Annotated in this window: 92 protein-coding genes, 1 tRNA gene and 4 pseudogenes; 35 read left to right on the forward strand and 62 right to left on the reverse strand. The window is 66.3% G+C overall.

All coding sequences use genetic code 11. The features are described 5' to 3' along the window. Window positions 1–860: 860 nt before the first annotated feature. Window positions 861–1,211, reverse strand: coding sequence for a hypothetical protein (locus ABZ004_RS29535; protein ID WP_355684346.1), 351 nt, complete (start codon window positions 1,209–1,211; stop codon window positions 861–863). A gap of 2 nt (window positions 1,212–1,213) precedes the next feature. Then, window positions 1,214–2,434: a cysteine--1-D-myo-inosityl 2-amino-2-deoxy-alpha-D-glucopyranoside ligase gene (gene mshC / locus ABZ004_RS29540; RefSeq protein ID WP_355684347.1), complete on the reverse strand. Its 1,221-nt coding sequence runs from the start codon at window positions 2,432–2,434 to the stop codon at window positions 1,214–1,216. Window positions 2,435–2,535: 101 nt separating this feature from the next. On the opposite strand from mshC, the gene ABZ004_RS29545 reads away from it, so the two are divergent. Next, the gene (locus ABZ004_RS29545; protein WP_355684348.1) at window positions 2,536–3,234 is read left to right on the forward strand and encodes a DUF6882 domain-containing protein; all 699 of its coding nucleotides are present in this window, start codon (window positions 2,536–2,538) and stop codon (window positions 3,232–3,234) included. Here ABZ004_RS29545 and ABZ004_RS29550 read toward each other — a convergent pair. The 3 genes from ABZ004_RS29550 to ABZ004_RS29560 are packed head-to-tail and all read right to left on the reverse strand — an operon-like array spanning window position 3,231 to window position 5,310. Next, window positions 3,231–4,022, reverse strand: coding sequence for an SCO1664 family protein (locus ABZ004_RS29550; protein ID WP_355684349.1), 792 nt, complete (start codon window positions 4,020–4,022; stop codon window positions 3,231–3,233). The genes ABZ004_RS29545 and ABZ004_RS29550 overlap by 4 nt on opposite strands. Then, a complete protein-coding gene (locus ABZ004_RS29555) occupies window positions 4,019–4,591 on the reverse strand; it encodes a DUF3090 domain-containing protein (RefSeq protein WP_355684350.1) in 573 nt (190 codons plus the stop codon). The genes ABZ004_RS29550 and ABZ004_RS29555 overlap by 4 nt, the downstream gene beginning before the upstream one ends. A 14-nt stretch (window positions 4,592–4,605) precedes the next feature. After that, window positions 4,606–5,310: a histidine phosphatase family protein gene (locus tag ABZ004_RS29560; RefSeq protein WP_355684351.1), complete on the reverse strand. Its 705-nt coding sequence runs from the start codon at window positions 5,308–5,310 to the stop codon at window positions 4,606–4,608. Between the two features lie 48 nt (window positions 5,311–5,358). Here ABZ004_RS29560 and corA point away from each other — a divergent pair, with 48 nt between their 5' ends. Then, window positions 5,359–6,333 (forward strand): magnesium/cobalt transporter CorA, encoded by a 975-nt coding sequence (corA, locus tag ABZ004_RS29565; protein WP_355684352.1) that lies wholly within the window; start codon window positions 5,359–5,361, stop codon window positions 6,331–6,333. On the opposite strand, the gene ABZ004_RS29570 is transcribed toward corA, so the two are convergent. Further along, the gene (locus tag ABZ004_RS29570) at window positions 6,330–7,157 is read right to left on the reverse strand and encodes an undecaprenyl-diphosphate phosphatase (protein WP_355684353.1); all 828 of its coding nucleotides are present in this window, start codon (window positions 7,155–7,157) and stop codon (window positions 6,330–6,332) included. The genes corA and ABZ004_RS29570 overlap by 4 nt on opposite strands. A gap of 6 nt (window positions 7,158–7,163) precedes the next feature. Beyond that, window positions 7,164–8,216 (reverse strand): LLM class F420-dependent oxidoreductase, encoded by a 1,053-nt coding sequence (locus ABZ004_RS29575; RefSeq protein WP_355684354.1) that lies wholly within the window; start codon window positions 8,214–8,216, stop codon window positions 7,164–7,166. A gap of 51 nt (window positions 8,217–8,267) precedes the next feature. Between ABZ004_RS29575 and ABZ004_RS29580 the strand changes: the two genes are divergently transcribed. Both ABZ004_RS29580 and ABZ004_RS29585 read left to right on the forward strand, forming a co-directional pair. Beyond that, complete coding sequence (locus tag ABZ004_RS29580; protein ID WP_355684355.1) at window positions 8,268–9,209, forward strand: aldo/keto reductase; 942 nt, start codon at window positions 8,268–8,270, stop codon at window positions 9,207–9,209. A gap of 19 nt (window positions 9,210–9,228) precedes the next feature. Continuing rightward, a complete protein-coding gene (locus ABZ004_RS29585; protein ID WP_077014804.1) occupies window positions 9,229–9,414 on the forward strand; it encodes a DUF5703 family protein in 186 nt (61 codons plus the stop codon). Window positions 9,415–9,444: 30 nt separating this feature from the next. On the opposite strand, the gene ABZ004_RS29590 is transcribed toward ABZ004_RS29585, so the two are convergent. From ABZ004_RS29590 to ABZ004_RS29605, 4 genes are read right to left on the reverse strand one after another with little or no spacing between them, the layout of a single operon-like run. After that, window positions 9,445–10,470 (reverse strand): LuxR C-terminal-related transcriptional regulator, encoded by a 1,026-nt coding sequence (locus ABZ004_RS29590; RefSeq protein ID WP_355684356.1) that lies wholly within the window; start codon window positions 10,468–10,470, stop codon window positions 9,445–9,447. 10 nt (window positions 10,471–10,480) lie between these two features. Continuing rightward, the gene (locus tag ABZ004_RS29595; RefSeq protein WP_355684357.1) at window positions 10,481–10,915 is read right to left on the reverse strand and encodes an ester cyclase; all 435 of its coding nucleotides are present in this window, start codon (window positions 10,913–10,915) and stop codon (window positions 10,481–10,483) included. A 55-nt stretch (window positions 10,916–10,970) separates the two neighbouring features. Next, window positions 10,971–11,711: an N-acetyltransferase gene (locus ABZ004_RS29600; RefSeq protein WP_355684358.1), complete on the reverse strand. Its 741-nt coding sequence runs from the start codon at window positions 11,709–11,711 to the stop codon at window positions 10,971–10,973. After that, window positions 11,659–12,930: an MFS transporter gene (locus tag ABZ004_RS29605; RefSeq protein ID WP_355684359.1), complete on the reverse strand. Its 1,272-nt coding sequence runs from the start codon at window positions 12,928–12,930 to the stop codon at window positions 11,659–11,661. Before ABZ004_RS29605 ends, ABZ004_RS29600 begins: the two co-directional genes overlap by 53 nt. A gap of 72 nt (window positions 12,931–13,002) precedes the next feature. Between ABZ004_RS29605 and ABZ004_RS29610 the strand changes: the two genes are divergently transcribed. From ABZ004_RS29610 to ABZ004_RS29620, 3 genes are all read left to right on the forward strand, one after another. Next, entirely contained in the window at window positions 13,003–13,878 is an 876-nt protein-coding gene (locus tag ABZ004_RS29610) for a LysR family transcriptional regulator (RefSeq protein WP_355684360.1), read from the forward strand. 93 nt (window positions 13,879–13,971) lie between these two features. Further along, window positions 13,972–14,733: an SDR family oxidoreductase gene (locus tag ABZ004_RS29615; RefSeq protein ID WP_355684361.1), complete on the forward strand. Its 762-nt coding sequence runs from the start codon at window positions 13,972–13,974 to the stop codon at window positions 14,731–14,733. A gap of 83 nt (window positions 14,734–14,816) precedes the next feature. After that, window positions 14,817–15,665 carry an NAD(P)-dependent oxidoreductase gene (locus ABZ004_RS29620; protein WP_355684362.1) on the forward strand — a complete coding sequence of 283 codons (849 nt, stop codon included), beginning with the start codon at window positions 14,817–14,819 and terminating at the stop codon, window positions 15,663–15,665. Window positions 15,666–15,668: 3 nt separating this feature from the next. On the opposite strand, the gene ABZ004_RS29625 is transcribed toward ABZ004_RS29620, so the two are convergent. Both ABZ004_RS29625 and ABZ004_RS29630 read right to left on the reverse strand, forming a co-directional pair. Next, on the reverse strand, window positions 15,669–16,997 hold the full coding sequence (locus ABZ004_RS29625; protein ID WP_355684363.1) for a M20/M25/M40 family metallo-hydrolase: 1,329 nt from the start codon (window positions 16,995–16,997) through the stop codon (window positions 15,669–15,671). A gap of 27 nt (window positions 16,998–17,024) precedes the next feature. After that, window positions 17,025–17,513 (reverse strand): VOC family protein, encoded by a 489-nt coding sequence (locus ABZ004_RS29630; RefSeq protein WP_355684364.1) that lies wholly within the window; start codon window positions 17,511–17,513, stop codon window positions 17,025–17,027. 128 nt (window positions 17,514–17,641) lie between these two features. Between ABZ004_RS29630 and ABZ004_RS29635 the strand changes: the two genes are divergently transcribed. Both ABZ004_RS29635 and ABZ004_RS29640 read left to right on the forward strand, forming a co-directional pair. Next, a tRNA-Leu gene (locus ABZ004_RS29635) sits at window positions 17,642–17,727 on the forward strand. Between the two features lie 645 nt (window positions 17,728–18,372). Further along, window positions 18,373–18,432 (forward strand): annotated as a pseudogene (locus tag ABZ004_RS29640) (hypothetical protein); the annotation flags it as partial. A gap of 8 nt (window positions 18,433–18,440) precedes the next feature. Here the strand turns inward: ABZ004_RS29640 and ABZ004_RS29645 are convergent. Then, a pseudogene (locus ABZ004_RS29645) lies at window positions 18,441–19,433 on the reverse strand (recombinase family protein); the annotation flags it as partial. Window positions 19,434–19,940: 507 nt separating this feature from the next. Here ABZ004_RS29645 and ABZ004_RS29650 point away from each other — a divergent pair. Then, on the forward strand, window positions 19,941–20,096 hold the full coding sequence (locus tag ABZ004_RS29650) for a hypothetical protein (RefSeq protein ID WP_355684365.1): 156 nt from the start codon (window positions 19,941–19,943) through the stop codon (window positions 20,094–20,096). A gap of 60 nt (window positions 20,097–20,156) precedes the next feature. Here ABZ004_RS29650 and ABZ004_RS29655 read toward each other — a convergent pair whose 3' ends face one another. Further along, window positions 20,157–20,501, reverse strand: a complete 345-nt coding sequence (locus tag ABZ004_RS29655) for a hypothetical protein (protein WP_355684366.1) — start codon at window positions 20,499–20,501, stop codon at window positions 20,157–20,159. Between the two features lie 342 nt (window positions 20,502–20,843). Here ABZ004_RS29655 and ABZ004_RS29660 point away from each other — a divergent pair, with 342 nt between their 5' ends. Genes ABZ004_RS29660 through ABZ004_RS29675 form a run of 4 tightly spaced genes read left to right on the forward strand, consistent with a single transcriptional unit; the run spans window position 20,844 to window position 25,468 of the window. Next, window positions 20,844–21,923 carry a nucleotidyltransferase gene (locus ABZ004_RS29660; protein ID WP_355684367.1) on the forward strand — a complete coding sequence of 360 codons (1,080 nt, stop codon included), beginning with the start codon at window positions 20,844–20,846 and terminating at the stop codon, window positions 21,921–21,923. Window positions 21,924–21,930: 7 nt separating this feature from the next. Further along, window positions 21,931–23,499 (forward strand): ThiF family adenylyltransferase, encoded by a 1,569-nt coding sequence (locus tag ABZ004_RS29665; protein WP_355684368.1) that lies wholly within the window; start codon window positions 21,931–21,933, stop codon window positions 23,497–23,499. Then, the gene (locus tag ABZ004_RS29670; protein WP_355684369.1) at window positions 23,496–24,029 is read left to right on the forward strand and encodes a Mov34/MPN/PAD-1 family protein; all 534 of its coding nucleotides are present in this window, start codon (window positions 23,496–23,498) and stop codon (window positions 24,027–24,029) included. The genes ABZ004_RS29665 and ABZ004_RS29670 overlap by 4 nt, the downstream gene beginning before the upstream one ends. Beyond that, window positions 24,026–25,468, forward strand: a complete 1,443-nt coding sequence (locus ABZ004_RS29675; protein ID WP_355684370.1) for an SAVED domain-containing protein — start codon at window positions 24,026–24,028, stop codon at window positions 25,466–25,468. Before ABZ004_RS29670 ends, ABZ004_RS29675 begins: the two co-directional genes overlap by 4 nt. 434 nt (window positions 25,469–25,902) lie before the next feature. On the opposite strand, the gene ABZ004_RS29680 is transcribed toward ABZ004_RS29675, so the two are convergent. The 4 genes from ABZ004_RS29680 to ABZ004_RS29695 form a co-directional block, all read right to left on the reverse strand. After that, entirely contained in the window at window positions 25,903–27,069 is a 1,167-nt protein-coding gene (locus ABZ004_RS29680) for a protein kinase family protein (RefSeq protein WP_355684371.1), read from the reverse strand. A gap of 127 nt (window positions 27,070–27,196) precedes the next feature. Continuing rightward, window positions 27,197–27,877, reverse strand: coding sequence for an NPCBM/NEW2 domain-containing protein (locus ABZ004_RS29685; RefSeq protein WP_355684372.1), 681 nt, complete (start codon window positions 27,875–27,877; stop codon window positions 27,197–27,199). A 147-nt stretch (window positions 27,878–28,024) separates the two neighbouring features. Next, window positions 28,025–28,294, reverse strand: a complete 270-nt coding sequence (locus ABZ004_RS29690) for a hypothetical protein (protein WP_355684373.1) — start codon at window positions 28,292–28,294, stop codon at window positions 28,025–28,027. A 1,528-nt stretch (window positions 28,295–29,822) separates the two neighbouring features. Further along, window positions 29,823–30,164, reverse strand: coding sequence for a hypothetical protein (locus ABZ004_RS29695; protein WP_355684374.1), 342 nt, complete (start codon window positions 30,162–30,164; stop codon window positions 29,823–29,825). A gap of 116 nt (window positions 30,165–30,280) precedes the next feature. On the opposite strand from ABZ004_RS29695, the gene ABZ004_RS29700 reads away from it, so the two are divergent. Then, window positions 30,281–33,715: an error-prone DNA polymerase gene (locus ABZ004_RS29700; protein WP_355684375.1), complete on the forward strand. Its 3,435-nt coding sequence runs from the start codon at window positions 30,281–30,283 to the stop codon at window positions 33,713–33,715. 121 nt (window positions 33,716–33,836) lie between these two features. Here ABZ004_RS29700 and ABZ004_RS29705 read toward each other — a convergent pair whose 3' ends face one another. The 5 genes from ABZ004_RS29705 to ABZ004_RS29725 form a co-directional block, all read right to left on the reverse strand. Continuing rightward, window positions 33,837–34,745 carry a hypothetical protein gene (locus ABZ004_RS29705; protein ID WP_355684376.1) on the reverse strand — a complete coding sequence of 303 codons (909 nt, stop codon included), beginning with the start codon at window positions 34,743–34,745 and terminating at the stop codon, window positions 33,837–33,839. A 140-nt stretch (window positions 34,746–34,885) separates the two neighbouring features. Continuing rightward, entirely contained in the window at window positions 34,886–35,854 is a 969-nt protein-coding gene (locus tag ABZ004_RS29710; protein WP_355684377.1) for a hypothetical protein, read from the reverse strand. A gap of 83 nt (window positions 35,855–35,937) precedes the next feature. Next, window positions 35,938–36,393: a DUF296 domain-containing protein gene (locus ABZ004_RS29715; protein WP_355684378.1), complete on the reverse strand. Its 456-nt coding sequence runs from the start codon at window positions 36,391–36,393 to the stop codon at window positions 35,938–35,940. Further along, window positions 36,380–37,819, reverse strand: a complete 1,440-nt coding sequence (locus tag ABZ004_RS29720) for a helix-turn-helix transcriptional regulator (protein ID WP_355684379.1) — start codon at window positions 37,817–37,819, stop codon at window positions 36,380–36,382. The genes ABZ004_RS29715 and ABZ004_RS29720 overlap by 14 nt, the downstream gene beginning before the upstream one ends. Beyond that, a complete protein-coding gene (locus ABZ004_RS29725; protein WP_355684380.1) occupies window positions 37,812–38,159 on the reverse strand; it encodes a hypothetical protein in 348 nt (115 codons plus the stop codon). Before ABZ004_RS29725 ends, ABZ004_RS29720 begins: the two co-directional genes overlap by 8 nt. A 127-nt stretch (window positions 38,160–38,286) precedes the next feature. Here ABZ004_RS29725 and ABZ004_RS29730 point away from each other — a divergent pair, with 127 nt between their 5' ends. Together ABZ004_RS29730 and ABZ004_RS29735 are read left to right on the forward strand one after the other, a co-directional pair. Then, entirely contained in the window at window positions 38,287–39,027 is a 741-nt protein-coding gene (locus ABZ004_RS29730; RefSeq protein ID WP_355684381.1) for a helix-turn-helix transcriptional regulator, read from the forward strand. Beyond that, window positions 39,027–39,503 carry an NUDIX domain-containing protein gene (locus tag ABZ004_RS29735; RefSeq protein WP_355684382.1) on the forward strand — a complete coding sequence of 159 codons (477 nt, stop codon included), beginning with the start codon at window positions 39,027–39,029 and terminating at the stop codon, window positions 39,501–39,503. Before ABZ004_RS29730 ends, ABZ004_RS29735 begins: the two co-directional genes overlap by 1 nt. Here the strand turns inward: ABZ004_RS29735 and ABZ004_RS29740 are convergent. From ABZ004_RS29740 to ABZ004_RS29755, 4 genes are all read right to left on the reverse strand, one after another. Further along, on the reverse strand, window positions 39,500–40,042 hold the full coding sequence (locus ABZ004_RS29740) for an HD domain-containing protein (protein ID WP_355684383.1): 543 nt from the start codon (window positions 40,040–40,042) through the stop codon (window positions 39,500–39,502). The two genes, ABZ004_RS29735 and ABZ004_RS29740, sit on opposite strands and share 4 nt — an antisense overlap. A 77-nt stretch (window positions 40,043–40,119) precedes the next feature. After that, window positions 40,120–40,839 (reverse strand): XRE family transcriptional regulator, encoded by a 720-nt coding sequence (locus ABZ004_RS29745; protein ID WP_355684384.1) that lies wholly within the window; start codon window positions 40,837–40,839, stop codon window positions 40,120–40,122. An 827-nt stretch (window positions 40,840–41,666) separates the two neighbouring features. Further along, a complete protein-coding gene (locus ABZ004_RS29750) occupies window positions 41,667–42,137 on the reverse strand; it encodes an SDR family oxidoreductase (RefSeq protein WP_355684433.1) in 471 nt (156 codons plus the stop codon). 6 nt (window positions 42,138–42,143) lie between these two features. After that, window positions 42,144–42,410 (reverse strand): SDR family NAD(P)-dependent oxidoreductase, encoded by a 267-nt coding sequence (locus tag ABZ004_RS29755; RefSeq protein ID WP_355684385.1) that lies wholly within the window; start codon window positions 42,408–42,410, stop codon window positions 42,144–42,146. An 89-nt stretch (window positions 42,411–42,499) separates the two neighbouring features. Here ABZ004_RS29755 and ABZ004_RS29760 point away from each other — a divergent pair, with 89 nt between their 5' ends. Further along, window positions 42,500–43,054, forward strand: a complete 555-nt coding sequence (locus ABZ004_RS29760) for a low temperature requirement protein A (RefSeq protein ID WP_355684434.1) — start codon at window positions 42,500–42,502, stop codon at window positions 43,052–43,054. Between the two features lie 6 nt (window positions 43,055–43,060). Here the strand turns inward: ABZ004_RS29760 and ABZ004_RS29765 are convergent, their stop codons facing one another. From ABZ004_RS29765 to ABZ004_RS29780, 4 genes are read right to left on the reverse strand one after another with little or no spacing between them, the layout of a single operon-like run. After that, window positions 43,061–49,885 carry a SpvB/TcaC N-terminal domain-containing protein gene (locus ABZ004_RS29765; protein ID WP_355684386.1) on the reverse strand — a complete coding sequence of 2,275 codons (6,825 nt, stop codon included), beginning with the start codon at window positions 49,883–49,885 and terminating at the stop codon, window positions 43,061–43,063. Next, window positions 49,882–51,042 carry a kelch repeat-containing protein gene (locus tag ABZ004_RS29770; RefSeq protein ID WP_355684387.1) on the reverse strand — a complete coding sequence of 387 codons (1,161 nt, stop codon included), beginning with the start codon at window positions 51,040–51,042 and terminating at the stop codon, window positions 49,882–49,884. The genes ABZ004_RS29765 and ABZ004_RS29770 overlap by 4 nt, the downstream gene beginning before the upstream one ends. Further along, window positions 51,039–52,244: a kelch repeat-containing protein gene (locus ABZ004_RS29775; RefSeq protein ID WP_355684388.1), complete on the reverse strand. Its 1,206-nt coding sequence runs from the start codon at window positions 52,242–52,244 to the stop codon at window positions 51,039–51,041. Before ABZ004_RS29775 ends, ABZ004_RS29770 begins: the two co-directional genes overlap by 4 nt. A gap of 5 nt (window positions 52,245–52,249) precedes the next feature. After that, window positions 52,250–61,438, reverse strand: a complete 9,189-nt coding sequence (locus tag ABZ004_RS29780) for a neuraminidase-like domain-containing protein (RefSeq protein ID WP_355684389.1) — start codon at window positions 61,436–61,438, stop codon at window positions 52,250–52,252. A 213-nt stretch (window positions 61,439–61,651) separates the two neighbouring features. Between ABZ004_RS29780 and ABZ004_RS29785 the strand changes: the two genes are divergently transcribed. Together ABZ004_RS29785 and ABZ004_RS29790 are read left to right on the forward strand one after the other, a co-directional pair. After that, window positions 61,652–63,934: a kelch repeat-containing protein gene (locus ABZ004_RS29785; RefSeq protein WP_355684390.1), complete on the forward strand. Its 2,283-nt coding sequence runs from the start codon at window positions 61,652–61,654 to the stop codon at window positions 63,932–63,934. Between the two features lie 558 nt (window positions 63,935–64,492). After that, the gene (locus ABZ004_RS29790; protein WP_355684391.1) at window positions 64,493–64,624 is read left to right on the forward strand and encodes a hypothetical protein; all 132 of its coding nucleotides are present in this window, start codon (window positions 64,493–64,495) and stop codon (window positions 64,622–64,624) included. A gap of 28 nt (window positions 64,625–64,652) precedes the next feature. On the opposite strand, the gene ABZ004_RS29795 is transcribed toward ABZ004_RS29790, so the two are convergent. Continuing rightward, on the reverse strand, window positions 64,653–66,092 hold the full coding sequence (locus tag ABZ004_RS29795) for a hypothetical protein (RefSeq protein ID WP_355684392.1): 1,440 nt from the start codon (window positions 66,090–66,092) through the stop codon (window positions 64,653–64,655). A gap of 536 nt (window positions 66,093–66,628) precedes the next feature. Between ABZ004_RS29795 and ABZ004_RS29800 the strand changes: the two genes are divergently transcribed. The 3 genes and pseudogenes from ABZ004_RS29800 to ABZ004_RS29810 all read left to right on the forward strand — a co-directional run bounded on the left by ABZ004_RS29800 (window position 66,629) and on the right by ABZ004_RS29810 (window position 70,594). Continuing rightward, window positions 66,629–67,834, forward strand: a complete 1,206-nt coding sequence (locus tag ABZ004_RS29800) for a competence protein CoiA family protein (protein WP_355684393.1) — start codon at window positions 66,629–66,631, stop codon at window positions 67,832–67,834. 913 nt (window positions 67,835–68,747) lie between these two features. Further along, window positions 68,748–68,870: pseudogene (locus ABZ004_RS29805) on the forward strand (hypothetical protein); the annotation flags it as partial. A gap of 53 nt (window positions 68,871–68,923) precedes the next feature. Then, window positions 68,924–70,594 carry a hypothetical protein gene (locus tag ABZ004_RS29810; RefSeq protein WP_355684435.1) on the forward strand — a complete coding sequence of 557 codons (1,671 nt, stop codon included), beginning with the start codon at window positions 68,924–68,926 and terminating at the stop codon, window positions 70,592–70,594. A gap of 1,311 nt (window positions 70,595–71,905) precedes the next feature. Here the strand turns inward: ABZ004_RS29810 and ABZ004_RS29815 are convergent. From ABZ004_RS29815 to ABZ004_RS29825, 3 genes are all read right to left on the reverse strand, one after another. Continuing rightward, window positions 71,906–72,226 (reverse strand): glutaredoxin family protein, encoded by a 321-nt coding sequence (locus ABZ004_RS29815; protein ID WP_355684394.1) that lies wholly within the window; start codon window positions 72,224–72,226, stop codon window positions 71,906–71,908. Between the two features lie 14 nt (window positions 72,227–72,240). Then, window positions 72,241–72,963, reverse strand: a complete 723-nt coding sequence (locus ABZ004_RS29820) for a peroxiredoxin (protein ID WP_355684395.1) — start codon at window positions 72,961–72,963, stop codon at window positions 72,241–72,243. Between the two features lie 166 nt (window positions 72,964–73,129). Then, window positions 73,130–73,558 carry an Hsp20/alpha crystallin family protein gene (locus ABZ004_RS29825; RefSeq protein ID WP_355684396.1) on the reverse strand — a complete coding sequence of 143 codons (429 nt, stop codon included), beginning with the start codon at window positions 73,556–73,558 and terminating at the stop codon, window positions 73,130–73,132. Window positions 73,559–73,624: 66 nt separating this feature from the next. Between ABZ004_RS29825 and ABZ004_RS29830 the strand changes: the two genes are divergently transcribed. Together ABZ004_RS29830 and ABZ004_RS29835 are read left to right on the forward strand one after the other, a co-directional pair. Beyond that, entirely contained in the window at window positions 73,625–74,338 is a 714-nt protein-coding gene (locus ABZ004_RS29830) for a hypothetical protein (protein WP_355684397.1), read from the forward strand. Between the two features lie 38 nt (window positions 74,339–74,376). Beyond that, entirely contained in the window at window positions 74,377–74,724 is a 348-nt protein-coding gene (locus tag ABZ004_RS29835) for a DUF5335 family protein (protein ID WP_355684398.1), read from the forward strand. Between the two features lie 96 nt (window positions 74,725–74,820). Here the strand turns inward: ABZ004_RS29835 and ABZ004_RS29840 are convergent, their stop codons facing one another. From ABZ004_RS29840 to ABZ004_RS29855, 4 genes and pseudogenes are all read right to left on the reverse strand, one after another. Continuing rightward, a complete protein-coding gene (locus tag ABZ004_RS29840) occupies window positions 74,821–75,561 on the reverse strand; it encodes a GAF and ANTAR domain-containing protein (RefSeq protein WP_355684399.1) in 741 nt (246 codons plus the stop codon). Beyond that, a complete protein-coding gene (locus ABZ004_RS29845; RefSeq protein WP_355684436.1) occupies window positions 75,558–75,731 on the reverse strand; it encodes an ANTAR domain-containing protein in 174 nt (57 codons plus the stop codon). Before ABZ004_RS29845 ends, ABZ004_RS29840 begins: the two co-directional genes overlap by 4 nt. 128 nt (window positions 75,732–75,859) lie before the next feature. Next, window positions 75,860–76,249: pseudogene (locus ABZ004_RS29850) on the reverse strand (antitermination regulator); the annotation flags it as partial. Window positions 76,250–76,469: 220 nt separating this feature from the next. Beyond that, on the reverse strand, window positions 76,470–77,258 hold the full coding sequence (locus tag ABZ004_RS29855) for a GAF and ANTAR domain-containing protein (protein WP_355684400.1): 789 nt from the start codon (window positions 77,256–77,258) through the stop codon (window positions 76,470–76,472). A gap of 262 nt (window positions 77,259–77,520) precedes the next feature. Here ABZ004_RS29855 and ABZ004_RS29860 point away from each other — a divergent pair, with 262 nt between their 5' ends. Beyond that, the gene (locus ABZ004_RS29860; protein ID WP_355684401.1) at window positions 77,521–78,111 is read left to right on the forward strand and encodes a hypothetical protein; all 591 of its coding nucleotides are present in this window, start codon (window positions 77,521–77,523) and stop codon (window positions 78,109–78,111) included. A 43-nt stretch (window positions 78,112–78,154) separates the two neighbouring features. On the opposite strand, the gene trxA is transcribed toward ABZ004_RS29860, so the two are convergent. From trxA to ABZ004_RS29910, 10 genes are all read right to left on the reverse strand, one after another. Beyond that, complete coding sequence (gene trxA, locus ABZ004_RS29865; protein WP_355684402.1) at window positions 78,155–78,607, reverse strand: thioredoxin; 453 nt, start codon at window positions 78,605–78,607, stop codon at window positions 78,155–78,157. Between the two features lie 44 nt (window positions 78,608–78,651). Continuing rightward, on the reverse strand, window positions 78,652–80,769 hold the full coding sequence (gene glgX / locus ABZ004_RS29870) for a glycogen debranching protein GlgX (protein ID WP_355684403.1): 2,118 nt from the start codon (window positions 80,767–80,769) through the stop codon (window positions 78,652–78,654). 64 nt (window positions 80,770–80,833) lie between these two features. Next, entirely contained in the window at window positions 80,834–81,796 is a 963-nt protein-coding gene (locus tag ABZ004_RS29875; protein WP_355684404.1) for a glucose-6-phosphate dehydrogenase assembly protein OpcA, read from the reverse strand. Then, a complete protein-coding gene (gene clpB, locus ABZ004_RS29880; protein WP_355684405.1) occupies window positions 81,793–84,429 on the reverse strand; it encodes an ATP-dependent chaperone ClpB in 2,637 nt (878 codons plus the stop codon). The genes ABZ004_RS29875 and clpB overlap by 4 nt, the downstream gene beginning before the upstream one ends. A 3-nt stretch (window positions 84,430–84,432) precedes the next feature. Continuing rightward, a complete protein-coding gene (locus tag ABZ004_RS29885; protein WP_355684406.1) occupies window positions 84,433–84,738 on the reverse strand; it encodes a chaperone modulator CbpM in 306 nt (101 codons plus the stop codon). Next, window positions 84,735–85,739, reverse strand: a complete 1,005-nt coding sequence (locus ABZ004_RS29890; RefSeq protein WP_355684407.1) for a DnaJ C-terminal domain-containing protein — start codon at window positions 85,737–85,739, stop codon at window positions 84,735–84,737. Before ABZ004_RS29890 ends, ABZ004_RS29885 begins: the two co-directional genes overlap by 4 nt. A 1-nt stretch (window position 85,740) precedes the next feature. Beyond that, window positions 85,741–86,340 carry a nucleotide exchange factor GrpE gene (locus ABZ004_RS29895; protein ID WP_355684408.1) on the reverse strand — a complete coding sequence of 200 codons (600 nt, stop codon included), beginning with the start codon at window positions 86,338–86,340 and terminating at the stop codon, window positions 85,741–85,743. A 6-nt stretch (window positions 86,341–86,346) separates the two neighbouring features. After that, the gene (dnaK, locus tag ABZ004_RS29900; RefSeq protein ID WP_355684409.1) at window positions 86,347–88,230 is read right to left on the reverse strand and encodes a molecular chaperone DnaK; all 1,884 of its coding nucleotides are present in this window, start codon (window positions 88,228–88,230) and stop codon (window positions 86,347–86,349) included. Between the two features lie 36 nt (window positions 88,231–88,266). Further along, window positions 88,267–88,620, reverse strand: a complete 354-nt coding sequence (locus ABZ004_RS29905) for a general stress protein (RefSeq protein WP_355684410.1) — start codon at window positions 88,618–88,620, stop codon at window positions 88,267–88,269. A 449-nt stretch (window positions 88,621–89,069) separates the two neighbouring features. Beyond that, window positions 89,070–89,564 carry a DNA starvation/stationary phase protection protein gene (locus tag ABZ004_RS29910; RefSeq protein WP_355684411.1) on the reverse strand — a complete coding sequence of 165 codons (495 nt, stop codon included), beginning with the start codon at window positions 89,562–89,564 and terminating at the stop codon, window positions 89,070–89,072. Window positions 89,565–90,010: 446 nt separating this feature from the next. On the opposite strand from ABZ004_RS29910, the gene ABZ004_RS29915 reads away from it, so the two are divergent. The 4 genes from ABZ004_RS29915 to ABZ004_RS29930 all read left to right on the forward strand — a co-directional run bounded on the left by ABZ004_RS29915 (window position 90,011) and on the right by ABZ004_RS29930 (window position 93,183). After that, a complete protein-coding gene (locus tag ABZ004_RS29915; protein WP_355684412.1) occupies window positions 90,011–90,523 on the forward strand; it encodes an Hsp20/alpha crystallin family protein in 513 nt (170 codons plus the stop codon). 33 nt (window positions 90,524–90,556) lie between these two features. Then, on the forward strand, window positions 90,557–90,919 hold the full coding sequence (locus ABZ004_RS29920; protein WP_355684413.1) for a hypothetical protein: 363 nt from the start codon (window positions 90,557–90,559) through the stop codon (window positions 90,917–90,919). Between the two features lie 792 nt (window positions 90,920–91,711). Beyond that, a complete protein-coding gene (locus tag ABZ004_RS29925) occupies window positions 91,712–92,233 on the forward strand; it encodes a DoxX family protein (protein ID WP_355684414.1) in 522 nt (173 codons plus the stop codon). Between the two features lie 80 nt (window positions 92,234–92,313). Beyond that, entirely contained in the window at window positions 92,314–93,183 is an 870-nt protein-coding gene (locus ABZ004_RS29930) for a M48 family metalloprotease (protein WP_355684415.1), read from the forward strand. Window positions 93,184–94,300: 1,117 nt separating this feature from the next. Here ABZ004_RS29930 and ABZ004_RS29935 read toward each other — a convergent pair. From ABZ004_RS29935 to ABZ004_RS29955, 5 genes are read right to left on the reverse strand one after another with little or no spacing between them, the layout of a single operon-like run. Next, window positions 94,301–94,513: a helix-turn-helix domain-containing protein gene (locus ABZ004_RS29935; protein ID WP_355684416.1), complete on the reverse strand. Its 213-nt coding sequence runs from the start codon at window positions 94,511–94,513 to the stop codon at window positions 94,301–94,303. Beyond that, complete coding sequence (locus ABZ004_RS29940; protein ID WP_355684417.1) at window positions 94,513–94,818, reverse strand: hypothetical protein; 306 nt, start codon at window positions 94,816–94,818, stop codon at window positions 94,513–94,515. The genes ABZ004_RS29935 and ABZ004_RS29940 overlap by 1 nt, the downstream gene beginning before the upstream one ends. Window positions 94,819–94,824: 6 nt before the next feature. Next, complete coding sequence (locus ABZ004_RS29945) at window positions 94,825–95,382, reverse strand: ImmA/IrrE family metallo-endopeptidase (protein WP_355684418.1); 558 nt, start codon at window positions 95,380–95,382, stop codon at window positions 94,825–94,827. Window positions 95,383–95,414: 32 nt separating this feature from the next. Further along, complete coding sequence (locus ABZ004_RS29950; protein ID WP_355684419.1) at window positions 95,415–96,725, reverse strand: hypothetical protein; 1,311 nt, start codon at window positions 96,723–96,725, stop codon at window positions 95,415–95,417. Next, the gene (locus ABZ004_RS29955; RefSeq protein WP_355684420.1) at window positions 96,709–97,047 is read right to left on the reverse strand and encodes a hypothetical protein; all 339 of its coding nucleotides are present in this window, start codon (window positions 97,045–97,047) and stop codon (window positions 96,709–96,711) included. The genes ABZ004_RS29950 and ABZ004_RS29955 overlap by 17 nt, the downstream gene beginning before the upstream one ends. Window positions 97,048–97,295: 248 nt before the next feature. Between ABZ004_RS29955 and mobF the strand changes: the two genes are divergently transcribed. From mobF to ABZ004_RS29970, 3 genes are all read left to right on the forward strand, one after another. Continuing rightward, window positions 97,296–100,898 carry a MobF family relaxase gene (mobF, locus tag ABZ004_RS29960; protein WP_355684421.1) on the forward strand — a complete coding sequence of 1,201 codons (3,603 nt, stop codon included), beginning with the start codon at window positions 97,296–97,298 and terminating at the stop codon, window positions 100,896–100,898. 93 nt (window positions 100,899–100,991) lie between these two features. Further along, on the forward strand, window positions 100,992–101,138 hold the full coding sequence (locus ABZ004_RS29965) for a hypothetical protein (protein ID WP_355684422.1): 147 nt from the start codon (window positions 100,992–100,994) through the stop codon (window positions 101,136–101,138). 164 nt (window positions 101,139–101,302) lie between these two features. Continuing rightward, window positions 101,303–101,506, forward strand: a complete 204-nt coding sequence (locus tag ABZ004_RS29970) for a hypothetical protein (RefSeq protein ID WP_355684423.1) — start codon at window positions 101,303–101,305, stop codon at window positions 101,504–101,506. A 45-nt stretch (window positions 101,507–101,551) separates the two neighbouring features. On the opposite strand, the gene ABZ004_RS29975 is transcribed toward ABZ004_RS29970, so the two are convergent. The 6 genes from ABZ004_RS29975 to ABZ004_RS30000 all read right to left on the reverse strand — a co-directional run bounded on the left by ABZ004_RS29975 (window position 101,552) and on the right by ABZ004_RS30000 (window position 107,101). Further along, window positions 101,552–102,094: a hypothetical protein gene (locus ABZ004_RS29975; protein ID WP_355684424.1), complete on the reverse strand. Its 543-nt coding sequence runs from the start codon at window positions 102,092–102,094 to the stop codon at window positions 101,552–101,554. Window positions 102,095–102,259: 165 nt separating this feature from the next. Beyond that, window positions 102,260–102,883 carry an organomercurial lyase MerB gene (gene merB, locus ABZ004_RS29980; RefSeq protein WP_355684425.1) on the reverse strand — a complete coding sequence of 208 codons (624 nt, stop codon included), beginning with the start codon at window positions 102,881–102,883 and terminating at the stop codon, window positions 102,260–102,262. A 38-nt stretch (window positions 102,884–102,921) separates the two neighbouring features. Next, window positions 102,922–104,280 (reverse strand): mercuric reductase, encoded by a 1,359-nt coding sequence (locus ABZ004_RS29985; protein WP_355684426.1) that lies wholly within the window; start codon window positions 104,278–104,280, stop codon window positions 102,922–102,924. A gap of 75 nt (window positions 104,281–104,355) precedes the next feature. Next, on the reverse strand, window positions 104,356–105,303 hold the full coding sequence (locus ABZ004_RS29990) for an alkylmercury lyase family protein (RefSeq protein WP_355684427.1): 948 nt from the start codon (window positions 105,301–105,303) through the stop codon (window positions 104,356–104,358). Further along, entirely contained in the window at window positions 105,300–105,722 is a 423-nt protein-coding gene (locus ABZ004_RS29995; protein WP_355684428.1) for a MerR family transcriptional regulator, read from the reverse strand. The genes ABZ004_RS29990 and ABZ004_RS29995 overlap by 4 nt, the downstream gene beginning before the upstream one ends. 302 nt (window positions 105,723–106,024) lie before the next feature. Further along, window positions 106,025–107,101 carry an FAD-dependent oxidoreductase gene (locus ABZ004_RS30000; protein ID WP_355684429.1) on the reverse strand — a complete coding sequence of 359 codons (1,077 nt, stop codon included), beginning with the start codon at window positions 107,099–107,101 and terminating at the stop codon, window positions 106,025–106,027. A 108-nt stretch (window positions 107,102–107,209) separates the two neighbouring features. Between ABZ004_RS30000 and ABZ004_RS30005 the strand changes: the two genes are divergently transcribed. Both ABZ004_RS30005 and ABZ004_RS30010 read left to right on the forward strand, forming a co-directional pair. Next, the gene (locus ABZ004_RS30005; RefSeq protein WP_355684430.1) at window positions 107,210–107,839 is read left to right on the forward strand and encodes a TetR/AcrR family transcriptional regulator; all 630 of its coding nucleotides are present in this window, start codon (window positions 107,210–107,212) and stop codon (window positions 107,837–107,839) included. Further along, window positions 107,836–108,495: a methyltransferase domain-containing protein gene (locus ABZ004_RS30010; RefSeq protein WP_355684431.1), complete on the forward strand. Its 660-nt coding sequence runs from the start codon at window positions 107,836–107,838 to the stop codon at window positions 108,493–108,495. Before ABZ004_RS30005 ends, ABZ004_RS30010 begins: the two co-directional genes overlap by 4 nt. 594 nt (window positions 108,496–109,089) lie before the next feature. Here the strand turns inward: ABZ004_RS30010 and ABZ004_RS30015 are convergent. Continuing rightward, window positions 109,090–109,273, reverse strand: a 184-nt coding sequence (locus ABZ004_RS30015) for an ANTAR domain-containing protein (protein ID WP_355684432.1), incomplete at its 5' end; no start/stop codon positions are given.

Raw genomic sequence — 109,273 nt, forward strand, 5'->3', positions numbered from 1 at the left:
GCTGCTTGATTGTTCTAGTCGGGGTGGTGGGTATCAAGGGCGCCTTCGGCGTCCCTGCGGGATCAAAGACCCTTGACACCCACCACCCCGACCAGGGAAAGACGCAGCTATCCCGGAGCCGCTGACCCGAGTGACCACAGATCCAGTTCACTCAAAGCAGCCAGCACCCACGCACCAGCCAGACACCCCAGGATTCCTCGCCAAGTCACCGGCACCTCGATCACCATCCGAGCAGTTCGGACACCAACTCGGGGGCCAGGTCACGCCATAACCTGACGTGAACCCCCGACAACTTGTCCAGGACCCCCGACAACTTGCCCGAGGCCCCCAGATGGTGCACGGACCCCCGAGAACTTGCCCGAGCCCTCCAGACGGTGCACGGACCCCCGAGAACTTGCCCGAGCCCTCCAGACGGTGCACGGACCCCCGAGAACTTGCCCGAGCCCTCCAGACGGTGCCCGGACCTCCGCGGAGCTGTGTGAGGTTCGCCGGCCAGCAAGGCCGCCGAGCCGGAAACCCTCGCGATCAGGGGGCTTAACTCCTCTTGGTGGGGTTCCCCCATCGGCGCACCAGTGGGTAACCACAACAGGAGGGGTGAAGCACACCAACAGCCCGACCTTTCACCGTCGCCGGGTCCGGGGTTGTTCGGTTCGGGGTGGAAGCGGGCGAAACGGGCGGCTACGCGCAGAGAGGCGTGAGGTGGTGTGCCGAGGGACAGGAGGTAGCCGGGGGCAACTAGTGCAGCTGAGCGTGAGACGGCGGCGCGTGTACGGCGTCTCGGGGTGCACTACATGTCGGTCGGTACATCAAGCGCTCAACAAACGTGGGGATGCCGGCGTACGGCGTACCGGTCGGTCTCGCTACTGGCGGTGCTGGGTCGGGGTGAGGTCGTGCTGGGTTCGGTTGAGGGTGAAGCGGGTGGGGGCGCCGGGGGTTTCTGGTTGCCAGCCTGCGGCTAGGGCTAGGCGGACTAGGCGGGCTGTCAGTTCTGAGGTGATCGGGGTGAGGGCGAAGATGTCGGCGACCTTGTCGCGGGGTGCGGTGATGATGGGGCCGTAGCTGAGCCATGGATCGTCGAAGTCCACCTGCACTTCCAGGGGTGCACCGGTCTGCCAGATCCGGACCGCCACGTGGCCAGGGTCGACGCGACGGACCGCCCAGTGGTAGCCGGTGCCGTCGACCTCGATCGTGCGGACTCGGGTGCGAGCCACCGTTACAGCTTGATGCCCAGGAGGGCGTCGACTGCCTGGGCGACCAGGGACGACGCCGAGGTGTCGTCGCCGTTCGAGTCTGCCCATTGATCGACTGCTGCGAGGGCAGCCGTCGTGTCGAGGTCGTTGGTCAACGCTGCCCGTAGAGCATCGACGACCGCGGCCCCGTCCGGACCGGAGCCCCGGCTGATCGCTCCGCGCCAGACATCCAACCGCTCCTGCGCCTCGGCCAGATCCGATGCTGTCCAGAACCAGTCGGTGCGGTAGTGGTGAGCCAGCAACACCAGACGGATCGCCATCGGGTCGGTGCCGCCCAGGCGCTCCTTGGAGACGAGGACGAGGTTGCCCTTGGACTTGGACATCTTCTCGCCGTCCAGGCCGACCATCGCCTGGTGCACGTACGCACGGGCGAACGGGTGCTCCCCCGTCGCCACCTGCGCACCACTCGCCGACATCTCGTGGTGCGGGAAGATCAGATCGCTCCCACCACCCTGTACGTCGAACGTCATCCCGAGGTGCTTCAACGCGATCGCGGAGCACTCCACATGCCACCCAGGCCGACCCGGTCCGAACGGCGACTCCCAGGACGGCTCCCCCGGCCGCTCGGCCCGCCACAACAGGCTGTCCAAGGGATCCCGCTTACCCTCACGATCCGGATCGCCGCCGCGCTCGGCAAACAGCGCCCGCATCGTCTCGACGTCGTACCCGGAGACCTCACCGAACCGCGGATCGGCCTTCACCGCGAAGTACAAATCCTCATCGACCGAATACACCGCACCTGCTCGCTGCAGATCCTCGACCGCGCTCGTCACCAGATCGATCGACTCGACGACGCCGACGTAGTCCTGCGGCGGGATCACTCGCAGCGCAGTCATGTCGTCGCGGAAGAGCTGGATCTCCGACAGCGCCAGGTCTTTCCAGTCCACCCCGGTCGCGGCCGCGCGCTCGAGCAACGGGTCGTCGATGTCGGTGATGTTCTGCGTGTAGTGCACCTCATGACCGGCATCGCGCCACAACCGGTTGATCAGGTCGAAGGTGACGTACGTCGCAGCGTGTCCCATGTGCGTCGCGTCGTACGGCGTGATGCCGCACACGTACATCCGAGCGGTCTCGCCCGCCGCCGGTGGCACCTCGACCAGCCCGCCGGAAGCGGTGTCGTAGAGGCGAAGACGCCGGGCCGGCCCGGGTACGACCGGGATTTCTGGTTTCGTCCACGCCTGCATGGGACGGAGCCTATCCAGTCAGCGAATTCCGGCCGTGATCCGGTTCCATTCGGTGGATCGGTGTACCGGCCCGACCCACCGATCGGCTACTCTCCGCCGCGATGAATACGCCCAACGAATTCAGTGGCCCGTTCCTGAAGTTCGGTGCCACCGTGGCCGCTGCAGCGATCCAGCAGCAGGACCTGTTCAACACCACCCTCGGTCCTGGCGATCGTTGGGCCGACCTCGAGCAACGGACGCTGACCGGCGCGGACGGCGTACTGGACGGCGTCTCGCTGCTCGGCAGCTTCTCGCACGTCACGCAGACCTGGTTGTGGGGCTGGGCGAACCCGAGCTTCGAGCAGACCGACCGGGCGATCGCACCGACGCTGCGGATCCGCGACTTCGGCACGCAGTACGGGATCGGAGAATTCACCACCGGCGAGCCCGAGCTGTGGGGCTTCCCGGCGCCGCACCAGGCGGCCACCACGCTCGCCATCGCCGCCGGCGTGGTCCTCGGCGGGCACGGCACCTGGTCGACGGCGATCAACGAGGGCAAGGGCGCCGTCTACCTGCACGTCGACGACAGCCGGCTCCCGACCGCCACCTTCGACCCGATCGCCACGCCACGCCTCCTGGCGGCCGCGGTCAGCGCCTTCCCGCAAGACCATCGCCGAGTCGTCCGCGGGTACCTCAAACACTTCAAGATCCCGTACGCCGAATCGCCGGACACCTTGTCCGGCAAGGCTCCCGACGGCTCCACCATCACCGCCACCTTCGACCAGTACGGCCGCCTCGACCGAACCACTGTGGAGCCCTAGAACGCAGGCCAGGGAATCGCCGGCCAGTCGTCACTCGGCAGCGGGAACAACCCGGTCTTCAGCAACCCCGCACAACGCTCGCGAGTCGCCGTCAACTCGACCGAGGTGATCAACGAGAGCAGGTCCTGCCCAAGCTTCCCCGCAAGCTGATCAGCCAGCTTCCGTACGTCGTCCAGCAACTCGTCAGGCACCGGCTCCCCGGCCCATCCCCACAGCACCGTCCGCAGCTTGTCGTCCGCGTTGAACGTAACGCCATGGTCGACCCCGAACACCCGCCCGTCGCCAGGATCGAGCACGTGCCCGCCCTTGCGATCGGCATTGTTGACGATGGCATCGAACACCGCCATCCGCCGCAACGCGTCGACCTCCGCGTGCACCAGCGTCACCGGGTTGTGCCGGCCGTCCAGCGCATCCAGTACGCCGACCCAGCCCTTCGGCACCCGGCCTTGCGGGACGATGTCGACCAGCTCGGTCTCACCCGGTCCGCGCTCGACCTCGTCGATCCACAGCTGCACCATGCCTTCGCCGAGCGGCCCGTCCCGCAACAGGGTCGGCGGTACGACGTTCCAGCCGAGCGCCTCCGATACGACGTACGCCGCGTACTCGCGCTGCGCCAGGGTCCCGTCCGGGAAGTCCCAGAGCGGCCGCTCGCCCTGGACCGGTTTGTAGACCACCGTCGCGGAGTCGCCGCCAAGGCTCACCGATGCCTGGAAGGTACCGTTGGAGGCCGCCACCAGCCGTCCGTGCAGCGCCAGTTCCCCGCTGCGGAGCAGGTCGAGATCGGTCATTCCGGCAAATGCCTGCGGTATCCGTTGGCCCGTGGGCAGATGTGTCCCTCCGGATCGATCGGCCGGCCGCAGAACGGGCAGGTGGGCCGCCCTGATGCCACCAGCGCGACCGCTCGGCGGGCGAACGCCCGGGCCTGCTCCTCGCTGATCCGGACGATGAACACCTCGGCGTCGTCGGACTCCAGCGCCGCCGCGACCGGGTCGGGCTCCTCCTCGGCCGGGTCGACGGCCACCACCGCGAACACCTCGATCACGACCTTCTCGGCGTCGGCCTCCCAGGCCAGCGTCATCGTGCCGGCCCGGAACTCCTCCTCGATCGGCTGCTCCAGCGGATCGGTGTCGTCGGCCCCGACCGGCGTGACCGGGTCCCGGTCGAACCGCCGGGCCACCTCGTCCAGCATCACGTCGAGTCGCTCCGCGAGCGCCATCACCTGTTCCTTCTCACAGGCCACCGACGTCATCCGGGTCCCGGCCCGGGCCTGCAGGAAGAAGGTCCGGGCACCGGGTTCACCGACGGTGCCGGCGACGAACCGGTCCGGATCGTCATACGAATGCACTACGCGCGCCATACCTCTGACCCTATCTAGCGTCCGCCGACCACGGCGTCCGAGGACTGTACTGCGGACTTTTTGGCACTCCGCTTCTTGGGCTCCGGCTTGGGAATCAGCGACGCGAGCTCGCTGCCGGAGTCGTTCAGCCGGACCAGGAACGGGCGGGTCGCGGTGTAGGTGATGATCGTCGTCGACGCGGTGTCGACCACGATCCGCTGGAACGTGTCCAGGTGCTGCCCGAGCGCGTCCGCCACGATCGACTTGATCACGTCGCCGTGCGAGACCGCAACCCATATCGCCTGCGGACCATGACTCGCGGCCAGCGCCGCGTCATGCGCCCGGACCGCGTCGACCGCGCGCTGTTGCATCCCGCGCATCGACTCGCCGCCCGGGAACGTCACCGCGGACGGGTGCTGCTGCACGACCGCCCAGAGCGGATCCTTCGCCAGCTCGCTGATCTTCTTGCCGGTCCAGTCGCCGTACCCGCACTCGGTCAGCCGCCGGTCCGTTGCCGGACGCAACTCGTGATGCTTCGCGATCGCCGCGGCGGTCTGCTTGCACCGGTCCAGCGGCGAGGTGACGATCGCGGCCAGCGGCAACGCGGCCAGCCGCTCACCGACGGCGGCCGCCTGCTGCAGCCCGGCCTCGTCGAGTTTCACCCCTGGCGTCCGCCCGGCGAGGACGCCTGACGTGTTCGCAATACTCCGGCCGTGCCGAACCAGAATCACCGTGGGCATAGCCGCACGTTATCCGGTCAGCACAAACTCTGGTGCGAGAATGCGGAGGTGATCGTCGACTGTGGGGTGTACGCGGACGGCGTACGGCGGGATCTCGCCAAGGAACCGGAGACCGTCGCGCAGGCGATCGGCGACGACACCGAGTGCTTCGGCTGGATCGGCCTGTACGAGCCGTCCGAGGCCGAGATGACCCGGGTCCAGGAGCTGTTCGGCCTGCACAAACTCGCCGTCGAGGACGCCCTGGAGACCCACCAGCGGCCCAAGGTCGACCGGTACGGCGATGCGCTCGTCGTCATCCTGCGCACCCTCTGGTACGCCGAGGCCGGCGACGCGGTCGAGACCGGCCAGGTCACCGTCTTCATCGGTCCCCGGTACGTCGTCACGGTCCGGCACGGCGAGGGCGCCCCGCTGACCACCGCCCGGGCCGAGCTCGAGGAACGCGCCTCCGTCCTCGGCCACGGCCCCGCCGCGGTGCTCTGGGCGATCTGCGACACCATCGTCGACGGCTACGAGGAGGTCGCCGAAGCCGTCGAGGTGGACGTGGACGAGATCGAGACCTCGGTCTTCTCCCCCGAACGCACCAGCGACGCCGAACGCATCTACACCCTCAAACGCGAGGTGCTGGAGATGCTCCGCGCGATCATCCCGCTGCACGAGCCGATGGAGTCGTTCGCGCACGCCGCCGTCCCGCTGATCAGCCGCGAGGCCGCGCCGTTCTTCCGCGACGTCGCCGACCACGTGATCCGGGTGTCGGACCAGACCGAGGCCCTCGACACCCTGCTCAGCTCGGCGCTGAACGCGCACCTGGCGCGCGTCTCGGTCCAGCAGAACGACGACATGCGAAAAATCTCCGCGTGGGTCGCGATCGCCGCCGCCCCCACGGCGATCGCCGGCATCTACGGCATGAACTTCCGCCACATGCCCGAACTGGCCATCCACTGGGGCTATTACGGCGTCATAGTCCTCATGCTCGTCATCTGCGCCACCATGTACGCGTTCTTCCGCCGCGCCGGCTGGCTCTAAGTGGCCGTGATCGTGCTCGTCGCCAGCAGCATCAGGATGACGATGCCGAGCAGCACCCGGTAGAACGCGAACACCTCGGTGCTGTGTTTGGCGACGAACCGGATCAGCCAGGCCACCGACGCATAGCCGACGATGAAGCTGACGATCGTCCCGACCAGCACCGGCCCGATCCCGACATCACCACTCAGCGCGTCCTTCAACTCGAACACGGCCGCACCCACCAGCGCAGGAATGCCCAGCAGGAACGCCATCCGCGTCGCCGCGACCCGATCCAGCCCACGGAACAACCCGGCCGTGATCGTCGCACCGGACCGCGACACCCCAGGAATCAGCGCGAGGCACTGAATCAGACCCATCACGATCGAGTCGATCAACGTGATCCGCGTCAGCGGCCGAGACTTGCTGCTCAGCCGCTCCGCCGCGACCATCGCGAACGACCAGGCGATCAGCGATCCCGCGACCCACCACAGGCTCCGCAGCGGCCCCGAGATGATGTCCTTCGCGAGGAACCCGACGACACAGATCGGCAGCGAGCCGACGATCACGAACCAGCCCATCCGGTGGTCGAACTCACCCCGGTGCTCGGGGTTGCGCAGCCCGCGGAACCACGCGACGGCGTACCGGCTGATGTCTTTCCACATGAACAGCACGACCGCCGCGATCGCGCCGAACTGGATCACCGCGGTGAACGCGGTGATCGCCGGGTCGTCGATCTGCTGCCCGAGCAGCTTCGAGGCGATGGTGAGATGGCCCGTCGAGGAGACGGGCAGGAATTCGGTGAGCCCCTCGACGATGCCGAGGATGATGGCGTCCCAGATGGACATGGGGTGTCAGTCACCGATCCCGGCGTGGTCGAGGGCCTCGGCGACCGTGCGGACGGCGGCGATCCGCTCCTCCACGGTCGACGCGAACGGGGTCATCGCGACCGTGGTCACGCCGGCTTCGGCGTACGCCGTGAGCTTGTCCGCGATCCGCTCCTTCTGCCCGAGCAGCGAGACCGAGTCGATGAACTGCTGCGGTACGGCGGCCATCGCCTCGCGGTGCTTCTTGGCCAGGAACAGGTCCTGGATCTCCTTGGCCTCGTCGGCGTAGCCCATCCGGACCGCGAGCGCGTTGTAGAAGTTCTTCTCCCGGCTGCCCATGCCACCGATGTAGAGGGCGGTGTAGCCGCGGATCGGGTCCGCGGCGGCGGCCAGGTCGTCGCCGACCATCACCGGCACCGAGGCCACCGTGTCGAAGCCCTCCAGGGTGAGGCCGGCCTTGTCGCGGCCGGCCTTGATGTGGTTCAACTGCTCTCCCAGGTACGCCGGATCGTTCAGGATGCCGAGCCAGCCGTCGGCGATCTCACCGGCCAGCTCGAGGTTCTTCGGTCCGACCGCGGCCAGGTAGATCGGGACGTGGTCCCGGACCGGCCGGATCGACAGCTTGAGCGCCTTGCCCGGTCCGTCGGGCAGCGGCAGCGTGAAGTACTTGCCCTCGAAGGCGACCGTCTCGCGGCGGAGGGCGGAGTTCACAATGGCAACGTACTCACGTGTCCTGAGCAACGGCTGAGCAAACCGCACACCGTGCCACCCCTCGGACACCTGCGGGCCGGACACGCCGAGGCCCAGCCGGAACCGGCCGCCGGAGAGCCGGTCGAGGGTCGCCGCGGTCATCGCGGTCATCGCCGGCGTACGGGCCGGGATCTGGAAGACCGCCGCGCCGACGTCGATGGTCGAGGTCTGCCCGGCGATCCAGGACAGCAGCGTCGCCGCGTCCGAGCCGTAGGCCTCAGCGGCCCAGGTGACCGAGAATCCGAGCGCTTCGGCCTCCTTCACCAGCTTGAGATGATCCAGATGGTCGTCGCCACCGAGGACGAAGCCGATGTTGAGTCCGAGTCGCATGACAGGCGAGCCTAACGAGCCGTTGTCGGCGCGCCGCAATAGGCTCGGCACATGCAGCAGCGCTATCTAGGTCACAGTGGCCTCGCCGTGAGCAGGTTGGGCCTCGGCACGATGTCCTGGGGCCGCGACACCGACGAGCACGAGGCTCGTGAGCAGTTGGCCGCGTTCGTCGCTGCTGGTGGCACCCTGGTCGACACCGCCGCGGCGTACGGCGACGGTGACAGCGAGCGGCTGATCGGCTCCCTGCTCGGCGACGTGGTCGAGCGCGACGACCTGGTGATCGCGACCAAGGCCGGCTTTTCCGTACGCCGGGGCGAGCGGATCACCGACACCTCGCGCGGCGCGTTGCTGCGCGACCTGGAAGGCTCCCTGCGCCGGCTGAATGTCGACTACATCGACTTGTGGCAGCTGCACACCTGGTCGGACGACGTGCCGCTCGAGGAGACGCTGTCGGCCCTGGACCACGCGGTGAGCTCCGGCAAGGTCCGGTATGTCGGTGTCTCGAACTACGCGGGCTGGAAGTCGGCCCGGGCGGTCACCTGGCAGCAGGCGTGGCCGGGGCGCGCCGTACCGGTCTCCAACCAGGTGGAGTACTCGCTGCTGGCCCGGGACGCCGAGGCGGACGCCATTCGCGCCGCCGGCGGCCTGGGCATCGGCGTACTGGCCTGGTCGCCGCTTGGGCGCGGTGTGTTGACTGGGAAGTACCGGACCGGCATCCCGGCGGACTCGCGGGCGGCGTCTCAGCATCTGTCCAGATTCGTCGACCCCTACCTCGACGGCCGAGGTTCGGGCATCGTTGAAGCGGTGGCCCGGGCAGCCGACGGGCTCGGCTGGAGTCCGCTCGAGGTGGCGCTCACCTGGGTGCGGGACCGGCCGGGCGTGACGGCGGCGATCGTCGGAGCGCGGACAGCGATGCAGCTCAAGTCGGTGCTGGGGGTGGAAGAGCTCACCTTGCCGCCGGCCATCGCGGCGGCGCTGGAGGACGTTTCGTGAGGAAGTTGCGGAGGTGTGGATGGCCGAATACGAGCTGCAGCAGTTCGAGGTGTCCCGGACCGAGTCGCGCGGCGCGGTCCGCCGGCTGCTGACCGAGCACGCCGAGTACGGCGGCTGGGAGCTGGCCAGGCTGCGACGCTACCCGGACGGCACCCGGCGCGTCTGGCTCCGCCGCCGCATCATCAAGGTGATGCGCACGCTCTAGTGTTCTCCGAGCTCTAGTGCTCTCCGAGCTCTAGTGCTCTCCGAGGAGGGCTGCGATCAGTTCGCGGCGGCTGCCGACGCCCACCTTGTCGAAGGTCGCGCGCACGTGCTCCTGGACCGTGTGCGGCGACAGATGGAGTTCCTCGACGATCTGCCGGGTGGAACGACCCCGGAGTACCAATTCCGTCACGCGCTGCTGCGCCGGAGTGAGAGCGTGGACGTCGAGTAGCAGCGAGCCGAGCTGAGCTGCCGTCGCCGCCTCGATGACCACAACCGTCTGTTCCTCAGCGCCCCGCAGGGTCGACGCGTGCACTGCGAGCCAGGTGCCGGAACGGGTCCTCAGCCTCAGTCCCTCGGCAGGCGACTCGTTCAGCCGCCGAAGTTGCACGGCCGCCGATCTGACTGCCACCGGCAACTCATCCTGACGATCGTCCAGTTCGGCCAGCCAGTGTTCGGCCTCAGGGCTGATCGAGACGATGGCGAGTTCGGAGTCCAGGACAATCACCCCGGGACCGACCGGTTCGGCCTGGGTCTGCCGGCCGATCAGCAGGCTGCGGCGCAGCCCCTCACCCAGGTGCGGACCGAGTCTGCGCACGACGGTGAGGTCGCGCTCACTGAACCCGAACTCGGAGTTCTCCCGATGGAGGCAGATGACGCCCCAGCACCGGCCTGCTGAGACCAGTGCGGCGCGGAGCTCGTCGCCGAGGCCCAGCGGCGTCATCACCTCGACCGATCGTGAGCTCGCCGACCTGTCACCGCGGGTCGCGTGATCCAGCGAATCGACCGGATCGGCGGCCTCCGCCAGCGCAGCGAACTTGTTGACGTCCGACCTGCCGTACTCGTTGGCCAGGAACTCTCCCGTCACGGCTCGGAGCGGATCATCAGCCGTTGCCGAGGTGAACAGGAGGGTGGCGGGATCCACGGTGGCGAAGAAGGCCGCGTCGACGGTGAGGATGCCGTGCAGCCGGCCGAGCACCTCGGCCCGCAACTCGTCGGTCCCCAGGCCCGCATAACAGCGCCGGATCAGCACATCCAAACGGTCCGCCACCGCGGCCATGACTTCGATGCTACGCCGGGGCGAGACCGAGTTGCCGGAGCAGACCGAGGTCGTCCAGACGCCCCCAGCGCTCGACGATGCGGCCGTCGCGCAGGCGGAAGATGTTGATCCCCGGCAGACTGACGGTCCGGCCCGTCGGCGCGACGCCCATCACCTCACCCCGCTGCGTACCGCTGGCGGTGAACCGCTCCACCACGATGTCGTCCTCGGCGGTCAGCTGGTGCAACTCGCTGTGCCAGTCGGGAAAACCGGCGCGCATCATCACCCCGGCGGCGCGCATGCCCTCCCGGTCGGCCGAGACCCCGAACGGCGGATCGTGGTTGATGAAGTCCTCGGCGAGGTAGGTGTCGACCGCGCCCAGGTCCCCTTGGGTGAACAGACCGTCGATGAAATCCCGGACGGTGATCTTGTTCTGCTCAGTCTGAGTGAGCTGTGTCTGTGTCATGGCACCGATCGTCCGGCGGCAAGCCACGGCTGAGTACCCCAACTAATTGGGGTACTCAGAGATCGTGCTGGACCCAGACATTGGGTTCGACGTACGCCGCGTAGCCGTGCTCGACGTTGCACTGCACCGGGACCAGCGCCTTCGGCACGATCACCTCGCCCGTCTCGTCGAACGGCAGACCGGTCCAATCGCGCCAGTTGTCCAGCGAGCTCGCGATCACCATCGATGCCGGAGCGACCTCGATGATCTTGCCGCCCGCCTTCACATGCACCCGCAGCCACGGATCGACCGGCAACCCGTCCTCCCGCACCTGCTGGATGTACTCCGTCATCGGCTGGCGCGGATCCTGCTTCCCGTTCGGGCGGACCGGCGCGTAGAGAGTCTTGAACCCCATCGCCTGCACGGTCCGGCGCATCGTCGCGAGCATCTCGTGCGACAGCCCGCGGCCGAGGTGGCTGGCCCGGATCGAGATCTCCAATGCGCTCGCCGCGTTCGGCGTACGGCCGTTGCGGTGATCGGCCACGCCCCACAACAGCGCCGTGTCCCACCCACCGGCCGGAAGCGCCGTCCGTTCCTCATCCGGGAAGACGAACGGAATACTCCGCCCCAACGCGACCAGCTCCCCGCCATCGGTCGCCACTAGCAGATGCTGCGGGAACAACTCGGAGATCCGCCCCATCAAAGCATTCCCCGTCGGATCCTGCTGCATGAACTTCGGCCAGCCGCCGCTGAAATCCTTCAGCTCAGGCCGATACTCCGGCCGCTCGGCAAGGGTCGTGATCACGATCTCGGACATGCTGTGAAGTCTCGCAGTCCCCGTCTGTCATTGCAGCCCGATTTCTTTCCACCACAGCTCGCCGCCGGCTGACGGCCAGTACGCCGAACGCGACCGTGCAGGTCAGCAGGCCGGACCAGATCAGCGTGTACTCGGCGCCGATCGCCGCGATCACCGGACCTCCGATCAGCAGCCCCGCCGAACTGCCGGCGTTCACGATCACCGACTGCCCCGACAGCAGCGCCCGCCGCTCGGCCCCGCCCGACGACCTGGTGATCACGATCGAGATCGCCGCGATCCCCAGCACCACCGTCACCCCGGACAGCGCCCCGAATCCCGCCACCGCAGCCGGCGTCGTCCACATCCCCATCCCGACCCACGCCAGCCCCATCGTCGCCCACGCGATCGTCGCCAGCACCATCGGCGGAACCCGCCTCACGATCAGCAGCGAAACACTCGTCCCCAGCAGCGCGCCCACGCCGTAACCGGACATCCCCGCCGCCAGATACACCCCCGGCCGCCCGCGCTCCGCCCCGATCACCGACAACCCCAACGTGAACGCGAACCACATCAACGCCCCGGTCCCCCGCATGATCCACCCGTACAGCACCTCCGGCCGACCCTTCAGACTCCCCCTGATCGACGGCACCGCCTCCGCCTCCGGAGAGCGCTCCCCCACGACTCCGATGGCCAACGCCCCCGCCAGCAACACCGCGCCGGCCTCGATCCACAACAACCCGTCCAGCATCCCGACAGCCACCGCCGCAGCACCGAGCGGCGGCCCGACCAACATGCCGACCCGCCGCATCCCGTCCTGCCAGGTCAGCAACATCACCGCCTTGTCCGGCCCCCACCGATCCCCGGTGTCAGCCAGCAACGCACTCCGCCCCGGACTCCCCAGCGCATCCCCCAACCCCAGCAGCAATCCACTGACGACCAGTACGCCGGCATGCAGCACCCCGAGCACCACAGCACCTGGAACGATCGCCAACGCCACCGCTTGAACAGCCGCCACAACCGCGAGCCGACTGCCGGAATCCACCCACTGCCGCGCCCGCCGAGCCCACCACGGCGACAGCAACATCGGGATCCCGGCAGCACCGCCCACCAGCCCGGTCGCGGCGACCGAACCAGTCTCTTTCAAGACGATCAGCGGCAACGCGACCTGGGTGAATCTCAGCGCCAGATCCGCAGTACCGCTGCCCAGCAACAGGAACAAGGCGTCCCGACGAGCTTTCACTCTTCGATCTTCGATCCGTTCTCGGCAACTCGGTAGCTAGCGGCAACTACCCACCGGCCATAGCCTGTCCCTATGGCCTCATCACCATCGGTCGAGGATCTCGAACTCGTCCTCACCATCAGCCGCACCGGATCAGTCGGTACTGCGGCCCGCGAACTCCGCATCTCCCAACCGTCCGCTTCGCAGCGCCTGGCCCGCCTCGAACGCACCTGCGAGACCCAGCTCTTCGTCCGCGACACCCGCGGCGCCCGTCCGACCCCGGCCGGCGCCGAGCTCGCCCGCCGGGCCGAACACATCCTCGGCCACCTGTCCGAGCTGTACGACGCCGCCCGCGCCGCCGCTGCCGGGCCGCGCCTGGTGATCGGCACCTTCGTCAGCCTCGCCCCGATCCTGTTCCCGGTACTCGACGCCGAACTCCCCGACGACGACATCAACCAGCAGGTCGACCACGGCCGGTACCTCGTCGAACTCGTTGCCGAGGGCACCATGGACGCCGCGTTCATCGCGATCGCCGACCAGATGGACCTCCCGCACGGCACCGTCACCCGCCCGGTCGGCCACGACGAACTGGTGCTCTTCGTCCCCCGCGGCGTCGAGCTCCCGCGCGGCGGCAAACAGCCGCTGAGAGAGCGCTCCATCGCGTTCTCGACCTACGACCGCAGCAGCGACCAGATCTGCGCCCGCCTGATCGCCCTCGGCGCCAAGGCCCGCCGCGGCGTCACCCTGGGCACCACCGTCGCCATGGCCCGCCGACGCTCGCAACTGGCCCTGGTCCCCCGCAGCGCCCTCGCCCACGAACTCCACCCTGGCGAACAACTCGTCCCCGCCCCCTTCAAGCACCGGTTGACGTTGACCTTGGTGACCGGAACCACCCCATTACCCCGGCTGATCGCCCTCCTCCCAGCGCTACGGGAAGCGCTCCACCTGACCCCCGCCCGCCGCAACTAGGCAGGATCGTGCAAGGAGTCCGGACTATTGCCCTAACACCTTTTGCGCCGCGGTTGGTTGACTGGAGCAACCAACCACTAAGGGAGACAACTCATGCGAGTAGCAATAGTCACCGGGGGAAGCTCCGGGATCGGTAGTAGCGCGGCCGTCGAGATCGCCCGTCGTGGTGACGGCGTCATCCTCACCTACGGCAGGAACAAGCAAGGCGCACTCGACACCGTCGCCGAGATCGAGAGCCTCGGCGGCACCGCCGTCGCCCTTCCCCTGAATCTCGGGGACAGCTCGACCTTCGGGGAATTCCGGGACGCAGTGGCCGGCGCCTTGAAGACGACCTTCAACACCTCGTCCTTCGACTTCCTGGTCAACAACGCCGGCATCGGCGCCAGCGCCCACTTCGAAGACACCACCGAGGAGTTCTTCGACCGCCTGTCGGACGTGCTGTTGAAGGGCCCGTTCTTCCTCACCCAGACCCTGCTCCCCCTGCTCGCCGACAACGGCGCCATCCTCAACATCTCCAGCGGCTCAGCCTTGGAATCCGCCAACGTGGAGCCCGGCTACTCGGTCTACGCCTCCCTCAAGGGCGCCCTCCTGGTCCTGACCCGCTACCTCGCTGGTGAGCTCGCTCCTCGCGGCATCCGCGTCAACTCCATCACTCCCGGTCCGACCCGAACCCGCCTAGGCGACGACGGCTTCGAGAAGTACCCCGAAGTCATCCCCGGCCTGGTAGCCCGCACCGCCCTAGGCCGCCTTGGCGAACCCTCCGACCTGGGCAAAGCCATCGCCGCCCTACTCTCCGACGACCTGGCCTGGACCACCGCCCAGAACCTCGACGTCTCCGGCGGCTTCAGCCTCTGAGACGGCGCTGCGCGGGTCTGATGCGAATGTAATGATCTGAGAATGCGTACATCTACGACTTGGCAGCCGGTCAGAGGCCCGCGATGCCACGGGTAGCAGTCACCGGGAGCAGCGGCAAGCTGGGCAAGGCCGTGGTCGATCACCTGCAGGACCACGGCTGGGACGTAGTCGCCCTGGACCAGGCTCCGCCCGCCCGGTCCGGGATCACCTCGACGCAGGTGGACCTGACCGACTTCGGCCAGGCCTACGAAGCTGTCGCCGGCATCGACGACCGGCATGATGGTGTCGACGCGCTGGTGCATCTTGCGGCGATCCCGGCCCCAGGGCTGCGGGCGAACGCCGCGACCTTCCACAACAACATCACCGTGACGTACAACGTGTTCTCGGCTGCTCTGCGGGCCGGCGTACGGAACATCGTCTGGGCGTCGAGTGAGACCGTCCTCGGGCTGCCGTTCGACGAGGACCCGCCGTACGTGCCGGTCGACGAGGACTACCCGCCACGGCCGAACAGCACGTATTCGCTGGTCAAGACGCTCGAGGAGGAGCTGGCGCGGCAACTGTGCCGCTGGCATCCCGACCTCAAGCTGCTCGGCCTGCGGTTCTCCAACGTGATGTATCCGGAGGACTACGCCAACTTCCCGTCCTTCGACGCCGACGCGCGGCTGCGCAAATGGAATCTCTGGAGCTACATCGACGCCCGCGACGGCGCGCAAGCAGTACGCCGGGCGCTCGAACTCGACACGACCGGCACGGACGTCTTCATCATCGCCAACGCGGACACGGTGATGACGCGCCCCAACGAGGAGCTGCTCGCCGAAGTCTTCCCCGGCGTACCGGTCAAGAAGCCCTTCGCCCCCAACGAAACCCTCCTCTCCATCGACAAGGCCCGCCGCGTCCTCGGCTACGACCCGCAGTTCTCCTGGCGAGGCTAGCGCTCAGGCCTCGTTGAAGAAGCGGTCGAGGACTCGGGAGCCGAACTCCAGTGAGCTGGTGGGCACGCGCTCGTCGATGCCGTGGAACATGCCCATGAAGTCCAGATCCGGCGGCAACTGCAGCGGCACGAAGCCGAAGCACCGCACGCCCAGCCGGCTCCACGACTTCGCATCCGTACCACCCGACATCAGCAGCGGCGCGGTCCGGCTCTGCGGATCCTCGGCCGCCAGGCACGCCTTCATCGCCTCGACCAGCCCACCGCTGAACTCCGTCTCCAGCGCGATGTCCTCGATCACCGTCTCGCGCTGCACCTTGTCGCCGAGCAGCTCGTCGATCGTCGCGAAGAACTCGTCCTCGTACCCCGGCAGGAACCGCCCGTCGACATGCGCCTCCGCGTCGCCGGGGATCACATTCACCTTGTAGCCGGCGCTCAGCATCGTCGGGTTCGCCGTGTTGCGGATCGTCGCCCCGAACATCCGGCTGAAGCTCCCCAACTTCGCCAGCGTCGTCGTCATGTCCTCGGGATCGAGCTCGGTCCCGAGCACGTCCTCGAGCGACTTCAGGAACTCCTTCACCGTCGGCGTCAGCCGCAGCGGCCACTCGTGATTGCCGATCCGCGTCACCGCCTCGACAAGGTTGGTGACCGCGTTGTCGTTGTTCACCATCGACCCGTGACCCGCCGTACCGCGAGCCTTCAGGCGCATCCAGTTCATGCCCTTCTCGGCCGTCTCGATCAGGTACAGCCGCAGATCGTCCTTGATGGTCAGCGAGAACCCGCCGACCTCGCCGATCCCCTCGGTACAGTCCGCCACGGTCTCCGGGTGATTGTTGATCAGCCACTGAGCGCCGTACAGGCCGCCCGCCTCCTCATCAGCCGTGAACACCAACCGGACCGGCCGGCGCGGCTTCACCCCGGCTCGCTGCCGCGCCCGTACGACCGACAGCACCATCGCGTCGAAGTCCTTCATGTCGACCGCGCCCCGCCCCCACACGCACCCGTCGAAGATCTCCCCCGCGAACGGATCGACCTTCCAATCCTTCGGATCAGCCGGTACGACGTCCAGGTGCCCGTGCACGAGCAACGGATCCGCCGACTGGTCCTCACCCTCCCAGTGCGCCACCAGCGTCGCCCGGCCCGGCTCGGACTCGTAGATCGTCGACTCGATCCCGACCTCGTCCAGCTTCGCCGCCACGTACTCCGCGGCGTCCCGCTCCCCGTTGCTCTTCCCGTTCCCGTAGTTCGTCGTATCGAACCGGATCAGCTCGGAACAGAGGTCCACCACCTCCGCCTCCGGCGCGTACGAACGGTCGTCTCCAGTCGGCGTAGTCATGCGCCCCATCCTCTCCCACCCCCATGGTCAGAGCACGCTGAGCCCGTACATCTCCCCCAATGGATCCGAAATCAACTCGATCCGAGCCCCGTCAGGATCTCTGAAGTAAATCGAAGTACCGCTCTCCTCCAGATACTCCACCCCCGCCTCATCCAGGTTGCCTTTGAGGACCTGCCAGTTGGCCGGCTCAACCGAGATCGCCAAGTGATGCAGCCCACCCAGCACCTCGGCGTACGGCCCCAGCTCCAGCCCCGGAAAGTCGAAGAACGCCAGCAAGTTCCCGTTCCCGATATCGAAGAAGAAGTGGTTCGACCCCTCGTAGTCCCGGTTCCCCACGATCTCCGTCAACGGAAACCCCAACACCCCCTGATAAAACCTGATCGTCGCCTCCACATCCCGGCACAGCAACGCAGTGTGATGCAACCCCCGCGCCGTCGACCCCTCCCCACCTCTCAGATACACCCCCCGAAGCCTCTCCCGCTCCGCCTCGATCGCTGCCAGATCAACCTCCGCCACCGCCCCCACCCCTCTCCTTGAACATCGAATCACCCCCATCGAACACCCCCAGCCACCCGATGTGAATTCCCCCCATGTTCTTTGCTACTGTTCTCCGGTCAGCACCGCTCCGGCGGCGCAGACCACTCGTCCGGGTGGCGGAATAGGCAGACGCGCTAGCTTGAGGTGCTAGTGCCCTTTACGGGGCGTGGGGGTTCAAGTCCCCCCTCGGACACGCAACTTATCCACACGATCGGCCAACGGGTCGATCTCCACGTCGACTATCTGGTCCGCGTGGTGGTAGACCAGCGACAGCCGCAGCGATTCATACAGCTGACGTCGCTCCTCCGCTTCAGCTCTTCCGAGAGCCAGCCCAATATCGCCGAGCTGATCGACGTACGCCTCCAACTCGGAGCGGGTAAGCACCGCCTCGCGAGGAGATCGGCGTAGAGCCGCCTCAGCCGCATGCTTCTCCGCCGCCGCAGCGTTGTACTTCTCGCGCAGCTCAGCCGGATCCCACCCCGCGTCCAACGCCTTCTGCATCCGGGCCATAACGATTTGGGCAGCAGCGACCCTGTCACGCAACTGAGCCTGCCGCTCCTCGTGCCGATCTACGGTGTCGTCCGCCTCGAACAGAGTGTCGACCATCACCCGGCGATTCAGTGGACCGAACAGCTGACCGATCCACCGGTTGATTGCGGTCGTGACACGATCCTCACGAAGGTAGACCTGCAATGGGTGCGCCAAAGCGGTCGCCGTCTCCGGAAGCAGGGTCCGTGCGTTGCACCGGTAGTAGATCGTGTCCCCGCGCCTGGCCGCCCCCTCCATCTTTCGCTCACAGATCCCGCAACTGATCCTGCTCCCCAGCGCGTAAACCCGCTTGCTGGAGATCCGGCGTCGAGGGTGCGACGACCAGCTCGACTTTCCCCGCGCGCGTCGCTTTCGCTGCTCTAGCTGTACGGCAGTGAACATCTCCACGGACACGATCACCGGATGCGCAGGATCCCGAGACCGCACGATCTTCGCCTGCGGCGACCGCCGGAACTTCACCACATAGCCGGCCGCCACATCATCCGGGTCAAGGAGCTCTTCGACCTTCTGCCACCGCCCGTAGATCGCGTACCCCGTGTACCGCGGATTGGCGAGGATCGCCACCACAGTCGAGTGCTGCCAACCATCCATCCGCCGATGACTGTTCTGCCCAGGCGCATGCGCAGACGGACAGGGGACGCCTTCTCGGTTGAGCTGCTCGACAATCGCCTTCGTCCCCCACCCCGCCAGGTACACCTCAAAGATCCGCTGAACGATCGGCGCCGCCTCGTCATCGATCACCAGATGCCGCAGCCGCTGCCCCTCCTGCGCCTTCCGCGGATGCGGATGCGGCCCGCCGTCCACCACCAGATACCCGTAGGGCGGCCGCCCACCCTGATACCGACCATCAATCCGCACCTGCGCAGCCATCGCCGCCCGAACCCGCCGCTGAACATGCTGACGCTCAGACTTCGACAACCCACCAGTGATCGTCATCGCCATGTCGTGCACCGTGTTCTCCGAGTCGAACCGCCCTCCAAGACTCGGTATCCACAGCGACACCCCATACCGCTCGAACTTCGGCCAGGTCAGGCTGAACTGATTCCCGAACCAGCACCGAGTCGCCTCACCCACCACCAACCCGTCCCACCCACGCCCAGGATCCTTCAGCGCCTGCAACACCCGATTCGCTTCATCCCGCCGCTCCCACGGCAACGACCGAGACTGACCGATGTCGAAGAACTCCTCGACGATCTCCCCACCCAACGGCCCAACAAACCGAGCCGCCTCCCCCACCTGCCACGCCTTCGACGTCGCCGGATCCTGATTGTCCTCAGTCGAACACCGCCCATAAAACGCCAGCCGCCCCACACCCCCACCCGCAGCACCCTGAACCGCCAACGCCTCCATCCCCAACAGCTCATCCAGAGTCGCCCACGCCCCATCGCCGCTCAAGATGCCTCCTCATCACCGCCAGCGTCCTCCGCCGAACGCTCCATCTTCGCCAGTCGTACAACAATCCGACACAGAACACGCGCCGCCTGTGGATAAACCACCGGAGGCTCATCCGGAACCCGCACCTCCACAGGCAGATCATCGGCCGGCACTCTGGCTCGCCGCTCACGCGATCGTTCGGAGTCCATGCTTGGTCAACGTCCGGACATACAAGCTTTCGGCAACAGCCGCTCGCGTCATGGCCAACCAGCCGACGCCTCGAACTGCCCCTCCACACCAGTCATTTGCCGTCTCTGCTCATCAATGCTCGGACTTTGTTGAGACCTGCCAATCGGACAGATCGCCAGATACTTCAGATCTCAAACCCTCCGAGCGCCAAACGCAGGACCTGACAGGGAACACCCGACAAGCCATACCCAGCGGGTCCGACCAAACCCGATCACACGCCGCTGGATCAAGTACATGCCGACGAAGATGTTCCAGTACTACGCCGAAGACTCAACCCGCTTCACCGGCGACCGCGACCTCAACCTGGTCCGCGAACTCAACCCCCAACTCCAGACCTTCCGCGACTGGCTCTCTGAGCACAAAGACAAGGTCACAGCAGCCACCAACTGATCTACCTCAGCTCGCCCCGGCGGCTCGGCTCCATCAATCCGAGCTATCCGCCAGTAGTCCTCAATACTGCGCACCACCAGCCACCGTCCAGCGACGGCCGGTCCGAGCTTGACCTGGTGTCGAGTCGTCGTATGCCCAGCTCTCCGGCCTCTGGCCCCGGCCCTGCCCTGAGGCGCCGCTCCCGAGTTCGCCGGGGATCTGATCGTCGCGGTGCGTCACACCGCGACCGGCGCCGAATTTGCTGGCGCGGAGGCCGAAGCCCTCGCGCTGACCGAGCGCCTTCCACAGGCCGTCGCACTGACCACCGACATGGCGACCCGCGAGCGGGTTGCGCTTCGCCTGCCAGAATTTCCGCGACGACGCCCAGCGGCCAACCCGAATGCCTGGACCGAGACACGCAGCCATTCACCGTTAACCCCCGGGCCCGCACAGCGCTCGGGGGTGGAGACACGCCGCCCGAAATCCACAGAATGGCGATCCGGGCGGTTCGTCCTGAAAGGTGCGGCGGGACAGCGTCGTGTACTCGGGCTCTTCCCCGCGCCGGATGCGAAACGCGGTGCCTGGAGTGCCGAGCCGCAGCGCTGTGCTGCTGCGCCGCAGCAGTGCTACCAACCTGTTCGCGAAGGACGGCGGTGACACGCCGGAGCGCGCCACGGGTGTCGCGAGTCGAGAGCCAGGTCCAGATTGTCGGTGGTGCCGCGTACGGTCAGTGGCACCGAATCAGGTGAGTGTCAGAGGATGGAACCAGTGGAGACGCTAGACAACGAGTTCGACCAGGCAGTCCGCAACGTCACCATCAGTGGCGTCAAGCGTGACCGCGCCATCGCAGCACATTCCGAGGTCCGTGCGCTGCTCGAAGCCGACCCGGAACTGTGCTCATGGGGCATCGACTCCATCCTGATCGGCTCCTACGCCCGACAGACCGCCCGCTACCCGGGCAAGGACGTCGACGTCTTTCTCCGCTTCAAGAACCTCTCCGTCCGCCACAGCCCCGAGAAGGTTTACAACGCCGTCGAGCGCGTCCTCGTCGCGGAGTACGGCCTCAAGGACCGCGACATCGACGGCCGCATCACACGCCAGGCCAGATCTCTCAAGATCGACTTCCCGGATCCCGACGACGACCTGAGCGACAACTCCTTCTCCATCGACGCCGTCCCCGCCGTCCCGTGGGGCGAACACTGGGGAATCCCTAACCGCGACCGTGACCAGTGGAACAGCGAGGAGAAGCGCTGGATCAAGACCAACCCGGTCAAGTTCGCAGACGACACCGATGCACTCGCCATCGCGACCTGGAGCCCGACCGTGGGCACCAGCAACGCCTATCGGCCCGTCGTCCGACTCCTCCGCCAGGTCCGCCACGTCCACTTCGGCAAGGAGCGACCCGGCGGCCTGTTCACCGAGGTCGCCGCCTACTACGCCTGGAAGGACCAACTCGTCACCGGCACGACCTGGGCCGAACTGCTGACGTCCACCATGGAACAGGTCGCCAAGCGGTTCGAGAAGTGCGCCGAGGATGGCCTGCCCGACCCGGTACTCGGCACGCCGATGAAGCCCGACCTCGACGCCTGGCAGTGGAGCGCCGCCGCCGACGGGCTGAACCGACTCGCCGAGCAAGGCCGCCAAGCACTCGACTCCGAACGATGCCGTGCAGCGAAGATGTGGCGCGACATCCTCGGCAGCAACGATCGCGGTCAGGTCCTCCCGCTCCCAGACGGATGCGACGCCAACGGGTTCCCCGTTGGCGCAGTCACCGCTGCCGGCGCAGTCGGCAGCAACGACCCGCGCGGGTTCGCCAGTCTCCCCTGGCCCACCCGGCGCCGCATGTGAGCAACCCGTGGAGACCTACGACGACGCCGCGTTCGAACGGTTCTGCTCCGGCCTCGTCAACGCAGAGTTCTCCCCGGTGCGTGACACCGCTCAGGCCAAGTGGACCGGCCCGCTCCGCGAAAGTCTGCGGCCCCTCACCGACGCAACCCGCATGCAGCTCCAGTTCTATGAGGGCTGGCCGCTCCGCTATGCCCACGTAACAGTCCCCGGGCTGAAGACCGAGCACGCTGCTCAAGGCACGATCTGTCTGTGGGCTGACGACGACCCTGCCCAGATCGCGGGCCGCGACCTCCAGACGTTCTGGCAGCGCGTCGACGAATGGGCCCACACAGTTCAGCGCGGCTTCCGCCTCGAAGACCGCGCCCTCGACGCCTACGTCCTCTTCAACAAGACCACCTGGTACCAGGCCGAACTGCCCTTCGGCGACCTCATCCGAGCAGGCAGCAACGGCTACCGCGCACCTCTCGTCGCCACCACCCGAGGCGACCGAACCTTGATGATCGAGCGCGCTCCTGCAACCGGCCCAGACCCCGACGAGCCGGCTCCGCTCCGGGGAGCGTTCTACCTTCGACGACACATCGTCACTCCGCCCCGTGACCTCGCCGACTTCAGCGCCGCCCTCACCAACAAGCAGACCCAAGACCTCGACCAGGGCCTGGCCGCCAGGACAGACACAGCCCTCCCCGAGGCCAGCGGCGGCTACGACTTCGCCGTCCTCGCCTGGCCCCGCCACCACCGCGACCACGACGCGGTCGTGATCGTCTTCAAAGGCGCCGGAGACACGCTCGAAGCATCAGCCATCGCCGCCACCCCCAACGACACCGCCGCCCGACAACGACGTGCAGGACCAGACGCCACCGCCCTCACCGACAAGCGAATCCTCATCGCCGGAGCCGGATCTGTCGGAGGTTACGTCGCCCTCAGCCTCGCCACCAGCGGAGTCGGCCTCATCCGCCTCCACGACCGCGACTACCTCAAGACCGCCAACCTCGTCCGCCACGCCAGCGACCAGTTCGGCGTCGGCTACAACAAGGCTATTGCCATGGCCGTCACAATCAAGGAGCACGCCCCCTGGACTACCGTCGAGCCCAAGTCCGACAACCTGCCCTTCAACCCCTCGGGGCTCGCCTCAAGCATCGAAGGCTTCGACCTGATCGTCGACTGCACTGGAACGCTCCCGTTCACCGCCGCCCTCGCCGAAATCTGCCGACGCGCCAACACCCCACTCATCAGCGGAGCGCTCTTCCACCAGGGAGCGATTGCGCGCGTGCAACGCCAAGCCGACGGCGACACGCTCATCGCAGCACGCCCCAGCGACCCGACCTACAACAGCCTGCCACCAGAAGACCCGCGCGAACCAGACGCCGGATTCCTCGAACTTGGCTGCACCGCACCGGTCAACAACGCCCCACCGACCGCCGTCCTCGCGACCGCCGCCGACATCGCACACGCCGCCGTCGACTTCCTCACCGGCCGCCGCAACCGTGCCGACGAACGCATCCTGGTCTTCCAGCCCATGGCCGCCCCGTTCGACTCGACCGGGACCCACGACCACAACCCGGGCCGGAGCGAATGAACCGCAAGGCCGCCACCGCGATCCTTCTGCTCTCAGAATCCGCCCAAGCCTCGATGATCGCCGCAGCCGTCAAAGCAGACCCCAACGAGACAGGCGGCATCCTCATCGGAGTCCACACCAACGGCGGCCACCCCTGGGTCACTCGCGCCATCGAGATCGCCACCAACGACCGAGGCCATCATCACTACAAAATCCCGTCCGGTGCCACCCAGCCCAGCGTGTACGCCGCCCGACGAACAGACTCACGACTTGGGTACCTCGGCGACTGGCACAGCCACCCCGCCGACATCGGGCCCAGCCCAACTGACCTCGCAACTCTCGCCGTGTACTCGATCAAGCACCCCCTTACACCAAACCCCACACTCATCGTCGTCCGGAACACCCCAGACGGACGTGTTCTCGACGCCCGCCGAATCGTCACCGTGACACCCCGCTCCTGCGACCTCCACCTCACAGGCGATCTACCCGAAGAACCCCCAACCCCCGGCACCACACAAGGCGACCCAAGGGCCCCAGAGGAGTCAGAATGACCAGCAACCAGATGCCGAGCGCGAGCGGCGTCCGCATCGCCGGTGACGACTACCAGTGGCTACACGCCTGGCGATCCTGCCTGGAAGCCCTCCACGAGAACCTCAGCGGCAACACCGCCAACCCCATCGTGGCCGTCGGCGTCGAAGAACCCGGCGTCGGCAACGGCGACGACGTCGTCCTCCACCGCAGGCAACCCCCGAACACCTACACCCAGGTCAAGTACGCCGTCGACAACCGCACAGCAGTCAACCTCGACTACCTCACGACCAGCGGCATCCTCCGCAAGATGCACGAGACCTACGCCGGGCTGACCGCCGACGGGACACCCGCACAGCTGCGGCTCATCACCAACCGCAACGCCGACCCCAACGACATCCTCCTCACCGACCGCGACGGACGCGACGGACGACTCCTACCCAGAGCAGCACAAGGCGGACCCAAAACCGACCGAGGCAAAGCACGAGCAGCCTGGGCCGCAGAAGCCCAGACCGATGAGGACCATCTCCTCGACCTGCTCGCTCACCTCCACTTCGACATCGCCTACGACCTCGACCGGCTCCGCAGAGACCTCAGCCTCCTCATGACCGCCAACGGCCTCCGTTCGGACCCGACCGCCGTCGCGCTCGGCGCTAACTGGGTGTCCAAGCAGGTCATCGCGGGCCACCGTCGACTTACGCTCGACGACATCAAGAACGCCATCACCACCCTCGACCTCCAAGCCGGATCGCCATGGACGACGATTTCCGTCGCCACTATCACCCACGACTACCTCGCAGAGCAGGCAGCTGTGAGCATCGACTGGGTCGACCGCATGAGCGGCGCCACGGACTGGACACGGGTCGAGCCTGCGCCGCCTGCGACATGGAATGACCTCGCCACCGACATTCGGGCTACCCCCGGCCAACTCGGCACGAACAAGCGCATCCTCGTAACCGGCCACATGCGTCAAGCCACCGGATTCCTCGTCGGCACCGAACTACGCCGCGTCATGGGATACGAAGTCGGCGTCCGCCAAGGCGACCAACTCTGGACCGGCGAGGAACCGATCACGAGCAACGTCATCACCCACACCCAAGAAGACACCACCGCCGGATCCGGCACAGCGATCATCGTCAACGTCGCCGCCAATGCGGCAGCCGACACCATCGAATGGATCCGAGAGTCCGCCCTCCCAGTCTCGAAGATCCTTACCGTCACGCCCACGGCAGGCGTCGGGCCAAAGGCCGTCCCCAACGCCGCCGCCGCAAACAGCCTCGCCATCGCCATTCGCGACCTCGCTCGCCGCCACTCACGAAACGGCGACCTGCACCTGTTCCTGATCGGCCCCCTCGGCCTGGCGGTACTCCTCGGACACCACTGGAACAGGCTCGCCACCACGCACGTCTACGAACACCTCGGCGGCATCGACTACACGCACGCGTTCACCGTCGAGGCCTGACACTTGCCCCACGCAGTACGGCACCGGAGCTGAGCATCCGACAAACGAGATGCGAGCCTTCGAGCACTGACGTGGCGGCCGCCAAAGCAGGACGACGACAGTACGGCCACAACGACGCATCATGACGAAGAGCCTCGAGATCACCGGCGGCAGAGCACCTTCTGATCGAACCTGGCCGAGGACGTAGAGATGCCGATCTGTGCCCGCCAGTAGGTCCCACCCCTCAGGTCTCCAAGCACGGCTAGGGCGCAACGTGGGCGAGCGGTCGCAGCCGGCAGGGAGCCCTTCTCAGAAGCGCAAGCCGCGAAACGGGCCGTGACTCGTCGCTTCTCTACATGTCGCTTCGCCAGATATTCGGCGGGAGTTGTAACCGTTGGCGTCACGCTGTTCCGGGCTGGAGGGCCGAACACGGCATACTCCCGCCACTAGAGGCCTCATGCGATCGCCTGGATGGACGGAGCCTCCAGCGTCTCCACTTCTGCGATGAGTTCAGTAACTGCCTGGTAGCGCTGGTTCACGTCATTCACCGCGCACTTATGGATGATGCGCTCCACCTCACCGGTGGCTGGTGGAAGAGATTCCCTGCCCGTGAAGATGTAGGCCAGGATGTGGCCGATCGAGTACATCTCGTTAACAACCGCATAGTCCTTGAAGCTGCCGAGCAAGGGGTCCCGAATCGTGCCCTTCATCTCGGTCTGGGTCCGGGTGAACTCGCTCGTCTGGTCCTTCACCAGGCCGAAGTCCGACAGCTTGACCAGCACCGCCCCGGAACCGAAGACCTTCAGCAGGATGTTCTGCAGGCTGATGTCTCGGTGGAGCAACTTCTGGTGGTGAAGGTAGTTGATGCCATAGAGGAACTGGAGCGAGATGCGCTTCCGCGCGGCGAAGGAGATGGAGGCGTTCTTCTTGCGGATGTAATCCCGCAGCGTGCTGTCGCAATACTCCATGCGGTACTCGTTGAGCGTGTCGTCGTAGCGGTAGACCTCCACTACGTAGGGAAAGCTCAAGCTCTTCAGAACCTCGAACTCCTGCCTGAAGCGTGCGAGGTCTCGGTCGCCGAGGTTCTTCTTCGCTCGTTTCACGGCGAACTTGATGCCGTAGTCGGGATCGACGTAGGAGTACACGTGGGCAAAGGAGCCGCTGCCCACCATCTTCAGCTCCATGGGTACCTGATGTTTCTTCAGCTTCACGTCCGTGGCGAGAGTGAGTACCGGCTCGTAGGTGATGATTTCGATCGGCTCGAAGTCCTCCGGCACGGTACTTCCACCGCTTGGCGACAGCCACGGCCGACAGCGCTTCACAGCGTCCTGGTAGGAGTCGACCAATTGAACCTCCACGCCTGCTCGCCTCAGCGTGCGGAGGTCTGCGTCGAGATCCTTGATGAGCGAGAGGAGCTCCCTGCTGTCATCGGCCCAGTAGTGGTGAGTCGTCTCAGCTCTGCCGTTGATGGCAGAGAAGTGCTCGTTGAGTCGCTTGTGAAGGACGGCGAACATCTGACCCCACTCCGAATCGTCGTAGAGACGATCAAAGGTTCGCGAAGAGGGTTCGGCCTCGTACTTCTCCCGGAGATCGGCCAGCATGAGCGCCCCTGGGTTGGCCATCGCGTCCTCCCACCTCGCTGAACCGACATCATTCCATCGCACGCCGGCCGACTACTGGTCCCTGGGCTCGCGGTTGTCCAACCTTCCCCCCGGCTACTCCCGTCACTCCAACATCCGGTAATGCCAGTTACTGAGCCGGTGTTGTCGGTGGCGGGTCGCAGATGACCTCCGGTGTTCCAGCGACAGGGCCAAGTCCGCCTATCCCATCGGTGTCGTAGGTGCCGCCAACTGCCAGCCTTAGGACTCCCGCGACCTTGAGATCCACCGCCACTGGGCAGTCTCCGAACTTCATGCTGCGGGTCCAGATCTTCCGGCCGTCAGCTACGACCTTCAGATCTGCGGTCGCCCCCTTACTCGCGCCATCGTCGAAGCCGATCATCGTCCGAAAATGAGTGCACTGCCGGCCGAGGTTGTACTCGGCTTCCCCGCCGTCGTACATACTCCACTGGCTAAACATGACTGATTCGGGATATCGCTTGCCGCTCATCTTGGCGGTATCGATATCGTACTGGCCATCACCTAGGCGCAGGAGCTCGGCACTTGACCATCCCGGCGCTGGGGTTGATACCGGTGGCGGCACCGGGGCTGAAGTCGACGTCTCGGAGGTAGTCGAGGTATTTGTTGCGATCGGATCCGGCGGAGTGCCCGTCACCACCTGGGTGGGATTCGGCGCAGCCTTCGAGGCTGGCTTCGCGTCGTTATGCGCGACAAATATCGCGACAATGGCAATCAGAACTCCTGCGAGCGCTGCCCAGCCGGCCCAGTAGGCAACGCTTCTTCGATCCGGCCCTGAACTCGGATGTGTCATAGACCCCCCTTGGTCGATCTGCGAACGATAGTGCCAACAGATCAGCTATGTCGCCAACGGCCGCGTCAAGGATTCCCTCCACCGCGGGCGCCCGCCCCGGATGGCCGGGTACCCCGGCCTCGCCGGTAGCAGCTGGCGTCAGATTGGTTACCGCCAGAGTTTTACGACGCCGACCAGATCTGGACACTGATGGCGCTGCCGGGCGAACACCAGGCCCTTGCCCGGTCGGTGAACCTGATATGCCGGCCCGTCAGAAGGAGGCGTGGTGTCGGTGGCGAGCTCGTGCCAATGGGTGGCTACCCACAGACTGCCCGCGCCGATAGCAGCCGAGACGAGGCACCGCATCAAGCGCTTAACTGCCTTGCCGTCGAGCTTCCACTTCCCTGAGACCGCCACTCTGATGTTGACGCCGGACATCTGGCTCTCCCTGACCGTTGATTGGACTGGTGCAACCACCCTGTCCCTCTTTCTGAGCGGCGGAGGCCGGACCGGACACAATGCGGTAGCAACCTGACAAAGCCGGACTAGCAGCGCGTGCCCGATGCGGCGGACGACAGGAATCTCCGGAGAGCTGCGATACTGCGCAGAGGTGGGACGTGACGAGCTTCCCGGGAGCCTCAGTGGCGGTTGGTGTGCGTCTACTCAGTGAGGAACGCTTACCCATCGGTCCGCGCCGGGACTTGGTGCTGCTGGTTCGCCGCTTCTATGACCTAGCGGGTAGGCCGTCTGTGCGCGACATTAGCCGCCAGATGCAGAGGATTCGGGAGCAGCACGGTGGTGGCTGTCTGAGCCACGACGGAGTTCAGACTGCGTTGAGCGGCGCGCGGTTGCCAAGGCGGCAGAACCTCGACGCACTTGTGCATGCGCTCGTCTCCATGCAGTCGAGGGGTGAGCGGGTTGATCTCCGTGCGGCTATTGAGGAGATTGGCCTAGCCTGGCTAGTGATCGCCGACGATCCACCAGCGCTGCCGAGTACGGGGAGGGAAGCTCCGGAGAGGAGCAGGGCACCGGGCTGGGCGTCCGCGACAGCCGACCGCGCCCAAGAGTTGACCGCTGAATTGGAGGTCGACTATCTCCTAGCGGTGGATCTCGCCGTGGAGTTCCAAGCATGTCTGGCGGTCTTTGGGGGTAGTAATGACGTTCGTCCGGTCGACCTGAGCGGGCCGGCTAGTGCGCGAGTATGGCCTTGCCGAACTGATGATTTTACCTATGCGATTTGCTCTCGAGACCCCCTTGGGGGTGGGTTGGATGACGTCTTGGCACAGGTTCGCTCCCGGGGCGTCGTCATGGTCGGAATCGCAGCTGGCAGGCAAGACCTGGTCCAACTCGGTGATGTGTTGGTGGCCGACGCTGTCTACACGGATATGGCAGACGTGGACGGTAGGAGTGTCGTAAAAGCGTGGGAGCCGGCCGTGGCCCATATCCGGGGTGCCCTTACCCTTCAGCAGGTGGTACCGGACTGGCCTAGTCAGGTTCGCCAGGTGCTATGGCGCTGGGGGGTCGCTGACCGGACGGGTGGTGAGGCTCAGGTCCTGGACGAATGGGAGCCGACCGTCAAGATGGGCGCGCTTCTGGGAGATAGCAGGGTGGTTGATGGGCGGCTCGTTGCCAAGCGGAGACCTCAGCCGAGTCCTGGGTGCGTCGCCAGGCGATTCATTCTCTGCAGCCGCGTGCCACCATCACCATCGCCCCTGGGCCATTGTTCGGGGCGTCGCGGACTTCGGAGGACCTGATCGGAGCAACCAGTGGCGATATTCGTCGGCGTTCGCTGCTGCGAAGTACGTGAGAGACGCATTGCGCCTTGGTCTGCTGCAATTTGACCGCTGAGTTTGGTTCGGCCATGCGTTGGGCGGCGCAGATGCGTTCCAGGAGGTCTAATTCATAGAACTGCTGTCCGTTTCCTGGGTGCCATTCAGGCCGGATCACCGCTCGCGCTTCTCGGCCATTACTTGTTCTCGGCTGGCCTGAGGTCGGTGTGCGGGATCCAGGTGTATTCGCCGTCGTGGCGGCGGACTCGGCCGATCCATTCGCCGTTTTCGCGGACCCAGGCGTCGAGGTGGCCGGCGGGTTGGAAGACTTCGACCGGGACGGGTGGGTCGACGGTGCAGACGGTTGTCTTGTCGCGGTAGCCGTGGGCGTCGTACTGCAGCTCTAGGTCGGCGGCCTCCTGTGCTGCCTGGTCTTTGGTCAGGCCGGAGCCGCGCTGGCCGTTGGATGCGTTGTCCCAGATCAGCCAGTCGTGGTCGCCGCCGCCGTCGGGCAGCCGGGGGTTGAATCGTCCGACCATGACCCCACGACCATGACCCCAGAATGCCACACATTCGAAAGCATGTTCTACTGGCGGTGGGGTCGACGGATCGCGCCGCCTACGGGTGGTGCACGGGGTGCGTTGGAGGTGGCGCGGTGGGTTACCAGAATCCGCCGATCCGCTGGTCGGAGCTGGAGCGCAAGCTGTCAGACCGGTCCCGGCCGGCGTCGAACGGGAGCCGTCCGGTCACCGCGGACGGAGGTGACTCCCCGGCGTGGTCGCAGCACCGCGGCCCGTACGTGCCGCCGGTCGATGACAAGCCACATCGTCCTGCCGGTCCGGTGACGCCGTATGCGGAGTTGCACGCGCACTCGAACTTCAGCTTCCTCGACGGCGCCTCCTCCCCCGAACACCTCATCGAGCAATCCGTACGCCTCGGCCTGCACGCGATCGCGCTCACCGACCACGACGGCCTTTACGGCGCGGCCCGGTTCGCCGAGACCGCCGCCACCTACGACGTCACCACCGTGTTCGGCGCCGAACTGTCACTGGACCTGCCTGCGCCGCAGAACGGGGTCGCCGACCCCGAAGGTTCTCACCTGCTGGTGTTGGCGGAGCGGCAGGAGGGGTATCACCGGCTGTCCGGGGCGATCACCGAGGCCCATCTCGCGGGTGAGGAGAAGGGCCGCCCGGTGTACGACCTGGAAGACCTCGCCGCCCACGGCCGGGACCATTGGCTGATGCTGACCGGCTGCCGCAAGGGCCTCGTCCGCCAAGCCCTGACTGCCGGCGGGCGCGCGGAAGGGCCGGAGATGGCGGCGCGGGAGCTGGATCGGCTGGTGGCGTTGTTCGGGCGGGACCGGGTCGTGGTGGAGCTGATCGACCACGGCCTGCCGCTGTCGTCGACCGAGAACCGGATCCTCGCCGCCCTCGCGAATCACGCCGGATTGGCGACGGTTGCTACTGGCAACGTGCACTACGCGGCCACCCGCGACTTCAAACTCGCCTCGGCGATCGCCGCGGTCCGAGCGAGACGGAGCCTGGACGACATGGACGGCTGGCTACCCGCCGCCGCGACCGCGTTCCTGCACTCCGGCGCCGAGATGGCCACCCGCTTCCGCAACTTCCCCGGCGCAGTCGCCCGCTCGGTCGAGCTGGCAGACCAGTTGGCGTTCAACCTGCGCGCTGCGAAACCGAAGCTGCCGAAGATCGACGTACCGGCCGGCCACACGCAGATGTCGTGGCTGCGGCAGCTCGTGTTCGACGGCGCGCTGGAGCGGTATGGGACGAGGGAGCAGCGACCGGACGCCTACGCCCGGTTGGAGAAGGAGCTCGCGGTCATCGAGGAACGCGACTTCCCCGGGTATTTCTTGATCGTGTGGGACATGGTCCGCTACGCCCGCGACCACCGGATCCTGTGCCAAGGCCGCGGGTCGGCCGCGAACTCCGCGGTCGTGTTCTGCCTCGGCATCACCGCCGTCGACTCCATCCTGTACGGGTTGCCGTTCGAACGGTTCCTGGCCGCGACCCGCACCGAGGAACCCGACATCGACGTCGACTTCGACTCCGACCGGCGCGAAGAAGTCATCCAGTACGTCTACGACAAATACGGCCGCCGCAACGCCGCCCAGGTCGCCAACGTCATCACCTACCGCCCCAAAATGGCCGTCCGGGACATGGCCAAAGCCCTCGGCTACTCCACCGGACAGCAAGACGCCTGGTCCAAACAAGTCGACGGCTGGTCCGCCGAAGTCACCTCCACCGACCACGACATCCCACCCATGGTCATCACCCTCGCCACCGAACTCCTGAAGGCGCCGCGGCATCTGGGGATCCACTCCGGCGGCATGGTGCTGACCGAGCGGCCGGTCGGTGAGGTGGTGCCGATCGAGCACGCCCGCATGGACAAACGCACCGTCCTGCAATGGGACAAAGACGACTGCGCCTACATGGGCCTGGTCAAGTTCGACATGCTCGGCCTCGGCATGCTCGCCGCCCTCCAATACACCATCGACCTCGTCGAGGACCGGCTCGGCGAAGCCTGGGAACTCCACACCATCCCCAAAGAAGAACAAGGCGTCTACGACCAGCTCTGCCGGGCTGACTCGGTCGGGGTGTTCCAGGTCGAATCCCGCGCCCAAATGGCCACCCTCCCCCGGCTCCGACCCCGCCGCTTCTACGACCTCGCCTGCGAAATCGCCCTCATCCGCCCCGGGCCCATCCAAGGCGGCGCCGTGCACCCGTTCGTACGGCGGATGACCGGCCAGGAACCGATCACCTACCCGCACCCGCTCCTGATTCCGGTGCTGGAGCGCACCAAAGGGGTGCCGCTATTCCAGGAACAGCTGATGCAAATGGCGATGGCGATCGGCGGGATCGGCGGCGACGAAGCCGACCTACTCCGCCGCGCCATGGGCTCCAAACGCGGCATCGAAAGAATCTCCAGCCTCAAAACCAAGCTGTACGCCGGCATGGCCACCAACGGCATCACCGGCGACACCGCCGACGCCATCTACGCCCGCATCGAAGCCTTCGCGAACTTTGGGTTCGCCGAATCCCACTCCATCAGCTTCGCACTGCTCGTCTACGCCTCCACCTGGTTCCGGCTCCACTACCCCGCCGCCTTCCTCGCCGCCCTCCTCCGCGCCCAACCCATGGGCTTCTACTCGCCACAGTCGCTGGTCGCCGACGCCAGACGCCACGGCGTCGAAGTCCGCCGCCCGGACCTGCACAGGTCCGGCGCGGATGCCGAACTCGAGAACCTGGGCGACGGACAACCACCCGTCGTGACCGGGATGGCCGCCTGCCTGGCCGACCCGCAACCACCGATCGGCCCATTCGACCCCGACGCACCCGATACCTGCGCGGAGCATCGGCGCGACGGCGCCTTCGCGGTGCGGCTCGGATTGGCCGAGGTGAAGACCATCGGCGACGACGTCGCCCGCACCATCGTCGAGGAACGCGACCAGAACGGGCCTTACGCCAGCATGGCCGACCTGGTACGGCGTACCGGGATCACCGCGCCACAAGTCGAGGCCCTTGCTACGGCCGGAGTGTTCGACTGCTTCGGACTCAGCCGCCGCCAGGCACTGTGGGAAGCCGGCCGCGCTGCCGAGGAACGACTCGAACGGTTCGCCGGCGTCACCTCAGTCGGGCCACCGCCGACCCTGCCCGGCATGAGCGACGACGAAATCACCATCGCCGACCTCTGGGCCACCGGCATCACCACCGGCAAACACCCCATCCAGCACCTCCGCGAACAACTAACCGCCGACGGAATCCTGTCCGCGAAAGAACTCCGCACAGCGCCAGCCAACACCCGGGTCCGTGTCGCCGGCGTCGTCACCCACCGGCAACGCCCCGCCACTGCCTCCGGCATCACCTTCATGAACCTCGAAGACGAAACCGGCATGATCAACGTCATCATCTCCATCGGCTGCTGGAACCGACACCGCAAAACCGCCAGAGACTCAGGCGCCCTCATCATCCGCGGCCGACTCGAACGCGCCAACAACGTCACCAACCTCATCGCCGAACACCTCCAACGACTCCCCCTCACCGCACAAACCCGATCCAGAGACTTCCGGTAGCTGGGAACCACCTCGATGCCCCCGCGCGATGCGTCAAGTGCTGGACCATGCCGCGCGACACCGGTCCTGGCGGCACAGGCGCATCTGAGTACGCGGGTTCCTTGCATGTCGCCTCGCGCATTCACAGACTCAAGCCCGGCACCACCGCGGATGGGGAGATGCAGTGGATCCCCTCGTCGTTGACGATGTTCCGACGGCTGCGTAACGGTGTGGCCACGGACAGAATGCGCAGCAGATCCTCCCGGTCAGCTGCGGTGCGAGCCAAACCGGACATCACATTGCCAGGTGGTCTCTGATCTGTCAGCACATGGCCGAAGAAGCGTGAGAGGCTCGTTTGCAAACCTCTGCCGGGCCCAGGCCCTTCAGTTTCCGTCTGCGCCATGACGATTACGCGATCGCATCTGGCATAACGCGCCAGCGTTTGCGCCTGCACGATCGACAGGGGCGATCCCGCCGTCGGAACGCCGACGTACCGCCTGGTCGTTGACGAGCTGAGCTGTCCGATGGCCATCGCGTCGATCGGATGGTCCACGATGACTGGGGTGGCGCCTTGCCTGAGCAAATCGATCTGCTCCAGGATGCCTACCAGCACATCCGCAGGTCGATGTATCGGCGTCGCTGGAGTGGCCTGGTGCAGCTCACCGCTATTGCCCACTGCAACGAATCCGGTCGACGCCATGTGCGAGTTTCGGCAAACGAACATCAAGGAGCCGCGATAGCGATCGACGAGTGCACCGCTGCTTGTCCGCTTCGAGTGCCCGGCCTGGAGCAAGGTCCTGCGGTCGAAGCCCAGTTCGCGCAAGTAGTCGGTCAGCCGCGACCGGCTGTCGGGCGCATACGCGAGCCTCCAAGTCGCAGCCGGAGAGAGAGCGTTCCCGAATCCTCCCTCTCGCAGCAGGTTCACCGGCCAGCCGGCCTTGGTGCGCGACAACTCTCGATGGAAGAATTTGTTCGCCTCCACAGTCGCCGCATGTAACCGAAGCCGGTCTTCGGGCGACACCCTGGATCCGGCATCAACGACCTCACCCACGACAACCTCCGAGGAGCAATCAACCTGACGATCTCGAAGGTCGCGCGGACAACCTGAAGTCAGAACCCCGATCGGGAATCAAGGAGTTCACGCCATGGCATCGGCCGCCCGGGCGCTGCGCCAATCTTGTCGGCCGTCATTCAGGGCAGATCGACGGTGGGGTGTTCGCCGAGGTCCGGTGGATCTGGGTGAAGGGCTTGGGTGCGTGGGCGGCGGGACCGCCGGGATGGCAGGTAGTCAGTAAGCGGGCGGGTGACGAGCAGGTTGTCGTGCAGCCGTTGGTGGCCGTCCGCGGCCTGCCACAAGCTGGCCGCGGTGTGTCCGCGTGGCAGCTCTGCGGCCTGGACACGGCGGAAGGTCGCTGTCAGGTCGTTCAGGTACTCCGCCGCGGTCTCACGAGTCTTGCCGGGGTTCGTGATCAGAACAATGACAGTGTCCGTCACCGTATGCACGCCGAGCATCCTGGCCTGCTCGAGCGACAACATCGCGTCGCACAACGGGATTCCGGCCCATCGCCCACCTGCCAGCCTGCTGATTCGCTCGATCGCGAACGCATCCAACGGGTTGTCTACCAGTACGGGCGAGGCGCCGTCGGATAGCAGGTCCCGTTGTTCGGCGATCCCCACGAGGCTGCCCGACCGACGGTGGATCTGGGTGTCGGGCGACTTCGAGTAGTACGGCCCGGACTCGCCCTCACGAACGCCGGTGAAGCCGACAATGCCCAGCCGATGATTCCTTGCCGGAAGCATCAATTGGTGCCTGAAGCGGTCGATCAGCCGGTCATCTGCTAAGACGACTCCCAGACCGGCGTTCCTGATCGTCTGCAACTGGAACCCTTGGGACCTGAGGTGATCCACCAGCCGAGATCGCGAAGCTGGGGCATAGCCAACAGTCCACTTCGATTCTGATTCCAGTAGCTCAGCCGCGCCGCCTTTTCTTAGGAAGTCGCGACCCCAGCCAGTCTTGTCTCTGAGCAACTCGCGGCGATAGAACCGAGCAGCAGCATTATTCACCTCGAACAGACGCCGCTGCTCGGCCGGTGTCGCAACCGCTTTCGGATCAGGGCTCTGCGATCTCCACGTCTTCCTCCACCCTGCCAAGTGACCCATGACTTGACGGTCGCTGCGCGATCGTCAAGTCAGAACCCAGCTCTGCAGATCAAGGACTTGCCCGGTCTGCAGTGAAAGCCGCCCTAGAACGTCAGCAACGGAACGTCATACAAATCAGCATCGCGTCGCCGTGAGAACTGTGGACCCGCCACCTCTACGACGTACATCTCCGTCAAGAACTGGATCTTTGCTCCAAGCAAGTGACTGGTGTGAGCTGCTGCTGAGTGCGCCTTGAGGCCGACGGAGACATGAATGTGCGGAAGGACCGTGCCGGTCTCCTCGTCGTACGCCAGAGTGCCACCACCGACGGCCTCGACATTTTCGAGGTGGACCGCACTCCAGACTGGTGCGTTCGGATCTTCGAGCTTGTCGCAGGTGCCGACCAGTTGCACCTCGCGCATCCCCGCGATGAACATCGGGATGAAGCCCTGGCGTACGTCGTACCGGGCACAAAACTCGGCCAACGCGGTATAGAAGTCGTCACCGTGGTCGAAGTGGACCGCGAAGGTCCGGCCCATGGTCAGTTCAGCGGCGCGCAAAATCATCTCCTTCAAGGACGTCGATGTAGGCAACGTAGCGAATCGCGGTGTTCAGGCCGCGGGTGGACAGCAGACGACCCCGAGGATGTGCGATGTCGTCGACGCCTGCTGCAGCCAGTTCGGTGCATCTCTTCCTGAACCACGCCCACGGTACGTCGAGGTGGGCAGCCAGAGCCGCCAGCCGCTCCACCGGAGTCCTCTGCGCCGTCAGCGATTCGGCGAGCACCTCAGCGGCGAGCTTCCGATAGGTGGTCAGACGCGCCTGAGGAACGCTGGCTTCGACGCACCAGAGACCGGGGCTGCCCAACCAGTTGGCCATGATCGCCTTGTTGGCCAGAACGAAGCCCTCGACCTCGGCGTGCTCAGGTTCCGCACTGAGCTCGACCTGGATCCCGAAGGCTTCCATCAGCGACATCGCGAGCAGCAACATCACCCGTTCATACCGTGGCGATGCCACAACTTGGTCCTCCGGGATGCAGAAGCCCCGTCGCATGTTCGCGAATCTCCGTGAGGTACGCCGCAGATACTCGAACTTGTGCGACCACAGCAGCCAAGCGGCCGCCTCCTCACCTCGTTGCTCGCGCGTCCAGAAGAACGGCGCGCCCTCGAGCTGACCAAGATTCCGAACGATATAGCGCGAACAGAAGAGAGACCCTAACCACTGACTGGCCACCGGATTGAGGGTCGGCACCTCGTCGCGTGCGCCCTGAGACATCGGCCGTCCTGCCTGAAGCTCGACGTACTCCCGGCTCCGAACCAACTCGCGATCGTCGGCCAGCAGCGCCGAATCAGCGTTGGCCGTCGCCCAGATGATGCCAACAGTCAGATCATCAATGACGTTTGCCAACGGCACCACCTGCGGACCCATACGATGCCCGGCTCGGTCAAGGAATCGCCGGCCGTCGGCAACGTACTGCCTACGGTCCCCGTCCACCGCGATGACCAACGAACGCCGGTCGGGCCGATTGAGCACCGTGAGCAACTCATCCGTCGGATCCACTAGCAGGACCGACGAACCAACTCGGTCGGCCTCCGAGTAATGAGCCGATATCTCGGCACCCAGGAACGACCGACCAGCGGGCACCGTGAGACTTTCAGTCGCGCTCGAAGCGACCCGTCCCTCACCGAGCGCGGCCAAATCCACCGCTTCCGGTACCGAAGCCTTGTTACTTCTCTTCGGCTTCCGAAAACCGAGCTCCTCCGCGGTCTGCACCTGAAAGATCTGACAGAGCGCAGCTCGTACGTCGCCGTGTGGCCACCTGTACCAGCCTCGTTCGTAGTCGGAGATTGACTTCGAAGTGATCGCCGCTTCGTGACCGGTTGCGCGATAGACAACAGCCCGGACCCTGTCTGCCAGCTCCTCCTGCGACATCGCGCCCCGAGCCTGGCGAAGGAGTTGATTCGGCTGCCGGTCCCCCTCAGCCACGATTTCCTCCCACCGCCCGCTCGTAACGGTCCACCTGTACCTCGTCGCGCCGGTCGACTCCGATGTACGCCGACGCAAGCGGGTGTCCGCTGACCCGATCCAGGACGCGGATCCGCACGCTCGCCACAAAGGTCCGCGGCGCGCCACGACGCCGTCCCACCACGACGAGTCGACCACCAGGAAGCTGACCGGTACGTTCGTGGATCCAGCGCTCGGCAAGGCTCCGCACCGTCGCCACCGGCGGCCGGCTGAATGCTCCAGCGCCTGATGTGATCACCGACCACTCGCCATCGCTCCGTCGAGTTGCGATCTCGAACGCGTAGATCCGTCTGCCACGCATGACCCCTCCTTGGGCTCGTGCAGGCAGGATGCCCTGGATACACCGGACAGCGTCACGGCATGGTCCGACATCTCCGAGACATCTCAGGTGACTCCAAAATGTCCTGAAATGTCTTAGGTTAGACCTCGTGGCTAATGAACGACTGCGGGCAGCGATGGCTGAGCAAGGCCTCACTCATCATGCACTCGCAGAGGAGCTCGGCGTCAATGTGAAGACCATCGAACGCTGGGTCCTCACCGATTTGCTCCCGTTCCCTCGCAACCGGCACGCCGTGGCTGCGCGATTGGGTCGGGAGGAGTCGTACTTCTGGCCGAACGCGCTAACCCGCGACAGGGCGGCCGCAGTCTCCGAGAGCGAGATCGTCAAGGTCTACCCGCGCCGTTCTGACGTGCCCGGCGGCGACTGGCGCGACCTCCTCAACGCCGGCGATTCGGAAATCGGCATCCTGGTCTACGCAGGTCTCTTCCTGGCCGAAGACGCAGGGATCCAGCGGATCCTCCGGAAGAAGGCCAAGGCGGGAGCTCGCATCCGGATCCTTCTGGGTGATCCCTCCGATCCGACGGTGGCCAACCGCAGCCGCGAGGAAGGCATTGGGGATGCTTTGGCCGCCAAGATCCGCAACGCGATAGCGCTGTACGGCGACCTGTCGGCCTCCCCCGGCGTCGAGTTCCGGCGCCACCGAACAGTCCTCTACAACTCCATCTACCGTGCCGATGACCGGCTGTTCGTGAACACCCATATCTACGGCTTGCCTGCCGCCCAAGCCCCGGTTTGGTACCTCCGAAAGATCCCCGGCGGTGAGCTGGCGAGCCACTACCTCGAGAGTTTCGAACGAGTGTGGATCGACGCGAAGCCAATGGAGGATTGATGTCCCGACGAATCGACTACTACGACGACCCGAACGCTCCTGCAGCTAACAGCATGGTCCCATCGGTCAATGTCGTCATCGAGAACGAAGCTGGAGAGATTCTCCTGATCGAGCGCTCCGACAACGGCAACTGGGCCATCCCCGGCGGTGCGATCGATCTCGGCGAGTCCATGGCGCAGGCCGGTGTACGAGAGACCAAGGAAGAGACCGGCATCGACTGCGAGATTGTGGACGTCCTCGGCATCTACAGCGACCCGAAACACATCATCCTGTACACGAGCAACGGCGAGGCGCGCCAAGAGTTCTCGATCCTCCTCCGTGCCCGTACAACCGGCGGTCAGCTGACGCCGAGTAGTGAGAGCACTCAAGTTCACTGGGTCGGCCGTGAGCAGCTGACGGGGCTCCAGATGCACAGCTCCATGCGCCGCCGCATCGATCATTACCTTGCTCCCGGAAGGACCCTGTACTTCGACTAGTCCCCGAGCCGCCGTTCAATGTTCAGAGCAGCTCTTCTGAGCGCGGGCGCCGAGCGAATTACTGACCGATGCACGACGTGGCTGCTGCCGTACCGCATCAGAACCTCGCTCAACCGCTCCTCGACTCCGACACGACAACCATCAGGGTCGGTCGTGACATCGCAGTAGGTCAGAGCGTCCAGCAATTCCCCCTCAGGCAGAGCAAATTCATCGCCAAGCTCTGGGATGTGCCGTTCGTCGGCCTCAATGATCGCTCCGGTGTGATGCGCGACCAACCGGCACACCATGTCGTCGGCAGCAAGGACGTCCCGCAAATAGCGGGCGCCATCGAGCGGATGGAACCCAGTAGATCTCAGCATCGGCGAGTATCCGATGTCGTGAAGCCAGGCAGCCACCTCTACGATCTGCGTCTGCTCTCCCAGAACGCCGCGCAGTTCAAGGGCTCGATTACCAACCCCCTGCGTATGCGCCCAACGGCGCGGCAACTGCTTGCGAAGGAGCCGTTCCGCGATGCCCTTCGCTTCCTCGACAACGATCATCATCCGACAGTACGACGTACAGGCTGGACATCGGCACCGCACCCACAGAAGTCTCCAGACGGGCAAATGTCTGAGCCCTAGACGCGGTCGCTTGCCGACCAAACGGCCGTGAAGCTCTCGAGGAATGCGTCGAAGAGCTCGCCGGGATCTGCTCGACGGTAGTGATAGACAGGTGACTCCGCCGACGGCACACCGTAGGCGTGCTGATTGATCAAAACCTGGTCATCGGCGCGGTAGATCGACTGGTACAACACCTCACCATGCAGTCGCACCTCTATGCCGTCGAGCTTCAGCAGCGGCTGCAAGTTACGCACGGAGTCAGCAACCAATGTTCTGAGGTCTTCTCCGAGCTCTTCCTCGGCAGGCCGCTCCTCAGAGTTGGACGGACTGCCGAGCGTGATCCTCACCCGAACACCCTGGGCCATCCGGTCGCGCAACCTCTGGATCACCTCTGGATCTGCTAGCAGGAAATGCGCGCTGTAGGCAACTATGTCGATATGCGCTTTCGCTCCGCCAAGTAGAGCTAACCAGTCGCCCCGCTTGAGGGCACGCCGGTGAGCGTAGGCGCCCGCGAGATCTGCCGGCCGACTGCGATGTCCTGACGCCGTTTCGAGCTCCGGCCAGAGCACCTCGGCGGTGACGTCCAGCAACCTAGTCAGTGAAGCCCTGCTGCCGGGGTGAGGCAGCTGGCCCTGGAGCCAATTGCGGACAGTCTTTGGATCGATGGACAGCTCCGCCGACAAGTCCACCTCGGTGAGGCCCGCGTCGTACATCGCGCGCCGAAGCACATCGTTCACCCGCACCCCTACCCATGGGTAGATGTCTGTAAATGTCTGGTCGGACGATAGCACGAAATGTCCGTAAATGTCCGTGGATAGGGTTCTGCTGTCCGCTGCGTCGCCGCCAGTCTTGAGGCACGCTCGGCATTGCCGTCGAGTGATCCGCAAACCGACGAAGGAGTGCCCAGGGTGGGCAAGAAGGCTAGGTCTGAGCAGCGGCGCGTGCGAGCTTGGTTCAACCCAGCAGTTGCTGAAGGCAACCGCAAGGGAACAGGGGCGCTAGCGTGATCCCCCAACTGTGGGGCCTCGTGATCGTTACGGTCGTCCTCGCCGCAGCCATGATCGGTGACGTCGTCCACGACCTTGGCAAGGGGCGAGAGTAGTGCGCCGCGGCGAGCTCTATTGCTACCGCGATCCGTCCGGTGCCAGCGGGACGGGGGTCGTCGCCCTCATCGTGGAGTTCCCGCCGAACCGCGACGGGCAGCAGTGCGTTGTGGCCAGTTGGCTCGGGGAGCATCCGCGCATCACAGTGTGGCCTGGTATCTACGACCTGCTCGCAGTCGATGGCCATCTTGGAGCGTCGGAGATTCGTTGGCTCGACCCGGATCCTTTTGACTCTGACGAATCAGACCTTCGCGACGCCTGCTCGCAGCCGACCTAGACCGGCGCGGCTGACGTGCTGAGTTCCGCCTCCGCGTCAGTCACGCCCTCCAACTCCGCCGCACGCCTCACCGTGCCGTGGAGCAGTGGGGAACCAGGCTCCTGTCACCGTCTCCCCTGTCGGTGGCAGGAGCCGCCTCGCTCCCCGCTTCCTCCAGCAGCGTCGGGGCTACCGCCGGAACGACTCAACGGCTGCTTTGTGCGCCGCCATTCACCTGGATCACTTGGGCCGTGATGTGGCCGGCATCCTCGGACGCCAACCACCGCAGAGTCTGCGACACGTCGCGCGGTACGTCGATGCGGCCGGTCGCAGTCTCCGCGGTGTGTGCCCGCAGCCGGGCGTCGTTCATCGGCTCACCGAAGAACGGCGTGTCGTTGATTAGTCCCGGAGCCACGGCGTTGACGGTGATTCCCTCCGGTCCGAGCTCCCGCGCCAGCGCAACGACGTACGGGTGAAGTGCGGCCTTAGCAGCGCCGTACGACACTCTCCCTGCCCCCTGTACGCCGAGATCGAGCTGATGAACAGCACACGGCCTCCGGGAAATGTCAGCCGGTCTTTCAGGGCTTCGGTGAGCAGTACCCCAGTCAGGGCGTTGAGGCTGAAGCTGAGGGACCAGTAATGCGCGATGGCGTCCAACGGATCGGAGTGTTCGAATAGTGGTTCAAGTACCTCTGCCACCGGCGCTGTGTATGAGTACATCTACAACCTTATGCCGCTCCGAGATGAAGTCGGCCGCCCGACGAACAGCCTTCGGATCGCGGAGGTCTGCCGGGAAGTAGGTGGCAACCGGGATGCCATCGGCTGCCTCGGCTGGCACACCTTCGCGTCTTCCAAGGAGGACAACCTGGTCGCCGTCCGCAGCGAATTCCTCCGCGGTAGCCAAGCCAATACCTGTTCCTCCACCACTGATCACCACAGTGCGGGTCATGCGCCAAATCCTACGAGCAGTCAATCTGGGCCTGGGCGGCGTCCGCTGTCGTCGGCTCGGCAGCGGTTCGTGGAGTTGCGGGCTCGTGGCTGGAGCGGTTCGGGCTGTTCGCGATCATCGCGCTCGGCGAGGGTGTCGCGCAGATCGTGGTCGGTATGGCGCACGACCACGTTACGGCCGAGGTCGTCGTGGACGGCGTCGCCGCGTTCGTGCTGCTGGCGGTCGTGTGGTGGTTGTACTTCGACTTCGGATCCGCGGCGGCGGAGGTGGCGCTGCGGGCACGGCCTGAGCAGGCGTACCGGATCGCCTTACAGGGCTTCGTTCTGGGGCATTTCCTGAGCGTCGCCGGCGTCATGACCGTCGCCGCGGGCCTGGGTCAGTTGATCGCCGGCCCAGATCACGTCCTCGGCCTGCGCCTGGTCTGCGCGGGCCTCGCGCTCTACCTGACAAACAACGCCTTCCTCGGCGGCCGGCTGCTCCGCGTCCCACTCCGCAGGATCGCGACCTGGTACCTGCCCACGATCGCGACCCTGCTCACCCTCGCCCTGCTCACCCACCACGTACCACCAGCCGCAGCCGTCCTGGCCATCGCGGCAGTCATGACCGCGACGTCGTTCCTCGGCCTCCGCACCAACCGAACGTGAAGTTGCTCATGGCTTGGGCTTGAGCATCCATCTCGCTTCCTGGTCGGAGTAGGTCTTCTTGAACTGCTGTACCTGCTCTTCCCTACCCTCGGCTCCCGCCATGGCGGCTCTGCCGACCGCGATCTGAGGTATGACGCTGGCGGCTTCCCAGCCGGCTGCCTTGTAGTCACCCTTCTTCACTTCCCTGTAAACGAAGTAGGCGGTCAGCGCGAGCCCGCCGATCTCCAGCAGAACTCCCAGCGATGCCGCACCGCGAGCCCCGGAACGCGCGGCGCGCGCGGAACGGGCGGCAGAGGCTTCGGCCTTTGACGCATTGGCGGCTGCCCGGGCACCCACCACCTCGGCCTCGGCGGCTGCCTGCTCTGCCACCTTCACGTCGCCCATGCTGGTCGCCTTGGCGGGCTTGTCCGGGAGTTCGAGTTGAGCGGTGGGAGGGGACTCGGCAGCGGCGGCCGGCGCGGGCGGTGTGGATGCCGCCGGTGCGGCCGCGGGTGGTGCGGCTGCCGGTGGCTTGTAGTTCTTACCGAACTCGTTGACCCAGGTCTCGGTTCCCGGTTTCGGAGTATCTTTCCAGTTCTTCGGCGGATTGCTTTGAACTCGATCCTTTCTGACCTGCTGACCCGAGGCCCTGGCCGCGCCGGCCTGGGTCTTCTCCGGACCACCCCCTTTGGCGCGATTGGCAGTCCGCTCCTCCAGCCCCGCAGGACTGATCTCCCCGGCCTGCTGCATCGAGAGTGGTTTGCCCAGATGCCCGACATCGACGCGGCGTCCGGGCGGACCGAAGGCGTAGTTGAGATTCTGGACCGCTGGGCGCAGATACCGGGGGAAGCCGTCGCCGCCAGGCGTTGCGCGGACGAGCTGTGTGAACTGTTTCTGGTCCGACAGCCAGATCTGCGCTTCGTGGTCGATCCCACCGGTGGGGTCGATCAGCCGCACCGGGTTGGCGCGGACGTAGGCATAGGCGTTGGGGCCCGCCGCGAGGCCTGCTGGGTCAGGGCTCAGCCATCGAGCCAGCCATGGGATGTAGTAGCGGGCGCCGTGGTAATAGAGGCCGGTCCGGACGTCTTTCTCCTTGCCGGTAAAGCGGTAGCGCTTCGTGCTTGCGTCGGCGCTGGAGTGGTAGGAGGTGGTGCCGTACGGGTGGTACTCCTCGTAGGTAAGGAGGGCACCGGTCTCGTTAGTTTCCACGGTGGCGGTGCCCAGGTGGTCGGCCAGTTGGTAGCGGATGACCGTGCGTGGCGAGGGCACCGGTTGACCGTTGCTGATGGTGGCGGTTTCGGCCAGGGCGACTCGGTGGTTACCGTCCATCACGTGGAGCGTGTGTTCCTCGCGGCGGGTTCGGCCGGTGACCGTCTGGCGGTAGATCTCGGTGCCGCCGAGGTAGATGCGGGTGTCGGTGGTGCCGGCGTTCTCGATCGTGGCGCGGACGCGTTGACCCGTCGTGTCGTACTGGTAGTAGGCGGTGCCGCCGCCCCCGAGGTCGACGCGCGTCAGCCGGTTGTTGACGTTCCAGGTCAGCTCGGTGAGGTGGGGCATCGACGTCAGGTTCCCGGAGACGTCGTGGGAGTAGGTCTCGGAGGTGTTGGTCGTCCGGAGACGGTTGCTGTCGGCAAATGTCTCGTAGTCGCGGCGCCAGGTCCCCACGCCATTGGCCTGATGGGCCATGGCGACGAAGTTGCCGACCGGGTCGTACTCGTAGCTCTCCTGGTACCGCCGCATCGCCTGTGGATCGTTGACATGCGGGAGCGGCCGGCGAACCGGGTCGTCCGGTCCGGGTGGCGCAGTGGTCTGGCCGATCTGCTCGCGGCCGTCCGCCCGCACCAGCCGGTAGAGGGCGTCGTACTCGTAGCGTCGCCTCGGCTCGACGACCGTGTTCGCGAAGAACAAGGTCTGCTGCGCGGCATCGTCGATCTCGATGACGTTGCCGACCGAGTCGTAGGTGTAGGTCAGTGCCTGCAGGAGACGGCTGCCACCGGTCGAGGTGAGCGATGTCAGCCGGAAGGTCTCCGGGTCGTATTCATATTCCGTGCGCACACCAGAGGCCAGCTGTACAAGGGTTCGCTGCCCGCGCGCGTTGTGGTCGACATCGGCGATGCAGAGCTGCCACGAACCACCCCGTACGGCGATCTCGGTGCGTTCCAGCAGGTTGGCCTCGTTGTACGACGGGCGGATCCGGCTCTCGTCCGGCGCCGTCACGAGGACCGGCCGGTCCAGAGCGTCGTACGCCGTGGTCGTGCGGAAGGTGGTTGCCTCCAGCAACTCGACCGCCGCGGCGACCGCGGCCTCGGGGTCGGCGATCGCGGCCAACGACTGCCAGTCGGGCTCCTGCCGCGCGTCCTGACAGAGCCGGCGCTCCGAGATCAACGTGTTGCCCTTGAAATCGACCGACGCCGTGCGCGTCACGCCGGCACCGTCGAAGACCAGGTAGGGCCTTGTCCGCAGGTTCCGGGCCGCCGGATCGCCCGCCCGCTCGCCGTAGAACGAACGAACCTGCAGCTGGTCGTCGACGTACACATGCGTCGGGCGGCGAAGCTCGTCACAGGTCCAACGGCGCAGAACGCCGGCGTCCCACACCCGGAAGGGCTGCCCGTTGACGTCGGCCAGAGTCCAGCTCTCGCCCGCATCCGCGCTCTTCACAGCCGCCGGATGCCCGAGCATGTCGAACCGCTGCTCCAGCATCCGGACCCCGCGCGCATCCACAATCGCTCGGGTGTTGCCTTCAATGTCCAACTCGAGCCGAGTCTCGAACTCTCCGACCGGCTTGTCGTCCGCGACGGTCAGGTACGACCGGCCGAGCGAGTCCAGCCGCTCCCGAGTCGGCGTGGCCGAGTAGGCACTGGACAGCTCGGCCGCCCGGGTCCCATGATGCTCGACGTACCAGCGACTGTCGAGCACTGTGTCCCCGGCGTCCCATTCCTCCTGGTCCCAAGCGGTGAAACGGACGCGAGAGATGGTGCCGTCCGGATGGTCCGTGCGGATCAGCCGATTGAGTGGGTCGTACCAATTGATCGGTGTGACGCCTCCAGCCGAGGACTCCGGGTCGTATCCATCATCAGCGGAGAAGTACGGCTCGTACTTCTTGACGGGGTTGCCCTTGTTGTCGTAGACCGTTCGGCCGGTCCCGGCCCAGCGAGGAACGCCGTCAGCGCCTGGCTCCGCCTGGACCTTGGTCAGCGCCGTACGCCCCGTCCCGTCGGAGTAGACCTTCGACTCCTGCCAGCGGCTGTCCGCCGCGCCGTGCTGCTCGCGGGCGAAGGAGTGCACATAGGCGGGTACGACGTCCAGGTGGTACTCCAGCCTGATGGTCGGGTCGTTCAGCGTGTCTCCCTCGCCGGCCTTGCCCATGGTCGCGGTCGCGGTGACCATGCCGAGTTCGTCGAACCGCAGCGCGACACTGTTCCCGTTCGGGTCGGTCAGCCGCCACGGTTGCAGGACCCGGTAGTCGATCTCGGTCCGGGCGACATTTCCGACCGGATCCACCGTCCGGACCGGCAGCAGCCAGTTCGGTTCGTCGTACGCCGTCGTCCAGGTCGCACCGAACGGATCCACCGAACCGACCGGCAGGTAGAAGTGGGCGGCGTCGAACACCTGGTTGCCGGAAGGCGCCCACCAGTCGCCCGACTCGTCCCGCCGGCAGTAGCCGCCCTCGGTCAGCATGCGGTCGTCGACCCGAGCGCCGTACAGCGACTCGAGCTGACCGGACGCGAAGGCCTGCCGGTAGGTACGGAACGGCAGCGCCGGTACGGCGGCCTGCCCGGCCGGCAGCTCTGCCCCGTCGTGCTGATACGTGCTGATGGTCCGCCCGATCAACCGCCGCTCCGGCGATCCGGACAGCTCGTGGTGGTACGGGATCTCGACCGTGTCGCGAATGCCATCGGCGAGGTACACCGGGTCGACGCCGCCGATCTCGTACTCGCGAGTCTCGGTCGGCAACCCGATGCGCCAACGGCCCGCATCGTCGACATCGTTGATCACCTCGTACTCGGTGTAGACGATGTGCGTCGATTTCTGCTCGGACTCGCCGACCGGCGTGCGCGCGGCGGCGACCGAGGCCGACCGGCGAACGTTGCCCCAGGCATCGACCTCGAGGACGACCTCGGAGCTGATCCGTGGATCGCCGGCCGCGCGTTCACTGTGCATGGTCGACGTCTGTCCGGGCGAGGCGTGCAGGACAGCATATCCACCCCGTGCGGGTTCGAGCAGCTGAACCTGGTAGCTGTGCTCGGTGACCTGATAGGGCTTGTCCGAGACCAGCGGAACGTTGTCCTCGGCAAAGATCTCCTCACGGAGCACCTGACCGCGTAGCGCCCGGCAGGCCTGCCTTTCCTCTTCGGTGGACAACCCGGCCGGCAGGACGGTGTCGGGCAGCAGCGCGTCGGCCGACCAGTACTCCCCGGCGAACTGGCGCGAGATCGCCTCCCGGCCGGTGTACCAGCCGACGTGTTGCCAGCGTTTGATCAGAGCCGACGGCTGGATGAGCGGGTCCGGTGTGCCGGCCGAGTAGGCCGGCGCATCCCGCTGCTCGACGTACGCGAAACCACGGAACTCCCGTTCCACGCCATCGTAGTAGCCGTGCCGGTAGCGATACGTGGTGAGCAGCCGGGTGTCAGCGACCACGTCGTGGGTCTCGACCGATCCGACGACGTGCACAGGGAAGGGCAACCGGGTCAGCCAAGGCGATCCGGCCGCCTTGTCCGCCAGGTAGAACGACGTGGAGGATTCGTAGCCGATCGTCGTCCGCAGGCCGAGGTTGTTGTTGATCGTGGTCAGCAGGTGCGGCTTCCCTACGGCCATCAGGTCGAGATAGCGGATCGAGGCCTCGCCATCGGGCGAGGCCTCGGCGACAACCAGGCAGCCGGTCCCCCGGCCGAGGAGGTCGGTCACCTCGACGGAAGCAGTCAGGTCCGGGGCGACCAGCGCGCCGAGAGGCTGCGCCGCACTCCATGCGTTGCCCGACTGGTTAAACCACACCTGCACGCCGTCCGGTCCGAGGTAGACGAGGTCGGTCGGCGCACTACCGTCAATGTCGAACAGCCGGATCCGGCGCTGATCGAACCGGTCCGGGTGATCGAAGTGCGGCGGCCGGGCCATCGCGACCTTCGGGCCGAACCGGCCGTGGCCAAGGTTCGGCCAGTAGAAGATCTCGCCGTTGCGGATCCGGACCAGATCGGTCAGGCCGTCACCGGTCATGTCGGCGAGGTAGACGCTTTGCTCCGGATCGGCCAGGACGAGTCGAGGACCGTCCTCCTCGGTCGTTGCCGCAGCGACGGTTCGCTGTTCGCCGTACCCGTTGGTTCCGAGGGACGGGTACCAGCGCAGACCGTCGTCCGCCGTCACCAGGAGGTCCGCCAGCCCGTCACCGGTGAGATCGACGAACCGCGAATTCGGATCGGTGGCCGACAGCGTCGGAAGTGCGTCGAGGGCCTGGAAATCGGACCAGCCGTCGCCGGTCCGCCGGTGGAACCCAGGTGCCGAGCCGGCAAGTCGTACGACGTCCTCCCGGCCGTCACCGTCGATATCCATCAACGTAGCTGGTGTCGCACCGCCGGGCAGCGTGTCGACCGGGCGCGTCGGCGCCAGTACGCCGCCGCCAAGATTCGACCGGTAGTACCAGGCACCGTCAGCCTGGGTCACGATGCCGGAGATGCCCTCGCCGTCGATGTCCGCCCATCGGGATTCCGAGGCGTTCAGCCAGGCCGGCGTGGTCACCAGCGGACGTGGCTCGGCCGTCAGTATCCGTTCGCTGTAGCCGAACTCGAGGGCCGGCATCGACGCGGTGGAGTAGCCACCACCCGCCCGGGGCTGGTAGCCGCGCTCGGTCACTGTGGTCAGGACGGTCAGCGCGGGGTCGGCCCGGTAGTCCAGGTCGGTCGACCGAACCAGCACCGGATCGGGTCCGAGCTCGCCGAAGCGATGGAACGTCAGGATCCGGCGGCAGAGCCGGTAAGTCCGCACCTCGAAACCCGGACGGTACGTCGAGAACGCGTCGAGGCGGAGCGGCCAGGGCACCGTCGTGTCCGGAGCCGGTGCGGCACCGGCATGGTCGCCGTAGTCGAACACGACCTCGAACCGGAAATCGGCTGCCTCCCCGGGACGGGCGTTACCGTAACGGATCCGCTTCGGGTAACGCTGCGACCAGGTCCTGCGGTGCCGCTCGGCGGGTGCCGACAGATCGACCCCGGCGCCGTCCTCGGCCTTATACTCGTAGCGGACGAGATTGCCGCGGTCGTCAGCGGTCTGTTCCAGCAGCCATCGATAGACCCGCCGTGGATCGGCCGGGTCCGTGATCCGGGCAGCCGGATCACGGCCGTAGATGCTGGTCACGTTGTCCCGGGTCGTCACCTGCCAATGTAGGTCGCCGGACACATGCCGCCAGCACTCGATCCGGGCAAACGCACCTTCGGTCCGCGGCCGGTACCGCCGTACGACGAAGTCACCCTCGTTCCGGACGGTCGGGGTGGGGACCAGGTCCTCGAACCCGGTGAGCTGGAAGACGTCCTCGTCGTCGAGGTAGCGCGGAACACCCTTGTCGGTACGGCGGCTGATCGACGCCGGTCCGCAGCTCCAGCCCAGGCCGAACGGACCGTTGCCGGCGCCCGAGTCGTAGCTCAAGGCGAGTTGCGGGGTGAGGTCGCCGCGCCCCGGAGTCAAAGGGATCGGAAGGGACAGCGACGCCGTACCGGTCACGCTGTCGGTGCTGAACTTCTCACCCAGCCCCCGGATGGCTCCGCCTGCCTTGGGCAACGACAGCGACGGCCGATCGCGCTCTGCTGAGGTGGTGCCGGGTTCGTCCGTCTTCGCCGGTGATCCTTGCCGGCCGCTGGTGTTCATGGGGTGAGGATTTCTGTGCTGGGGGTGAGGGTGGATTCGTCGATGGGTTGGTCCCACGCGAGGTTTTCGATGCCGCCGGTGACGATGACGCGGCCGTCGGTGAGTTCTGCTGCGGTGGCGGCCCAGCGGCCGGTGTGGAGGCCGGCGCCGGGGGTCCAGGTGCGATTGATGGGGTCGTAGACGGCGGTGCTGCGGTACCCGGCGTACAGGGTGGGTCCGTTGCCGCCGGCAACGATAAGGACGCGGCCGGAGCCGAGGGCAACAGCTCGGTGGAATGTTCGGGCGCTGGGCAGGTCCTCGGTTCGGCTCCAGCGGCCAGTGGCGGGGTCGTAGCGTTCGGTTGTCCAGTCGCTGTGGGCGTTGTAGGCCCAGTCGGCGACCATGCCGGGCCAACCGCCGCCGGTGACAAACACTGTGCCGTCGCGGAGCAGGGTTGCGGTGTGGAGGCTGCGAGGGCTGGTCAAGCTCCCGGTCGGGGTCCACAGGCCCGTGCTCGGGTTGTAGATCTCGCAGAGGGCCAGGTTGGCGACGTCGCCGGTTCCGGTGTACCGCTGGCCGCCGATCACCAGCACGCGGCCGTCGCGCAGCAACGCTGCCTGATGGTTCGACCGCGGGTCGGTCATCGCACCGGTGGTGGACCAGGTTCCGGCGATCGGGTCATACAGTTCCGCCGAGGTCGTCGTACCTTGTGAATCCGGCGACCGCACGGTCAGCCCACCCGCGACCAGGACGCGGCCGTCCGCGAGCAAGGTGGCGGAATGCGACAGCCGTGGCTCGATCAGCTCGCCGGTCGGGGTCCACTTCTCCAGGACCGGGTTGAAACGCTCGACCGTCTTCAGACCGACGGAAGGAAACTGCCCGGCCCCAACTCCACCGCCACCAGCTGCGATGACCGTTCCGTCGGTCAGCCGAGTCAGGCTGTGGAGCGCGCGCTCGTGGCTCAGGGAGGTGGTCGGCAACCACTTGTTCGAGCGGGGGGTGAACAGAGCCGCCGCACCCATCGCCCGGTACTGCGGACCAGATCCGCCGGCGATCAGAACGCGACCATCGGCCAGCAGTACGGCGCCGTCGTACTGGCCCTGCCACTCCATGGCGACCGGCAGGTCGCCGGCGGTGCTCCAACTCCCGGCGGCGATCGATGTCGACTCGATACTCACGATGTGTAGACCTCGGCGGTGTCGGTCAGTAGGTCCTCGCCGATGGTCGGTGCGGCGGCGCCCGACCGCACGATACCGCCGGCTACCAGAACGGACTCGCCGCCGAGTCCGAGAACCGCAGGAGCCCAGCGGCCCACCGCCATCGGGCCGGCGTCGGCCCAGGTCTTGGGGCGTGGGTCGTAGACCGCCGCGTTGCGGTAGCCGATGTCGAAGGTGCCGTCGTCGGTTCCGCCGAGCACCAGCACCTTGCCCGAGCCCAGGCGCACGGCGCGGTGATGACTGCGTCCCCAGGTCATCGGGGTGTCGGGCGACCACCTCCCGCCTACCGGGTCGTAGCGCTCGGTGCTGTTCTGGCTGAACGGGCTGATCGTCCAGTCCTGTCCGAGCACGCCCACGATGTCTCCACCGGTGACCAGCACGCTGCCGTTGTCGAGCAGCGTCGCCTGATGACCTTTGCGTGGCGTGGCCAGGCTGCCGGTCGGGGTCCAGGCGTCCTTGTCGAAGTCATAGATCTCGCAGTAGCCGAGGGCGGCGTACTGCCCGGGACCGGCGGGGACGATGCCGCCGACCACCAGCACCTTGCTCGTACCCTTCAGCAGGATCGCGGGATGCCCGAACCGGCCGTCTGTCATCGCCGGCTTCACCTTGGTCCAGCTGCGCTCGATCGGGTTGTAGATCTCGGCCGAGGCCAGCGCCCGGCGCGTATCGGACGACCTTTCCGCGCAGCCACCTGCCACCAGAACATGCCCGTTGGGCAGCAGCGTGGCCGAATGCGAGAAGCGTGCTTCGTGCATGTCCGGCACCGGCGACCACGTCTTCGCGCCCGGCTCGTAAAGCTCAGCCGAGGCCAGGCCGCGAACGGGAGATCCCAGGGGTCCCGTGACGCCGCCGGTGACCAGCACGCTGCCGCCTGCCAGCTTGGTCATCGTGTGCAACCGCCGGCTGGTTTGCAAGGCACCGGTAGGCGCCCATGTCTTGTCGACGGGGTTGAACAGCGAAGCGGTGTTGAGTGCGTTTCGCCGACCGTCCTCGCCTCCCGCCAGCAGCACCGATCCGGTGTCCAGCAGTACGGCGACATCCGCGGGCTGGGCCCAGAATCCGGTGCCCGGCATCGGGTCTGCTGGTGCCCAGCCACCCGCCGGCTCGGCCACTGCCTCGGTGCCCGCCGTCGCTCCGCGCGGTGTTCTGAGCGGAAACAGCATGATGATCAGTTCTCCTCGGGCAGCTGGTACTGGCAGACCAGAAGCAGGTCCAGGACCGCCTCCGGATTGAAACGTCCGTCGCTGAAGATGTTGGGGTCCCAGCCGGCCGTCGGCAGCGTGACGGTCCATTCCTGGTCGGTCTGCTTGAGCTCGACCTCGACCCCCTGCGTCGCACCTCGCGGCAACCGCGCCAGGTTAGGGTCTGCGATCAGCTCCGGGTTCTTCGTGACCCCAGGTGCAGTCAGCTTGGCCTTGACCTTCGTGCTGTAGCAGTCGACGTACCGCTTCGAGCTGTCCCGGATCAGCTCATGCGACAGCACCAGAACGATGTGCGGGTCCTTGAGCTTGAAGCGCTGGTCGCGGAACAGTGAGGGGAAGCGGCTCTTCGAGAGCGTGAACGTAACAGCGGCCGTCGTCGCGGCCGGAGCCGGCGCGAGGAATCGGCTCCACTGGTCGGCGAACTCCCGCCGCGCACTGAAGAGACGGAACAGCCCCTTGCCACCACCGGCGTGGATCCAGCTGTTCAGCGCCTTGTCGAGTTCGTTGACGACCGGCTGCGTCAAGGCGTTGCCGCCGTCGCGAGCGGTGTAGCGCAGATGCAGTACGACGTCGGTGATCGACTCGTAGTCGAATTGCCGGAACTTGTCCGGTAACGACAACTGCCACTCGCTGACCACACCCGCACCTTCGAACGGCAGGAACCGTTCATCGCGCAGGTTGGTCTCGAACAGCCCGGAGTCGTCCTGCCCGGTGCTCGTGACGATCGAATCCATCGCACCGGGGTAGTCGCGGAAGCGGGTGTCTCCGGGCTTGCGCTGGTAGCCGCCGTCGGTCAGCCGCGAGTCCACCCGGACTGTGCTGCTCAGCAGTCGCGCGGTCAGGTTCACCCCGGTGTACGGCCCGGCGACGCACGGCACCGTGACCGACACGTTCTTGATCCGCCGCAGGTAGTGCCCCGGCGCGTCCAGATCGAAGAGTGCCTCGGGCAACGTGACGAAGCAGCGGCCGGTCTCCTTGAGCATCAGCAGTGCCTTCGGATCGATCTGCGCGAGCGAGATCCGCTTCGACAGCTCGAGCTCGCGGACGTTCGCATCCAGGAAGGCCGCGTCCATCCGGTTCAGGTCCGAGGCCAGCCGTTCCCCGGCCAGCAGACCCTTGTGCAGGCTGTCCCAGTACCCGAACTTCACGAAGCTCGAGTCGTCCACGCCGAGCTCGTGCCGGTACGCACGCTCGGCCCGCTTGGCCACGTCGTACGCCAGCTGATACGCCTGGACGTACGACGCCGACAGCTGCCCGACCATCCAGTCGTACAGCTCCTGGTTGGTGTACTTGTCCCGCATGAACCGGTCGAGCTCTTTCGTGTTCGACCGTTGCAGATCGTGGTTCTCCAGCTCCTTCGCCGCGATCGCGTGCCGCACCGTCGCGGCCGCGATCTGCTTGTCGAGCTGTTCGAGCTCCAGCTTCGCCTGGCCCACCTGGAACTGCCAGTCGTCCCAGCGCCGGTCGTATCCGCCGAGGGTCTGGGCCAGCGCTCCTCGGCTGTTCATCGCGCCCGCGATGGACTGCAGCGAACCAGCAACACCCTTGAGCGCGTTGCTGAGGTTGCTCCCACCGAACGAGGCACCGATCGTGGTCGGGAAGCCGACCTTGAGCTCCGGGAAGAACGCGAGCACGCTGCCGGTCATGTCGATCATCGCGGCCGTCTCCTGCAGCATGAGCGCGGACGACGCGAGGTTGGTGTGGGCGACCTCCTTGGGGTTCATCCGCACCCGGCCGCTGTAGTACGCCAGCTTGTCCTCGGTGATCAGCCGGGACTTCTGCAGTCCGGCGAGCGCTTCGGCTGCCTCGGTTACCTGCTTGTCGCGGACCTGCCGAGCAGCATCCAGTACGGCGATCTCCTGGCTCGACCGCAGTAGCGCGATCGCCTCTCCGTCGCGCTTCTCCAAGGCCGCCAGCAACGCACCGCCGAACATCTTCACCTCGGCGGTCAGCTCCTTGGCCTTGGTCAGCATCGGCGCGAACCGATAGTGCGGGAGCGGAGCGCTCATGTCGTCCAGGACCGTAGCCAGATCGGCACCCGACGCGAGAGCGCGAACCAGGACCGCCGGATCGATCACCGCGCCGAAGGCCGCGACAGTACGCCGTACGCCGTCGATGTTCTCGCCACTGCGGATCTTGAGCAGCCGGTCGGCCACCGTGTCCCAGTAGCCGATGAGCTTCTCGTTGCGGGGAATCCGGAAGTAGTCGAGCCAGCCCTGCCCCAGCCCCGGAGCGATCGCTGGCGGCACCTCCCCCGCCAGCTTCGGCAGCAGGTTCTCCACCCCGACCAGCGCCGAGGCGATCGACTGCCCGTTGTTGATCAGCTCGGTGTAGCTCTTCGGCGCCGGCAGCGTACGGTCCTCGACCTCGTCGGGCCGACGGCCGAGCAGCTGGGACGCGAGGATGTAGAGCTGCGTGGCCTGATTGATCGACTCGAGCGTGTCCTGGCGGAACAACTGGTCGCCCCAGGCGATCAGGTTGTCCAGGTACTTCATCACGACGGCCTTCTGGTACGCAGTGGTCCGTATCCGCGCGACGACGTCGGGCTGGAACGGGTTCTCCAGCCAACTGGTAACCGCGGTCGTGTCGGCCGGGATCCCTGCGGCAACCCGGCGAAGGACCTCCTCGATCCGCTGCTTGTTGTAGTTGTCCTCGGCGGCGGGATCGGTCGACATCAGCACGAACGGCTTCGTCCGCCAGAACCGCTGTGGGGAATCCAGACCGGATTGATCGGTGGGATCGAAGATCCGGTGGAACCACTCCTGCGCCTCGGCGAACCGCTGGTTCGTACCGAGCCGCCCGGCCATCAGCAACGGCGCATGGAAGAACAGCTCCCAGTTGTACTGCGAGTACGCGTCCCCGAGCGAGAACTCCATGTTCTCCTCGGGATAGGGCTGCAGAACCCAGCCCGACGGGTCATAACGTGTCGCGAAATCCTCGGACGGGTTGTAGTTCTGCGGATACAGCTGCATTTCCCGGTTGAACATCGCATCCGTCCCGTAGGCGTTCAGAGCGCCCAGGAGGTAGCCCGCATGCGCGTGGTAGAACGGCATGAACTCGTACCGGGCCTGCGAGCCCTCCAGCGTCCCCTTCAGCTGGGTCAGATAGGTCCGGTTGTCGTCGCGGTAGGACACCACCTGGTCTTCGTTCGCAGGCCAGGCCTGCAGCAGACGCTGCATCCGGTACGGCTGCGTCAGCGGCGCTTTCATCAGGACCAAGACGTCATTGTCCCCGTACGGCATGGAGACATACGGGAAGCCACCCGCCTGCTCGTTGTCGTTGTCGAACGCATAGGTCCCGGACAGCCAGCCGGCCCACTGCCGGCCCTCGTTCTCCGTCAGATGGTCCGGGTCGTTCCGCCGGAAAATGGGCGCGGCGTCGAAGGGATACATCCACAGCGGATCCGTCGTGATCGAGCCGTGCCGCCGACTGAGCAGGAACCGGCCGAAGGCTCGAGTCGAAATCGGTCCCGATCCCGGCTTCCGGGTATCGATCGCGCGGTTGTAGTGACACCACACCACCGGGTCTCCGCTATAAGCATCGACACCGGAGTGGAAGGTGTACTTGAAGCTCGAGGACGGATCGAAGAGGTATTCCTTGTAACCGTCGTAGAGTTCCGGCCCGTACCCTTCCGGGTACGGGATGTTGCTGTTCAGCCGCTCGCGGCTGACCTTCTTACCGGACCACTTGCCGTCGCGGTAGTCGCTCCAGTTCAGCAGGATCTCCCACGTCTGCGGTGGCGCGGTGATCGTGTTCTGGGCGCTGATCGACGGCGGCGGGGCGGTCACCGGTTTGGCGGTCGGCCAGAACAGGAAGAGGCGGTTGCGCCAGATGCTCATGACCACTGCCTCGCTGTCGATGTCCAGCTCGACCTTCTCCCAAGCCGTCCAGTAGCTCCGCTTGACCCATCGCCGCAGGTAGTGCGTGCGTGGCGTCGCATCGTCGCGGGCCATCACCAGGAGAGTGTTGCCCGGCCAGTTCGGGTAGCCGTCCAGGAACATGGCGGCCGGTTGCAGGCGCGAGACGTCCGACAGCTTCTCGAGGTACTGGCGGAAGGTCGTCTCGGTGGTGGCGGTGGTGATCTCCTTCTGCATCAGGTCGGTCTCGAGCTCGGCGAAGAACGGCGACTTGTCCGGCCGCAGGTCGGGCTCGAAGTAGTTCTCCGGGTAGAGGAAGATTTTCTGATTCGCCTCCCACAGCCGGTACTGCTTCATCCCCGCCCACTGCTCCCAGACCCCGCCACCGGCACCGATCACCACCGGTTCGAGGTTGAGCTGGCAGCGCTGCACGAAGAGCTGGATGCTGTAGATCCCCTGGGCGATCCGGGACGTGAGCTGCGTCGGGCCCATCTCGACGTCGAGCAGGAAGTGGTCGTGCAGCCCGTTCGCGTCGCGCCAGTACGGCGTACCGTCGTTCGCGCGCAACGGGTTGGCCACGAGATACGCCACCAACGCTGAACGCTGCCGCTCGCGGATCGCGTCCTGCATCGGCGCGGCCACGGCCGGCCAGTCAGCACTCGTGAAGTGGGCCTTGACCGTGCGCCACGCCGTCTGAGCCGCCTCGGCGGTCAGGTCTGCCCGCAACCACGGGACGATCCGCTCTGCCGACGTACCCAACTGCTGGATCAGCCCGACCGCGGCCAGCAGGCGGAGCAGCGAGCTCACATCGGCGAAGCGTGCCGGGACCGCCAGGTTCAGCTGGCCGGCAAGCCGACCGACATCACCGGTCGGCCACCCGGTCGCCGTACTGACGGCAGTGACCACCTTCTCGTTCGTTGCGTCCGCAGCCAGCGCGGCAGTGAAGACGGACCGCAAGGTGCGGTCCCGGCCCGGAATCGACTCGCGGAGCCGGATCAGGTCGAGCAGCCGGATGAAGCGTCCGAACAGCGGCGCAGCCCCGATGATCGGCGCGGCGGGGAGCAAGTTGAGGTCGAGCCACGCCCCGGTCTCGGCGTACGCGAACAGGAACGGGATCTCGGCGGCCGTCACCCGGAGCTTGGCCAGCATCAGAGCTACCCGATGCACAAGGGTCAGCGTCGTGAGCTGCTGCCCGAAGGTCGTCCACTTGATCGGTACGGCGGGATCGCTGCCCACGAAGGCCGGAGCGAGGAAGTCCCGCAGCGCCAGTGAACCGGATGCCGCCCGCAACCAGGTCCCGAGCAGCACGTCGGCGCTCGCCGCGTCCAGACCGGCAGCCTGACCGACATGCTGTTTGACCGTGGTCTCGCTGAGCGTCCGGCGAACGACCGGATTCAGCTTGCCCAGGACCAGGTGGAACCGATCCGCCGGCGTGACCTTCGACAGGTCGAAGAGTGCCTCTCGGTCCGTCGTCGTCAGGAAACGGTTCGGATCGCTGTCGGCCAGTGGTGTCTCCTGGACCTTCCGCAGCTCCTCGACGGCCGCCTTGACGGCAGCGAACTCGCCCTGCGGAGCGAGCAAAGCGGCCACGTCGGCATCCGACAGATAGCCCCGGCACTTCAGCGTCCGGTCATCGATGTCGAAGTAGACCTTGCCGGCCAAGGCCCGCGGCATCGGGTACTCGGCCGGTATCGCGTTCAACGGCGTGGAGTAGACCGGCAGTCGCAACGCCTTCATCCGCCGATCGACAAAGGATCTAGGTGCCTGGTAAAGCGCTTGGACGACGTCGAGATGACCAGGCAGCAGTCCGTTGAGGACGTCGCGCTGCTCGTTGGTCATCGGCCCGGTGAACTGCAGCAACTCCTCTGTCGCGTTGTAGCGCACCGGAATCGTGCTGGGGAACACGACAGTGTCCGCCAGGCCCTTCAGCCCGGCCGAGTAGATTACCGTGCCGAGCAGTGTTCCGACCGCCTCCTGGGCCAGCGTCGGATCCCAGTCCAGCAAGGTCAGCAGCTTGCGAGTGTTCTCGCCGGTGTCGTCTGTGGTCCGAGCCGTCTGCTGGTAGACCGCCTGCAACGCAGTACGCAATGTCGTCAGCGTCCCGGCCAGAGCATCGTCGTCAGCGATCGGACCATCGTGAGCGACCCGGCTCGCAGCCAGTACGGCGTCCAGCTCGGCGACGGTGAACCCAGCAGCACGAATCGCGTCGACCGCATCGAGGAACTGCTCGGTGATCGTGACCGAGGCATCTGTCGGGAGCACGGTGCGATCACCGATGCCGTTCGGCGGACGCATCGGAACGCCACCGGCCAGCTCGCTCTCGGACCCGCTATGGAACGTCGGCACGGGCTGGGTCACCGACGGCAGCATCGGCAGCCCAGCGGCGAGCTCGGTCTCGGTGACCACGGTTCGGTCGCCGTGGACCGGGAACGGTCCGCCGTCGCCGGACAGCTCGATCAAGCGGAGCAGATCCGGGATGCCGAGCGAGAGCGACCTGGCCAACGAGACGGTACGAACTAGCGCAGACAGATGTTCGAGGTTGAGTTGACGCGACGCGGTCACCGCCCGCGGACCGTCGACCAGGGCGGCGAGATCCTCGTCAGTCACCTGCAGGATCCCGAGCAATGCCGAGGTGACCGCCGGATCGTCCAGGTCGCCGATGACCGCCAGCTCGGTCCGGTCCGGCCGCAGCGCGAACGGATTCGGCATCCCCTCGGATACGGCAACGACGGTCGGGTCCAGGAACATCTGGTCGTACGGCGGCAACTCGGCGCTCTCGCCGTACTGATGGGTCTCAAGGTCGTTGTAGAAGACCAGGGTCTCCTCGATGGTGAGGTTGAGCCGCTGCCCGAGACGGCGGAGACCCTCGACGCTGCGGAGCGTGATCCGGTCGAGCCGGCCCTGGTTGTTGCAGGCCTGGATGACGCGGTCGAGCCGGTGGGCGGTCCAACCCAGCGCGCGCTGCCAGCGGACAAAACGATGCAGCCGCTCGAGCGCATTCGGGTCGAGGCCCTCGATTGTCATCAGTGGGGTGCTGTAGGGGTGCAGCGGATCCGCCTTCACCGACAACGCCCCGCCGGCGTTCACGAAGCGCGTGTCCAGCAGCTCGGTCAGCTCCGCAGAGCGCAGGCCGGCCGTGTCGAGCAGGGCCCGGACCACCTTGAACTTGTCGACGAGCTGCTGCGGCTGAGTGGACGCCGGCAGTCCGTAGAACTCCGCGAGCGTCCGTGCCATCGACTCGCCCGCGATGATCTGCGCCGCGACCGAATCGAGTCCGAGCCGCTCGTCGGTCAGCAGGTTGGGGAACTCGGGAGCCACGCCGACGATCTCGAGCATCGACTCGCGCTTGGTCCCCAGGTGGCCGAGGTAGGCGTTGGTTTGCTCTCGCCACAGGTCGAGAGGCAGATTCCAGGGGTAGACAGCGGTACGCAGCTTCCCGCAAGCCCGCGGATTCACGTGCTGCGGCTGGATGCGCAGCTGCTCCGACGTTCCGCTGCTCTGCCGCTGCGCCGGCGGAATGGGCGCCTCAGGGACGACGGCCGACTCGAGCAGCTCGTTGACGAGATCGACGTACGGCAGGGTCAGCTCAGTGTTCTCGGTGCTGAGCTGGATGTCCCACAAGTCGGGCCGGCGCGCCTTCAGTGTGTCGGACACCCAGCCTTCGGAGACTGCGTCAGCCGCGAGGCCCGGCGGCGGCTGGAGCCTGCGCAGGAAGTACAGTAGGTCGACGAAGTACGCCGCCTGGCTGTGGACGGACCGGCTCTCCGGAAAGCTCCCGTAGTCGGCCGGGCCGAAGAGTTCTTCCCAGTTCGGCACCTGCTTGGTGAATGCCTCCGCCTTCGGCAGCCACGGTACGTCGAAATGCGCGGCGGTCCGCACGTCCGCCAGAATGTTGGCGGCGGTCGCGTGGACGTAGGTCGCCCGGGCGTGAACCGCGTGCGCCTCGTCCTCGGTGAGCCTGTCTGCAAGCTGCTCGGCGAAGACGCTCTTGTCGATATTCGCGACCGAGTACGCGGAGTCATGGCCACCCTGACGCAACGCCTGCATCTTGTCGAACTGAGGGGCGATCTTGAAAGCGCGCTGAATTTCGGCCAGCTCGGACCGTGCTTCCGCGTCCGGCACGGTCTCGGCATTGACCGGTGTGGTGATCAGGTCGAACTCGGGATTGCCGGCCAGGAACCGGGTCGACGCGGGATCGACGTCGTCTGGACCGGTCGCCAGCCGGTGCGCAATGTAGGCCGTCGGATAAGCCTCGGCCACCCGCGACTCCATAGCCTTCGCGTAGTCGGTCGTCGCGGCGCTGAATTCCGCCGGTACGGCGGCCGTCGCGGCCACGAGGCTCGTCCAGTCGACTGCGGCCAGGTCACGCGGATGGGTGAGCTGCCCGTCATCGAAGCGGTTGAGGAGCTCCCGGACCAACGGGAGATTGTTGCCGGTCAGCCGCCCCAGCTGCAGAACAAGCCGCAGGCGATCGACGTGCGACGCCACCGACTCATCGGCGGCCAGCGCATCCCACTGCGGAGCGAGCTCGCCGCCGTGATCGAGATAGGCCGCGTAGACCTGCTCCCGCTCGGCGGCGTCGGGCACCGCAAGCGTGAACAACTCCCCGGTCGGGGTCAGCGGTGCCCCGTCCGGTGGGTTGACGGCCGCCGTCACCGCCCATGCCCGCAGCCGTCCAGGAAGGTCGCCTTCAGCCGCCACCGCCTCGGTTGCCGAACCTGACGCCGGCTGAAGGCTCGACGCCGGCCGTGCGGCGAGTTCGGAAAGATCCGCCGGCTGGCCCAGGCGGAGCAACTCGTAGAACCAGGCGGCGGGTAACCCAGTCGTCTCGGCGTGCCGGGTCGCGATCACCAGCCGCCGGATCTGGCCCGGTTCGGCGCGGCTGCTTCTGACCAGGAAGTCGATGTCGGCATGCGCCTGGTCGTCCGGCAGCTCCGAAATCGCCGAACCATCGAGCAATGGACGCACCTTGGCGAGCACCGCGTCGTACTCGGACCCCCCGACGGCCGGCAGGACCAGGTCCACTGCCTCGTCCGGCCCGGCCGAGTACTGCAGCGTCTCGAGGACAGTCTCGTCGCCGTCGTGCACCTGGAGCATCAGGTCGAACGGAGAATCCAGGGCCGGGTACTCGATCCGGTAGGTGCCGTCGGTGTCGGTGGTCGCCGTACCGAGTGGTTGCTCGGATCGGAGGCCTCGGGCTGCGGCGCTGATCTGCCGACCGCCGACCGGTCTGCCATCGGCTTGGCTCAGCCGTCCTGCAACAACGTTGCGCGCGCCATCCGAAGTGCTGATCTGCATGACCGTCCTTTGATCCACCGGCAATGCGCACAGTCTCGTGGCGCGTTGGGGGGGGTCACAACGACGGCAGGGCAGGTGTGCCCTTTCAGGACCGTGAGTAGGCACTTACGAGCCGTAGCGGCCGTCATGTGTAGCGGCGGCGACGCCGGTGTCAGCAGACTCGTAGCTCGATCGCACTGAGTCCTGGGAGTTGATGTGGCGGTAGGCGTGGCGATGAGTGCAGGAATCTGGAGCCCGGCCGGTGAGCTGCCGCCGGAGAGCATCGCCTCGCAGCAGGCAGCCACAGTCCTCGCGGACGGTCGCGTTCTGATCGTCGGTGGGGCCAACACCGCGTGGACGACCGTCGCTGCGGCCGCTGTGTTCAATCCGGACACCCTGACCTGGTCCGCGGCCGAGTCGTTGGCCGAGGGGCGGCGACTGCACACGTTGACCCTGCTGACCGACCGCATCGACGACCTGAACGGCGCGGTCCTCGCAATCGGCGGTATTCCCGGTGCCTACAGCTATCCGCCACCGGCGACCGGCTCGGTCGAGGTGTTCGAAGAAGGCAAGTGGCGCAGCACTGCATCGCTCGCCGACCCACGCTTCGCCCACACCGCGACCTTGCTGACCGATGGCACCGTCCTGGTCGCGGGGGGCGAGTCACCACTCCCGAGCAAGACCACCCGCAGCCTCAGATCGGTCGAGCGTTACGACCCGGCGAGCGAGACCTGGGCCCGTGTCGCACCAATGACCGACCGACGCTCCAATCACCAGGCCGTGCTGCTGGCTGACGGCCGGGTCCTAGTTGCCGGCGGGTTCATCGGCACCAGCGACAGCGAGTGGGCGAGTCTGGCCTTCTGCGAGATCTACGATCCGGTGACCGACAGCTGGACTGCCACCGGCTCGATGCAGTCCCCACGCCTCGCGCACCAGTTGACGCTGCTGGCCGACGGCACAGTTCTGACCACCGGCGGATCGGCGTACGGCGTTGTAAACGGCCCGGTCTTCGACGGGCACAGCCTTGCCTCGACCGAGCGGTTCGATCCGGCGACCGGCCTCTGGCAAGATGCTGAACCGATGCCGGCCGGACGCAGCCGCCACCTTGCGATCGGCCTCGACGACGGGCGAGTCCTCGTGCTGGGTGGCACCGACGAGGCCAGTGTCCTGTGCGGATTCGGCAACGCGGTCCTGTTCGACCCGGATACCCGAACCTGGATGGGTACCCCGGGGATGATGGCAGGCCGCTACGAAGGCACGGCGGTCCTGCGGCCCGACGGCCGGGTTCTGGTGGCCGGCGGTGTCGGCCAAGCCATACCGGCCGGAAAGCCCGATGTCGAGCTGGAGCTCGTAGCGATCACCGAGCTCTTCTCGCCCAGCGGCGTCCCACCCGAGGTCAAGCCGCCGGGCGACGCCGAGCTCGACGCCTGGATGCGGGAGGCCGAGGAATGGTCCGAACAGGCCAACGAACACCGTCAGGCCGGTCGGCACCCGGAGTCTGTGGACTGCGAGCAGAAGGCGCTCGCTCTGTTCACCAGGGTCCTCAAATGGCGGCCGACGATCATCCAGCGCTGGGCCCACTCCGCCTTGTTCCTCGGGATCTACCTGCAGTCGGCGGGCAGGGACTCGGAGGGTATTCAGTCCGCGACCCGCGCTGTCGCGGCCTACGAGACGACCCATGACAACGCGCAGATCGCCTGGGCCACGGCCATTCTCGCCTCCATCCTGAACAGCGCAGGCCGTCCCGCAGATGCTGTTACCGAACAACAGCGAGCTCGTGAGCTCTACCAGCAGCTGACCGCCACGGAACCGGCATACCGTTCGCTTTGGGCCGGAACCTGTGTCTATCTGGGCGCCTATCTGTCCACGGCCGGCCGGCATGAGGAAGCCATTGCCGCGGGCAAGGAATCAGTCGAGCTCTACCGGCAGGCGGGCGACCAATACCGGGTGGGCTGGGCCTACGGCAACCTCGCCGCGCGGTACCAGACCGCGAACCGCTGGGCCGAGGCCTGCGACGCGCAACGGAACTGTCGCGACATCTACCGCACACTGAGCCAAAGCGATCCGGCCTACCGCGCATCACTCGCGCAGACCAGCGTCACCTTTGCAGGGCTGCTGATCCACGTCCCGCTGTACGACGAAGCCGTCGCCGTGGCGCAGGACGGGATCAACCTTTACCGCGAACTCAACGACCAGCCCCAACTCGCCTGGGCACTGAGCACCCTCCGAGCCACCTGCCGCGCCGCCGGCCGCCACCCGGAAGCGCTGGTCGCTGCCCAGGAGGCACACGACATCTACCACACCCTTCTGCAAGGCAGCCCGGCGTACCGCTACCTGTTCGCCCGGGAAGCCTTTGAACTCGCCATGTGCCTCGAAACCGTGGACAAGCGCCCAGACGCGCTCACCGCAGCGCGCGAGGCCGTCGCGGTCTTCGAGGTCCTCGCTCAGGAGGATCCCGGCAAATACACGGCCTCCCTCACGGCGGCGCGTGACCTCGTACGACGCCTGGGCGGCTGAGCTCAGAGCTGGGAACGGATTAGCGCGGCCAGGCGGTTGAGGCCGGTGTGGATCTGGCCGGCGTCCAGGTCGCCCAGGTGACCGTGGGAGACGCCCGATTAAGTGTCGGGAGAATCATCGTGCCCGTAATGCCCGGCAGCTGCCTGGCTGAACGACATCGCCAACCAGTTGCTTGATGTCCCAAGTGCTCGACGTCGTGCGGTTGGCGTACAACGGCCTCGCCGCGCGACGCGGCGACCGGTATGAGCACGAATGGGCGATCGGGTCGCTGAAACCCGAGCGAATCACGCTGCGTGCGACGCTGGCAGTCGAGCTGATCTTGGAGACGTGCCGCACGCCTGCGGATCGACGAGGTACTGAGGGCCGTGGCGGGATGCCTGCAGTACGTCACCATCCGGCAGTGCGACACGATTGCCGGAACGGCCCTGGAGAAGGCTTTCCACATGCAGGGGACCGGTCCTGCACCAGCCTTCGGAGACTTGTCGCCCCGGCCGCCGGACCTTTCTGCGTGCTCTGGCCGACCACCCAGGCGCGCTGAACTACCACCAGTTTCCCGGGTTGTCGCTGGAGCGCCTGCTGCCGGCGGCACAGCTGCCAGAGATGGGCCACGGTCTGCGCACCTACACCGGTCTGCCGTCGGCGAACAAGATCCACGATCGTCGCTTGCCCGACGACTGGTGGGCCTCGTGATCACGGCTGCGTGATGTCGGCAGAGAGCTCAGGTGGGCTGATCCTCGAGGGTGGCTGAGTAGGCATCGAGGAGCCACTGTTGGAGTGTGTTGGCCGCGAAGTCTGAGTCGCTGTGTTCGACAGCGCTCTGACAGCCGACTTCCTGGAAGAGCATCGCGTGGGCAGCGAGGCCTGCTCCGTTGTAGCAGCTGGCGAGGTGTTGTGCCCGGTCGTCGGGATAGAGCTTGTCGATCTCGCGCAGGTAGTCGGCTGTGGCGGCAGCGAGCGGCCTGGCTGGTTGCGTCATCTCTTCGATGCCGACCCAAGGCTCGTCGAGCGGTGCGGTCTCGGGTGCCCGGCTGGCAGCGTCGAGTGCCTGCAAGACGGCTTGCCAGGCTCCGGCAGGGAGAGGCTCGGCGTCCTGTAGGCGTTGTTCCTCGGCGATGTGTTGCAGGTACTGCCGAGTGTCGTGGTCGGCCCGACGGCCGGCTGCGTCCGCCAGCCATGCTACGGAGGTGGTGCGTGGATCTCCCCCAAGGTAGTGCCACAGAGCTGTGTAGGTGGCGGCGGGCGGGAGGTTCGTGTCGAGGTCGTAGGCCTCGACGGTCCAGAGGTTGGCCCGGTAGCGCGGGGCTCGTTTGGCGAATTCAGCCACGGCTTCGTCGGTGACATGGGGTGCTGGAGTCTGCTTGGCGAACCGGTACGGGTCGACGGCTTGGGCTACTGGTTTCCAGGCCAGGTAGATGATTTGGCCGAGGCTATGGTCGTCTGCGGCGTCGTTCATTGCTGCCTGCAGCAATGTCTGGCCTTGGCTGGTCGGCATTGGGCAGGCGCCGCGGGTGGCGAGGAGGTGGCGAAAGTATTCGGTTCCCTCGGCGGCAAGCAGCTCGATGCCAACGTGGTACACGTCGCTGATCCAGTCGCCGCCCCAGTGTTCAGCTTGAAAGAGGTCGAGGACTGCGGTGCGCACAGCCACGGCGGTGTCTGCTGGCTCGTCGCCAGCTCGCCCACGTGCGATGTACCAGTGGGCGTCGTACGGCAGTGGGAAGGGATCACCGGCGTCGGTCCAGCCGAAGGCGGCCGATGGGCTGGAGGCATGGACGGCGAGGACGTTGCTTTCGAGTAGGGATCGCCAAGCCTGCAACATGATGGGGCAGTACTGGAGTCTGGCGACTGCTTGGTGATCGCGGCTCAGCGGCCCGATGATCCCGTTGCGGTCCGCGCGGCCGGTCAGCGCGTCGAGCAGCAGGGCTTCTGCCAGTTCCACGTGGCCCAGGTCGCCGCCGCTGATCGGCTGGGTGAGCTCTTTAACTGCCTCGATCTGGGCTGGGCTCAGGCCGTCTGTTCGGCGGTCCGGGACCTCGCGCTGTTCGGCGGTTTTCGGATCGTCGTAGTTCGACTGGATGACGGTTGTGCCGCAGGCGGTACAACGGAGCCCGAAGGCGCAGGTGGGTGCCGACAGCGGATCGGCCTGTTGCTTCGATGGCATCGCCGCAGTCAGGGCAGCGCCAGCGGGAACTGGCCGTGCAATACGTCCTGATCAAGCGCCCGATGCCGCGCCGGGGCCGTACTTCCCAGTCAGGGGGAACGGGCAGGTCGTCCACCCGGTGCTGCCAATCAAGTGCCAGGCGGCCATCGAGGTCTGAGGCGGTATGTGTCCAGTAGGCGATGGCGAGTTCTTGCTCGGCCGAGGTAGCGCCGGGCTGGAACGTTAAGTGGAGCTGAGCTAGTTCGGCCGTATCCGGTCCGGGGCTGTTGAACGTGTCACCGGGTGTCACCATAGGATTGCAGCGTAGTGATGTGGGTCCCGATGTCCAGCTGAGGCTCCGTCGGGACCTGATGCTTCTTCTTGAGGCCTCCGCGTTACTTGTCATCCTCATTGCAGGGCCGCTGTGCGGGACCGGCCCGCGAGATCCAGTACCTCGGCGTGAACGCCCAACAAGAATGTCGCACCTGTATGTGATCGTGTCATCGCGCACAGTCTCATGGAGGAATTCCGATGACCCCACACCACCGGAGCCGGTGATGGCCTTCTCCGCGATCCATGCCGACGCTGGTCGCGTCGACGCGACCTTGCCTGATCTCGGCTGCGGCCTGACCTGGGACCAGGTGCACAAGGTACGGCCGCGCGTCGCGCTGCGGTGCCCGGAGTGCGACCACGGAGTACACGCTCGTGTGTCCAGCCTCGGCATGCGCCACTTTGCTCACGACCCCGGCCGGCCGCCCCATTGCGCCTGGCTCAACGAGTCCCTGGAACATCACCAACTGAAGCTCGCACTGGCCAACGCCGCGCGCTCGGCCGGCTGGCTGGCCGAACTGGAAGTCACTGGGCCGGACGCCAATTGGCGCGCCGACGTTCTCGCGACCTCTCCAGATCAGACTCGCCTGATTGCCTGGGAAGCTCAGCTCTCGCCGATCACCGACGACGACATCCGCTACCGCACTGCACGCTACGAAGCAGACGGGATCGAGGTCTGCTGGGTCACACCGAACTCTGCTACCTGGCTCGGCTCAGTCCCCGCGATTCGCATCGCCGAACAAGCCGAAGTCATGGTCATCGACGGTGCCGCAGGCTTTCAGTTCAAGAAAGGCCGCTGGCAAACACCGGCTTGCCTGGCATTGACCGAGTTCGTGCGGGGCGTTCAAGACGGCTCGGTCGTCGTCCATGAGGTCTTCCCCCGATACCGGCAGATCAAGATTGGCTCCACTCACTACTCCTGGCGCCACAGACTCTGGACCACCGCAGCAAGCATCGAGGCCGAGGCCGGCACGAACTCATGCGCCAACGTCAAGACGCATGGAAAGAACGTCAGCAAGAGGCCGAGGCAGCGCAGCAGGCGGCTGAGCGGAAGCAGCGCGAGGATGACCGACGCGGGCAGGAAGCCGAGCACACGGCGGAGCAGGCCCGGCGACTGCAAGAGCAGGCGCAACGTGATGAAGAATGGTGGCGGGGGTTTCACGCGAGGCTCAAGCAGGACCGGCTGCGTCAAGAAGCGGTGGAGCAACAACGCCGAGCCGCAGCCGAAGCGGCTGAGCGCGATCGGCAGCGTCTGGACCGAGTCGAAAGGGATGCCGCCTCACAGTGGATTGAGAAGCTCTCCGAGACCCGCACTCATGAGCTTCACAACAAGATCGCCGAATACGTGTGGCGTAACGAGATGGGCAAGACCACGAGCTTCGACACGGACGGTCCGAGGAAAGAACACGCCTACGGGACAGCGATCCAACTAGGCACACAGCTGTACGGAGTGGTCCGCCCGAGTCCTGCTTCAATGCAACGCCTACCTGGTCAGCTCCGAGTCTTCGTGCTCAACGCTAGCGAAGCACAGCTACTCCTCGAAACGGGAAAGGTCACGGCGGAGCAGATAGTTCACTCCGATTTCCCTGACGACGAACAGCTCTCGCTGCTCTAACCGCTGCTACCGAGTCGATCGATCCCACCTCTTGGGGGATGCCAGACCTTCCAGGCACCGCACTTACAGACGGTGACGCCCGTAGGTCGTTGCCTGCGGCGAAGGTGCCGAACAATCGATATGAATCGGATGCCTGGCCAACCTGGATAGCCCGGGAGAGAACCTTCTCTCTCAGCACCGCGGAGCCGGTCGACTCCCCAGCGTGGGTTGGTGCCTGGCAACGAGCGCCTTCTCATCGCACCCCAGAAGACGGAGGAACTTCGGGATCTCTATCGTCGGGGCAGCAGACACACGTGACCGCAGGCGGGGTGCCGGCCGCTGGACTCGCGAACCTGCAGATTCTGTCGCCGGTTGTCGATAGCGTTTATGACGTGACCACTGACAGTTGGAACAAAGGCGCTAGGTCAGCACCGCGCCGTGCGGGCTCGGCATGGTCGGCTGAGGACACCGCGACGCTGCTCGATGGGCTCCGGCGCGGTATAGCGCTGCAAGCACTGGCAGGAACGCTGCAGCGCACCCCCGGAGCGCTGCAGGCACGTTGTCAGGTGCTCCTGCCCCCGCAGCTACGGTCGGCGTCGTGGGCCGAGGCGGAGGCGGTGCTGCGAAGACAACTCGCAGCCAACCCCAACTTCGCCATCGCCACAGGCCCGACCCCGACATCGAGCCAGACTGGGAATCATGGCCGGGCTGCCGCAGACTCGCCTTTGCTGTTGAGTGGCGAACAGCGGCGAATGATTGACGCCGTACGTTCAGGGCGGGATGTCATCGTCGATGCGACGGTGGGATCGGGCAAGACAACGGCGATTCAGTCGCTATGTACCGAGGTGGGCCGCGACCGTAAGGTTTTGTACCTGACATACAGCAAGCTACTGAAAGCCGACGCTCAACGCCGAGTTAAAACGCGAGGGTGCAGAACTATCACGGGATCGTGTATCCAGCACTGCTGGAGGCGGGCATCAAATGTGGCCTCGACGAATCGATCCGGCGATTCAATACGGTCTTCGCCAACCTCTCGGAGCCACTTCCCAAATATGATCTTCTGGTGGTCGACGAGTATCAGGACATCAACGAGGAGTACGCGCAGTTGCTGCGCAACATCAAGTCGCTGAACCCGGCGATGCAAACCGTTCTGGTAGGCGATCTGGCTCAGAAGGTGCACTCGAACACGACCTTGGACGTTCAGCGGTTCACCAGGGAGATCACTCGGCAGGCCGAACTGATGCCCTTCACTCAGTCCTTCCGTGCAGGTAGAGAACTCGGCACGCTCCTGAGCGAGGCATGGAACAAACCGGTAGTGGGCGTCAACCCCATGCAGACGATCCGGTACGTCTCGTACCACGAGGCGCTCGATCTCATGAGAGAGAAAAGTCCGGGTGAGCTCCTGTGCCTGGGTAAACGAAACGGCCAGATGGCCGCGGCACTAAATCATCTCGAACGTAGTCAGGGTGCGATCTTCAACAAGGACACCGTCTACGCCTCCATCCGCGACGGCGACACCGCGGTGACTTACGGCGAAAATACCGCGGTGTTCACGACGTTCGATTCCAGCAAAGGACTGGAACGCCCGACGAGCGTGGTGTTCGACTACGACGAGAACATGTGGGACTTGCGCTGCGGATTCCCGAACGTGGACACGACTGTCATGCGCAACGTGTTCCTGGTCGCGGCCTCCCGAGGAAAGAACGAAGTCGTCTTCGTGCGATCAGAACATGCTCATAGGCGAGCCAACAGCATCGGTTTCATCCCGGTACAGCGGTTCACGCAGCTACTGACCGATGAACAGCCCATGTATGACAAACCGTTGCTCGCGTCTGACTGTTTCGACTTCACCTACGCGGAGAACCTCCAGGCGTGTGTCGACCTGCTCGACAGGCGACGCCTCGACGACGGCGCGGGCGAGGAGATCACCATCGACCGTGTCGACGGGCTGATCGACCTCTCCCCCGTGGTCGGCCACTACCAGGAGGCGGTGTTCTTCGACAAGTATGACCCTGCCCGAGAAGTGATGCTGAACACGAAACCGATCGCGAAGCAGCTGCAGGTCAGGCTCAACGACGACCCCTGGCACGATGCACTGCTGCTGACGGCCGTCGACACAGACCAGATGCGCTACGCAGAACAAGTCACCCGAAAAGTCAGCGTCGAAGTTCGGAACGCGCTGATTAGGCGGCTAGCCACGCAGCTTCCACGCGACTGCACGGCACAGGCGACGCTGGGCCTGTCAGGAATGGCCGCTACACCCTCCACGGCCACGCCGATCACGTTCGTAGGAGTCGCCGATGCCATACACAATGATCAGGTCTTCGAACTGAAGTTCGTCTCCGAGCTCGACCGCGCCATGTTCCTCCAACTGGCCCTCTACCTGGTGATGGGCGGCCACCCGAGGGGGGTTCTGTGGAACACGCGCACGGACGAACGATGGGCCGTGCAGGTGCCCGACCGCGAGAAGTTCATGCACGCGGTCATCCGCTGCGTCACCAAACAGCACTACGAAGAATTCCGGACAACACCACAAGGACCGGAACCGGGCGGCCGGCTCCGCAAGATCACGAGCGGGTTGCTCGGCCGATCGCGATAAGACGGAACAACCGCTGGCAGAAGCCCAGCTGTGACAGACCAGTGCCTCGATCACCTGACTCACACCGTCCGCTTGAACGGTGATGCCTCGTCACTTGGCCGCGTTCTCACGTTGGCCAGGCGCTGCGGGCAAGCACTCAGGACGGGGCGTACGACCCACCGACAGGATCCGGTGTACACCGATCTGAGAGGTGCATCCTCTATCGTGGTGCGCCAGCGGGCCTCGGACGCTCGCCGGTCCCTTGGCGTCGTTCCCGGCGAGCACGCCTCAGCCGGACCCCGGGTGCAGGGCGCCCTGTCCGAGCCTCGTCGACTGCTGCTAGCAGCCTCCGTGTGTATCTCGCCTGGCCGGGCAGGTCGGGAGAGGACTGCTCCAATGACGCACCACCATCGTCTCGCCGTGACCCGTGCTCGGTTCACCGGCGAGAGCACCGACGAGGCCCGACGCGGCGTAAGCCGATCCGGCGATCACGGCCTGGATACCTGTAGTCCAGAACAGCTCGAGTTACGGGCACTGCTTCTGCATTTCACATTCCAGCCTGGCGCCTGGAATATCTCTCGCGCCATGTTCTACACCTGGAACGCCAGTCCGCGCTATGACGAGTTCGTAGTGGCCAACGCGGACGCACCAGACAACCTGGCAGCCTCTCTCTTGCCGGTACATGGCGTCGACTGTCAGGGCCTCCCTGGGCTCCGGCTGCTACCACGAACTCGCCGCGGGAACAATGACTGCGTGCATCTTCCTACCGGTGCCCGGCTGCGAATTGCATCCGAGCGTGGCTGGCTTCGCGAACATCACGATCCCGTGCAACGTCCCCTCAGCCCTGGCGAGAGCAGGGCACTTGAAGATGCGGCTCCGATGAGTCAGGACACAAAGCAACTGTTCGCAAGCCTCCTTGCTCGCTGCAGCGGCCGGGCTTCGGATGACAGCTGGGAACTCGGGCAGTTCTTCTTTGCTCACGACGCGGCCTGGAACGATGGCCATTGTGCGAACCTGACGGACTTCGAGCTGTCGGGGGCGGAGAACAGCTGGAAGCTGACTTGGAGAGGTCCGATGATGCCCGAGACGATCGCTCGTGCCCTGACGATGCCCCGGAACCGCATTGCCAGGCGTGAGAGTGACGGTTCACGAGCCTGGCTTGGCCAGCACCATCAGATACGGGGCGGCCGTTTTGCGGCTGAGACCTAACCACACCGGCAGCTAATCTGGCCACCAAGAGTGCTTACCCCCCGCCACCCTCGACCCTTGAGGCCTGCCATCGCACAGTCGTGCGCCCGGCTCGTTTCCCGGAACCGGGCGCAAACGACGAGGTTAGATCAGGGTGGTCATCTGCCGGTTGGGGCTCCGCAGTGCCCGCTCCAGTTCGCCGATGGTGGGCTGCACGAGCATCTGGCCGCCGATGGAGACGATCGGGCTGTGGACGCGTCCGCCGGTGACCCAGGCGAGACGGGTCTCGTCGTGCGGGTTCAGGTCCAGGTCGACGTAGCGGTACGGGATGCCCGCGCGGTCGAGATAGCGGCGTACGGACTGGCTCAGGCCGCACCAGCGACGGCCGTAGACGACCACCGGTCCGCTCGCCGGCGCCCAGCTGGGCGAAGTGAACTGCGCAGCGGGGTGGGAGTATCCAAGCATCGGTGCCCTCCTGTTCAGACGTTCGCGGCTGCCGGCGTGCGTTGGCTCACGGCGTCGAGTTCCGGCAGCAGTTCGTAGATGTCGGGAAGATGATGCAGGTACGGCGACACGTGGCTGAACCGGATCCGGCCCTCGGCGTCGATCACGTACAGAGCTCGTTCGCTGAACCCGTCGGCGTCACGCCAGACCTGGTAGCGGCGGGCCACCTCGCCCTTGGGCTGGAAGTCCGACAGCAGCGGGAACGACAACCCACGGACCTTGGCCCAGGCGTCGTGGCTGTAGATGCTGTCCACCGAGATGGCCAGCAGTTGCACGTCGCGGCTGCGGAACTCCTCGATCTCCTGCTGGTACAGGTCAAGCTGCTGGCTGCAGCCCGGACTCCAGTCCAGCGGGTAGAAGGCCAGTACCACCGGGCGGCCCTGCAATTCGCTCAACCGGACGAGGTTTCCGGATGCGTCGGGCAGCTCGAAGTCCGGCGCCTCGGTCCCCACCGGCAGCGGTTCGTTGACTGCGGGCGCCTCCATCGACGGCGCCGTACGCCACAGGTCCACGATGTCCTGCAGCGCCGTCTCCCGGGCGGGAAGCCGATCACGTTGCAGGCTTCGCCAGAGCTCCATCACGATGCCGTGCAGGACCGCCAGCGCCTGCTTGTGCGCACCGTCGGGAATGTCCGGTGCCAGGTTGGCGAACTCCTGCTCCAGCTCCTGGAGCGCCCGCGGAAACTGGTGACTTGTCATGGCAACTCCTTCGTAGATGCAGGCCCGTTGACGCCGTCGGTGTGTACCGGCCTGATCGTCGACTGCTGCCTCGATCGGAGGCGTTGGCCATGCACCGGACGGCGTCAACGGGGTCATCGGCCGGTCCGGCCCGCCGGCTTGTCCGAGCGGCGAGCCGGGCCGGGGATCAGGAACTCAGCTGCTTCTGACCGGTGCTGCTGATCTCGATCTTGCGCGCCTTGTGCTGCTGCGCGACCGGGATCCGCAGCTTCAGCACACCGGCCTCGTAGCTGGCCTCGACCGCGTCGGTGTCCAGGTTCTCGCCCAGGAACACCTGCCGGGAGAACACACCCAGCGGGCGCTCCGAGATCTGCGTCTGGACGTCGTCACCGCTCACGATCGGGCGCCGCTCGGCCTTCACGGTCAGCACGTTGCGGTCGACGTTCACCTCGATCGCCTCGGGCTCAACCCCCGGCAGATCGAAGGCGACCACGAACTCCTCGCCCGACCGATAGGCATCCATCGGGATCACCGAAGGGCCCGACCAGGTGCCCCTGCCGTTGAGCTGCTGGGTCAGCCGGTCCAGGACCTGGAACGGGTCGGTACGGATCATCATCGTCTTCACCTCCAGCGCTTCGACTTGTCGTCATTGCTTCTATCCTCTACAACAGTCATCGGTCCGTTGACATTCCCGTTCGTCGTCCTTCAGTTGACATATTTTGCCGGGCTGTTGAGTGCTTCGCAACGGGTCTTTTACAGTGGTCTCGAACGTGCGGTTGGGCAGCGAGCCGGCGAGGATGTCCGCTACTTGCTTGTGGAGACAGCAATGCCGTCCAACCGTTCCGCGATGGTTCCCAGCAGCGTGATCGCGTCAGTCGAAACCCAAGGCGAAGCTCAGTCGACAGTTGACTACCTGTGGGCCTGCGGCCTGCGCGAGGGGCTCAGCATCGTGGGCGCCGAACTTCGGCTGACAGACAGCAGCCCGGCCAGGGCTGGAACCATCGCCCGCTGCACCGGTGTGGATGCCGGTCAGGGAGCAGCGCTGGGCTTCTTGATGGCGATGCTGGTCGCCTCGTTCACCCAGACCAACGCCAATGGCCTGGTGGTGGTGATGTGGGGACTGCTGTACGGCGCACTGGTCGGCGCGCTACGCGGATTCTTCCGTGGACTGTCCAAATCCCGCCCTGATCTGGTGGCCCAGCGAATCGTGCCGACCCGCTTCGAGGTGCGCTGTGCACCCCAAGACGAGTCGGTGGCGCTTCACCTGTTGGCGATGCGCCACCGCACCGCTGCCACCCCGTCAGCGCACGCCAGTACATCAACGGCTGCCGCTGAGCACAGTCGAGGGCTGTCGCGGGTTGCCGCCGACGACGGCCGGCTGAGCGACGCTGCCTGACAGCCGTCACACAGCAACAACGAGAGGGACGAACAGAAATGGTTGAGGCAAGCAACAAGCTCGACCGCGAACAGTGGGAGTCCGCGCTGGACCAACTGACCAAGCGGCACGACGGCGACTACATCACCATCGAGGTGCTCGACGCATCCCTTGGCGATCAACTCGAGGTCGAGCGGCTCCCGTTCAGGTATGCCACCTACGACCGGCGAGACGACACGGTGGTGATCGCTGTCGGAGGGATCACCACGCGCTTCCCCGTAGTACTGCGCCACCTGATCTCCAAGCCGGCCACGGTGTCCATCGCCGAGGAGTCCGAACCGGCGGCGATGCTGATCACCGACACCGATTCCACCTCGACGCTGGTCAGCTTCTACAGCGGCGAGTAGCCGGCGCCGTCGTCCACGCCGCCGAACAACTCGCCACACCCAAGCGCTGACTCCAGCGACTTCGGATGCCAGTCTCGGTGGTCGGCTCCGGTTAGCTCATTGGTGGATCGGGCCTTCGGCGGCCTTGTCGATGAGGGCGGCTGCGGTGGTGGTCAGGGACTGGTTTCGTTGCTGGGCGAGGGCGATCAGGCGGTCGAAGGCGGCGTCCATGGGGAGGTTGTCGCTATAGGCAATCACTCCTTTGGCGCGCTCGATAATGGTGCGTTCGTCCAGGGCGGCCCGGGTCTGGGCGGTGACGTGGGTCGGCGGCAGGTCCGCAGGCTGGATGATGACCAGGCTGGCCATGTCGGCGAAGGCCTGCGCGAGCACGGCCGTGTCGCTGGCCGGGTGGTGGTCGGCGTCGAAGAAGAGGTTGACCGCGCCGAGCGTGCGGCGCTGCCAGTTCATCGGGGCGGCATAGACCGCGTCGAACCCGGCGGCGCGGAACGCGTCGGACACCGTTGGCCAGCGGGCGGCGATATGCGCCAGTCCGGAGACGGTGACGGTCTGGCCGGTGCTGGTGCAGTCGATGCCCGGGCCTTCGTCGGTCTGGACCTGGTACACCTCGAGGTGCTGCGCACGGTGGTCGGTGGCGGCGAGAAACTCCGGCCGGCCGCTGTCAGGCGTGGCCAAGATGATGCCGGCCGAAGCTGCACCGACGCAGTCAGCGCATCCGCTGAGGAGGTTGGTGATGGTGCCGAGGATGTCGTGATCGGTCACCAGGGTGGCGGTTGCGGCGGCCAGTTCACGCACCGCCCTGTCCGGCAGGGGCGCCTGGGGGGTGGCATGGCTGGTCATGAGTCTCCTCGGAAATCGAGCTGGCGGATGACGACCTGGTGTGCGATCTCGGCCAGCGTGGTGTCGTAGGCGTGCGCCCGCAGGATGGCCAGCGCGTCATTGGCCGGCATGTGCAACTGGGCGACCACCATGCCGGTGGCCTGGTGGACTTCGGCCCGGGCCGACCACATCCCGTCGTCGCGGCCGGAGCCGCCTTGCGGGATCGGGTCTCGGAGCAGGGCCGCCCGATGGCATCGGCCAGAAACTGGGCCGACTCGTCGGATTCGGCCGGTCCGTCGGCATGGGTGTAGTACACAGCCATCACGCCGAGCACATCACTGTCGGGCCGCATCGGGTAAGCATGGACAGTGACGGCGCCGAGCTCGTGCCAGGCAGCTCTGCTGAACTCCGGCCACCTGGGATCGGGCTGGTCCCGCACCGACGTGGCCGCGTGGCACTGTTGCCGGTACGCCGTCAGGCACGGTCCCTGCCCGGTGAGGTCCTGGAGGTTCTCCAAGGCGGTGGCGGTCTGGTCACTGAGGCTCAGCGGCAGGCGCTGGCTGGAACCGTCCTGGAGGGTGATCCACGCGCCGTCGGCACCCAGGATCAACCGGCCCGCTTCACACAACCGATCAGCCAGGTGCCGCTGGCCGGCGTTGGTCGCGGCCAGACGCGCCAATTTTGCCAGCAAGGCCGTCTTGTCGGTCACCGTAACTCCCTTGTAACCGGCCAACTGTGTCAGCTCCCACCGCTCACGGCCCGGATCGACACCGATCGTCTTCCTTCCGCCGGCCAGTGACGCCGGAGGGGGTCGAGGCCACCGGCCGACTGAGCAGCCAGTACCCCAACCGCGATCTGGCTAAATCTCCCGGCTACTCGAAGACAGGAATACCAAACCACAAAGCAGCCCACGGTTCAGCGGTTCAGGTTCACGTCGGGGCGCTTCCGTTGCTGAGTGAACCGTCCGCGTGTCCAGATTCGAAGGTGCGGCTGTCGACGGGTGGTTGCCCTGTGTGCCTGGCGATGAGGTCGGCAGCAACGTCTCGCAACTTGCGGTTGTTGTTCTGCGAGTGCCGCCGTAATAGCTCGAAGGCGGTCTTGGCGTCGCATTTTTGCTGGCCCATCAGGAGTCCGAGCGCCTGGTCGATGATCGATCTGGAGGTCAGCGCGTGTTCCAGTTGCTCGCTCAGCTGGGATTGTCGGACGGCCCGCACCGCGAACGCCAAGGTGGTGGCTGCCTGGTCGGCGAACGCGGCTGCCCGCTCCCGGTCCGCCTCGGTGAACTGTCCGGGCCGGTCGTAGCCGTACAGGTTCATGGCAGCGATGGTCTGGGCATCGACGGTCAGCGGGAGGCTGAGCGACGACTTCACCCCCAGTTCCAGCGCCGCGTCGCCGTAGCGGCCCCACCGGGTCTCCCGCGATTGGTCGGTGACGCTGACGGCGACGCCCTTCTCCAGGGATTCCAGGCAAGGTCCTTCGCCCAGGGCATACTGCCGCTCATCGATCAACGCAGCCCGCGGATCACTGGCTACGAGGGTTCGTGGCTGTCCGTCGTAGCGGGTAGTGACCCCGCACGACGAAGGCGGTTCGACCACCTTCGCGGCAACTCGTGCCTGTTCCGCGAGTAGGTCTTCCACTCCCGGTCCGCTCAACAGCAGTGAATGCAGTGAACCGAGGACGTTCAGCAAAGGCGCCTCGTGGCGTCCTTCATCGGCCATCTTGTATCACCTCGTCCCAACTGGTCGCAGACGGCGCTACTGCCTGCTGGTACCCCGAGAGGCCCGACAAGTCACGCTGAAGCCGCCCGGCCGGCTGCGTCGAGGTGGCTTGACGCCGGGCGATCGGAAACGGTAAATCATTCATTGGCTGGCACTCTCCGGTCCTGAGTGCTAATCGTCACAGCTCCCACGGGGCAACTGCTGACGTCGGCGCGGGACCAGTAGTGCGGGCACACCACGAGTTGAGAGGGGGAAGAAAGCTGTGAGGGATAAGGCGGCGCGCCGGGTGTTCGCGATGCTCTTGGTGTATCCGCTGGTCACGGTAGCGGTCGCTCTGGATGTCGCCTGGGCGCTGTTCTACCGGGGCTGGTGGCCGCCGACCCTCTATACGGTCGTGGTGACGGCGATCGCCGCGGCCTTGGCAGCGAGCTCGCAGCACGTCCACTCACTGCCGGCTGCCGCGTCTTTCGGCGCCTTGATCGTGTCCTTCACGGTGGCCAATACCGTCATGGTTCTGGTGACCGGCGAGGTGGTGCGAAGCGGGCGTTCATCGCATGGTGTCGCGGTCATCGGCGTCTGCTTCAGCCTGGTCGCCCTGGCCTTGACCGCGGCCATCTGCATCCTGGCGGACCAGATCGCCGACCGACTCCAGCGGCCACATCGATCGCGTCAACGCGTCATCGCGCCCCCGGCCACTGCCGTGGCCCCCACGGTCCCGCTGCCGACCCTCGTCGACCTGACCAGCCCGTCGACCGGCGAGCTGCCGACCCGCGTGATCCCCGAGCTCGAAACAACGGAGCTGTCACCGGACCACGCGAGGACCGACCAAGACCTGGTCGGCACCGCTGCCTGACCGGTGGGTTCGGGGCCACGGCGGTGTCGGAACGGACTTGTGGTCAGGGGGCATCAGCGTCTGCCTTGGCCAGGGCGTCGTTGAGCCACGGCCGCAGTACCTGGGCCGGAGCGGCTCCGGCCTGCCGGGTGATCACTTGGCCACGACTGAAGACGATCAACGTGGGGATCGCCTGCACATCGAAGCGTCTCGAGAGCGCGGGGGCGGTGTCGGCGTTGATCTTCACCAGTTTCAGCTCACCGGCCTTCTCGGTCGCCAGTTGTTCGAGCACCGGGCTGACCATCCGGCACGGTCCGCACCAGGGCGCCCAGATGTCAACCAGGACCGGCGAACTTGCCCGCTCGACCACTTCGGCGAAGTCGTCGTCGCCGGCGTCGACGATCCACGGCAGTGCGGCCCTGCACTCGCCGCAGCGCGGCATGCCCGTTGCGGCCGCCGGGACGCGATTGCGCCGGCCACAGCCAGGGCAGGTAGTGACGCGAGGCTGGCTTGGCATCTTGGTCTACTCCTCTCCTTGTCTCGTGTTTGAGCAGCCACTGGTCACCGCGCGGCCTTCCGGGGACGGATGAGTACTACGACAGCGCGGCCCTCGACGGCGACCGTGCCTGCGGCTGGGTACTTCTGATGGGTCCCGAGGTGCGTTGGCGAGGCGGTGTCGACGGCCACGGTCCATCGCCGGCCGTATTCCTCGGGCGGGAGAATGAAGTCCTGCGGTTCGTGGTGGCTGTTCAGCAGGATCAGGAACGAGTCGTCGATGACGGGCTGACCTCGCCGGTCCGGTTCGGAGATGGCGTCGCCGTTGAGGAAGATCGCGATTGCTCGTGCGTCCTCGCGGCTCCAGTCGCCGTCGTGCATCTCGGTGCCCTTGGGGGTGAACCAGACGAGGTCGCGCAGACCGTCGACGTCGGTGTCGCCGTGGAAGAACCGGCGGCGGCGCAGCACCGGGTGATCGCGCCGCAGCTCGACCAGTCGACGGGTGTACTCCAGCAAGTCCGACGCGTCGTCGCTGAGCTCCCAGTCCACCCAGGACAGCTCGTTGTCCTGGCAGTAGACGTTGTTGTTGCCGCGCTGGGTCCGTCCCAGCTCATCGCCATGCGCGAGCATCGGCACGCCCTGCGAGACCAGTAGCGTGGTCAGGAAGTTGCGCTGCTGGCGGGACCGCAGCGCGAGCACGGCCTCGTCGTCGGTCTCGCCCTCAGCGCCGCAGTTCCAGGACCGGTTGTGGCTCTCGCCGTCCTGGCCACCCTCGCCGTTGGCCTCGTTGTGCTTGTCGTTGTACGAGACCAGGTCGCGCAGGGTGAAGCCGTCGTGCGCGGTGACGAAGTTGATGCTGGCGATGGGCAGCCGGCCATCGTCTTGGTACAGGTCGGCCGAGCCGCTGAAGCGGGTGGCGAACTCGCCAAGGGTGGCTGGCTGACCGCGCCAGAAGTCGCGGACGGTGTCGCGGTACTTGCCGTTCCACTCCGTCCACAGCGGCGGGAAGTTGCCCACCTGGTAGCCGCCGTCCCCCACATCCCACGGCTCGGCGATCAGCTTGACCTGGCTCACCACCGGGTCCTGCTGGACCAGGTCGAAGAACGCCGACAGCCGGTCCACTTCATGGAACTGACGCGCGAGCGTCGCGGCCAGGTCGAACCGGAAACCGTCCACGTGCATCTCGGTGACCCAGTAGCGCAGCGAGTCCATGATCAGCTGCAGCACGTGCGGGTGCCGCATCAACAGGCTGTTACCAGTCCCGGTCGTGTCGTAGTAGTGCGACTTGTCGGAGTCCACCCGCCGGTAGTACGCCGCGTTGTCGATGCCCTTGAACGACAATGTCGGGCCCATCTCGTTGCCCTCGGCGGTGTGGTTGTAGACCACGTCGAGAATCACCTCGATACCGGCTTCGTGCAGCCGCTGGACCATCGTCTTGAACTCCGCGACCTGCTGCCCTCGACTGCCGGTCGAGGCGTCGGCGTTGTGCGGGGCGAAGAAGCCGATCGTGTTGTAACCCCAGTAGTTCGACAGTCCGCGTTCGCTCAGGTGCCCGTCCTGGGCGAACTGATGCACGGGCATCAACTCGATCGCGGTTACCCCGAGGCGGTTGAGGTGGTCGAGGATCACCGGGTGACCGATCGCCGCGTAGGTGCCGCGGATCTCCTTCGGCAAACCGGGATGCGCGATCGTCAGGCCCTTCACGTGGGCCTCGTAGATCACCGTCTCGTGGTACGCGTGGCCCGGCGGGCGGTCGTTGCCCCAGTCGAAGAACGGGTTGGTGACGACCGAGAGCATCGTGTGCTCCCGGTTGTCCATCGTGTTCAGGTCATCCGGATTGCCGAACCGGTAACTGAACAATGACTCATCCCCGTCGACCTGCCCGTCGATCGCCTTCGCGTACGGATCGAGCAGCAACTTCGACGGATTGCACCGGTGCCCGTACGCCGGATCGTACGGGCCGTGCACCCGGAACCCGTAGCGCTGGCCCGGCTGCACTCCTGGCAGGTACGCGTGCCACACGAACCCGTCCACCTCGGTCAGCTGAGCCAGCTGCTCCGCCCCGTCATCACCGATCAACGCCAGGTCTACGCGGTCGGCAACCTCCGAGAACAACGCGAAGTTCGTACCGAAACCGTCGTACGTCGCTCCGAGCGGATAACCACGACCAGGCCACACTTCCATGTACTTGCCTCCAACGCTCGTTCGCTTCGGGCTTGTCTGCACGGGCCTGTCTTTCTCGGGGCGGTCAGGTGGTCTGTACCACCTGCGATGGTGCGAGGTCCCGATCTCGTTGTGCCGGGTCGGACCTGGAGTGCAGGACCAGGCAGTTCAGTGCCTCGGCGTAGACGTCGTCGGCATCGAGGCGGCGCAGTTCCTCGTTCAGCAGTTCGGCTGTCCTGCGGCGTTTCAGTGCCACGTGCCCGTCGGGCTGTCCCGGGATGCTGAGGGTCGCTGTTATCCCGTCGGGGCGGCTGAGGGCGATGGTTCCACCGCTGGTGTGCAGACGGACTGCGGTGATGCCCGGCCCGCGAGAGGTGTTGCGTTCGACCGGGATCTGCAGGCGGCCTTGCAGCCAGGCGCCCAAGAGAGCCGCACTGGCGTTGCCGTTGGGCGCCACCACTTCTGCGGCCGCGATGTCGACCGGGTACTGGTCGAGGGCGGCCGCTACGAGGCCCCGCCAGCTGGTGATCCTGGTCCAAGCGAGGTCGGTGTCGCCGGGCGCGTAGCCCTCGGCCCGGGCCAGCAGGTCCGCGATTCCATGGCGGGTGGCGCCGGCATCGGTGATCCGGCGCTGACCAAGTGAGCCCAGGGCGTCCTGGTTGGGCACGGCCGGGCCGCCGCCCGGCCACCACACGATGACCGGGGAGTCCGGCAGCAACAACGGCGTGACCACCGACTGCGGGTACTTCGACAGCTCACCGTGCAGCCGCAACAAGACCGCCTCGCCGGGAGCCCCTTCCCCGACCCGTACTTCGGCGTCCAGCACCGCCCGTCCGCGGCCCGGCCGCAGGATCGTCATCAGGATCCGGGAAGGATGCTCCCGGCCGGCGTCGGTCGCCGCCTTCAAGGCGTCGTGCTGCGACGCCTCGTCGGCCACCACCACGAGCGTGCCGATCATGCCCATCGCCGGGCTGCCGGCACGGCGCCGCGCATCCAGCAGCGCCGTGCTGATCTGGCTCGAGGTGGTGGCGGTGAGGTCGATGATCATGCTGCGTGCTTGGTTTCCTGGCCCGGCTTGTGATGGCTGACGACGATCTCGCCGTCTCGCAGTCCGACCTGGATGGTGGCGCCATCGAGGACATTGCCGCCGAGCAGCGCACGGCCGATGCGGGTTTCCACCTCGCGGGCGATGAACCGCCGCAGCGGCCGGGCGCCGTACACGGGATCGAAGCCCTGGGCGGCGATGTGCCGGGCCGCTTCCGGTTCGACCGCCAGGGTCATCTGCCGCTCGGCCAGCCGGGTCCGGAGTTCGTCGAGCAGATGGTCGACGATGGTCTCGATCTCGGCCAGCGTGAGGGGCTTGAACAGCACGATCTCGTCGACCCGGTTGAGGAACTCCGGCCGGAAGGACCGGCGCAGTTCGTCCATCACGGCGTCGCGAGCATCGTCCTTGACCTGCCCGTCGGCGGTCACGCCGTCGAGCAGGTACGCCGAGCCGAGGTTCGAGGTCATGATGACCACCGTGTTGCGGAAGTCCACCGTGCGGCCCTGGGCATCGGTCAGCCGCCCGTCGTCGAGCACCTGCAGCAAGGTGTTGAACACGTCGGCGTGTGCCTTCTCGATCTCGTCGAACAGCACCACGGAGTACGGCTTGCGACGGACCGCCTCGGTCAGCTGACCGCCTTCCTCGTACCCGACGTACCCCGGCGGCGCCCCGACCAGCCGGCTGACGGTGTGCCGTTCCTGGTACTCGCTCATGTCGATCCGGACGATGTTGTCCTCGGTGTCGAACAGTGCGGCGGCCAGCGTCTTGGCGAGTTCGGTCTTACCGACACCGGTCGGGCCGAGGAAGATGAACGAACCGATCGGACGACGCGGATCCTTGATCCCGGACCTGGCCCGGATGATCGCGTCGGCGACCAGCTGGACCGCTTCGTCCTGGCCGACCAGGCGTTCGTGCAGCACTTCGTCCAGCCGCAGCAGTTTGTCGCGTTCGCCTTCCTGCAACCGGCTGACCGGGATGCCGGTCCAGCGCGACACGATTGCGGCGATCTCCTCGTCGGTGACCACCTCACGCAGCAGCCGGCGACCGCCCTGCTTGCCGGCCAGCCGTTCCTCCTCGCCGCGCAACTGCCGCTCGAGGTCTGGCAGCCGGCCGTGCCGCAGCTCGGCCGCCCTGTTGAGGTCGTAATCGCGTTCGGCCTGCTCGGCCTCCTGCCGGACCCGCTCCATCTCCTCCCGCAGCGACTGGACCTTGCGCAGCGCCTGCCGCTCGGCCTCCCACTGGGCCCGCATGGCGTCTGCCTCGGCGCGCAGATCGCCGAGCTCCTTGCGCAGTTCGGTCAACCGGTTGCGGCTGGCGGCGTCGTCCTCCTTGGCCAGCGCCGCTTCTTCGATCTCCAGGCGCCGCACGGTGCGGGTCAGCTGGTCGAGCTCCGCGGGCATCGAATCGATCTCGGTTCGCAGCATCGCGCACGCCTCGTCAACCAGGTCGATCGCCTTGTCCGGCAGGAACCGGTCGGAGATGTAGCGGTGACTCAACACGACGGCGGCCACCAGTGCGGCGTCCTGGATCTTGACACCGTGGAACACCTCGAGGCGTTCGCGCAGACCGCGCAGGATCGACACTGCGTCCTCGACGGTCGGTTCGTCCACGATGACGGGCTGGAAGCGGCGTTCGAGCGCGGCGTCCTTCTCGACATGCTGGCGGTATTCGTCCAGGGTGGTCGCGCCGATCATGTGCAGCTCACCGCGGGCCAGCATGGGCTTCAGCATGTTGCCCGCGTCCATGGCGCCCTCGGTGGCCCCGGCTCCGACCACGGTGTGCAGTTCGTCGACGAACAGCAGCACCCGGCCTTCGGCGGCCTTCACCTCGTTGAGCACCGCCTTGAACCGCTCCTCGAACTCACCGCGGTACTTCGCTCCCGCCACCAGCGACGCCATGTCGAGTGCGAACACGGTCCGGTCGCGCAGGCCCTCCGGTACGTCGCCGTTCGCGATCCGCTGTGCCAGGCCTTCGACGATGGCCGTCTTGCCGACGCCCGGGTCGCCGATCAGTACCGGGTTGTTCTTGGTCTTGCGGGACAGAATCTGTACCACCCTGCGGATCTCGCCGTCCCGACCGATCACCGGGTCCAGCCGGCCGGCGGTGGCATCCGCGACCAGGTCCCGGCCGTACTTCGTCAGCGCCTCGTACGAGCCCTCCGGGGTCGCGGAGGTGACTCGCTGGTTCCCGCGGATCGTCGTCAGCGCTTGCAGGAAGGCGTCCCGGGTGACGCCGTGTTCGGCCAGCAACCGGCCGGCCGTGCTCTGGCGCCCCTCGTCGAGCAAGGCCAGCAGCAGATGCTCGACCGACACATACTCGTCCTTGAGCCGCCTGGCCTCCCGATCTGCAGCATCCAGCAGCCGCGACAACCGTTGCGTGACCGCCACCTGCCCCGGTTCCACCCCCGGGCCGCTGACTTTCGGTCGTCGTTCCAGCTCGCGCTGCACCTGATACTGGAGCTCGCTCGGAGCAATGCCGGTCCGCTCGAGCAACCGCGGAACCAGGCCGTCTTGCTGATCCAGCAATGCGAGCAGGAGATGTTCACCGTCGACCTGACTGTGGCCCAGACCGAGCGCCCTCGCCTGGGCGTGTTGAAGAGCCTCCTGCGACTTCTGCGTCAGCCGATTCACATCCATTGGTCAAACTCCTCTCCACACTCTCAAACCAGCCCGCCGACGCTCTGCCTCCAGCACGGCGATCCGGTCCAGCAGATCGATCACCAAGCCGACCGCGGCATAGTTCAGCCCGAATCCGGCCCTCAACCGCTGGATCCGGGCCACCGCGGCCAGCTCGGCAGGCGGGAACCACAGTGCTCCCCTGCTGTCGGTGACCGGATCGAGCAGACCCAGCGCGACGAAGCGCCGAACCAGGTCCGGATGCAGCCCGGCCCGCCGGGAGAACTCGTCCAGGTCCAGCCGGGCCGTCCTCACCAGGGCATAGGTCATCGCTGCCTCCTCGGATCGAACTTCGACGTACCGGCCAGCTCCTCGAACAACCGCTCCTCATCCGGAGTGAGGACGGACGGCACCATCAGCTTCACCTCCGCATACAGGTCACCCGGGTTTCCGCGCGGATTCGGCAGACCACGGCCCCGCAAGCGCAACCGTCGCCCGGTCGACGTACCTCTCGGCACTTTGACGGTCGTCTCACCGGCCGGCGTCTGGACCGTGACCGTCGCCCCTAGTGCGCCTTCCCAGGCAGCCAGCGGCAGGTCGAACGACACGTCACGCCCGTCGACCCGGTAGCGACCGTGGCCGGCGATCCGCACCACCATGTACAGGTCGCCAGAAGCTGCGCCGCCACTGCCCTGACCGCCCTGACCGGCCAGCCGGACCCGTTGCCCGGTGACCACCCCGGCCGGAATCTTCACGTCCAGAGTCCGTGTCCCGGTGGGTCCTTGCAGAGTCAACGTCCGGGTACCACCCCGGTACGCCTCCTCCACCGAGATCTCGACCTCGACCTCTTGGTCGGAACCCGGGACCGGGACCCGACCACGGCCGTGGCGGCCCTGGAACATCCCACCCAGCAGATCGTCGAGGTCAACACCCTCGAAGCCGCCGGTCCCGAAACCGCCGCTGCCGAATCCCCCGCCGCCAGGAAAGCCGCCGTCCCAGCCGCCTTGCTGCCAACCCGCCTGGCTGCCCCAGCCGCCGGGCGGTCGGCCACCCGCGCCGGCAGCCGCGCCCGACCGCGCCCACTGATCCGGGTCGACGTCCGGTGGGACCGACCGGAAGTCGGCGCCGAACGCGTCGTACCGCTTACGGGACTGCGGATCCGACAGTACGTCGTACGCCTCCGAGATCTGCTTGAACCGCTCCTCGGCGCCCGGGTCCTTGTTCACATCGGGGTGGAACTTGCGGGCCAGCTTGCGGTAGGCGCGCTGGATCTCGTCGCTGCCGGCGTCCCGCGAGACCCCGAGAATCGAGTAGAAGTCCTCGGCCGCCATGTCAGCTCTCTCCCGTCGCGACTATGACTCCCGCCGGCCGCAACAGCCGGCCGGCGTCGCCGTACCGGGCCCGGACGACGTGGACGACCGTGCCCGGTCGCACGGACGAATCCGTGGCGGTACCGACCGCTTCGTGCAGTGCCGGGTCGAACGGCTGACCGAGGTCGTCGTACCGGCGATAGCCGTACTCCGCCATGAGTGCGAGCGCTTGCTCCCAGACCGCCCGGACACCCTCGACGACCGGATCCGGGCTCGCGCCGGCATGCGCCAGCGCGAGCTCCAGGCTGTCCACCACGGTCAGCCAACGGCGCAGAACTCCCGCCCGTTCGTCGGTGCGAAGGTTCTCGGCCTCCCGGGCGGTTCGTTTGCGGAAGTTGTCCAGTTCGGCCACCGAGCGACGCCATCGATCCTCCAGCTCGGCGACTCTGGCGCGCGCTTCGTCCAAGGCCTGCGCCAGGTCGTCAGCCGGTACGGCGCTGTCAGTCGGCTCGCGCTGGTCGTCAGCGGGTACGGCGTTGTCCACCGGCCCCCGCTGGTCCGGCGCGGCGGTGCCGACGACCTCGGCCTCCTGCTTCTCCCTCGTCACGTGTTCTTGCGTCATGGTGGATCACTTCGTCGAGAACTCGGCATCGATCACATCGTCGTCAGCCCCACTCGGCTCACTGCCCGCTGTTGCCGGGCCGTCCTGGCTGGGCCGGCCGGCCAGGCTGAGCCCTTGGGCCAGCTGACGCAGCTCACCGGTCAGCGAACGGAACCGGTCGAGGCCGCTGTCTTGTTGCTGCAGGGCCTGACGGGCATCGCCGATCAGCATCTCGGCTCGGGCCCGATCGTGCTGCGTTACCGCCTCGCCACGTTCACCGAGGAGCCGCTCGACCTGGTAGGCGGCCGAGTCCAGCTCGTTGCGGGCCTCGGCCAGCTCCCGCAGCCGGGTGTCCTCGCCTCGGTGCGACTCGGCCTCGGCGACCATCCGTTCCACCTCGGACTGGTCCAGGTTCGAGGTGTCGCTGATCGTGACCTGCTGTTCGGCACCGGTGCTCTTGTCCTTGGCCGACACGTGCAGGATGCCGTTGGCGTCGATGTCGAAGGTCACTTCGATCTGCGGTACGCCGCGCGGCGCCGGCGCGATGTTCTCCAGCCGGAACCTGGCCAGCACCCGGTTGTCACCGGCCATCTCCCGTTCGCCCTGCAGGACGACGACATCCACCGCGGTCTGGTTGTCCTCGGCGGTGCTGAAGGTCTGCGTCCGCCGGGCGGGGATGGTGGTGTTGCGTTCGATGATCTTCGTCATCACACCACCCATCGTCTCCAGACCCAGAGACAGCGGGGTGACGTCGAGCAGCAGCACGTCCTTCACATCCCCCTTGATGATCGCGGCCTGCACCGCCGCGCCGACAGCGACCACCTCGTCGGGGTTGACCGTCATGTTCGGGTCCTTGCCGCCGGTCAGCCGCCGCACCAGCTGCTGTACGGCGGGAATGCGCGTCGACCCACCGACCAGGATGACCTCGTCGATATCGCTGGCCGTGACCTTGGCATCCGCCATCGCCTGCTCGACCGGGCCCAGACACCGCTCCACCAGATCGGCGGTGAGGCGCTCGAACGTCGAGCGCATCAGCGTGGTGTTGAGATGCTGCGGGCCTTCGGCGGTCGCAGTGACGAACGGCAGATTGATCGAGGTCTGGGTGACCGACGACAACTCCACCTTGGCCTTCTCAGCGGCCTCGAACAGCCGTTGCAGCGCCTGCGGATCCTTGCGCAGGTCCACCCCGACCGTGCGCTGGAACTCCTCGGCAAGGTGATCGACGATCCGGCGGTCGAAGTCGTCACCGCCCAGATGCGTGTCACCCGCCGTCGCCCGGACCTCCACGACGCCGTCGCCGACGGTCAGGATGCTGACGTCGAAGGTGCCGCCGCCCAGGTCGAAGACCATCACGGTCTCGTTGTCGAGCTTGTCCATCCCGTAGGCAAGAGCGGCCGCCGTCGGCTCGTTGATGATCCGCAGTACCTCGAGCCCGGCGATCCGGCCGGCGTCCTTGGTGGCCTGGCGCTGGGCGTCGTTGAAATACGCCGGAACTGTGATGACCGCTTCGGTGACCTTCTCGCCGAGGAACTTGGACGCGTCCTCGACCAGCTTGCGCAGTACCTGCGCGGAGATCTCCTCCGGTGCGTACTGCTTGCCCCGGACGTTGAACCGGACCGCTTCATCCGGGCCGGCGACCACGTCGTACGAGACCGTCGAGGCCTCGGACTCCACCTCGCCGTGCCGGCGGCCGATGAACCGCTTGGCCGACGCGATCGTGCCCTTGGGATTCATCACCGCCTGTCGGCGGGCCAGCTGCCCGGTCAGCCGCTCACCGGTGTCGGTGAACGCCACCACCGACGGCGTCGTCCGGGCACCCTCCGCGTTGGGTACGACGGTGGGCTGGCCGCCCTCCATCGCGGCGATCACCGAGTTCGTCGTACCAAGATCAATACCTACAGCTTTCGCCATCTCACAACCTCCTCAACCCACTATCGAAAAGACACCTCACGTCCTTGGGGCGGTCTGCATCGCGGCCAGCATGTCCGCGGCCCGGGCGGCGTGCTCGGAGGCGCAGTAGATGTCGAACCGGCTCGCCACCGTGACGCCGAACGTGGAGAAGTCGCGCTGTCCGAACGTCAGCAGGTGCGCGACGAAACCCCACACCGCACCGAACAGAGCTCCGTACAGCAGACCCCACAACAGCAGGAGCACGACCGCTGTGCCCGAGTCGGCAAACAATGACAGCAGCAGACCGACCAGCGCACCGAACCACGCACCGGTCCCGGCGCCGACCAGCGCCGCCTTCAGCTTGGTGAGCCGGCCCAGCACCCGCTCGACCTGCTTGAGATCGGAGCCCACGATCGACAGATGCTGAACCCGGGAACCCGTTGTCCGACAGGTAGTCCACCGCACGCTGAGCATCGCCGTAGCTGACGAAGGTCGCGATTGAAACGCCAGGAACTACCGACGGTTGATCAGGAACACTCATGACTGCCTCCGTTCATCACGACCCCGCGCAAGGCACCACGGGGGGTTCCCTTCACTTCAACGCCCAAACCTTCTCGGCCGGCCGAAAACCGGCGGATTTCGCTAGTGCTGGCCGACACTTGGCGGATCGCGCGCGGCACAACCGCTCTGGCCGCCTGTGGATTGTCAGGTGGCGCGGCGGATGCGGCGGCCGTGGTCGCCGTGGTCGACTCGGCCGGCCGGTGAGCCGCACGGCAGCAAGGCCGGCCAGTCAGCCGATTGCGCCCAGCAGCACCGCCGCTACACCCCACTCCTGGCCCGAATCGACGGGCTTGTTGTGGTCAGTTGCCTGTACCGGCTGCCGCCTGCTCTGCCTGCAGCATCCAGGACTGCTTCTCCAGGTCGGCCGTGATCTGGATCAGCAGGTCCTGGGTGACCAGGTCGATCCGTCCGGCTCTTTCGATCCGGTCTCGCATCCGGCCGATCACCTTGGCGTAGGCATCGACGAAGTGCGAGACCACCGCGTCGTCGGTCAACCAGCCCTCGGCCAACTGCGGTACGCCGGTCTGTCCGGCCACTGTCGCTGCCCTGGCGTCCGGCGCGACGCCAACCGCGGCCGCACGCTCGGCCACCGTGTCGGCATGCAGCCGAGCGGCATCGACGATCTCGTCGAGCTGCAGGTGAACGGTCCGGAACCTCGGGCCGACCACAGTCCAGTGCGCCTGCTTGCCGAGCAACGACAGATCCACCAGGTCCACCAGCGTCTCCTGCAGCAGTACTCCGGCTTCGCTGCGACCCACCTCGTCCAGCGGGGACCGGATCTGGCTCGTCGTCATCATTCCTCCTTGGCCACGTCGTTCATGGACTCCTCCGCGCCAGGGTCCCCGCCCCGCCGCGGTTCAGCACCATGAGCGCCTCCCGCAGAAGGGGCGAAGGATTAGCACTCTGGCCGGTGGAGTGCTAATTCCGATATAGCACAGACCGCCCCACCGGCAAAGTGGGTTCCCGCAGCCGGATGGCCGACGGCGGCTCAACAGCCCACCGGCTGCCTGCCGCCGCAGGTGGCTCGCGGGCCGGACAGGCGGTTGTCAGGTCTGTGGCCGCTGTCTATCGTGGAGCTCTGGTTGGGAGAACAGCCACGGCCCCAAGGTGCCGGCGATGCTGTTCTGGCTCGAGAAGTCCGACCGCCCTTTCTCCTGTTTTTGGATCGCCATCGACCGGCCCCGTCGGCCACGACATGCGACAGCGGGTGCAACCCGCCCCGCACCACAGGAGAACAACCATGGCACTTCCGATTCGTCGCCGCGGCGACGAGACCAATAACGGAGCGTCGACCCGCCATGACGACAATCGCCCCGTCCGCTGGCTACCGACCGATCCCTTCGCCGACCTCCACGACATCTACCGGCGGATGGACCAGATGATGCGCTCGTTCGGCACCCGCCTGGAACCCTCGGGATGGTCGTCCTTCCCGGTCGACATCGAAGAAACCGACGATGCATACGTCGTCGAGATCGACCTGCCCGGCGTCACCCGCGACGACGTCACGCTGGAGTGGAACGACCGCGAGCTGACCATCCGTGGCGAATTCAAGCAGCGAGAACGCAAAGGGTTCTTCCGGCAACAGACCCGCCGGATCGGCCAGTTCCACCACACCGTGACACTGCCAGGCGAGATCGACGGCGAACAGATCAGCGCCTCGCTGGACGACGGCGTCCTGCTCATCCGGGCACCGAAGACCCGATCCGCCAGATCCCGACGCATCCAGATCAGCACCGGACAGCGAGCCGACTGACAACGCCGGCGGGCATCCAGCACAGGAGCGGCGATGGCGCCGCCACGAAACCTCACCTACGTCGACCGGCAGGGTCATCCGATCACCCGCACCACCTGGCTCAGGCTGTCATCCCGGCCAGAATATGTGGCGATCGCCAGTGACACCGTAGCCCTCGACGGCGAACAGGTGCAGGTCATGACGATCTGGCTCGGACTGAAACTTCCGATCCCCGAGCCGCCGATCTTCGAGACCCTGGCGCAGCCCAGCGGCAGCAGCCAGCCACAGCGGTGGACCTGGTCCAACCTGAACCGCGCGCGAACAGGCCACCACCGCATCGTCAACGAACTCACAGCACAGTCCTTGGACCTCGATCAGAGCGAAACCATCACCGAGCCACTGACCGAGACAGGGTGAATTCCTCTGACCTCGAGGTGGTGTGCGGCCAGAACCACGGGCCGGGTCACTCCTCCGAAGTCATCCTTCGATGCATCGGCACCTCGACCCAAGCGCCAGGACGCATGCGGCCAGAACCACGGGCCGGGTTGCGTCCTGGCGCTCGCCGGTTCCTGAAGCGTGCACTCTTTGCTCAGTCGATACAGAGCTCGTTGCCCTCGACGTCCGGCATCTGGATGCACCAATCTTCAGCGTCATACAGGGTTCGCACCGTATTGCGCCGGGCCGTCCACCACCCCTCCCTCAACAACCACAGCGACCTACCAACGGGGTCGCTGACGAACGAGCTCGTGACGAAGCTGCGGCGGTTTATCGTTGGGACTGCTCTACAGCACTGGGCGGCCTCACACTCCCGCCAAGACCACCTCGCAGGTGCACGAGTGGTCCGCCCTGCCCGCCGGACACGACAGATGGCGAGGCGGGCGTCGCCCCGCCGTTCGAGGTGACCGAGCGGTGGTAACGACCGAACTGTCCCGCGCCGGGTGGTCGTGGTCGACACCACCACCCCAACCGGCACTGACGGGGACAAGGCCCACGGACCGGGCACCACCATCACGGTCGAGGCCCGAAGCACCCTGGTCCTCGCCCGACGCAGGAAGTCTTCTCTCCCGGACCGGTTGTTTGAACGGCGCCGCGCCTGGTGCTATATCGGATTTAGCACTCTTCTTGACTGAGTGCTAAACCCCTCGGTCCCCGCGGGTGCCGTGCCGGCGGCGGGTGGCCGAGCCGAAGAACGACGCGGAGGTGAGAGAGATGGATGTCGGATTGCTGCTGCTCCATGCGGTGGTGGGGTTGATCATGGCCGGCCACGGCGCCCAGAAGCTCTTCGGTTGGTTCGGCGGTCACGGCGTGCGCGGAACGGCCGGTTTCGTCGAGAGCCTGGGCTGGCGCCCGGCGCGGCCCTTCGCGCTGGCCTTGGGCGTGGCCGAGTTCGTCGGTGGTCTTGCGCTGGCGATCGGGTTCGCGACGCCGTTGGCCGCGGCGGCGCTCATCGCCGTACTGGCGAACGCGGCGTGGACAGTTCACCGGCCGAACGGGCTGTGGAACACCGCCGGCGGATACGAGTTCCCACTGGCACTGATTGCGGCGTCGGCGGCGCTGGCTTTCACCGGGCCTGGCGTCTACAGCCTCGATCATGCCCTCGGGTGGAATCTGTCCGGCGACGAATGGGGCCTGACAGCGCTCGCCCTGGGCGCTCTCGGCTGGCTGGTAGGCACAGCGGCCAGGTCCTGGGTCAGTCGGCACAGCGACCGAACCATCGGCCAGGCAGCCTGACCACGGTGAATGCCCGGCGTGCCTAGTGCCCAGGCACGCCGGACAACACAAGAAGCTCTTCTGCGGAGGGACTGATTGAGATGTCCAGTTTGCGGAACGGGCTCAAGACCGCTGTCCTGCTCGGCGGGTTGACGGCCCTGTTCGTGGGGGCCGGCGCCGCGCTGGGTGGCAGCCGGGGAGTGGTGATCGCGTTTGTCCTATCGGCGGTGATGAACGTCGGCACCTACTTCTGGTCGGACAAGCTCGCGCTGCACGCCATGGGCGCCCAGCCGGTTTCGGAGTACGACGCGCCTTGGCTGTACGACATGGTGCGTGAGCTGGCCGGCCCCGATCGGCCGATGCCCCGGCTCTACGTCAGTCCGGTCGCACAGCCGAACGCCTTCGCCACGGGCCGCAATCCACGGCACGCCGCGGTGTGTGTGACCGAAGGCATCCTCGAGGTCCTGAATCCACGTGAGCTGCGCGCAGTGCTCGGACACGAGCTGTCCCACGTGTACAACCGCGACATCCTGATCTCCAGCATCGCGGCCACCTTGGCCGGCGCCCTGACAACCCTGGCCCACCTGGCCTATCTGCTGCCGTTCGGTTCCTCGTCCGACGATGACGAACCGTCGCCGCTGGCCGCGCTGCTGATGCTGATCATCGGCCCGGTCGCGGCCGGCCTCATTCAGCTGGCGATCAGCCGCAGCCGCGAGTACCAGGCCGACGCCTCCGGAGCCGAACTGAGCAACGATCCACTCGCGTTGGCCAGCGCACTGCAGAAGATCGAGCGAGGAGTGCAGTTCGCCCCGCTCCCGCCCGATCCGAGCCTCACGTCGCGCGGCCACCTGATGCTGGCCAATCCGTTCGCATCCGACGGCCTGACAGCCCTGTTCCGAACCCACCCGCCAACCGCCGACCGCGTCCGCCGCCTCCACCAACTCGCCACCCGCCACACCAGCACCTGGTGACTCCCGGCACAGCCGAGCGCTCCAGTGCCCGCTCGGTTTACCCCCAGCCCCCCAACTGACGAGCACTTGCCCTCGTCATCGCTGCCAACCGCAGCGTCGACCGAGAAGCCAATTGGCAACGCTTCCACTTCTCGCAACTGACGGCGCATTGAGAGCCCGTGCGCGGCTCTGTGGTGTACACACCAAGCTTCCTGCGCGCCTGCAACGGGACCACCAAAGGACCGGGACCGGTCTGGGTCCATGCCCGGCCCCATCGAAGGGGCCATCTCGGTTTCCTCGTGGCCGCCGATGGGACGCCAAAGGCCCTTGGTCCGATTCGAGGCTGCACAGTCGCCAGATCGAGCCGAAACGGTCACTAGCGGGCTCGTCGACGAAGGATTCCCCGCCACCACTCCTCTTCCCGGCAGCGCGCTGGTTGAAGCAGACGACACGACTACCGTCAGCTTCTGGACCTATTACCCCCAGCCAGGTCCAGCCCACGCCGAATCTCTCAACTCCGCCCATCTCGGTGCCTTGATCAAAGCACTGCACGCCACTGGCACTCCCCCGGCCCAACTCGTCGCCTGGACTCCGCTCGAGTCCCTGGAGCGCGCCCTTGAGTCCCAAGGCGCTCATACGGCGCTGACCGAGCAGGATCGATCTTGGTTGCGTAGCCGCATCACAGACAGTCGAGCCGAGCTCGCCGAGCTCACGTGGCCCTTGGGCAAAGGGCTCATCCACGGGGACGCATGGGGCCGGAAACCTTCTGTGGGAGACCAGCACAACCCAGCCGCCCCAATTCTGTGTGATTGGGACAGCGTCAGAATGGGTCCCCGCGAGGTCGACTTGATCCCAACCTGGCACGCCACTGTCCGCTACGGCCGAGACGAGTCCTCGATCCGGGCATTTTCGCGCAGTACGGCCACGACCTGCGCGACTGGGCCGGATACGACGCCCTGCTATCGATGCGCGACTCGGCCAGCTGCCCGGTCCCATTCGCCGCTCAGCGAGCGCTCCCCATGCCGCTGCACTACGGCAGCGCCTCAGCGCGATCCGCGCCGGCGACCGCACAACTACCTGGACCGCGCTCTAGCCGAGATCCTGAACGGTCGCCGATTAGCAGTAGCCGCCTCGCGTTCTACCGCCAGCGTTCTTCGAGGTCTCTGTCTTCAATCGCCTCGAACCAACTGACGACTTCCGCAGCGCGGTAGCGGATGTGACGGCCCACCCGGCGTCCACGTGGGCCATAGCCGAGCGTTCGCCACCGATACAGCGTTCGCTTCGGTACCTTCAAGAACGCCGCAACCTGGTCGATGTCCCAGAGAGGATCCGTATCGGACAACGGCGACATCAGGCACTCCCGCGGCGTTCGCGATCGGTCTTGACGACACGTCTTACAGCTCGCGCGGACAATCCGAGGATCTCGGCAGCTGCCTCCGCCGAGCCGCAAACCCTGGCGAGCTCGGCAGTCTCACTCTCCGACATCGCTTCGGCCTGAGCCACGCGTTCGTCGTACCTCTCAATCGCCTGCGCCTTCGCCTCGACGGCACGTTCCAGGTTTGTGAATGCCTTGACCGTGCGCGCGGTCGCGCTCTCGATCCGAGCCTGGCGTTCACGTGCCCGCCGCAGCGCGGCGACCCTCTCGCTAGCGCCCATGGTCCATCACCACAAAGCCGGGCCGTCGAGGTCGACCGAAAGGAAGTCGGGTTCGAACGCCCGCGTCGCCGGACGCGGGCGTGCCGCGCTGATGAACTCCATGTGGGCTGACGTTGATCGGATCAGATCTTCCGCCGTGTTAACGATTCTTGGACCGATCGCCTTGATCACGTCAGCCGGACTACCGGGGCCTAGCGCGAGAAGCCAGTCAGCCATGTACTCGAGCGATGCGGTACCCATGCTCACGCCGTGGTGAGCCATCACGAGGAATGCCACAGACTCGGCCTCGACCTCACGCACCTCGCGGCCCGGCGTACTCTGCGAGGCCAACCAATGTCCCGGCGAGTGCAGACGGACATGGCCGATCTCGTGCGCCAGTCTCGCGACGGCTGTCGCCTCGTCAAGACGGTCAGACACGACGATGAGTTTGGCGTCGTAGTCCGCGAACGCATCGCAAGTGCCTCCGGTCGGCTGGACCTCAACCGTGTAGCCGTCCGAGAACGCAAGGCGGTTCAGTGCATCCCAAAGTCCGACAGGAACGTCCATACCATTTTCATTGCCCATCGCAACCTCCCGGTGTGTGCATCAGGACTGGCTCAACGGTCGAGAACCATCGGCTCTTGTCCTGGATCCGAGATCTCAGGGATGTCGGCGTACGACGTCATCCGCCTCGCCGGCTCGTCACGATCAAGCTGTCGCGCAGATGAGCCTCGAACCAGCCGACGGCTGATGTCCGTCGCCACCGCAAGATGGCTGACACTCCAGTCGAGACATTCGGTCAGCTCAGCAAACGGACCGGTGAGGTTGCTTCGTGCCCATAGGGCTTGGAGAGGCCGGCCGCCCAATGGCCGCCGCAGGTAAGTGATGTCCGCCTGCACCAGTTCACGGCGCGGAACAAACAAGCGACCGTCCCTGATCAAGGTCGCCACGGCCCCCGCCTGGCGGCGACTCACCTGTTCCGCCGACCAGACCAGCTCGTCGATGACATCTAGGAATCGCGGTCCGTCGGCGGGCTTCGTAATGAGCTCGCTGGCTGTGAGCAGCTCTCCTTCTGGTTGGAGCACACTGTCCAGCGCAGCCTTCAGCTCGATGAACGCCAGCTCGCCAGGCAGGTCAGTGACCCCGCCCAAATCGGAAAGCCGTCGCCTCCACGACTCTGCAATCGCCAGAGCACCTGATTCGGCCGCACGTATCACTGCCTTCAGAACCCTCAGATCGAGCTGTTGTCGTGGCTTCAACCCTGAGTACGGCGACGCCAGCACCTGGTCCGTCAAGTGCCATACATATCCGCAAGCCGCACGAAGCTGACCTGTGGTGGACCGTAGGTCACGCGTCAGCAGAGATTGCGGCGGTACGGCGTCGTCGGCGCGTTCCCACCGAGCCGCATGCCGTGCCAGCATCGAGATCTCGTCGTCAGCTTCCGGCGGGCCGCCGGCCCTGAGCTCACCGAGACTTCCAAGGCCGACATATCGGACGTCCGGATCTATCGGCTTCTTCAACTGCCGCATGACCGCCGAGAGTTCCGCGGAACGGGCGCCCTGGCCCATTCCGCGAGCTAGACGGGCTCCGCTTAATGCGATGGCCGCAACCTCTGATCTCGCCACAGCAAGGCTCGTCCGATCGTCGAGAGCCGTGGCCTTAGCCGGATCTTGACTCATCAGGAGATCACTGCCGGCGCCAATCGCCTGCGCAAGACGACCGAGGTGGCCACCAGGTTGCACGACAGGCTTGTCGGTCAATTCGAGGCCCCCAACCTCGTACCGCAGCAGACGTAAGTGGTTCGCTGTTGCCACGGCAACGGCATTCCAGTCGCCGATGGGATCCATCCGCCCATCAGCGACAGCTTGCTCGGCCTCGATCGCGATCCGCCGCGCCGCCCGCAGGAGGTCCTCATACGTCGCGCGCATCGCGAACCACCCGGATGTCGGCTGCAGCAGTTCGAAGGGCGTCTCCCAGCGCGAGACGCCAACTGAGATCCTCTATCGGTACTTCGAGCTGGTCGACGGTCTCTGCCGCTTCAATCAACAGGTCGACTGGATCCCCGTCCAGGCTGCCGTTGTAGGCGCCGTAGGGAAGAATCTCGAGCAGCTCACACAGGCGATACCTGCTGAACGCCGTCATTGCCCACCGGCCATCGGCCGCCGTGGCCTCCTGTGCCTCGACGATCGCCTCCGCGCACCTCACCCGGTCGATGATCTGTAGGCGTACCTTCTCGTTGCCTGCCGTCATAAGTCCTCCTTCCGTTGCGGTCCCGGATCTCGAAGATCAGGACCGATCGCCTGAACCACTGCCACTCAACGGATGTCGGAGGCAACTTTTTGTCCGAGTGGTCGGGATGAGGCACCACCACACTTCTGGCACCTAAGGAGCTCGCCCTGCCGGGCCGGCCGAATCCGGACCTACACCGGCCCCCGCGTTGAGCCAGTCATGGCAGGCACAGGACGCTCGCGCGGCACCTATTTCTGGCTCACGCTGACATGCTGAGCATTCACCGGCTCACGGCCGGCGATGGCTACAACTACCTGTTGCGCCACATCGCCTCGGGCGATGTGGATCGAAGGATGGCCACGCCGCTGACGGCGTACTACACCGCCGACGGATACCCACCAGGACGCTGGCTTGGCGGTGGCTTGCCAGGTCTTGGCGACGGCTCTTTGATGGTCGGCAGCGAGGTCACGGAGGATCAGATGGCGGCGCTGTTCGGCCGCGCCGAAGACCCACTGAACGGCCGACCGCTCGGCCTTCCGTACCCGGTTTACAAGAGTCCGAGCCAACGGATTCAGGAGCAAATCCGCGGTCTCGCCGCGAACCTCAGTGAGCCGGAGCGTGCGGCGGCGATCGCTCAGATTCAGAAGACAGAGATGCGCAAAAGAACCAAACAGGCGGTCGCCGGGTTCGACTTCACGTTCTCGCCAGTCAAGTCGGTTTCGGCGCTCTGGGCCACTGCCGATGTCGGCGTACAGGAGCAGATCGTCGCTGCACACCATGAGGCTGTTCACGACGTCGTAAGCCTGATCGAGCAGCACGCGGCGTTCAGCCGCACTGGTGGACAGGGCATCGCGCAGATCGATACCCGCGGACTGATCGCCGCCGCTTTCGACCACTGGGATACCCGGAGCGGCGACCCACAGCTCCACACCCACGTCGTCGTTGCGAACCGCGTCCAAGGCGACGAGGACGGCGCATGGAGGACCCTCGACAGCCGCGTACTTCACCGGGCAACGGTCGCCATGTCAGAGATCCACAACGTCTTCCTCGCCGACAATCTGACTCGTCGACTGGGCGTCGACTGGGAACTCCGAGAGCGCGGACTTCAGCGCAGCCCGGCGTTCGAGATGGTGGCCGTCCCCGATGACTTGATCCGCGAGTTCTCTGCCAGGACGCAGCAGATCGAAGCCAACCTCGCCTGTCTTCTGGAGGAGCGAGGCGACCCCGCTCACCCACCGAACCGCCGTGAGATGTACGTGCTCCGGCAGCAGGCAACGTTGATGAACAGGCCCCCCAAGCACCTCACGCGCCCGCTCACGGATCTGATCATCGACTGGAAGAAGCGTGCGGTTCAAGCCGTAGGGAGCGAGGTTCTCGCTGCAATCCTCGAGTCGCTTGAACGCGATGGGGAGCGACCGCTGGCAGCGGCCGATCTGAGTCCGCAGACTATCGACGCGTACGGCGCCGCGACGGTACTCACGCTGCAGAACAAGCGCGCCACGTGGACCCGATGGAACCTCATAGCTGAGGCTGCGCGACAGACCCGGCTGCTCCGAATCATCTCGTCCGACGAACGCTTCAACGTGCTGCAGTCCATAGTCGCCGCCGCCGAACAGCACTCGATCAGCCTGACTGCGCCGGACTTGACGTTCGTTCCAGTGACCCGTCGCAGCGGCGAAAGCGTCTTCACCATCCACAACGGAGAGATCTACACGTCGCCTGTGATCCTCGGTGCCGAGTCCGCGCTCCTGGACCTGGCGCGTGATGTCTCCGGACCGAAGATCAGTCCCATGAAGGTCGCCGCCCTCAGCGCCGACAAGGTCCAAGCCCTCCATCGGATCACTACGAGCGGGCAGAAGGTAGAAGCCCTGATCGGTCCGGCCGGCGCAGGAAAGACCAGCCTGCTATCTGCACTCAGCGCCAACTGGCAACGCGTCCACGGCGACGGCTCGATCATCGCCCTCGCACCGTCGTCAGCCGCCTCGACCATCCTCGCCGACGCCATCGGTATCTCAACCGACAACATCGCCAAATGGATCTACGAGTCCGCCGGCCTCGGCGCCGAAACCCGCCGTCAGCGCATCAGCGATACGCAGTACGCCGCAAAGCTGGCGCAGCGGAGTCGGCGCAATCGCCGCCACCAGCGTCTGACCATCCAGCTTGCTGCTCTCCACGCTGAAGAGGACCGATGGAAGTTCCATCAGAACCAACTTGTCATCGTCGACGAAGCCTCGATGGCCGGCACCATGGAACTCGCGATTCTGGCCCGCGCCACCAACGCTGCCGGAGCCAAACTCCTCCTTGTCGGCGACGACGCACAGCTCGGCGCTGCGGATACAGGCGGTGCATTCCGCCTCATCGCACGAGACACCGAAGCAGCCGAACTCAGCGATGTCTGGCGCTTCACCAACTCGTGGGAACGCGAAGCCAGCCTCCTGCTCCGCGCCGGCGACCGCGATGTCATCGACGCGTACGACGAACACAACCGCCTGACAGCCGGAGCCGCCGATGAAATGGAAGACGCCGCCTACCGGGCCTGGCGCACCGACACCCACTCCGGAAAGACGAGCCTCCTCATCGCCGCCGACAACTCCACCGTCGCCCGCCTCAACGCCCGCGCCCGCCTCGACAAGATCACCACCGGCGAGGTCGAACCCGACGGCATCGAACTCCACGACGGCACCCAGGTCGGCCTCGGCGACCACATCGTCACCAGACTCAACAACCGCCGACTCCGCTACAGCAAGGCCGGCTTTGTCCAAAACGGCCACCACTGGACAGTCATCCACCGCTGGCCCGACGGCTCCCTAACCGTCCAAAACCCCACCCACGAAACCGTCACCCTTCCCAGCGCCTATGTCCAGGAGTCCGTAGAGCTCGCCTACGCGACGACAACCCATCGAGCCCAAGGCAGAACCGTCGACACCGCCCACCTGGTAGTCACCGATCACCTCACCCGAGCCCTCATCTACGTAGGCCTAACCCGAGGCCGTCACTCAAACCGAGCCTACGTAGCCACCCACCGACCCGCCGCAGACCTCCACGAACCCCAGTTCGAAGAGACCATGCAAGACGTCCTCGAAGCAGTCCTCGACAACCCCGGCATCGAACTCTCCGCCCACGAAGTCATGCGCGACGAACTGGACAAGGCCACCCGACTGGACCGCCTCGTCCCCATCCATGAACACCTATGCCAACTAGACGCCCGCACCCGTTACCAACCAGCCATTGCCAACAGTGGCCTAGACCCCGCCGACCAAGCAGCCCTACAGTCCTCTCCCGCCTACGGTCCCTTCATCGCCGAACTCCGCCGAGCCGAATCCGCCGGCCTCAACCTCCCCGACCTCATCACCAAAGCCGTCAACCAAAGCCCACTCGCCGACGCCCACGACGTCGCCGCAGTCCTACACACACGCCTAGGACGGCTGATTTCAAGAGCCTTGGTTCGATCAAAGATGGAGCCCCTGACAATTGCTGGCCTCGTCTTGCCAGCCGCCGCCAAGACGGACCTATCCCTGCTCCCAGCAGTCCGAGAACTTGAAGCACAGATCGCACACCGCGCTACCTGGCTACTCGAACAAGCCGAGCAGGCGCAACCGCCCTGGTTCATCGCCGTCCAGCGCGACTTGACGACACTGTCGCCGGACGCACGTACTCGGTTCGCCCTCGAGATAGCCGCGTACCGAGAGCGCTACATGATCCACACCAGAGACGCTCTCGGTCCTCCCCCACCCGCAACGGCGGCAGCGCATCTAGAGAACTTCCACTCCCTGAAGCGAGTCCTAACGGCGGCCGGCCAGCGCCCGGATCACCTAACCGAGGAGCTTAGAAATAGCGGTCTGACCCCGAGCCTAGATCAAGGTGGACGGTGACCTGACACGCCACATCTGCGGTCGGCTGCATCCCACAACTCCGACCTTGAGCGAGACGCGGCATGCGCCGATTATGAGAGGAAGGTACGCGGCATGGCGCGATTCCCCGTCGCCGCAATACTGGTTCTGGTCATCAGCGTGGTGCTTCGCCTCATCGGCGGGCCGCCGCTCGACAACACAGAGAAGCGTCAGCCGCTGGAAATGCCGAGCCCTCCCCGTACTGCGACCTGCCCGACCTGAGCCCGCCGATGAGCACATACCGCGGGGACAGTCAGGCTGAGCCGGTTAATGACCATCACGGCGGCCGTGAGCCTGACGCCCGGCGTCGCAGAGACTGAGAACGCGGCTCGGGCTTAAAGCTGGAAGAGTTCGCCTGGTACCCCGCTTATCGAAGTGAGGACGTCATGACATCCGCGATGTCGCGCCAGGTGGCTGAGCACGAGGCTCTGTCGGGACGCTGGAGCATGCCCTGGACCGACGTCCTCGTCCTTGAACGGCTGGCCAGGGGCAGTGGCGCCGCACGGTGGTTCCTGGTGCGGTCACCCGAGGAGCATCGGCTGGGGCTGGTCGGGCGTGTACTGCGGCGGATCGACCGCCACCTGCCGTAGTTGGTGCCGTCAGTCCGAGGGCTGCGCGTTCGTCTGGCTGTTGGCTCAGCGTTTCTTCCAGCATGATCGGGGCTGGGCGAGGGCGAGGCTAGGGAGCCAGCGGTGTTCGAGTTGGTCGATGGGTGAGAAGACGAGGCAGCCGATGTGGTCGTCGCGGCGCAGGAGCCAGTTGGAGATCGCCAGCGCCTCACAGCCGGCGTAGCCGCGGATCGCGGCCAGCAGCATCGAGGCTCCGTAGAACAACACCGCGGCGTCCTGGGTCCAGTCCAGGGGCGCTGCGTAGACGGGTGTGAGGTAGAGCGCGAGGAACACGGCGAAGTTGATCACGGTGGCCCATGGGCCGGTCGCTGCCAGTGGTGCCGGGCGGCTGCGTGCCCGCAGCCACTGCCAGCCGGTGAACAAGGCGGGCAGCGCGACCAGGCCCGCACCGATCGACCACGGTGAGACCCCGCTCGGGAACGGCGGATTGACCAGGGTCCAGACGAGATAGCCGCCCAGCGCGAGCCGGGCCGCGGTGCCCAGCGGGCCGATCTGGCGCCGGCCGCCTTCGGGCGTCGATGTCAGTGTGGGTGTGGTGGAGTCGGTCACGGCTGCCTCCCAGTTCGAGCGACCTGCAGGTGTTGTTTCGATGGTTGACCTCGTATCGGGGTCCAAGGTCAAGGCCTCGCGCCGATGCGGTGATCAGAACGCTGCCATCGGGCCTCGGGTCATGCGGCGGCTCGCCCGGCCTGTGTCCCGACGCTGGGGCGCGGGTTAGTCGGCTGCCCAGCCGAGTTGGATGATCGCTTGCCGGGTGATGGCGAAGTCCTCGTGGACCGGCGCGACCGCTGCTTCGGGGTGGCTGGCCAGCCAGTCGCGGGCGGCTGCGGGTGAGCTGAAGAAGCTGCCCCGGTTACACATTTCGGCGCGCACGTCGTCCACGGGGTGGTCGGGCCGGACCTTGGAGACCACGGCCTCGGGCGGATCGACGGTCAACACACGGTCGGGGGTGAGTTCGATGCGGATCGGCTGGCCGGTGGCTGCACAGACGGACTCGACAACGCCGGGTCTGTCGAGAATGAGGGGGAATTCGAAGGTGTCGCTAGCGCAGAAGGCGTAGACCGTTCGGTGATCGAAGGTGAACCGGTGCGGGGTCGGGTGCAGGGTGAGGCCGAACCCGGCGATCCGGCCGTCGTTGTCCCAGGCGACGCCGGGATGCCGGGCCAGCTCGGTGCGCAGCTGCTCGACGGTCCAGCCGCCTGCGGCCGCTGCCTCGTCGACGCTCACGGGTTGGCCGGCGGCTAGGAGCCAGGTCAGGTGCAGGACCAGGTCAGGCAGTCCGAACTGGGCGCGCACGAGGGCCACCAGTCGCTGGGCCTCGGTTGTCTGGGTGGTCAATGCAATCGTCTCCTTCGAGGAGTTCGGGTGGTCGGCGGCTAGGTGCCGACCTCGCGGTGGACGCCGCCGGCGGCGGTGTTGACGGCTTCGGCGAGGCTAGGGTGGATGTGGATGGCGTCGGCGATGTCGGTGTAGTGGGCGCCGGTGTGCATGGCGATGACGGCTTCGTGGACGAGTTCGGCGGCGTTGGGTCCGGCGATGTGGCAGCCCAGGATCCGGTCGGTGGCGGCGTCGACGACGAACTTGACCAGTCCCCGCGTGTTGCCGATGGCGCGGGCTCGGACGACGCCGGTGAAGTCCTGTCGGCCGATGATCACGTCGTGCCCGGCGGCGCGGGCCTGGGGTTCGGTGAGCCCGACCGCGCCGACCTCGGGGTCGACGAACACGCCGTGCGGGACGACGCGACCGGCGGTGCTGCAGGGCTGGTCGCGGAACACGGTGCGGTAGGCGACGTCGGCGTCGTGGGTGAACATCGGTCCGCCGCGGATATCGCCGATCGCCCACACATCCTCGGCCTTGGTGTGGAGGGTGTCGTCGACGGGCAGGAAGCCGCGCTCGTCGGGTTCGAGGCCGAGGTGTTCCAGACCGAGGTTGTCGGTGTTCGGGCTGCGCCCTGCCGCGATCAGCAGGTGACTGGCCGCGATCTGGGTGCCGTCGTCACAGTGGACCCGGATGGCGCCGACGGTGCCGTCGACGGCGACGCAGGCGGTGCTGGTCACGACGTCGATGCCGTCGGCGGTGAAGCCGTCCGTGACGGCGGCGGACACGTCAGGGTCCTCAGTAGGTAGGAGCCGCTCGGCGCGCTGGACGACGGTGACGCGGGACCCGAAACGGCGAAACATCTGGGCGAACTCGCAGCCGATGTAGCCGCCGCCGACCACGACCAGGTGGCCGGGCAGGTCGCGGAGATCCAGCAGGGTGCGTGACGTCAGGTAGGGGACGGTGTCGAGGCCGTCGATCGTCGGGATGACGGTCCGCAGCCCGGTGGCCAGGAAGATCTTGTCGGCCTCGAGGTCGGTGCCGTCGACCTGGAGCCGGTGCGGGCCGGTGAAGTGGCCGTGCGCAGGGTAGAGGTCGACGGTGGCGGCACGGTCCACCGTCCGGTAGGCGCCAGTGCGGATGGTGTCGACGATCCTGTCCTTGCGGTCGACCACCGCCGCCAGATCGACCTCGGCTGCGCCGACCCTGACACCGAACTCGCCGGCCCGGCGGACTTGGTCGGCCACGGCCGCGGACCCGATCATGGTCTTGGTCGGGATGCAGCCCCGGTTCAGGCAGGTGCCGCCGAGCTTCTCCTTCTCCACGAACGCGACCCGGCCGTGCCGCCCGGCCCGCAGCGCCAGCGGGAGACCGGACATGCCCCCGCCGAGTACCAACGTGTCGTATCGCTCGACCACTGTGTTCGACCTCCTCGTCTCGTCCTGCGCCTGTTCATCCCGTGGCGACCGCACTCGTAACGGTTGGTGGTGGTTTCAGCTGGTGGCGAGCAGGTGCCCGAACAGCCGGACGGCGAGGTCTTCGGCTTCGGCCTGATCGGCGATCTGGCCCGGGACGCGGGGGTGAGCGCTGGTCCAGGCCTGCGCGGCGTCCTGATCGGCGAAGAAGTTGAGGTAGTCGCAGCAGCAGTCCGCCGACGGGCCACCGCCTGCGTCCGCGCCGATGAACACCACCGCTCCGGCCGGCTCCCAGCTCATGCGGCCACCGCTCATGGTGACCGTGACGGGCCGGCCGGTGGTCACGTCGACGGACTCGATCCGGGTCTCGCGGCCGACCATGGCCGAGATGCCGAGCGCGTCGATCGCGCACATCGCGTCGACGTCGACCACGTCGTTGCCCTCGGCGCCGATCCGGACCCGGTGCCTGGTCGGGGTCGCGGAGAACGGGTAGGCGACCGCGATCTGGCCGTCCGGGGCGAGCCGGATCGCGTCGATGTCGTGCAGCGCGGTCAACACCTCCGCCGCACTGCGGCCGCTGTCCTTGGTGACAGCCTCCAGGCCCCTCGCAACGGGCGGATGCCCGGCGGTGGCGAAGGCGCGCAGGATCGCCTGCTGGACCGCCCTCTCGACCGGATCCAGCGGCAGCGCCCGGGTCCGCCACGCACTCAGCACCGCCCCGGGCGCCGCGGGCTGCCCGGCCTCGGTGATCGCGGCGCGCAACTGCTCAACCGACGGCGCCGGCACGATCCGGCCGTCCGGGTCGCGGTAGAGACGACACGACACACCGCAGGCACACCCATCGGTCGTGAACGGGTCGGCGCCGTCGATCAACAGCGTGGGTGAGCCGTACATGCCGAACTCGGCGGCCTGCTCGTCGGACTCGATCACGCGGGTAGTGACCGGCAGATCGGTCGCCTCACCGAGCCGTTCCAGCAGGGGCGGCAGGTTCGGGCAGTCCGGGACATGCAGGACCTCCAGCTTCATGAGATGGCCTCCGGCTTCGCGGGTCCTGGGCGGTGGTCGATCGCTTCGAGCAGCGCGCAACTGCGGTCGGCGCGGGGCAAGTCACAGGTCGCGACCAGATCGGCGAGCGAGTCGTGCATCCGTTGCAGATCGCGGATCCGCGCCGCCAAGTCAGCGCGGCGATGCTCGGCCAGCGCCCGCGCCGCGTCGCAGCTGTCCGGGCCCCCGTCGTCCAGGTGCAGCAGCTCCTCGACCTCATCCAACGTGAAGCCGAGCTCCTGGGCCCGTTTGATAAACCGCAACAACTCCACCGCAGTGGGCGGGTAATCGCGGTAACCGCCCGGCGTCCGCGGCGGCTCGGTCAGCAGTCCCCGGCGCTCGTAGTAGCGCAGTGTCTCGGTGTTCACACCGGCCCGGCCGGCCAGCTCACTGGTTCGCATGACCCCATCGTCAACCCTGGACCCAACTACAGAGTCAAGTCCCGAGGCCGAGACGCCTGCGATGACGCAGCGCCGAGCGGGAACACCTATCGTCCAGAACGGGCGCGCCGTTGCTGAACTGGGACGCGACTGCGACTGCCCTAGGGCAGTGCACCGGGCGAGACTGTGGCCATGGGCAACTTGTCGCCAGACTTGACCGGGCCGGTCGAGCAGCTGCCTGGCGAGCACGGGATGCCAGGCGGAGCATGCTTTTGAGCTGAGCGGGACGGGTTCATTCACTGAAATTGTCAAGCGACGGGTGCTCACACCTTCTGGCTAGCGGTGCGTGCTGTGATCTGCTCGGCGAGCCAGGCGGCGTCGTGCTGGACGAAGCCGAGCAGCGCAGATCCGGTGGTGTGTTGCCAGGCGCGGCCGAGGGTGTAGAGAGCGTTGACGTTCTTGACGGTGCCGCGGCGCTGGAGAAGCCGGCCGTTGATGTCGAGCGCGCCCGGGATACGGATCCAGGAGTCGTCGAGCCGGAATCCGGTGGCCCAGATCACGGCGTCGACAGTGCTGCTCGATCCGTTGGCGTACAAGACTTCGCTGCCGTTGACCGCAGTTGTTCGCGGCCTCAGTGTGACGCCGCGACTTCGCAGGTCCTGGCGTGAGGATCCGATGACGATGCCGTCGTTGGCGGCCATGAGCCGTCCGAGCCTCGAGTCAGCGGTGACGCGTAACAGGCCGAGCTGGTGTTGCCACCAGAAGATGTCCTTTCCGGCGAGTCGCTGGGGGACGCAGGCATTGCGGCGTCCTTCGGACAGCTCGACCTGCCGTCCGGCGTCGGCGAGCTCGGCCGCGATCTGGAAGCCGGAGTTTCCGCCTCCGACGACGAGCACGCGACCGGATGGCACCTGGCCAGGGTTGCGGTACTGCGAGGTATGGAGCTGGACGACATCCGCTGGGAGTTCGTCAGTGATGGACGGGATGTAGGGCTTCGAGAAGGGCCCGGTGGCGACGACGACGCTTCTGGCGGTGAGGGTCTGTCCGCCTGCACTCACGGCCGCGAATCCCGTGGAGATCTTGGTCAGCTGGGTGATTTGTGTCTGCGACTGGACCTGTAGGGCGGAGTGGGATGCGTAGTCGGCGAGGTAGTCGGCGACCTGATCGCGGGTGGCGTAGGTGTCCTTGGGGGCAGGGAACTGCATGCCGGGCAGGTTGGCGTACTGAGCGGGTGTGAACAGGCGCAGCGAGTCCCACCGCGAGCGCCATACGTGGCCTATCTCGGAGCCGGCGTCGACGATCGTGAACGGGACTCCGCGGCGCTGCAGGTGGTAGCCCATCGCGAGGCCCGCCTGCCCGCCGCCGATTACCAGTACGTCGTACTCGCGCTGAGCTGCCATGGTCCATTCGCTCCGTTGTCCCGAGATAGCCGCTGTCAGGCTCTTGCGCCGTAAGTATACTTTGGGATGTACTTGATGGAAGTTACATCTGAGGATTGTGGAGGCGCAATGAGCCCGGCTGATCGGCCGACGCGGCGGTTGACGCGTGCGCAACGCCGCGAGCAGGTCCTCGCGGCCGCGACGCAGGCGTTCGTTCGGTCCGGGTTCGCGGCGACCAGCCTCGACGACATCGCCGGGGAGGCCGGGGTGACTCGCGCGATCCTGTATCGGCACTTCGATTCCAAGAGCGAGCTGTATCAGTCGGTGCTGGACCGGATGTGCGCCCGGCTTGATGCTCATGTCGCGGAGCCGGTGGGAGGGTTCACCGACGCGAGCATCGACGGTCTTCTCGCTGCGGCGGTCGAGTCTCCGGCCGGGTTCCGGCTGTTGTTCATGCATGCGCTGCGGGAGCCGGAGTTCAAGGATCGGATCGAGAAGTTCCGTTCCGACATCGTCGCGGCCGCGTACCTGCAGATCTCCATTGCGGTGCCCGATTCGCGGCTTGCCCGGTGGGCCGCGCAGTTGGCGCCCACGGTGGCGATCGAGTCCATCATCGCGTGGCTCGATGCCGGCCAGCCCGATCCGGACCATGCGGCCGCCCGGGTCCGGCGGGCCGTGATGGGTGTCGTCGAGGCCGCCGGCGGACCAGTGGCGGACTGCCGCCTACTACCAACATCTGCGGAAGGACCCCAGTCATGACCGGCACGAAACCGAAGACCTGTGAGACACCGACCGCGAAACAGCAGCGCGTCTGGGACAAGGCCGCGCCCGGCTACGACAAGCAGATCGCGTTCTTCGAACGGATCCAGTTCGCCGGCGGTCGCGAATGGCTGGGCGAGCACGCCCACGGACGGGTACTGGAGGTTGCCATCGGCACCGGTCGCAGCCTCCCGTACTACGCGCACGATGTCGCCCTGACGGGTGTGGAGCTCAGTCCCGAGATGCTGGCGATCGCCCGCACCCGCGCAACCGAGCTGGGTATCGCTGTCGACCTTCGCCAAGGCGACGCGGCGAACCTCCCGATTGAGGATGCGTCGGTCGACAGGGTCGTGTGCGCCCTGGCGCTGTGCACGATTCCTGACCCCCAGCGGGCGATCGCCGAGATGAGCCGCGCCTTGGTTCCGGGCGGGCAGCTTCTGCTGCTGGATCACATCGCCAGCAGTTGGCCGCCGGTCTACGCGCTGCAGTGGCTCGCCGAACGCGTCACGATCCCGCTGGCCGGTGAGCACTTCACCCGCCGGCAGCTACCGCTGGTGCGGGCCTGCGGCTTCGAGGTCGTCGAGACGCAGCGGTTGAAGGCGGGCACCGTCGAACGGATCCGCGCGATCAAGCCCGCGGAGCCTTCCCAAGGCTAGCTTCGGATCCGGTGGCGACAACTGAGTGCCCCGAGCCGACGTAGCGCCGGGGCACCCGTTGGTGTGGATCCCGCCGGGGGGAGGCCGGACCCACGCTGTGGGGGACTTCCAACATATGCCCAGGCGAGCCACATGTCTGTATCTCACCGCGCCCGGCCCCGGGCGCGGAGTGAACGATTGCCGTGCGATGCAGCTGAGGCTGAATCGAGCCGGGCGTCCGGGTCAGGCCTCAGGACCGCGTGGTGAGGCTGGCGGCATCGCTCCGTCGTCTCCGGGCCTGACCCGGCGGATCGGCCTTTCGATGTGGTCGAGAAGCTGTTCGATGAACACGGCCTGCTCGACGGATCACAGACTCAGGGTTACAGCCATTGGGGCTGGCTTCGGCGTAATGTGAGAAGGCAGCCGCCTGCCGGGGCTGGACTCCCCCCTCCAGCACAGTGCGGGCGGCTGCCCATCTCTGTGGGCGCGAGCTGGCGCGGGCGACGTGCAAGATGCTGGCTGTCCGGGAATGTGGCCAGACTCCTAAACAGCTGGCCGGTGAGCATGGCGGGGTCTGGCGGCGCCAGATAACCGGGGCGGGTGTCGTCACTCGGTTTATCGGTGGAGTGGACCTTCTGCGGCTTGGTCGACGATGGCTGTGGCGATGACGGTCAGTGGTTGTTGTTGTTCGCGCGCGAGGGTGATCAGGTAGTCGAAGGCAGTGTCCATGGGCACATTGTCGGTGTAGGCGATGACGCCTTTGGCGCGTTCGATGACACTGCGTTCGTCCAGGGCTGCG

Source organism: Kribbella sp. NPDC006257, assembly GCF_040613535.1.
Taxonomy (GTDB): Bacteria; Actinomycetota; Actinomycetes; order Propionibacteriales; family Kribbellaceae; genus Kribbella.

Coding starts and splice junctions, on each gene's coding strand:
- mshC (WP_355684347.1), bottom strand. CDS start 2,434: ATGCAGGCGTGGACGAAACCAGAAATCCCGGTCGTACCCGGGCCGGCC.
- ABZ004_RS29545 (WP_355684348.1), top strand. CDS start 2,536: ATGAATACGCCCAACGAATTCAGTGGCCCGTTCCTGAAGTTCGGTGCC.
- ABZ004_RS29550 (WP_355684349.1), bottom strand. CDS start 4,022: ATGACCGATCTCGACCTGCTCCGCAGCGGGGAACTGGCGCTGCACGGA.
- ABZ004_RS29555 (WP_355684350.1), bottom strand. CDS start 4,591: ATGGCGCGCGTAGTGCATTCGTATGACGATCCGGACCGGTTCGTCGCC.
- ABZ004_RS29560 (WP_355684351.1), bottom strand. CDS start 5,310: ATGCCCACGGTGATTCTGGTTCGGCACGGCCGGAGTATTGCGAACACG.
- ABZ004_RS29570 (WP_355684353.1), bottom strand. CDS start 7,157: ATGTCCATCTGGGACGCCATCATCCTCGGCATCGTCGAGGGGCTCACC.
- ABZ004_RS29575 (WP_355684354.1), bottom strand. CDS start 8,216: ATGCGACTCGGACTCAACATCGGCTTCGTCCTCGGTGGCGACGACCAT.
- ABZ004_RS29580 (WP_355684355.1), top strand. CDS start 8,268: ATGCAGCAGCGCTATCTAGGTCACAGTGGCCTCGCCGTGAGCAGGTTG.
- ABZ004_RS29585 (WP_077014804.1), top strand. CDS start 9,229: ATGGCCGAATACGAGCTGCAGCAGTTCGAGGTGTCCCGGACCGAGTCG.
- ABZ004_RS29590 (WP_355684356.1), bottom strand. CDS start 10,470: ATGGCCGCGGTGGCGGACCGTTTGGATGTGCTGATCCGGCGCTGTTAT.
- ABZ004_RS29595 (WP_355684357.1), bottom strand. CDS start 10,915: ATGACACAGACACAGCTCACTCAGACTGAGCAGAACAAGATCACCGTC.
- ABZ004_RS29600 (WP_355684358.1), bottom strand. CDS start 11,711: ATGTCCGAGATCGTGATCACGACCCTTGCCGAGCGGCCGGAGTATCGG.
- ABZ004_RS29610 (WP_355684360.1), top strand. CDS start 13,003: ATGGCCTCATCACCATCGGTCGAGGATCTCGAACTCGTCCTCACCATC.
- ABZ004_RS29615 (WP_355684361.1), top strand. CDS start 13,972: ATGCGAGTAGCAATAGTCACCGGGGGAAGCTCCGGGATCGGTAGTAGC.
- ABZ004_RS29620 (WP_355684362.1), top strand. CDS start 14,817: ATGCCACGGGTAGCAGTCACCGGGAGCAGCGGCAAGCTGGGCAAGGCC.
- ABZ004_RS29625 (WP_355684363.1), bottom strand. CDS start 16,997: ATGACTACGCCGACTGGAGACGACCGTTCGTACGCGCCGGAGGCGGAG.
- ABZ004_RS29650 (WP_355684365.1), top strand. CDS start 19,941: ATGCCGACGAAGATGTTCCAGTACTACGCCGAAGACTCAACCCGCTTC.
- ABZ004_RS29655 (WP_355684366.1), bottom strand. CDS start 20,501: ATGGCTGCGTGTCTCGGTCCAGGCATTCGGGTTGGCCGCTGGGCGTCG.
- ABZ004_RS29670 (WP_355684369.1), top strand. CDS start 23,496: ATGAACCGCAAGGCCGCCACCGCGATCCTTCTGCTCTCAGAATCCGCC.
- ABZ004_RS29675 (WP_355684370.1), top strand. CDS start 24,026: ATGACCAGCAACCAGATGCCGAGCGCGAGCGGCGTCCGCATCGCCGGT.
- ABZ004_RS29680 (WP_355684371.1), bottom strand. CDS start 27,069: ATGGCCAACCCAGGGGCGCTCATGCTGGCCGATCTCCGGGAGAAGTAC.
- ABZ004_RS29685 (WP_355684372.1), bottom strand. CDS start 27,877: ATGACACATCCGAGTTCAGGGCCGGATCGAAGAAGCGTTGCCTACTGG.
- ABZ004_RS29690 (WP_355684373.1), bottom strand. CDS start 28,294: ATGTCCGGCGTCAACATCAGAGTGGCGGTCTCAGGGAAGTGGAAGCTC.
- ABZ004_RS29695 (WP_355684374.1), bottom strand. CDS start 30,164: ATGGTCGGACGATTCAACCCCCGGCTGCCCGACGGCGGCGGCGACCAC.
- ABZ004_RS29710 (WP_355684377.1), bottom strand. CDS start 35,854: ATGGGTCACTTGGCAGGGTGGAGGAAGACGTGGAGATCGCAGAGCCCT.
- ABZ004_RS29725 (WP_355684380.1), bottom strand. CDS start 38,159: ATGCGTGGCAGACGGATCTACGCGTTCGAGATCGCAACTCGACGGAGC.
- ABZ004_RS29735 (WP_355684382.1), top strand. CDS start 39,027: ATGTCCCGACGAATCGACTACTACGACGACCCGAACGCTCCTGCAGCT.
- ABZ004_RS29740 (WP_355684383.1), bottom strand. CDS start 40,042: ATGATCGTTGTCGAGGAAGCGAAGGGCATCGCGGAACGGCTCCTTCGC.
- ABZ004_RS29755 (WP_355684385.1), bottom strand. CDS start 42,410: ATGACCCGCACTGTGGTGATCAGTGGTGGAGGAACAGGTATTGGCTTG.
- ABZ004_RS29765 (WP_355684386.1), bottom strand. CDS start 49,885: ATGAACACCAGCGGCCGGCAAGGATCACCGGCGAAGACGGACGAACCC.
- ABZ004_RS29775 (WP_355684388.1), bottom strand. CDS start 52,244: ATGCTGTTTCCGCTCAGAACACCGCGCGGAGCGACGGCGGGCACCGAG.
- ABZ004_RS29780 (WP_355684389.1), bottom strand. CDS start 61,438: ATGCAGATCAGCACTTCGGATGGCGCGCGCAACGTTGTTGCAGGACGG.
- ABZ004_RS29785 (WP_355684390.1), top strand. CDS start 61,652: ATGAGTGCAGGAATCTGGAGCCCGGCCGGTGAGCTGCCGCCGGAGAGC.
- ABZ004_RS29795 (WP_355684392.1), bottom strand. CDS start 66,092: ATGCCATCGAAGCAACAGGCCGATCCGCTGTCGGCACCCACCTGCGCC.
- ABZ004_RS29800 (WP_355684393.1), top strand. CDS start 66,629: ATGGCCTTCTCCGCGATCCATGCCGACGCTGGTCGCGTCGACGCGACC.
- ABZ004_RS29815 (WP_355684394.1), bottom strand. CDS start 72,226: ATGCTTGGATACTCCCACCCCGCTGCGCAGTTCACTTCGCCCAGCTGG.
- ABZ004_RS29820 (WP_355684395.1), bottom strand. CDS start 72,963: ATGACAAGTCACCAGTTTCCGCGGGCGCTCCAGGAGCTGGAGCAGGAG.
- ABZ004_RS29825 (WP_355684396.1), bottom strand. CDS start 73,558: ATGATGATCCGTACCGACCCGTTCCAGGTCCTGGACCGGCTGACCCAG.
- ABZ004_RS29835 (WP_355684398.1), top strand. CDS start 74,377: ATGGTTGAGGCAAGCAACAAGCTCGACCGCGAACAGTGGGAGTCCGCG.
- ABZ004_RS29840 (WP_355684399.1), bottom strand. CDS start 75,561: ATGACCAGCCATGCCACCCCCCAGGCGCCCCTGCCGGACAGGGCGGTG.
- ABZ004_RS29845 (WP_355684436.1), bottom strand. CDS start 75,731: ATGTGGTCGGCCCGGGCCGAAGTCCACCAGGCCACCGGCATGGTGGTC.
- ABZ004_RS29855 (WP_355684400.1), bottom strand. CDS start 77,258: ATGGCCGATGAAGGACGCCACGAGGCGCCTTTGCTGAACGTCCTCGGT.
- trxA (WP_355684402.1), bottom strand. CDS start 78,607: ATGCCAAGCCAGCCTCGCGTCACTACCTGCCCTGGCTGTGGCCGGCGC.
- glgX (WP_355684403.1), bottom strand. CDS start 80,769: ATGGAAGTGTGGCCTGGTCGTGGTTATCCGCTCGGAGCGACGTACGAC.
- ABZ004_RS29875 (WP_355684404.1), bottom strand. CDS start 81,796: ATGATCATCGACCTCACCGCCACCACCTCGAGCCAGATCAGCACGGCG.
- clpB (WP_355684405.1), bottom strand. CDS start 84,429: ATGGATGTGAATCGGCTGACGCAGAAGTCGCAGGAGGCTCTTCAACAC.
- ABZ004_RS29885 (WP_355684406.1), bottom strand. CDS start 84,738: ATGACCTATGCCCTGGTGAGGACGGCCCGGCTGGACCTGGACGAGTTC.
- ABZ004_RS29890 (WP_355684407.1), bottom strand. CDS start 85,739: ATGGCGGCCGAGGACTTCTACTCGATTCTCGGGGTCTCGCGGGACGCC.
- ABZ004_RS29895 (WP_355684408.1), bottom strand. CDS start 86,340: ATGACGCAAGAACACGTGACGAGGGAGAAGCAGGAGGCCGAGGTCGTC.
- dnaK (WP_355684409.1), bottom strand. CDS start 88,230: ATGGCGAAAGCTGTAGGTATTGATCTTGGTACGACGAACTCGGTGATC.
- ABZ004_RS29910 (WP_355684411.1), bottom strand. CDS start 89,564: ATGACGACGAGCCAGATCCGGTCCCCGCTGGACGAGGTGGGTCGCAGC.
- ABZ004_RS29915 (WP_355684412.1), top strand. CDS start 90,011: ATGGCACTTCCGATTCGTCGCCGCGGCGACGAGACCAATAACGGAGCG.
- ABZ004_RS29920 (WP_355684413.1), top strand. CDS start 90,557: ATGGCGCCGCCACGAAACCTCACCTACGTCGACCGGCAGGGTCATCCG.
- ABZ004_RS29925 (WP_355684414.1), top strand. CDS start 91,712: ATGGATGTCGGATTGCTGCTGCTCCATGCGGTGGTGGGGTTGATCATG.
- ABZ004_RS29930 (WP_355684415.1), top strand. CDS start 92,314: ATGTCCAGTTTGCGGAACGGGCTCAAGACCGCTGTCCTGCTCGGCGGG.
- ABZ004_RS29935 (WP_355684416.1), bottom strand. CDS start 94,513: ATGTCGCCGTTGTCCGATACGGATCCTCTCTGGGACATCGACCAGGTT.
- ABZ004_RS29940 (WP_355684417.1), bottom strand. CDS start 94,818: ATGGGCGCTAGCGAGAGGGTCGCCGCGCTGCGGCGGGCACGTGAACGC.
- ABZ004_RS29945 (WP_355684418.1), bottom strand. CDS start 95,382: ATGGGCAATGAAAATGGTATGGACGTTCCTGTCGGACTTTGGGATGCA.
- ABZ004_RS29950 (WP_355684419.1), bottom strand. CDS start 96,725: ATGCGCGCGACGTATGAGGACCTCCTGCGGGCGGCGCGGCGGATCGCG.
- ABZ004_RS29955 (WP_355684420.1), bottom strand. CDS start 97,047: ATGACGGCAGGCAACGAGAAGGTACGCCTACAGATCATCGACCGGGTG.
- mobF (WP_355684421.1), top strand. CDS start 97,296: ATGCTGAGCATTCACCGGCTCACGGCCGGCGATGGCTACAACTACCTG.
- ABZ004_RS29965 (WP_355684422.1), top strand. CDS start 100,992: ATGGCGCGATTCCCCGTCGCCGCAATACTGGTTCTGGTCATCAGCGTG.
- ABZ004_RS29970 (WP_355684423.1), top strand. CDS start 101,303: ATGACATCCGCGATGTCGCGCCAGGTGGCTGAGCACGAGGCTCTGTCG.
- ABZ004_RS29990 (WP_355684427.1), bottom strand. CDS start 105,303: ATGAAGCTGGAGGTCCTGCATGTCCCGGACTGCCCGAACCTGCCGCCC.
- ABZ004_RS29995 (WP_355684428.1), bottom strand. CDS start 105,722: ATGCGAACCAGTGAGCTGGCCGGCCGGGCCGGTGTGAACACCGAGACA.
- ABZ004_RS30000 (WP_355684429.1), bottom strand. CDS start 107,101: ATGGCAGCTCAGCGCGAGTACGACGTACTGGTAATCGGCGGCGGGCAG.
- ABZ004_RS30005 (WP_355684430.1), top strand. CDS start 107,210: ATGAGCCCGGCTGATCGGCCGACGCGGCGGTTGACGCGTGCGCAACGC.
- ABZ004_RS30010 (WP_355684431.1), top strand. CDS start 107,836: ATGACCGGCACGAAACCGAAGACCTGTGAGACACCGACCGCGAAACAG.